The sequence below is a fragment of the Pseudoxanthomonas sp. LjRoot206 genome, from assembly GCF_056175725.1.
On record NZ_JBGFFI010000003.1, the window covers coordinates 1 to 112,785 of the forward strand.

General features: G+C 67.0%; 107 protein-coding genes and 4 tRNA genes (1 of these 111 only partly in view). 40 read left to right on the forward strand and 71 right to left on the reverse strand.

The window, feature by feature from the left end; all coding sequences use genetic code 11:
• The 7 genes from AC04MD_RS09180 to leuS all read right to left on the reverse strand — a co-directional run.
• The coding region (locus tag AC04MD_RS09180; RefSeq protein WP_475496988.1) for a transposase at positions 1–196 on the reverse strand (196 nt) is incomplete at its 3' end.
• A 98-nt stretch (positions 197–294) separates the two neighbouring features.
• The gene (rlmH, locus tag AC04MD_RS09185; RefSeq protein WP_475496989.1) at positions 295–765 is read right to left on the reverse strand and encodes a 23S rRNA (pseudouridine(1915)-N(3))-methyltransferase RlmH; all 471 of its coding nucleotides are present in this window, start codon (positions 763–765) and stop codon (positions 295–297) included.
• An 85-nt stretch (positions 766–850) separates the two neighbouring features.
• The gene (gene rsfS / locus AC04MD_RS09190; RefSeq protein ID WP_475496990.1) at positions 851–1,267 is read right to left on the reverse strand and encodes a ribosome silencing factor; all 417 of its coding nucleotides are present in this window, start codon (positions 1,265–1,267) and stop codon (positions 851–853) included.
• A 31-nt stretch (positions 1,268–1,298) separates the two neighbouring features.
• A complete protein-coding gene (gene nadD, locus AC04MD_RS09195; protein WP_475496991.1) occupies positions 1,299–1,976 on the reverse strand; it encodes a nicotinate-nucleotide adenylyltransferase in 678 nt (225 codons plus the stop codon).
• Positions 1,977–1,983: 7 nt separating this feature from the next.
• On the reverse strand, positions 1,984–3,018 hold the full coding sequence (holA, locus tag AC04MD_RS09200) for a DNA polymerase III subunit delta (protein WP_475496992.1): 1,035 nt from the start codon (positions 3,016–3,018) through the stop codon (positions 1,984–1,986).
• Positions 3,018–3,572 (reverse strand): LPS-assembly lipoprotein LptE, encoded by a 555-nt coding sequence (locus AC04MD_RS09205; RefSeq protein WP_475496993.1) that lies wholly within the window; start codon positions 3,570–3,572, stop codon positions 3,018–3,020. Before AC04MD_RS09205 ends, holA begins: the two co-directional genes overlap by 1 nt.
• Positions 3,573–3,656: 84 nt before the next feature.
• Positions 3,657–6,290, reverse strand: a complete 2,634-nt coding sequence (gene leuS / locus AC04MD_RS09210) for a leucine--tRNA ligase (protein WP_475496994.1) — start codon at positions 6,288–6,290, stop codon at positions 3,657–3,659.
• Between the two features lie 106 nt (positions 6,291–6,396).
• Here leuS and AC04MD_RS09215 point away from each other — a divergent pair, with 106 nt between their 5' ends.
• Positions 6,397–7,716 (forward strand): metal-dependent hydrolase family protein, encoded by a 1,320-nt coding sequence (locus AC04MD_RS09215; RefSeq protein WP_475496995.1) that lies wholly within the window; start codon positions 6,397–6,399, stop codon positions 7,714–7,716.
• An 18-nt stretch (positions 7,717–7,734) separates the two neighbouring features.
• On the opposite strand, the gene AC04MD_RS09220 is transcribed toward AC04MD_RS09215, so the two are convergent.
• From AC04MD_RS09220 to AC04MD_RS09235, 4 genes are all read right to left on the reverse strand, one after another.
• Positions 7,735–8,337: a DUF998 domain-containing protein gene (locus AC04MD_RS09220; RefSeq protein WP_475496996.1), complete on the reverse strand. Its 603-nt coding sequence runs from the start codon at positions 8,335–8,337 to the stop codon at positions 7,735–7,737.
• A gap of 30 nt (positions 8,338–8,367) precedes the next feature.
• Entirely contained in the window at positions 8,368–8,952 is a 585-nt protein-coding gene (locus tag AC04MD_RS09225; protein WP_475496997.1) for a hypothetical protein, read from the reverse strand.
• 77 nt (positions 8,953–9,029) lie between these two features.
• A complete protein-coding gene (locus tag AC04MD_RS09230) occupies positions 9,030–9,248 on the reverse strand; it encodes a helix-turn-helix transcriptional regulator (RefSeq protein ID WP_475496998.1) in 219 nt (72 codons plus the stop codon).
• Positions 9,245–9,874 carry a hypothetical protein gene (locus AC04MD_RS09235; RefSeq protein WP_475496999.1) on the reverse strand — a complete coding sequence of 210 codons (630 nt, stop codon included), beginning with the start codon at positions 9,872–9,874 and terminating at the stop codon, positions 9,245–9,247. The genes AC04MD_RS09230 and AC04MD_RS09235 overlap by 4 nt, the downstream gene beginning before the upstream one ends.
• Positions 9,875–10,012: 138 nt before the next feature.
• Between AC04MD_RS09235 and trxA the strand changes: the two genes are divergently transcribed.
• Complete coding sequence (gene trxA / locus AC04MD_RS09240; protein WP_475497000.1) at positions 10,013–10,867, forward strand: thioredoxin; 855 nt, start codon at positions 10,013–10,015, stop codon at positions 10,865–10,867.
• Positions 10,868–10,910: 43 nt separating this feature from the next.
• The gene (locus AC04MD_RS09245; protein WP_475497001.1) at positions 10,911–11,372 is read left to right on the forward strand and encodes a DUF4442 domain-containing protein; all 462 of its coding nucleotides are present in this window, start codon (positions 10,911–10,913) and stop codon (positions 11,370–11,372) included.
• Here the strand turns inward: AC04MD_RS09245 and AC04MD_RS09250 are convergent, their stop codons facing one another.
• Positions 11,373–12,710 (reverse strand): hypothetical protein, encoded by a 1,338-nt coding sequence (locus tag AC04MD_RS09250; RefSeq protein WP_475497002.1) that lies wholly within the window; start codon positions 12,708–12,710, stop codon positions 11,373–11,375.
• A 74-nt stretch (positions 12,711–12,784) separates the two neighbouring features.
• Here AC04MD_RS09250 and AC04MD_RS09255 point away from each other — a divergent pair, with 74 nt between their 5' ends.
• The 5 genes from AC04MD_RS09255 (at position 12,785) to AC04MD_RS09275 (ending at position 18,802) form a co-directional block, all read left to right on the forward strand.
• Positions 12,785–13,456, forward strand: a complete 672-nt coding sequence (locus AC04MD_RS09255; RefSeq protein ID WP_475497003.1) for a DUF502 domain-containing protein — start codon at positions 12,785–12,787, stop codon at positions 13,454–13,456.
• 3 nt (positions 13,457–13,459) lie between these two features.
• Positions 13,460–14,236, forward strand: a complete 777-nt coding sequence (locus AC04MD_RS09260; RefSeq protein WP_475497004.1) for a queuosine precursor transporter — start codon at positions 13,460–13,462, stop codon at positions 14,234–14,236.
• 38 nt (positions 14,237–14,274) lie between these two features.
• Positions 14,275–15,324: a serine hydrolase domain-containing protein gene (locus AC04MD_RS09265; RefSeq protein WP_475497005.1), complete on the forward strand. Its 1,050-nt coding sequence runs from the start codon at positions 14,275–14,277 to the stop codon at positions 15,322–15,324.
• Between the two features lie 122 nt (positions 15,325–15,446).
• Complete coding sequence (locus AC04MD_RS09270; protein WP_475497006.1) at positions 15,447–17,096, forward strand: FecR domain-containing protein; 1,650 nt, start codon at positions 15,447–15,449, stop codon at positions 17,094–17,096.
• Positions 17,093–18,802: a CHASE2 domain-containing protein gene (locus tag AC04MD_RS09275; protein WP_475497007.1), complete on the forward strand. Its 1,710-nt coding sequence runs from the start codon at positions 17,093–17,095 to the stop codon at positions 18,800–18,802. Before AC04MD_RS09270 ends, AC04MD_RS09275 begins: the two co-directional genes overlap by 4 nt.
• Positions 18,803–18,826: 24 nt before the next feature.
• Here AC04MD_RS09275 and AC04MD_RS09280 read toward each other — a convergent pair whose 3' ends face one another.
• Complete coding sequence (locus AC04MD_RS09280) at positions 18,827–20,200, reverse strand: MBL fold metallo-hydrolase RNA specificity domain-containing protein (protein ID WP_475497008.1); 1,374 nt, start codon at positions 20,198–20,200, stop codon at positions 18,827–18,829.
• A 118-nt stretch (positions 20,201–20,318) separates the two neighbouring features.
• Positions 20,319–21,146, reverse strand: a complete 828-nt coding sequence (locus AC04MD_RS09285; RefSeq protein ID WP_475497009.1) for a hypothetical protein — start codon at positions 21,144–21,146, stop codon at positions 20,319–20,321.
• Between the two features lie 362 nt (positions 21,147–21,508).
• On the opposite strand from AC04MD_RS09285, the gene AC04MD_RS09290 reads away from it, so the two are divergent.
• Both AC04MD_RS09290 and AC04MD_RS09295 read left to right on the forward strand, forming a co-directional pair.
• Entirely contained in the window at positions 21,509–23,638 is a 2,130-nt protein-coding gene (locus AC04MD_RS09290; RefSeq protein ID WP_475497010.1) for a M13 family metallopeptidase, read from the forward strand.
• Positions 23,639–23,828: 190 nt separating this feature from the next.
• Positions 23,829–25,847, forward strand: a complete 2,019-nt coding sequence (locus AC04MD_RS09295) for a M13 family metallopeptidase (RefSeq protein WP_475497011.1) — start codon at positions 23,829–23,831, stop codon at positions 25,845–25,847.
• A 69-nt stretch (positions 25,848–25,916) separates the two neighbouring features.
• Here AC04MD_RS09295 and AC04MD_RS09300 read toward each other — a convergent pair whose 3' ends face one another.
• Together AC04MD_RS09300 and AC04MD_RS09305 are read right to left on the reverse strand one after the other, a co-directional pair.
• Positions 25,917–26,567 (reverse strand): rhomboid family intramembrane serine protease, encoded by a 651-nt coding sequence (locus tag AC04MD_RS09300; protein ID WP_475497012.1) that lies wholly within the window; start codon positions 26,565–26,567, stop codon positions 25,917–25,919.
• A gap of 43 nt (positions 26,568–26,610) precedes the next feature.
• Complete coding sequence (locus tag AC04MD_RS09305; RefSeq protein WP_475497013.1) at positions 26,611–26,949, reverse strand: MGMT family protein; 339 nt, start codon at positions 26,947–26,949, stop codon at positions 26,611–26,613.
• A gap of 42 nt (positions 26,950–26,991) precedes the next feature.
• On the opposite strand from AC04MD_RS09305, the gene AC04MD_RS09310 reads away from it, so the two are divergent.
• On the forward strand, positions 26,992–27,402 hold the full coding sequence (locus tag AC04MD_RS09310; RefSeq protein WP_162337556.1) for a hypothetical protein: 411 nt from the start codon (positions 26,992–26,994) through the stop codon (positions 27,400–27,402).
• Between the two features lie 87 nt (positions 27,403–27,489).
• Here the strand turns inward: AC04MD_RS09310 and AC04MD_RS09315 are convergent, their stop codons facing one another.
• Complete coding sequence (locus tag AC04MD_RS09315) at positions 27,490–28,611, reverse strand: inorganic phosphate transporter (protein WP_475497014.1); 1,122 nt, start codon at positions 28,609–28,611, stop codon at positions 27,490–27,492.
• Between the two features lie 12 nt (positions 28,612–28,623).
• Positions 28,624–29,250, reverse strand: coding sequence for a DUF47 domain-containing protein (locus AC04MD_RS09320; RefSeq protein WP_475497015.1), 627 nt, complete (start codon positions 29,248–29,250; stop codon positions 28,624–28,626).
• Positions 29,251–29,530: 280 nt separating this feature from the next.
• On the opposite strand from AC04MD_RS09320, the gene AC04MD_RS09325 reads away from it, so the two are divergent.
• Positions 29,531–30,838, forward strand: coding sequence for a hemolysin family protein (locus AC04MD_RS09325; protein ID WP_475497016.1), 1,308 nt, complete (start codon positions 29,531–29,533; stop codon positions 30,836–30,838).
• 1 nt (position 30,839) lies between these two features.
• On the forward strand, positions 30,840–31,466 hold the full coding sequence (locus AC04MD_RS09330; RefSeq protein WP_475497017.1) for an exopolysaccharide biosynthesis protein: 627 nt from the start codon (positions 30,840–30,842) through the stop codon (positions 31,464–31,466).
• Between the two features lie 153 nt (positions 31,467–31,619).
• Here the strand turns inward: AC04MD_RS09330 and AC04MD_RS09335 are convergent, their stop codons facing one another.
• From AC04MD_RS09335 to AC04MD_RS09345, 3 genes are read right to left on the reverse strand one after another with little or no spacing between them, the layout of a single operon-like run.
• Positions 31,620–33,740 (reverse strand): putative bifunctional diguanylate cyclase/phosphodiesterase, encoded by a 2,121-nt coding sequence (locus AC04MD_RS09335; protein WP_475497018.1) that lies wholly within the window; start codon positions 33,738–33,740, stop codon positions 31,620–31,622.
• Positions 33,737–34,666 carry a phosphate/phosphite/phosphonate ABC transporter substrate-binding protein gene (locus tag AC04MD_RS09340; RefSeq protein WP_475497019.1) on the reverse strand — a complete coding sequence of 310 codons (930 nt, stop codon included), beginning with the start codon at positions 34,664–34,666 and terminating at the stop codon, positions 33,737–33,739. The genes AC04MD_RS09335 and AC04MD_RS09340 overlap by 4 nt, the downstream gene beginning before the upstream one ends.
• Before the next feature lie 50 nt (positions 34,667–34,716).
• Positions 34,717–35,523: an RNA methyltransferase gene (locus AC04MD_RS09345; RefSeq protein ID WP_475497020.1), complete on the reverse strand. Its 807-nt coding sequence runs from the start codon at positions 35,521–35,523 to the stop codon at positions 34,717–34,719.
• 94 nt (positions 35,524–35,617) lie between these two features.
• Here AC04MD_RS09345 and AC04MD_RS09350 point away from each other — a divergent pair, with 94 nt between their 5' ends.
• Positions 35,618–36,439, forward strand: a complete 822-nt coding sequence (locus AC04MD_RS09350) for an inositol monophosphatase family protein (RefSeq protein WP_475497021.1) — start codon at positions 35,618–35,620, stop codon at positions 36,437–36,439.
• A 223-nt stretch (positions 36,440–36,662) separates the two neighbouring features.
• Here AC04MD_RS09350 and secF read toward each other — a convergent pair whose 3' ends face one another.
• From secF to AC04MD_RS09380, 6 genes are all read right to left on the reverse strand, one after another.
• Positions 36,663–37,637 (reverse strand): protein translocase subunit SecF, encoded by a 975-nt coding sequence (gene secF, locus AC04MD_RS09355; protein ID WP_475497022.1) that lies wholly within the window; start codon positions 37,635–37,637, stop codon positions 36,663–36,665.
• 13 nt (positions 37,638–37,650) lie between these two features.
• The gene (gene secD / locus AC04MD_RS09360; RefSeq protein ID WP_475497023.1) at positions 37,651–39,534 is read right to left on the reverse strand and encodes a protein translocase subunit SecD; all 1,884 of its coding nucleotides are present in this window, start codon (positions 39,532–39,534) and stop codon (positions 37,651–37,653) included.
• 101 nt (positions 39,535–39,635) lie between these two features.
• Complete coding sequence (gene yajC, locus AC04MD_RS09365) at positions 39,636–39,974, reverse strand: preprotein translocase subunit YajC (RefSeq protein WP_475497024.1); 339 nt, start codon at positions 39,972–39,974, stop codon at positions 39,636–39,638.
• Between the two features lie 280 nt (positions 39,975–40,254).
• Entirely contained in the window at positions 40,255–41,391 is a 1,137-nt protein-coding gene (gene tgt, locus AC04MD_RS09370) for a tRNA guanosine(34) transglycosylase Tgt (protein WP_475497025.1), read from the reverse strand.
• Positions 41,388–42,422: a tRNA preQ1(34) S-adenosylmethionine ribosyltransferase-isomerase QueA gene (gene queA / locus AC04MD_RS09375; protein ID WP_475497026.1), complete on the reverse strand. Its 1,035-nt coding sequence runs from the start codon at positions 42,420–42,422 to the stop codon at positions 41,388–41,390. The genes tgt and queA overlap by 4 nt, the downstream gene beginning before the upstream one ends.
• 56 nt (positions 42,423–42,478) lie before the next feature.
• Positions 42,479–42,910 carry an Lrp/AsnC family transcriptional regulator gene (locus tag AC04MD_RS09380; protein WP_475497027.1) on the reverse strand — a complete coding sequence of 144 codons (432 nt, stop codon included), beginning with the start codon at positions 42,908–42,910 and terminating at the stop codon, positions 42,479–42,481.
• A 120-nt stretch (positions 42,911–43,030) separates the two neighbouring features.
• On the opposite strand from AC04MD_RS09380, the gene AC04MD_RS09385 reads away from it, so the two are divergent.
• Positions 43,031–44,527, forward strand: coding sequence for an aminotransferase class III-fold pyridoxal phosphate-dependent enzyme (locus tag AC04MD_RS09385; protein ID WP_475497028.1), 1,497 nt, complete (start codon positions 43,031–43,033; stop codon positions 44,525–44,527).
• 111 nt (positions 44,528–44,638) lie between these two features.
• Here AC04MD_RS09385 and AC04MD_RS09390 read toward each other — a convergent pair whose 3' ends face one another.
• From AC04MD_RS09390 to AC04MD_RS09400, 3 genes are all read right to left on the reverse strand, one after another.
• A complete protein-coding gene (locus tag AC04MD_RS09390; RefSeq protein ID WP_475497673.1) occupies positions 44,639–45,220 on the reverse strand; it encodes an inorganic diphosphatase in 582 nt (193 codons plus the stop codon).
• A 111-nt stretch (positions 45,221–45,331) separates the two neighbouring features.
• Entirely contained in the window at positions 45,332–46,690 is a 1,359-nt protein-coding gene (locus AC04MD_RS09395) for a purple acid phosphatase family protein (protein ID WP_475497029.1), read from the reverse strand.
• Positions 46,691–46,710: 20 nt separating this feature from the next.
• Entirely contained in the window at positions 46,711–47,874 is a 1,164-nt protein-coding gene (locus AC04MD_RS09400) for a phytase (protein ID WP_475497030.1), read from the reverse strand.
• 169 nt (positions 47,875–48,043) lie between these two features.
• Here AC04MD_RS09400 and AC04MD_RS09405 point away from each other — a divergent pair, with 169 nt between their 5' ends.
• Both AC04MD_RS09405 and upp read left to right on the forward strand, forming a co-directional pair.
• Positions 48,044–50,419: a TonB-dependent receptor plug domain-containing protein gene (locus tag AC04MD_RS09405; protein ID WP_475497031.1), complete on the forward strand. Its 2,376-nt coding sequence runs from the start codon at positions 48,044–48,046 to the stop codon at positions 50,417–50,419.
• Positions 50,420–50,530: 111 nt separating this feature from the next.
• The gene (upp, locus tag AC04MD_RS09410) at positions 50,531–51,163 is read left to right on the forward strand and encodes a uracil phosphoribosyltransferase (protein ID WP_475497032.1); all 633 of its coding nucleotides are present in this window, start codon (positions 50,531–50,533) and stop codon (positions 51,161–51,163) included.
• A 9-nt stretch (positions 51,164–51,172) separates the two neighbouring features.
• Here upp and AC04MD_RS09415 read toward each other — a convergent pair whose 3' ends face one another.
• The 7 genes from AC04MD_RS09415 to rsmD form a co-directional block, all read right to left on the reverse strand.
• Positions 51,173–52,009, reverse strand: coding sequence for an alpha/beta hydrolase family protein (locus tag AC04MD_RS09415; protein WP_475497033.1), 837 nt, complete (start codon positions 52,007–52,009; stop codon positions 51,173–51,175).
• Between the two features lie 95 nt (positions 52,010–52,104).
• Complete coding sequence (locus tag AC04MD_RS09420; RefSeq protein ID WP_475497034.1) at positions 52,105–52,995, reverse strand: MBL fold metallo-hydrolase; 891 nt, start codon at positions 52,993–52,995, stop codon at positions 52,105–52,107.
• A 142-nt stretch (positions 52,996–53,137) separates the two neighbouring features.
• A complete protein-coding gene (ggt, locus tag AC04MD_RS09425; protein WP_475497035.1) occupies positions 53,138–54,886 on the reverse strand; it encodes a gamma-glutamyltransferase in 1,749 nt (582 codons plus the stop codon).
• A 49-nt stretch (positions 54,887–54,935) separates the two neighbouring features.
• A complete protein-coding gene (locus tag AC04MD_RS09430; RefSeq protein ID WP_475497036.1) occupies positions 54,936–55,184 on the reverse strand; it encodes a YfhL family 4Fe-4S dicluster ferredoxin in 249 nt (82 codons plus the stop codon).
• A gap of 287 nt (positions 55,185–55,471) precedes the next feature.
• A complete protein-coding gene (locus AC04MD_RS09435; RefSeq protein ID WP_475497037.1) occupies positions 55,472–55,966 on the reverse strand; it encodes a hypothetical protein in 495 nt (164 codons plus the stop codon).
• 44 nt (positions 55,967–56,010) lie between these two features.
• Entirely contained in the window at positions 56,011–56,520 is a 510-nt protein-coding gene (gene coaD / locus AC04MD_RS09440; RefSeq protein WP_475497038.1) for a pantetheine-phosphate adenylyltransferase, read from the reverse strand.
• A complete protein-coding gene (gene rsmD, locus AC04MD_RS09445) occupies positions 56,517–57,164 on the reverse strand; it encodes a 16S rRNA (guanine(966)-N(2))-methyltransferase RsmD (RefSeq protein WP_475497039.1) in 648 nt (215 codons plus the stop codon). Before rsmD ends, coaD begins: the two co-directional genes overlap by 4 nt.
• A 276-nt stretch (positions 57,165–57,440) precedes the next feature.
• Between rsmD and htpG the strand changes: the two genes are divergently transcribed.
• The gene (gene htpG / locus AC04MD_RS09450; RefSeq protein WP_475497040.1) at positions 57,441–59,339 is read left to right on the forward strand and encodes a molecular chaperone HtpG; all 1,899 of its coding nucleotides are present in this window, start codon (positions 57,441–57,443) and stop codon (positions 59,337–59,339) included.
• 272 nt (positions 59,340–59,611) lie between these two features.
• On the opposite strand, the gene AC04MD_RS09455 is transcribed toward htpG, so the two are convergent.
• Positions 59,612–59,911, reverse strand: coding sequence for a hypothetical protein (locus AC04MD_RS09455; RefSeq protein WP_475497041.1), 300 nt, complete (start codon positions 59,909–59,911; stop codon positions 59,612–59,614).
• A 119-nt stretch (positions 59,912–60,030) separates the two neighbouring features.
• Between AC04MD_RS09455 and ftsY the strand changes: the two genes are divergently transcribed.
• From ftsY to AC04MD_RS09470, 3 genes are all read left to right on the forward strand, one after another.
• Positions 60,031–61,254 carry a signal recognition particle-docking protein FtsY gene (ftsY, locus tag AC04MD_RS09460; protein ID WP_475497042.1) on the forward strand — a complete coding sequence of 408 codons (1,224 nt, stop codon included), beginning with the start codon at positions 60,031–60,033 and terminating at the stop codon, positions 61,252–61,254.
• Between the two features lie 96 nt (positions 61,255–61,350).
• Complete coding sequence (gene mutY / locus AC04MD_RS09465; RefSeq protein ID WP_475497043.1) at positions 61,351–62,424, forward strand: A/G-specific adenine glycosylase; 1,074 nt, start codon at positions 61,351–61,353, stop codon at positions 62,422–62,424.
• A gap of 3 nt (positions 62,425–62,427) precedes the next feature.
• Positions 62,428–62,697 carry an oxidative damage protection protein gene (locus AC04MD_RS09470; RefSeq protein ID WP_475497044.1) on the forward strand — a complete coding sequence of 90 codons (270 nt, stop codon included), beginning with the start codon at positions 62,428–62,430 and terminating at the stop codon, positions 62,695–62,697.
• Positions 62,698–62,714: 17 nt separating this feature from the next.
• Here AC04MD_RS09470 and AC04MD_RS09475 read toward each other — a convergent pair whose 3' ends face one another.
• On the reverse strand, positions 62,715–63,167 hold the full coding sequence (locus AC04MD_RS09475) for a DUF6491 family protein (protein WP_475497045.1): 453 nt from the start codon (positions 63,165–63,167) through the stop codon (positions 62,715–62,717).
• A 179-nt stretch (positions 63,168–63,346) separates the two neighbouring features.
• Here AC04MD_RS09475 and AC04MD_RS09480 point away from each other — a divergent pair.
• From AC04MD_RS09480 to AC04MD_RS09495, 4 genes are all read left to right on the forward strand, one after another.
• Positions 63,347–63,422: transfer RNA gene (locus tag AC04MD_RS09480), tRNA-Phe, on the forward strand.
• A 65-nt stretch (positions 63,423–63,487) separates the two neighbouring features.
• The gene (locus AC04MD_RS09485; protein ID WP_475497046.1) at positions 63,488–64,198 is read left to right on the forward strand and encodes an rRNA pseudouridine synthase; all 711 of its coding nucleotides are present in this window, start codon (positions 63,488–63,490) and stop codon (positions 64,196–64,198) included.
• 78 nt (positions 64,199–64,276) lie between these two features.
• The gene (locus AC04MD_RS09490; RefSeq protein ID WP_475497047.1) at positions 64,277–64,603 is read left to right on the forward strand and encodes a hypothetical protein; all 327 of its coding nucleotides are present in this window, start codon (positions 64,277–64,279) and stop codon (positions 64,601–64,603) included.
• Positions 64,604–64,766: 163 nt separating this feature from the next.
• Complete coding sequence (locus tag AC04MD_RS09495; protein ID WP_475497048.1) at positions 64,767–65,051, forward strand: hypothetical protein; 285 nt, start codon at positions 64,767–64,769, stop codon at positions 65,049–65,051.
• Here the strand turns inward: AC04MD_RS09495 and AC04MD_RS09500 are convergent.
• The gene (locus AC04MD_RS09500; RefSeq protein ID WP_475497049.1) at positions 65,048–65,305 is read right to left on the reverse strand and encodes a hypothetical protein; all 258 of its coding nucleotides are present in this window, start codon (positions 65,303–65,305) and stop codon (positions 65,048–65,050) included. The genes AC04MD_RS09495 and AC04MD_RS09500 overlap by 4 nt on opposite strands.
• Positions 65,306–65,616: 311 nt before the next feature.
• On the opposite strand from AC04MD_RS09500, the gene AC04MD_RS09505 reads away from it, so the two are divergent.
• Both AC04MD_RS09505 and AC04MD_RS09510 read left to right on the forward strand, forming a co-directional pair.
• Complete coding sequence (locus AC04MD_RS09505) at positions 65,617–66,024, forward strand: hypothetical protein (RefSeq protein WP_475497050.1); 408 nt, start codon at positions 65,617–65,619, stop codon at positions 66,022–66,024.
• A 20-nt stretch (positions 66,025–66,044) separates the two neighbouring features.
• A complete protein-coding gene (locus AC04MD_RS09510; RefSeq protein WP_475497051.1) occupies positions 66,045–66,176 on the forward strand; it encodes a hypothetical protein in 132 nt (43 codons plus the stop codon).
• 110 nt (positions 66,177–66,286) lie between these two features.
• Here AC04MD_RS09510 and AC04MD_RS09515 read toward each other — a convergent pair whose 3' ends face one another.
• Positions 66,287–66,547, reverse strand: coding sequence for a RidA family protein (locus tag AC04MD_RS09515; RefSeq protein ID WP_475497052.1), 261 nt, complete (start codon positions 66,545–66,547; stop codon positions 66,287–66,289).
• A 210-nt stretch (positions 66,548–66,757) separates the two neighbouring features.
• Between AC04MD_RS09515 and AC04MD_RS09520 the strand changes: the two genes are divergently transcribed.
• Complete coding sequence (locus AC04MD_RS09520) at positions 66,758–67,066, forward strand: hypothetical protein (protein WP_475497053.1); 309 nt, start codon at positions 66,758–66,760, stop codon at positions 67,064–67,066.
• Between the two features lie 98 nt (positions 67,067–67,164).
• Here AC04MD_RS09520 and AC04MD_RS09525 read toward each other — a convergent pair whose 3' ends face one another.
• The 3 genes from AC04MD_RS09525 to AC04MD_RS09535 form a co-directional block, all read right to left on the reverse strand.
• Positions 67,165–68,619: an MFS transporter gene (locus AC04MD_RS09525; protein WP_475497054.1), complete on the reverse strand. Its 1,455-nt coding sequence runs from the start codon at positions 68,617–68,619 to the stop codon at positions 67,165–67,167.
• Between the two features lie 124 nt (positions 68,620–68,743).
• Positions 68,744–71,290 (reverse strand): glycoside hydrolase family 3 protein, encoded by a 2,547-nt coding sequence (locus tag AC04MD_RS09530; RefSeq protein WP_475497055.1) that lies wholly within the window; start codon positions 71,288–71,290, stop codon positions 68,744–68,746.
• A gap of 131 nt (positions 71,291–71,421) precedes the next feature.
• Entirely contained in the window at positions 71,422–74,202 is a 2,781-nt protein-coding gene (locus AC04MD_RS09535) for a TonB-dependent receptor (RefSeq protein ID WP_475497056.1), read from the reverse strand.
• A 221-nt stretch (positions 74,203–74,423) separates the two neighbouring features.
• On the opposite strand from AC04MD_RS09535, the gene AC04MD_RS09540 reads away from it, so the two are divergent.
• The 5 genes from AC04MD_RS09540 (at position 74,424) to dxs (ending at position 81,193) form a co-directional block, all read left to right on the forward strand.
• Positions 74,424–75,869 (forward strand): glycoside hydrolase family 30 protein, encoded by a 1,446-nt coding sequence (locus tag AC04MD_RS09540; protein WP_475497057.1) that lies wholly within the window; start codon positions 74,424–74,426, stop codon positions 75,867–75,869.
• Positions 75,870–75,951: 82 nt separating this feature from the next.
• On the forward strand, positions 75,952–76,425 hold the full coding sequence (locus tag AC04MD_RS09545) for an LEA/WHy family protein (RefSeq protein WP_475497674.1): 474 nt from the start codon (positions 75,952–75,954) through the stop codon (positions 76,423–76,425).
• A gap of 39 nt (positions 76,426–76,464) precedes the next feature.
• Positions 76,465–78,258, forward strand: coding sequence for an acyl-CoA dehydrogenase C-terminal domain-containing protein (locus AC04MD_RS09550; RefSeq protein WP_475497058.1), 1,794 nt, complete (start codon positions 76,465–76,467; stop codon positions 78,256–78,258).
• A 94-nt stretch (positions 78,259–78,352) separates the two neighbouring features.
• Positions 78,353–79,006, forward strand: a complete 654-nt coding sequence (locus tag AC04MD_RS09555) for an HNH endonuclease (protein WP_475497059.1) — start codon at positions 78,353–78,355, stop codon at positions 79,004–79,006.
• A 279-nt stretch (positions 79,007–79,285) separates the two neighbouring features.
• Positions 79,286–81,193 carry a 1-deoxy-D-xylulose-5-phosphate synthase gene (gene dxs, locus AC04MD_RS09560; protein ID WP_475497060.1) on the forward strand — a complete coding sequence of 636 codons (1,908 nt, stop codon included), beginning with the start codon at positions 79,286–79,288 and terminating at the stop codon, positions 81,191–81,193.
• A gap of 21 nt (positions 81,194–81,214) precedes the next feature.
• On the opposite strand, the gene AC04MD_RS09565 is transcribed toward dxs, so the two are convergent.
• The 13 genes from AC04MD_RS09565 to uvrB all read right to left on the reverse strand — a co-directional run bounded on the left by AC04MD_RS09565 (position 81,215) and on the right by uvrB (position 93,207).
• Complete coding sequence (locus AC04MD_RS09565) at positions 81,215–82,246, reverse strand: TraB/GumN family protein (RefSeq protein ID WP_475497061.1); 1,032 nt, start codon at positions 82,244–82,246, stop codon at positions 81,215–81,217.
• 86 nt (positions 82,247–82,332) lie between these two features.
• The gene (locus tag AC04MD_RS09570; protein WP_475497062.1) at positions 82,333–82,803 is read right to left on the reverse strand and encodes a cupin domain-containing protein; all 471 of its coding nucleotides are present in this window, start codon (positions 82,801–82,803) and stop codon (positions 82,333–82,335) included.
• A gap of 102 nt (positions 82,804–82,905) precedes the next feature.
• Positions 82,906–82,982 (reverse strand) — tRNA-Pro (locus tag AC04MD_RS09575).
• An 86-nt stretch (positions 82,983–83,068) separates the two neighbouring features.
• Positions 83,069–83,425 (reverse strand): MerR family transcriptional regulator, encoded by a 357-nt coding sequence (locus tag AC04MD_RS09580; RefSeq protein ID WP_055936060.1) that lies wholly within the window; start codon positions 83,423–83,425, stop codon positions 83,069–83,071.
• Positions 83,406–83,705: an integration host factor subunit alpha gene (locus AC04MD_RS09585; protein WP_055936063.1), complete on the reverse strand. Its 300-nt coding sequence runs from the start codon at positions 83,703–83,705 to the stop codon at positions 83,406–83,408. The genes AC04MD_RS09580 and AC04MD_RS09585 overlap by 20 nt, the downstream gene beginning before the upstream one ends.
• Before the next feature lie 56 nt (positions 83,706–83,761).
• On the reverse strand, positions 83,762–86,155 hold the full coding sequence (gene pheT / locus AC04MD_RS09590) for a phenylalanine--tRNA ligase subunit beta (protein ID WP_475497063.1): 2,394 nt from the start codon (positions 86,153–86,155) through the stop codon (positions 83,762–83,764).
• A 70-nt stretch (positions 86,156–86,225) separates the two neighbouring features.
• Positions 86,226–87,221: a phenylalanine--tRNA ligase subunit alpha gene (gene pheS, locus AC04MD_RS09595; protein ID WP_475497064.1), complete on the reverse strand. Its 996-nt coding sequence runs from the start codon at positions 87,219–87,221 to the stop codon at positions 86,226–86,228.
• A 220-nt stretch (positions 87,222–87,441) separates the two neighbouring features.
• The gene (gene rplT / locus AC04MD_RS09600; protein ID WP_334178254.1) at positions 87,442–87,801 is read right to left on the reverse strand and encodes a 50S ribosomal protein L20; all 360 of its coding nucleotides are present in this window, start codon (positions 87,799–87,801) and stop codon (positions 87,442–87,444) included.
• Positions 87,802–87,811: 10 nt separating this feature from the next.
• Complete coding sequence (gene rpmI, locus AC04MD_RS09605; protein WP_014160066.1) at positions 87,812–88,009, reverse strand: 50S ribosomal protein L35; 198 nt, start codon at positions 88,007–88,009, stop codon at positions 87,812–87,814.
• Between the two features lie 309 nt (positions 88,010–88,318).
• Positions 88,319–88,843, reverse strand: a complete 525-nt coding sequence (gene infC, locus AC04MD_RS09610; RefSeq protein ID WP_475497675.1) for a translation initiation factor IF-3 — start codon at positions 88,841–88,843, stop codon at positions 88,319–88,321.
• 50 nt (positions 88,844–88,893) lie between these two features.
• Entirely contained in the window at positions 88,894–90,801 is a 1,908-nt protein-coding gene (gene thrS / locus AC04MD_RS09615) for a threonine--tRNA ligase (RefSeq protein ID WP_475497065.1), read from the reverse strand.
• Between the two features lie 234 nt (positions 90,802–91,035).
• Positions 91,036–91,110: transfer RNA gene (locus AC04MD_RS09620), tRNA-Val, on the reverse strand.
• 75 nt (positions 91,111–91,185) lie between these two features.
• Positions 91,186–93,207: an excinuclease ABC subunit UvrB gene (gene uvrB, locus AC04MD_RS09625; RefSeq protein WP_475497066.1), complete on the reverse strand. Its 2,022-nt coding sequence runs from the start codon at positions 93,205–93,207 to the stop codon at positions 91,186–91,188.
• A 205-nt stretch (positions 93,208–93,412) separates the two neighbouring features.
• On the opposite strand from uvrB, the gene AC04MD_RS09630 reads away from it, so the two are divergent.
• Together AC04MD_RS09630 and AC04MD_RS09635 are read left to right on the forward strand one after the other, a co-directional pair.
• A complete protein-coding gene (locus AC04MD_RS09630; RefSeq protein WP_475497067.1) occupies positions 93,413–93,922 on the forward strand; it encodes a GspH/FimT family pseudopilin in 510 nt (169 codons plus the stop codon).
• A gap of 73 nt (positions 93,923–93,995) precedes the next feature.
• Positions 93,996–94,072 (forward strand) — tRNA-Asn (locus tag AC04MD_RS09635).
• Positions 94,073–94,146: 74 nt separating this feature from the next.
• Here AC04MD_RS09635 and AC04MD_RS09640 read toward each other — a convergent pair.
• From AC04MD_RS09640 to AC04MD_RS09665, 6 genes are read right to left on the reverse strand one after another with little or no spacing between them, the layout of a single operon-like run.
• Positions 94,147–94,572, reverse strand: coding sequence for a type IV pilin protein (locus AC04MD_RS09640; protein ID WP_475497068.1), 426 nt, complete (start codon positions 94,570–94,572; stop codon positions 94,147–94,149).
• 3 nt (positions 94,573–94,575) lie between these two features.
• Positions 94,576–97,854: a pilus assembly protein gene (locus AC04MD_RS09645; protein ID WP_475497069.1), complete on the reverse strand. Its 3,279-nt coding sequence runs from the start codon at positions 97,852–97,854 to the stop codon at positions 94,576–94,578.
• On the reverse strand, positions 97,851–98,360 hold the full coding sequence (locus AC04MD_RS09650) for a pilus assembly PilX family protein (RefSeq protein ID WP_475497070.1): 510 nt from the start codon (positions 98,358–98,360) through the stop codon (positions 97,851–97,853). The genes AC04MD_RS09645 and AC04MD_RS09650 overlap by 4 nt, the downstream gene beginning before the upstream one ends.
• A gap of 26 nt (positions 98,361–98,386) precedes the next feature.
• Positions 98,387–99,238: a PilW family protein gene (locus AC04MD_RS09655; protein ID WP_475497071.1), complete on the reverse strand. Its 852-nt coding sequence runs from the start codon at positions 99,236–99,238 to the stop codon at positions 98,387–98,389.
• A complete protein-coding gene (gene pilV / locus AC04MD_RS09660) occupies positions 99,235–99,720 on the reverse strand; it encodes a type IV pilus modification protein PilV (RefSeq protein ID WP_475497072.1) in 486 nt (161 codons plus the stop codon). Before pilV ends, AC04MD_RS09655 begins: the two co-directional genes overlap by 4 nt.
• Positions 99,717–100,271 (reverse strand): GspH/FimT family pseudopilin, encoded by a 555-nt coding sequence (locus tag AC04MD_RS09665; protein ID WP_475497073.1) that lies wholly within the window; start codon positions 100,269–100,271, stop codon positions 99,717–99,719. The genes pilV and AC04MD_RS09665 overlap by 4 nt, the downstream gene beginning before the upstream one ends.
• Positions 100,272–100,428: 157 nt before the next feature.
• Here AC04MD_RS09665 and AC04MD_RS09670 point away from each other — a divergent pair, with 157 nt between their 5' ends.
• Complete coding sequence (locus AC04MD_RS09670; protein ID WP_475497074.1) at positions 100,429–101,466, forward strand: sensor histidine kinase; 1,038 nt, start codon at positions 100,429–100,431, stop codon at positions 101,464–101,466.
• Positions 101,467–101,475: 9 nt separating this feature from the next.
• On the opposite strand, the gene ppnN is transcribed toward AC04MD_RS09670, so the two are convergent.
• From ppnN to grxD, 5 genes are all read right to left on the reverse strand, one after another.
• A complete protein-coding gene (ppnN, locus tag AC04MD_RS09675) occupies positions 101,476–102,858 on the reverse strand; it encodes a nucleotide 5'-monophosphate nucleosidase PpnN (RefSeq protein ID WP_475497075.1) in 1,383 nt (460 codons plus the stop codon).
• Between the two features lie 128 nt (positions 102,859–102,986).
• Positions 102,987–106,394: a TonB-dependent receptor gene (locus AC04MD_RS09680; RefSeq protein WP_475497076.1), complete on the reverse strand. Its 3,408-nt coding sequence runs from the start codon at positions 106,392–106,394 to the stop codon at positions 102,987–102,989.
• A 264-nt stretch (positions 106,395–106,658) separates the two neighbouring features.
• Positions 106,659–107,261, reverse strand: a complete 603-nt coding sequence (locus tag AC04MD_RS09685; protein WP_475497077.1) for a YhgN family NAAT transporter — start codon at positions 107,259–107,261, stop codon at positions 106,659–106,661.
• Positions 107,258–108,004: an SDR family NAD(P)-dependent oxidoreductase gene (locus AC04MD_RS09690; RefSeq protein WP_475497078.1), complete on the reverse strand. Its 747-nt coding sequence runs from the start codon at positions 108,002–108,004 to the stop codon at positions 107,258–107,260. The genes AC04MD_RS09685 and AC04MD_RS09690 overlap by 4 nt, the downstream gene beginning before the upstream one ends.
• Positions 108,001–108,321, reverse strand: coding sequence for a Grx4 family monothiol glutaredoxin (grxD, locus tag AC04MD_RS09695; protein ID WP_475497079.1), 321 nt, complete (start codon positions 108,319–108,321; stop codon positions 108,001–108,003). The genes AC04MD_RS09690 and grxD overlap by 4 nt, the downstream gene beginning before the upstream one ends.
• Before the next feature lie 155 nt (positions 108,322–108,476).
• Between grxD and AC04MD_RS09700 the strand changes: the two genes are divergently transcribed.
• Entirely contained in the window at positions 108,477–109,055 is a 579-nt protein-coding gene (locus tag AC04MD_RS09700) for a superoxide dismutase (protein WP_436041591.1), read from the forward strand.
• 76 nt (positions 109,056–109,131) lie between these two features.
• On the opposite strand, the gene AC04MD_RS09705 is transcribed toward AC04MD_RS09700, so the two are convergent.
• Together AC04MD_RS09705 and purE are read right to left on the reverse strand one after the other, a co-directional pair.
• On the reverse strand, positions 109,132–110,274 hold the full coding sequence (locus AC04MD_RS09705; protein ID WP_475497080.1) for a 5-(carboxyamino)imidazole ribonucleotide synthase: 1,143 nt from the start codon (positions 110,272–110,274) through the stop codon (positions 109,132–109,134).
• Positions 110,271–110,780, reverse strand: a complete 510-nt coding sequence (gene purE, locus AC04MD_RS09710) for a 5-(carboxyamino)imidazole ribonucleotide mutase (RefSeq protein WP_475497081.1) — start codon at positions 110,778–110,780, stop codon at positions 110,271–110,273. The genes AC04MD_RS09705 and purE overlap by 4 nt, the downstream gene beginning before the upstream one ends.
• A 64-nt stretch (positions 110,781–110,844) precedes the next feature.
• On the opposite strand from purE, the gene AC04MD_RS09715 reads away from it, so the two are divergent.
• From AC04MD_RS09715 to AC04MD_RS09725, 3 genes are read left to right on the forward strand one after another with little or no spacing between them, the layout of a single operon-like run.
• A complete protein-coding gene (locus tag AC04MD_RS09715; RefSeq protein WP_475497082.1) occupies positions 110,845–111,114 on the forward strand; it encodes a Trm112 family protein in 270 nt (89 codons plus the stop codon).
• A complete protein-coding gene (nadC, locus tag AC04MD_RS09720; protein WP_475497083.1) occupies positions 111,111–111,977 on the forward strand; it encodes a carboxylating nicotinate-nucleotide diphosphorylase in 867 nt (288 codons plus the stop codon). Before AC04MD_RS09715 ends, nadC begins: the two co-directional genes overlap by 4 nt.
• Before the next feature lie 7 nt (positions 111,978–111,984).
• Entirely contained in the window at positions 111,985–112,320 is a 336-nt protein-coding gene (locus tag AC04MD_RS09725) for a DUF3301 domain-containing protein (RefSeq protein ID WP_475497084.1), read from the forward strand.
• 49 nt (positions 112,321–112,369) lie between these two features.
• Here AC04MD_RS09725 and AC04MD_RS09730 read toward each other — a convergent pair whose 3' ends face one another.
• Positions 112,370–112,785: the 3' portion of a ClpXP protease specificity-enhancing factor gene (locus AC04MD_RS09730; RefSeq protein ID WP_475497085.1), read on the reverse strand. It continues 43 nt past the right edge of the window; 416 of the gene's 459 nt are visible here — the last part of the coding sequence; its start codon lies off the right edge, out of view — the gene reads right to left on this strand; the stop codon is at positions 112,370–112,372.

The window sequence follows — 112,785 nt, forward strand, 5'->3', positions numbered from 1 at the left end:
GATCCACCGGTGCACCCTTGGTCACGATAACGCCCTCCCGCGCGAGTCTTCGCCAACGAGACAGCATGAAGGGATGGATGTAAAGCGACTGGGCGACATCGCCGACCCGTACGCCGGGCTGCTGGCTCAAACGCACGGCAGAGGCTTTGAAGGCATCGCTGTAGCGATGGATGGTTCTGGGGCCTGGCTTGGGCATTGGGACACTCCTGAGGGTTAGGTCAAGGTGTCCACTAAACCGTAGGAACTACCCGCCGGAAGGCGGGCTTCTTGTTTTCGAGCTACCGCAGGAATCGCTCAGGCGCGGTGGTAGGGATGGTTGGCCAGCATCGCGGCGGCGCGATAGACCTGCTCGGCCACCACCAGCCGCACCAGCATGTGCGGCAATGTCAGCGGACTAAGCGACCATTTCTCGTGCGCGGCGGCCAGCACGTCCGGCGCATGACCTTCCGGCCCGCCGATCAGCAGGGCGATGTCGCGACCCAGCGTGCGCCAGTGTTCCAGTCGTTGTGCGAGCTGCTCCGACGAATAAGGCTTGCCCGTGACCTCCAGCGCGACGATGTGCGCGCTCTTGGGCAACGCCGCCAGCACGCGCTTGCCTTCGTCCTCGATGGCACGCTGCGGGTCGCGGCCCTTGCCGCGCAGGCCGGGCTCGATCTCGACGAGGTCGAACGGCAGCCAGTGCGACAGGCGCTTCTGGTACTCGGCGAAGCCCTGCGCGACCCAGGTCGGCGCACGCTCGCCGGTGGCGATGAGACGGCATTTCATGACGGCATGATAGCGAGCACTGGCGAAGCCTCGTAAACGACAACGGCGCCCCGAGGGCGCCGTCGCATCGAACGGTGGAATCGACTCAGAGCCGCGATTCGTCCGCCGTCTCGACGTCTTCCGGCGGCTGGTCGCCGACGGTCCACAGGCGCTCCAGCGCATAGAACTCGCGCACGCGCGGCAGCATGACGTGGACGATGACGTCGCCCAGGTCCACCAGTACCCACTCGGCCTCGCGCTCGCCTTCCACGCCCAGCGGCATCACGTCGAGCTTCTTGGCGAACTTCACCACTTCGTCGGCGATCGACTTCACGTGGCGGGTGGAGGTACCCGAGGCGATCACCAGGTAGTCGGCGACGCTGGACTTGCCGCGCACGTCGATCTCGACGACATCCTTGGCTTTCAGCTCCTCGACCGCGGCATGCACGGTGGCAAGCAGGTCCGGCAGGGCCGGGGGCGGGCTGGGGAGGCGGGTCTTGATGACGTGGGCTTGGCTGGACAAAGGCTTGGTGGCTCCGGGAACTCGGTCGCGATTATAGCGGACCGGCGTCGGCGGCCCGTGAGGTGTAGAGCCTTTCGTCGGCGATCGCCTCCGCGACCGCCGGAGGAACCAGCGCGCGCCATGCCTCACCGGCGGCGATGCGACGGCGGATCTCGGTGGCCGACTCCGGCTGGAGCGGCTGGTTCAGCCGGAACAGGCGGCCGGCGGGGGCTTGGTGGAGGTCTTCGGCCCGGTCGGTCCAGCGGCCCTCCAGCCTGGCGCTCAGGTCGGGCGCGAGGCCGTCCTCGAGCCCGCTGCCCGGCCGGTCGGCGACGATGAAATGCGTCAGGTCGAACAGCGTCGACCAGGCCCGCCAGGTCGGCAGGCCCAGCAGGCTGTCGGCGCCGATCAGCAGGGCGATCGGCGCCGTGTCGCCCCGTTCGTCACGCAGCTCCCGCAACGTATCGACCGTGTACGAGCGCCCGGCCGGGTCGCGCGCCGCACGCGCCAGCTCACGCCGGTCCACGCGAAGGCCGCGCTCGGCCCGCACCGCGACATCGAGCAGGTGCGCACGCTGCGCGGCGGTGGCGCCTGGCGCGGCACGGTGTGGCGGATCGGCCGCTGGCATCAGGTTGACGGGAACGCCGAAGGCCTCGTGCGCGGCGCGCGCGATGGCCAGGTGTCCGTTGTGGACGGGATCGAACGTGCCGCCGTAGACGAGGTGCAGCATCGTCCGGTCAGGCCACCAGCAGGCGCACGGCCTTCGCGTCCGCGATGGCCAGCAGCAGCCGTTCCAGTCCGACCCAGGCATCGCCGTCGCCGCGACCCTTGGCGGTGCGGTCGATCTTCGAGGCCTCGGCGACGAAACGGTCCCAGCGCGACGGCGCGGCGTGGCGCTGCAGCGCGCGCTTGAACGGCGCCTGCTTCGCTTCCCAGATGCCCTGCGACTTCATCTCCGCGGCGAGATTGCCGCCGTTGGCCTGCACGCGCGCCAGCGTCGCCGTGCGCAGCAGTTCCTTGACGATCATCGGCATCAGGCCGGCGACCACGTCGCCCTCGGCGCGCAGGCCGGCAAGGATGCGCGACACCTGTGCGCCCTGCCCCGCCAATACCGCATCGGTCAGGCGAAACACGTCGTAGCGCGCCGCGTTGGCGACCAGCGACTCCATGCGCTCGACGTCCAGGACCTGGCCATCGCTGAGCAAGGCCAGCTTGTCGATCTCCTGCGCGGCCGCCAGCAGGTTGCCTTCCACGCGGTCCGCCAGCAGTTGCACGGCATCGCGCTCGGCGCGAAGGCCCTTGCTGCGCAGGCGGCTTTCGATCCAGCCCGGCAGTTCGTGTGGCTTGATGGCCCAGGCCACCGCCAGCACGCCGACCCGGGTTATCGCATCGCTCCACTTGCCCTGGTAGGCCTTGCCCCACTCGCCCGACGTGATCAGCAGCACCACGTCCGGTGGTGGGTTGGCGCAGAACGCGCTGATCACTTCCGCGCCTTCCTTGCCCGGTTTGCCGCCCGGCAGGCGTACTTCCACCAGTCGCTGTGCGCTGAACAGGCTGGGCGCATTGAAGCTCGCTTCCAGCTGCCCCCAATCGAAATCGCGGCCATCGGCATCGAAGACCTCGCGTTCGCCGATTCCTTGCGCACGCGCATGGGCACGCACCGCGTCCGCGGCTTCGAGCACGCGCAGCGGCTCCGGGCCTGCGATCAGGTACACCGGCAGCAGCGGCTCGGACGTGCCGCGCGCCGCCAGCTGTTCCGGCTTGAGTTCCATCAGGGGGCCGCGTTCACCGGGCCCGAGCGCACCACGCCATCGATGCGGCGCAGGATCGACGCGGCCATTTCCCTACGCAGTTCGTCGGCCAGCACTTCGCGCTCGGTGGCGGTACCGGTCGCATCCTGCGGCGGCGACACGTAGTCGCGCGACAGTTCGACCACCTGCTGCGGCACCAGGTCGGTGCCGTCGGCCTTCTTGAACGAGAAGACCACCGCGTAGCGCAGGCTGAATTCCTGGGCGCGCCCGAACTGGTCCACGGCGATGGGGAGGTCGCCCCAGCGCTCGGAGACGACGCGCAGCGTGGCCACCTGCGGGTCGGACGCCGTCGCGCTGTCCTCGTCGCCGATCTGCTCCGCCAGCGTCGCGCCGGCCGCCTGCAGGCCGCGCGACAGGCTGGTCACCAGCGCGCTGTACGACGTCGAGGAGGCCGCCACCCGGACCGGGCCCAGATCGGCCGGCAACGCGATCTTGTTGCGCAGATGGAAGCCGCACCCGGCCAGCAAGGCCAGGGCGAGGACGAGGACGAGGACGGGCAGGCGGAATCGGGTCATGGGCGAAGTCTGGACGAGCCTGTCATGGGCGGCAAGAGCGTAGCCCGACCGCAGGTGAACACCCCGGCAAGGCTCTCGCGTCCGTCATCCCGCCACGATGTTGACGATCTTGCCCGGCACCACGATGACCTTGCGGATCGCCATGCCTTCCAGGAACTTGGCGGTGTTGGGTTCGGCCTTGGCCAGCGCCTCGACGTGGTCCCGCGGCGCGTCCGCGGCCACCTCGATGGTGCCGCGCAGCTTGCCGTTGACCTGCACCGCCAACGTCACCGAGTCGCGCACCAGCGCATCGGCATCGACCTGCGGGAAGGCCACATCCTCGATCAGGACCTCGTCATGTCCCAACGCCTGCCACAAGGCGTGACTGGCGTGCGGGGTGATGGGATTGAGCAGCAGCACCGCCGCTTCCAGCGCTTCCTGGCGCACGGCACGGCCCTGCGCCGACGCATCGTCGAACTTGCCCAACAGGTTGGACAGTTCCATCACCGCGGCGATCGCGGTGTTGAAGCTGTGGCGCTTGCCGTAGTCGTTGCCGACCTTGTCGATGGTCTCGTGGGTCTTGCGGCGCACGGCCTTCTGCTCGGCCGTCAGCGCGGCCACGTCCAGCGCCTGCATGGCGCCGTCGGCGACATGCTTCTGCACCTGCGTCCACAGACGGCGCAGGAAGCGCGCCATGCCTTCGACGCCCGCTTCGTTCCACTCCAGCGACTGCTCCGGCGGCGCGGCGAACATCGAGAACAGGCGCACGGTGTCGGCGCCGAACTTGTCGACCATCGACTGAGGATCGACACCGTTGTTCTTCGACTTCGACATCTTCTCAACCGGGCCGATCTTCACCGGCTGGCCATCGGCCTTCAGCGTGGCGCCGACCACGCGCGCCTTGTCGTCGCGCTGGATCTCGACGTCGACCGGATTGATCCAGTCCTTCGAGCCGTCGGCGTTGTCGCGGTAGAACGTTTCCGCGATCACCATGCCCTGCGTCAGCAGGTTGGTCGCCGGCTCGTCGCTGTCCACCATGCGCGCGTCGCGCAGCAGCTTGTGGTAGAAACGGAAATACATCAGGTGCAGGATCGCGTGCTCGATGCCGCCGATGTACTGGTCGACCGGCAGCCAGTAGTTGCCGCGCTTGTCGACCATGTCCTTCGCGCCCGGCGAGGTGTAGCGCGCGTAGTACCAGCTGGACTCCATGAAGGTGTCGAACGTGTCGGTCTCGCGCTCGGCGGCAGCGCCGCACTGCGGACACTTGGTCTTGCGCCATTCGGGATCGGCCTTGATCGGCGACTTCACGCCGTCCAGGGTGACGTTCTCCGGCAGCACGACGGGCAGGTCCGAATCCGGCACCGGCACCGCGCCGCAGGTATCGCAGTAGATCACCGGGATCGGGCAGCCCCAGTAGCGCTGGCGGCTCACGCCCCAGTCGCGCAGGCGGTAGTTGACCCGACGCTGGCCCTGGCCCTTGCGCTCGAAGCGCTCGGCCAGCGCCTCGAAGGCGCCACGGTAATCCAGTCCGTCGAACTCGCCCGAGTTGACCAGCTCCAGGTCGTCGCGCGTCTTGTCGCCGTACCAGTCGCGCCAGGCGGTGGCGTCGTAGGTCTTTTCGTCGTCGTGCTTCGGCGCCTTCAGTGCGATGACCTGCTGGATCGGCAGCGCATACTTGCTGGCGAACTCGAAGTCGCGCTGGTCGTGGCCGGGCACGGCCATCACCGCGCCGGTGCCGTAGCCCATCAGCACGAAGTTCGCGACCCACACCGGCACCTTGTCGCCGGTGATCGGATGGATGGCGCGCAGGCCGGTGTCCATGCCGCGCTTTTCCTGCGTCTCCAGTTCCGCCTCGGACACGCCGCCGTGCTTCAGCTCTTCCAGGAACGCGGCCAGCGCCGGGTTCGACGCGGCCGCCTTCAGTGCCAGCGGATGCTCGCCGGCGATCGACACGAAGGTCACGCCCATCAGCGTGTCCGGACGCGTGGTGAACACCGTCAGCGGTTCATGGCCCTCGACCGCGAACTGGATTTCCAGGCCTTCCGACCGGCCGATCCAGTTGCGCTGCATGGTCTTGACCGCGTCGGGCCAGCCCGGCAGGTCGTCCAGGCCGTCCAGCAGTTCCTGCGCGTAGTCGGTGATGCGCAGGAACCACTGCGGGATCTCGCGCTTTTCGACCAGCGCGCCGCTGCGCCAGCCGCGGCCGTCGATGACCTGCTCGTTGGCCAGCACGGTCTGGTCGACCGGATCCCAGTTCACCACCGAATTCTTGCGGTAGGCCAGGCCCTTGCGCAGCAGGCGGGTGAACATGCGCTGCTCGTGCACGTAGTAGTCGGGGCGGCAGGTGGCGAACTCGCGCGACCAGTCGATCGCGTAGCCCAGCGACTTCAGCTGGCTGCGCATGTGCTCGATGTTGGCGTAGGTCCACTTGGCCGGCGCGGTCTTGTTCTTGATCGCGGCGTTCTCGGCCGGCAGGCCGAAGGCGTCCCAGCCCATCGGCTGCAGCACGTTGTGCCCGGTCATGCGCTTGTAGCGGCTGATCACGTCGCCGATGGTGTAGTTGCGCACGTGGCCCATGTGCAGCGCGCCGGACGGATACGGCAGCATCGACAGGCAGTAGTACTTGGGCTTGTCCGACTGCTCGTCGACCTCGAAGGCGCGCCGGGCCTCCCAGAAGGACTGGGCCTGGGATTCGACGGTTTTCGGGTCGTAGGAAGCGGGTTCGGCGGCAATGGACATGGCGGTGTGCGGCGACGGCAACGGCAAAGCCGCCAAGGGTACCGCAGCGCACCATGCCTCGCCACGCCAGCGGGTAGCATGGGCGGATCGAAACCGGGGATCCGAGATGACCAAGACCTTGCTTGCCGTTGCCCTGGCCGCTGCCAGCCTGTCCGCCCATGCGGCCGGGCCCGCCGCGCCCTCCACGCTGGCATTGCATTGCGAGCGCCTGTTCGACGCCCGCAGCGGCAAGGTGCTCGGCGAGCACACCGTGCTGGTGCGCGACGGCAGGATCGCCGAGGTCATCCCCGGCCGCGCCAAGCTGGCCGATGCCGAATCCATCGTACTGGCCGACCATACCTGCACGCCCGGCTGGACCGACCTGCACGTTCACCTGGACGGCGAATCCAGCCCTCAGAGCTATTCGGAGGGCTTCCGCCTGGATCCGGTGGACTTCGCCTACCGGTCGGTGGGGTACGCCGAGAAGACGCTGATGGCCGGCTTCACCAGCGTGCGCGATCTCGGCGGCGAGGTGACCCTGCATCTGCGCGATGCGGTGAACCAGGGCGCCGTGAAAGGCCCGCGGATCTTCGCCGCCGGCACCTCGATCGCCACCACCGGCGGTCACGCCGACCCGACCAACGGCTTCAACACCCATCTGGCGCATCTGATGGGCCCGCCTGGCCCCACCGAAGGCGTCATCAACTCCATCGACGACGCCCGCCAGGCCGTGCGCCAGCGCTACAAGGACGGCAGCGACGTCATCAAGATTACCGCCACCGGTGGCGTGCTGAGCTACGCCAAGTCGGGCGATGCCCCGCAGTTCACCGTCGAGGAGGTCAAGGCCATCGTCGATACCGCGCGCGACTACGGGTTCCGCGTCGCCGCGCACGCGCACGGCAAGGAAGGCATGAAGCGCGCCATCCTCGGCGGCGTGACCAGCATCGAGCACGGCACCTACATGGACGACGAAGTGATGCGGCTGATGAAGCAGCACGGCACCTGGTACATACCGACGATCTCGGCCGGCCGTTTCGTCGCCGAGAAGGCGAAGATCGACGGCTACTTCCCTGCCGTCGTGCGCCCGAAGGCCGAGCGCATCGGCGCGCTGATCCAGGAGACCGCCGCCAAGGCGTATCGCAACGGGGTGAAGATGGCCTTCGGCACCGACATGGGCGTGGGTCCGCACGGCGACAACGCGCGCGAGTTCCTCTACATGGTGGAAGCCGGCATTCCCGCCAACGTCGCCCTGCAGGCGGCGACCATCCGCGCCGCCGAGGTGCTGGGCGTGGACGACCAGGGCGTGATCGAAGCGGGCAAGCGCGCCGACATCGTGGCCGTGCCGGGCGACCCGGTCGCCGACATCAATGCGGTGCTGAAGGTCGACTTCGTGATGAAGGACGGCAAGGTCTACCGCCAGCCACGGTCCGACAGCACGTCGCCCTGAGGCAGCACCCGCGCAGCGTCAGTCGGCGTTGCGCGGGCGCGCCCCGCGCGACGCGACGCACAGCCAGGCCAGCCAACCGAGGTAGCCGATGCGCTGCGCGATGCCCGCCGGCATCAGCTCCACCGCCAGCAGCGCGACGAACAGCACCAGCAGCGCGATCGCGACGCTGGTGCGCGCCAGCGTCCGCCACGGCGCACGTCCGCGCAGGCCGAGCGCGATCAGCAGCGCGCCCGGCACGAACGCCACCCACCACAGCATCCACGCGGTCGCATGCAGGCTGCTGGCCGGATTGTCCAGGTCCTCGGGATCGAGCGGCAGCAGTCCCATCGCGGCAAACCCCAGCGCGGACAGCAGGGCCAGCTGCGCCCCCACGCGCAGCGTCCAGCCCGCATCGCCCGGCAGGCGTCGCCGCAGGTCCAGCGCGACCACGGCCGCCAGCACACCGGCCAGGACGAAACCCAGCAGGTTGAAGCCCAGCGCGTTCGGCACACCCTTCGCTCCCAGCACCGCGACGGGATGCGCCAGCTGCGAATAGCCGGACAAGGCCAGGCCGAAGCCGACCAACGCGGCAACAAACACCAGCACGGCGGCGGGGCCGGCCAACGACGACATCCGCTTCATGCGTGGCGATCCAGGCGTGCGACGCTCACCTCAGTCCTGCTCCCACCCGGTCGCACTGCCCTGCGCCTCGGCCTGGTTGCCCTGCAGGTAGTCGCGCGCCAGCGACGCGGTGCGCACCAGCATGGTGTTGTCGGCGGCACCGAACGTCCACGCGCCGGCCATGCCTTTCGCATGCTGGTAGAACTCCGGCGTCGCGATCACGTCGCCCGTCGCCGCGTCGGTCAGCGTCAGCTTGACCAGCAACTGCGAACTGCCGGCGAACGCACCGGCCCAGAACCGCTTGCCGCCGCTGATGAAGCGGATCTTCTCGATCCGCGGCTCGATCACCAGCGTGCGTGCCCGCGTGCGCTTGGGGGGTGCCGCGTTCTGTTCGGCGACCCACGCGCCGACCCGCTCGTCGAGGTTGCGCTGGAAGGCGACCAGGGCTTCCTTGTTGGCCGGATGCTCCGCGTAGTCGGGCGCCAGCGTCGCCGGCTTCAGCTCGTAGCGGTCGAACTGCCCGAGTGCTTCGGCCGGCGGCGGATTGGTGGTCGAGGACGCACGGATCTCGTCCTTCGCCCAGGCCGTCCCGACCGCGGCGAACGCCAGCACGAGTCCCAACACGATGCGTCGCATGCCCATGGTTCCTGCCCTTCCGTCGATGGCGCGCTGCGCCGGGACCGCGACCCTAGCAGACCCGCATGGCGGCCGCGCTATGCCGGGTCGTCCCAGCGGAACACCGCCTCGATTCCCACGCCGAACGCGCGTGCGATGCGGAACGCCAGTTCAAGCGACGGCGCATAGCGCCCCGCTTCCAGCGCGATGATGGTCTGCCGCGTCACCCCGCAGGCATCGGCCAGCGCCTGCTGGGTCATCTCGCCGCGCTCGAAGCGCAGGCGGCGGATATCGTTGGCGATCGGCGTACCGGTCATCGGCGGTCGCGCCAGTACAGCACCGCGGTCGCCGCGTATTCGCACAGCCAGCCCCACATCAGCGCGAACACCAGCAGGTTGGCGATCATGAAATGCGTGGCCCACGCCAGCCGGTCGGCCGGCGAGAACGCCAGCATCCCCGCCAGCCCGATCACGACGAAGGTCAGACCCCCGCGCCCCCAACCCGCGGCCTGCTTCTCGATCTCGCGGTCGCGCTCGTCCTCCTGTACCCGCCCCTTCCAGCGTGAGCCGAGCACGCCGTTGAGCACGGTCCAGGCGACCAGCAGCAGTACCAGGTTGCGGCCCACCGCACGCGCGCCATGGTTGTCCCACGCCGGACCGTCGGCGAACACGTGCGCCTTGGCGAGGAAGTAGCCGGTCGCCGCCACCATGAAGGCCACGCCGACCCAGGCCTTCCACTCGCCCGGCGACAGGCCGCGCTCCGCTTCGCCGGCCGGCGCCTGCGAGACCGCGAACATCGACACCCAGGCCACCGTCACCAGCAGGGCCGTGCCCCACTTGCCAAGGTCCACGCCGAACAGGACGTCCGGCCCCGCCAGCAGCGCCCAGAAGGCGAGCATCGCGCCGACCAGCAGAAGCCACCACCTCACTCGTCCCAACGTCATGGCGTCACCCTCACCCGACAATATGTAATGTTTAGATTACATTTCGTCGCACTGATGTCAAATCTTTTTTACATCTCCTTGTATCATGCCGGCCGCGTCACCATCTGACCGCCACGCCCCACCGCCAAGAGTGACCCGATGAGCGACCTGCCCCACGTGTTCGATGCCACCACCGAGACCTTCGAAGCCGAGGTGCTGCGAAAGTCGCTGGAGGTCCCGGTGCTGGTCGACTTCTGGGCCACCTGGTGCGGACCGTGCAAGACGCTGGGGCCGATCCTCGAGAAGCTGGCCGGCGAGTACAACGGCGCCTTCGTGCTGGCCAAGGTCGACGTCGACAAGGAGCAGCAGATCGCGGCCGCGTTCCAGATCCGCTCGGTGCCCACTGTGTTCCTGGTCAAGGACGGGCAGATCGTCGACGGCTTCCCCGGCGCGCTGCCGGAAGGCCAGTTGCGCGAGTTCCTGGCGTCGCATGGCGTGCAGCCGGCGGACGCCGCGGACGCCGCCGCCGAGGAAGTGCCGCTCGATCCGCAGGCACAGGTCGCCGCCCTGCGCGACGCCATCGCGGCCGAACCGGACAAGGACGAGTTGAAGCTGGACCTCGTGCTCGCGCTGCTGAAGACCGGCGAGGCCGGCGAAGCCGAACGCCTGCTCGACGCCCTGCCCGCCAACCTCGCCACCGACGACCGCGCGGTCAAGGCGCGTGCCCGACTGGGCTTCGCGGCCGCGCTCAAGGACGCGCCGGCGCCGGACGCACTCCGCGCCGCCGTCGCCACGAATGCGGACGACCTGCGCGCCCGCCACCTGTTGGGCGTGCACGCGCTGATCGCCGGCGATTCCGGGGCGGCGCTGGAGCAGTTCCTGGAGATGCTCAAGCGCGACCGCGCGTTCGAGGACGGTCTGGCGCGCAAGAGCCTGATCGACGCGTTCCGGGTGATCGAGGACGACGCACTGGTCAGCCAGTACCGCAGGAAGATGTCCTCGCTGCTGTTCTGATCCCCGACACACTTCACTCCATTACCGAATACAGCAGTCCAGCATGAAACCAGGCACCCTGCGGCACATCTTCAACGTGTGGCCGCCCTTCCTGTTGAGCGGCATCCACGTCACCGAGATGGCCCAGGACTGGACCTTCGCGCGCGTGGAGCTGCGCATGCGTCCCTGGAACCGCAACTACGTCGGTACCCATTTCGGCGGCAGCCTGTTCGCGATGACCGACCCGTTCTGGATGATCCTGGCCAAGGAGCGCCTGGGCGGCGACTACTACGTCTGGGACAAGGCCGCCGAGATCGAGTTCGTGAAGCCCGGCAAGGGCACGCTGCACGCCGAGTTCCGTCTGGACGAGCGCGTGCTCGAGGAGATCCGCGCCGAGGCCGCCAACGGCGAGAAGCACCTGCGCTGGATGCCGGCGGATGTGTTCAACGCGCAAAACGAAGTGGTCGCCCGCGTGCGCAAGCAGATCTACGTGCGGCTGAAGCCCGAGGCACGGCAGGCGCGCTGATCACGGCGCAGGCAGGTCAGTCCCGTCTGCAGGCGCAGGCAGCGTGAAAACACTGCCCTGCGCATGGCTGAACAGATCGATCTCCAACCCACCGCCTCCGGTACCGACGCGGATCCTGCGCCCCTCCGGATGCGCACGCAGCCATTCGCCGAGCCGCTCCCCAAGCGGGCGCGCATCGTTGCGTTGCGCGCGCAACGCCCGCCAGGCCGACACGGCACGCAACCGGGCCTCCGCGTCCTGGAAGCGCTCCGCATAGCCCGCCAGGGAAGGCGCGGCGATGTTGTCGAGAATGCAGCCGATCGCGTTCGCGAGGCAGGAGAACGTCCACCCTCCGGACAAAGGTGCATGCTTGCCGAGCGGCGCATCCGCCCTTAGGAGCGCATCGGCCCGCGGACCGCAGAACCAGGCATGGCGACGTGCGCCGCGCGCCATCGTCTTGCCCTGATCGAGGAAGAGGTCCGTCATGAACCTGCGATGCCATCGCTCTTCGCCCACGTTCAACGCGCGGAATCCCTCAGTCAAATAGCGCCCCTCGCCGATCATGGTGGGGCAGATGCCGGCGACCATCGCGCCATCCGCGTCGAACGCCGTCGCGCATTCGTCCGGCAACGGGTGATCGGCGGGAAGCTCCGCCAGCATGTCGACGAACAGCCGCGCCGACGTATCCATCAGCGCCGTCCCCACCACACCGCCTACCAGCATGTCGCCACTGGCCACCAGCTTGCGGGCAATCGACGCGTTTCTGCAGACGCCACGCAGGCCCTCCTCGCGATCTCCACGCGCAAACGCGTAGGCATGCAGCGTCTGCGTCTGGAACAGCGGGTTGTAGGCAGGCAGCGGCGTGTCCGGCCGTGCAGGAAATGGACTGCGGAAATAATCATGGTGGTCCAGTGCAGCGACCCGCGCCGCGACCGTCTGCCGGATCGCAACAGCCGGCGCAAGGGCGTCCATGCGAGCGCGGACATGCCGCAGGCACCGCGTCTCCCGGCCGCTGCAGAGCACATCGTCATCCGCCCCGGGATCGATCCGGGGATACGCATCGAGCGCGGCAGCGTGGGACGGTTCCGCGCCTGCTCCAGGCAGTATCGGCCGCGACCGGAAACCCTCGACCTCCAGGACCAGCAGGCGCTCGGCCTCCGCCACCGGAACGTCGTGCCGCAATGACCACAGCGCCGCATACCCGTTGCGGCCTTCCATCGGCCGGGACGCCTCGATCAAGGTCAGCGCCTCGGCATCTTCGCGAGGCACCGGCATCAGCCTGCTCGCCGTGTACAGCGCCACCAGCAGCACCGCCAGACCGAAGGCCAGCAGCCCGAACCACTTGAAGAAACCGCCCATTGCGCCCTCCCCCTGCAACAGCGTCCTGCCGACGACTATATAGCTGCGACTGCGCGGCGGCCTACAATATCGCCATGCCCCCCGACCATCCCGCGCACCGCGTTTCGGTGCAGAAGCTCTTCATCACCGGCCTGCTGACCCTGCTGCCGATCTGGCTGACCTGGGTCGTCATCAAGTTCGTGTTCGTGCTGCTGTCCGACATCAGCAAGCCATGGGTGGAACCGCTGTCGCACGAGATCGCAGCGACGTTCCCGCAATCGCTGGGCTGGTTCAACGGCCTGTGGGTGCAGAACACCATCGCGATGGTCGCCACGCTGTTCGTCATCGTCGCCGTCGGCGCGCTGACCCGGCGCGTGATCGGGCAGCGGCTGCTGCGCTGGTTCGAGGCGCTGATCGCGCGCGTGCCGCTGGCGAACGTCATCTACACCAGCGCGCGCAAGCTGCTGGACATGCTGGAGACCAAGCCCGGCAGCACGCAGCGCGTGGTGCTGATCGACTTCCCGCACCGGGACATGAAATCTGTCGGGCTGGTGACGCGGGTGATCCGCGAGGAAGGCAGCGGCCGTGAACTGGCCGCCGTCTACGTACCCACCACGCCCAACCCGACCTCGGGCTATTTGGAAATCGTGCCGGTCGAACTGCTCACGCCGACCGACTGGACGGTGGACCAGGCGATGAGCTTCATCATTTCCGGCGGCGCCGTCGCGCCGGAGACCATGCCGTTCACCCGCGCCGGAGAACGCTGAGCGATGCACACGCCGCGCACGCTGGACGACCGTGCGGTCCGCCTCTTCATCGTGCTGGCGGCGGTGTTCTGCGCCAACGCGGTGCTGGCCGAGTTCATCGGCGTCAAGATCTTCGCGCTGGAAGACACGCTGGGCATCGCGCCGCTGGAATGGAACCTGTTCGGCCAGACCGGCTCGCTCAGTTTCACCGCCGGCACGTTGCTGTGGCCCTTCGTCTTCGTCCTGACCGACACGATCAACGAGTTCTTCGGCAAGCGCGGCGTGCGCTTCATCTCGTGGCTGGCGGTGGCGCTGATCGTCTACGGATTCCTGTTCGCCTTCGCGGCGATCGCCCTGGCGCCGGCCGGCTGGTGGGTGGAGGCCGCGCAGGCGCAGGGCGTACCGGACTACCAGAAGGCCTTCGCCGCCATCTTCGGCCAGGGCATGTGGACGATTGCCGGCTCGGTGGTCGCCTTCCTCGTCGGACAACTGATCGACGTATCGGTGTTCCACCGCATCCGCAACGCCACCGGCGAGCGCTGGGTATGGCTGCGGGCGACCGGCTCGACCGCGGTCTCGCAGCTGGTGGACAGCTTCGTGGTGATCTACATCGCCTTCGTGCTGGGGCCGCAGCAGTGGCCGACGTCGCTGTTCCTGGCGGTCAGCACGGTCAACTACGCCTACAAGATGCTGGCGGCGATCGCCCTGATCCCGCTGCTTTACCTGATGCGGCACGCCATCCGCCGCTACCTGGGCCACGAACGGGAGCGGCAGCTGCGCGACGAGGCGGCGATCGACTGACGCCGTGCGCCACGCTGGCGCGGGCATCGGAGATCACGATGAAAGCGATCTGGCTACTGGGAGTCCTGCTGATGACGACAGGCGAGGCGAGCGCCACCACGCGCGAGTCCACCATCGACGCGTGGATGCACGACTACGCCGGCGACGCGCCCGGCGCCTCGGTGCTGGTGCTGAAGGACGGCGCGCCGGCCTTCCGGCGCAGCTATGGCATGGCCGACGTGGACGCTGGCAGGCCGGCATCCCCGACGACCAACTACCGCCTGGCATCGATCAGCAAGCAGTTCACGGCCGCCAGCATCCTGCTGCTCGCCGAGGACGGCGCGCTGTCGATCGATGACCCGGTGCGGCGCTGGTTGCCTTCGTTGCCGGCCGCCACTGATCGCGTCACGCTTCGTCACCTGCTCAGCCATACCTCGGGCCTGGTCGACTACGAAGACCTGATGCCTCCCGACCAGACGTCGCAGGTGCATGACGCCGACGTCCTGCGCCTGCTCGAACACGAAGATCGCCTGTATTTTCCCGCCGGCAGCGACTACCGCTACAGCAACAGCGGCTACGCGCTGCTGGCGCTGGTGGTCGAACGCGCCTCCGGCCAACGCTATGCGACGTTCGTGCAGGACAGGATCTTCACCCCGCTGGGCATGACCGCGACACGGGCACGCGAAGACGACGGTCCGCCGGTGACGGATCGCGCCTACGGTTACAGCCGGATCGATGGCCACTGGCAGCGCACCGACCAGAGCAGGACCAGTGCGGTGCTCGGCGATGGCGGCATCTATTCCTCGCTGGAGGACCTGGCGCGCTGGGACGCGGCGCTGTACGACGACCGGCTGCTGTCCGCGGACTCGCGCGCGCAGGCCTTCGCGCCGTACACCGCGACACCGGAACCGGACGTCGCGCATTACGGCTTCGGCTGGCGCCTGCAGGGCGGCATGCAGTGGCATTCCGGCGAAAGCATCGGTTTCCGCAACGTGCTGCTGCGGTTCCCGGCCCAGCGCCTGACGGTGGTCGTGCTGAGCAATCGCAACGGTCCCGAGCCTTACGCGCTGGCCCGCCGCATTGCCCGCCTGTGGGACAGAGAGCCGTAAGCGCGCCTACGGCTAATTGTTATGTGACGGGAAAACGCACGGTAACCGGACAGTGCGACCATCCGACCCGCTTATAATTGTGACCGATTCAACACTTTGTACCGACAGGCGCGGGAGCGGCGATGCAGAAGCGGGCAACCCAATGGACGGGATGGCAGGTCTGGGCGGCGGTCATGCTGTTGCTGGCCTCATGGTCCGTGCAGGCACAGGAGTGGGTCTACCGCGTGCGGCCTGGCGACACCCTGTGGGACGTGACCGGCGCCTACCTCAAGCCGTCGATTCCGTGGCAGCGACTGCAGGAACACAACCGCATCGCCAATCCCTACCAGCTTCCGCCCGGCAGCACGCTGCGCATCCCGCTGCAGTGGCTGGACCGGCAGCCGGCGAACGCCAGGGTCGTCGCCCTGCAGGGGGATGCCACGGCCCGATCCGCCACCGGGCGCGATGCGCCGGTGACCGCCGGCATGTCGCTGGCCAGCGGCGCGCGACTGAAGACCTCGCCCGATGCCTCGCTCAGCCTGCAGTTCGCCGACGGTTCGCGCCTGCTGCTGCTCGGCGACAGCGAGTTGCTGCTGGACCGGCTGACCCGGTTCGGCCGCTCGGGCATGGCCGATACGCGGCTGCGCCTGCAGCGGGGACGGATCGGCAACGACGTGCGGCGACTACGCGGCCCGGCGGCGAATTTCATCGTCGATACGCCGACCGCCTCGTCCGCGGTGCGCGGGACGAAGTTCCGTGTCGAAGCGGGCGATGCGCACTCGCAGACCGAGGTGCTGGAAGGGCACGTGGCGGTGGCTGCGCCACGCCAGCGCGGCGCGGTGCTGCGTCCGGGCTTCGGCGCCGTGGTCGCGGCAGGAGGGACGGCCGTCTCTCCGGTCCGGCTGCTGCCGGCACCCGACTTGTCGCGTATTCCGGCGCTGTCGCAAAGCAGCCGGCCCGACCTGGCCTGGCCCGCCATCGAGGCTGCGCACCGGTACCGTATCCAGGTCAGCGCGCAGCGCGCGTTCGACGCCCTGCGCGTGGATGCGGAAAGCGATGCGCCACGCTACACCTTGCCGGCGCTGGAAGCGGGACATTACTTCCTGCGCGTGCGCGCGATCGCGGCCAGCGGGCTGGAAGGGCGCGACGCCGTCACCGAATTGCGGATCGACGACCAGCCCGCGCCGCCTTACGCCATCGCCCCCGCTGCCGCCAGCATCGTGCGCACGCCGGAGGTCGCGCTGAGCTGGACCCAGGCCCCCGGTGCAACGGCCTACGACTACGAAGTCACCACCGACGCCGCACGGGCGGTCGCCCATTCCCGCGTCGACGGCGCGACCACCGCACGCCTGCATGAGCCCCTGCCGCCCGGCGACTACCGCTGGCGCATCCGCAGCGTGGATGGCGCCGGCAAGACCGGCCCCTTCAGCGACCACCTGGCGTTCACCGTGCGCCCGCTGGCGGAAGTCACCGAGATCGACGGCTCGGCCGCCGCATCCAGCGGCACGCGCGAGGTCACGTTCCGGTGGCCGGCAGGCCAGCCCGGTCAGCGTTACCGTTTCCAGATGTCGCGCACGCCGGACTTCGGCGCGCCGCAGATCGACCAGGTCGTCGACCAGGCCGAGATCACCCTGCCCCGGCTACGCGCCGGCACCTGGTACCTGCGCGCCCAGACCATCGATCTGGACGGCTTCGAGGGCCCGTTTCCGGCCCCGCAGGTGATCGACGTCCCATGCCGCTGGTGCAGGATTGGCGCCGGAGCCGGGGCATTGCTCATACTGCTGGCCCTGTGAGCACCACCCCGCCAGTGCCGAAATGGAAGCCCCGCCTGCTGACGGCGGTCGGCGCGGCTGCGCTGGCGATCCTGGTCACCCTCTCCGGCGCAACCGCCGCACTCGATGCCTGGGTCTACGACCGGCTGGTGCTGGGCGCCGCGCCGGAGGCGGATCCGCGCATCGTGGTGGTCGACATCGATCAGAAGAGCCTGGCCGAACTAGGACGCTGGCCGTGGTCGCGCCGCACCCACGCGCAACTGGTCGACCGCCTGCGCCTGACCGAGGTGAAAGGCATCGCCTTCAACGTGCTGTTGTCGGAACCCGCCCTGTTCGACCCGGAAGGCGATGCGCTGCTGGCCCGCGCCATCAGCCGCAGCGGCCGGGTGGTGCTGCCGGTCCTGGCGGAACCGGTGCAGCTCAACAGTTCGACCGTCGAACTGATGCCCATCCCAGAATTCGCCGCGTCGGCCGCCTCGCTGGGGCACGCCGAAATGGCGCTGGACGACGACGGCGTGGCGCGCAGCGCCTACCTGCGCGCCGGCCTGGGTTCGCCGCACTGGCCGGCGCTGGCGCTGGCATTGCTGCAGTTGGACCAGCCCGCCGGCGCGAATGCGGAATTGCCGGGGCGTCGCCTGGTGACCACGGAACTGGATCCGGTGTCGCCGTACGACTGGGTCCGCGACCATGAAGTGCGCGTGCCGTTCACGTCACCACCGAACGCGTTCCGCCATGTGTCGTACACCGATGTGCTCAACCAGCGCATCCCGGCCTCGCTGTTGCGCGGCAACTGGATCCTGGTCGGCGTCAGCGCGACCGGCATGGGTCCGCTGGCACGCGCGCCGGGCCAGCCCCCGACCGCCAGCATGAGCGGCACGGACTATCAGGCCAACCTGCTGAACATGCTGGTCAAGCGCGCTGCCATCACCCCGCTGTCGGAAGGTTGGCAGGCGGTGCTCGCGGCGACGCTCGCTGCAGTGCCGCTGCTGCTGTCCCTGCTGCCCGGCCTGCGCCGCATCTGGCGTCCGACCGTGCTGACGATGGCCGGCGCATTGCTGTTGTCGGTGCTGCTGCTGCGCTACGGCCATGTCTGGTGGTCGCCGGTGCCGGCGCTCCTCGTGCTGGCACTGGGGGCGTCGCTTTGGGTGTACCGGCTGCTGCGGCGTACGCATCGGCAGGCACAGTCCGACGCGCTCACCGGGCTGGCCAACCGCAGCCGCTTCGACCACGCGCTGGACCAGGAACTGCGTATCGCGCGTCGCAGTGGCCAGCCGCTGTCGCTGCTGGTGATGGACATCGACCACTTCAAGCAGCTCAACGATACCCAGGGCCATGCCGCCGGCGACGCCGCGTTGAAAGCGCTCGGCCGCATCCTGCGCAGCCGCGCACGTCGTCCGCGCGACCTGGTCGCGCGCCTCGGCGGCGACGAATTCGCGGTGCTGCTGCCTGAAACGTCAGCGCAGGCCGCAGCGACCATCGCGACGACGATCCACGTCGACCTCGCCCAGCACGGACGCAAGCCGCACGGTGCAAACACCGGTGCGCCGCCGCCCTTCACCGCCAGTGTCGGCATCCACACCTACCTGGCCGGCGACGACGCGGGCCCCGAAGACGTGTTCGACCGCGCCGACGCCGCGCTCTACCGCGCCAAGCAGGCAGGCCGCAATCGCAGTTTCAGCCATACCGGCGAACACGAACCGGTCGGTACGTCCGCACACCGCACGTGATGCCACGCGGCATGCGCCGCGTGCTCAGGCGTCGACGACCATGCCCGGCCGCGCCAGTTCCACCGGCACGCCATGGCGCTCGCCGACCTCGCCCGCCAGCGCCTCGCGCGCGCGATCCTCGCCGTGCACCAGTACCAGCGGCGGCGAGGGCTGGAAGTGGCCGTACCACGCCAGCAAGCCCTGTTGGTCGGTATGCGCGGAGAGGCCGCCGACGGTGTGCCGCTGCGCATTGACGCGGTAGTCGCGACCGTGGATACGCACCCAGGACGCGCCATCCACCAGCCGCCGGCCCAGCGTGCCTTCGGCCTGGTAACCGACGAACACGACATGCGCGTTGCGCCGCCCCAGGTTGTAGCGCAGGTGGTGCTGGATGCGCCCGCCGTTCGCCATGCCGGAGCCGGCAATGATGATCGCGCCGTTCTCGACCTGGTTGATCGCCATCGACTGCTGCAGCGTTTCCGCGACGTGCAGGTTGGGCAGGCGGAAAGGATTCGGCGATTGCGCCCACACGCGCCGCGCATCCTCGTCGAACAGGCCGTGGTGGCGCGCATAGACGCTGATGACCTTGGCCGCCATGGGGCTGTCGAGGAAGATCCGCCAGCGCGCCAGCTTCCAGGCGTCCCAGTTCCGGGCGAACCAGTACAGCAGCTCCTGCGTGCGGCCCACGGCGAAGGCCGGAATCAGCACGTTGCCGCGGTCGCGCCACGCATGCTCGAAGATGGCGCCGAGTTCGCGGATCGTTTCCGGCCGGTCGCGGTGGTTGCGGTCGCCGTAGGTCGATTCCATCAGCAGCAGGTCGGCCTGCTTCACCACGGCCGGATCGCGCAGGATCGGCGTGCCTTTCGGTCCCAGGTCGCCGGAGAACACCAGCTTCCGGCCGTCCGCCCACAGTTCGACAATGGCCGAGCCGAGGATATGGCCGGCATCGCGCAGCGCGATGTCCACGCCGGGCAGGATCGTCGTGCGCTCGTCGTAGGGCAGCGGGCGCACCTGCTTCATGGTGGCGTGCACATCCTCCTCGGCGAACAGCGGCTGCGCCTCCGGCTCGCCACGGCGGCGATGACGGTTGGCGCGCTCGGCCTCCGATTCCGACAGCGAAGCCGCGTCCAGCAGCATGATCGGCAGCAGCTCGGCGCTGGCACCCTGCGTATGGATCGGACCGCGGAACCCGCGCTTGACCAGCAGCGGCAGCCGCCCGATGTGGTCGATGTGCGCGTGGCTCAACACCACCGCGTCGAGCGTGGCGGGGTCGAACGGGAACGGCTCGGCGTTGCGCGCCTCCGCCTCACGGCTACCCTGGATCAGCCCGCAGTCGAGCAGGACGCGCTTGCCAGCGGCCTCGACGAGATGCATGGAACCCGTGACCTCGCCCGCCGCACCGTGGAAATGGACCTGCATGGGACTTGGCCTCCTCATTGGAGCCCAAGTATGACCAAAGAAGCAAAGCCGGCAATCCTGTCGGCTTTGCTTTTCGCCATGGCCGGATCTTGGTGTTTGGAGTAGCCCGCAACTAGGCTCAGCGGCCGGGCACTCGGCAACAGGTGCGTGATGCCCTCAAGCTGGCAGAACTACTTGCATTGTTCTGCGCTGAACAAGTTCCGCCCGAGAAGAACACGAAAGGCATTTGCCATGTGGACGACTCGCAGTTTGTCGCTGTTTGGGTGTAGCCCGCGGCGCAAGCAGGCGCTACTGCATTTGCGGTTGCGCCTGCGCTAACTGTTACGACAGTGTCCGCAGTATCTATACATTGCAAGCCCGTCGCCTGCGGGGTTATGTAATAGCCGACGACATCGGCGACAAGGTGCAACGGTCGCTCTGAATAAATCGACATCTCATTAGCAGCGGCGCCCTGGTCCAGCTTCACTACCGCATAGTTGCTCAGGACTTGTCCTGCATTGAACACTTGGGTTGCCGCCACGGGCCTTGTAGTGCCGAAAGGGTACGCAGTGAAATAACCTGTCTGCGCGGGTGCTACGGATGTGAAGTTGATTGCCACTGCGGCGAACGAACCAGCCGCCCCCATGCCCGAACAGTTCGATGCTTCGCCACCTTGGAACGAGTAGTCAGTGATAGCCGTGACGTCAACATCGCGCACTGCTCCGGCGGCAATGGCGCCTCCGGCAATCCGCGTATCCAGGATGCGGCATGGCGTGATGGGTACGAACGTCAAGTCCGCGGCAAGATCGCCGAGAGATTTCGTTGTCACCTGCGGCGATGCCGCGCGCGAAACGCCGAGCAGTGCATCACTCATGGCATCAAACGTTCGCGCATCTGAGGCGGTTTGCAGCTGATCCAGGCTCGATTTGGAAAACGCGCCACCCATTTCGCGGGCCCAGTCCTTCATGCCCACGCGATATGACTCCTGTACGTAAGGAGCCCACTTTTTCACGATCTGGTATACCAACTGGCCTCTGGGCCCATAAGACCGTTCGGCAGCACGATTCGAGTTTGCTGGGGGACCGCCGGCTAGGGCGGGCAAGGCAGCGATGGAACTGACGGCGAGGATAGCGACAAGGATTTCCCGTTTCATGGATGACCCGTTGCATGACTCCCATGCCCTTCGACGTTGAGGGATGGCGGAGCTTGCTTTCATATACGCAGGCTGAATGCGGGGCCGGCCAAGCTCCATGACCTTCGACACACCTGCCCTCACAGTGACAGGCGTAGAGTCGCCGCCACGCCCCCTCCCGGGGGTTCCTTATTTCAATGCCCTGCCCAGGGCCGGAGTTGATCGTGATTGCCCGCAAACCCCAGATCCTGATGCTGTCCGTCGCCGTGGCCGCCGCGCTGGCTGCCTGCGCAAAGAAGGAAGAGGCCGCACCGGCCGCCGCCACCGCCCAGGCGCCCGCCGCGGTGGAGCTGAAGCTGGACGAGAGCACCCTGCCGGGCGTGAACCGCTTCCAGATCGGCGACCTCGATACCACCAAGGATGCGTGCACCGACTTCGCCGGTTACGCCAACGGCAAGTGGCTCGCCGCGAACGCGATCCCCAGCGACCGCACCAGCTGGGGCGCCTTCGAAATGCTGGCCGAGCGCTCCACCGCCGTGCAGAAGCAGCTGGCCGAACAGGCCGCCGCGCAGGCCAACGCCACCGGCGTGGAGAAGATCGTCGGCGACCTGTGGGCCACCGGCATGGACGAGGCCAAGGCGAACGCACAGGGCATCGAGCCGATCGTGCCCGAGCTGAAGACCATCGACGGCCTGCAGGACAAGGACGCCATCGTGGCGTACCTCAACAGCAGCGCGGCGAAGGGCCAGGCGTTCCTGTTCGGCTTCGGCGCCGAAGCCGACTTCCAGAAGCCCGACACGAACATGGCCTACGCCTTCCAGGGCGGCCTGGGTCTGCCGGACAAGAACTTCTATTTCGACGCCGACAAGAAGGACATCCGCGACGCCTACGTGGCGCACATCGCCAAAGTGCTCGAGCTGTCGGGCGTAGCGACGGCCGATGCGCAGAAGCAGGCCGGCGACATCATGGCGTTCGAGACGCGCCTCGCGAAGGCGTCCAAGTCGCGCGAGGAAATGTCGCGCGACGTGTCGATCTACTACAACCCGGTGACGCTGGCCGATGCCGACAAGCTGACGCCGAACTTCTCGTGGACGAAGTTCTTCGAATCGCAGGGCGTCGCGCCGCAGGAGACGTTCTCGCTGGCCGTGCCCGCCTTCCACCAGGAAGTCAGCAAGATGCTGGGCGACACCGACGTCGCTGCCTGGCGTGCCTACCTGCGCTTCCACACCATCGATGGCGCCGCGCCATACCTGAGCGACGCGTTCGCCAACGAGAGCTTCAACTTCTACAACAAGACGCTGCGCGGCCAGAAGGAAATCCAGCCGCGCTGGAAGCGCGTGCTGGGCACCATCGAGGAACAGAGCGGCGAAGCGCTCGGCCAGATGTACGTGAAGGTGGCGTTCTCGCCGGAGTCCAAGGCCAAGATGGAAACGCTGGTCGCCAACCTGGGCACCGCGCTGAAGGCGCGCATTCAGAACCTGGCGTGGATGAGCGACGCGACCAAGGCCAAGGCGATGGAGAAGCAGGCCGCGTTTACCACCAAGATCGGTTACCCCGACAAGTGGCGCGACTGGTCCGGCCTGGCCACCGGCCGCGACAGCTACTACGGCAACGTGCAGGCCGCCGCCGAGTTCAACTACAAGTGGAGCCTGGGCAAGATCGGCAAGCCGGTCGACCGCACCGAATGGGGCATGCCGCCGCAGATGGTCAACGCCTACTACAACCCGCTGCAGAACGAGATCGTGTTCCCGGCCGCCATCCTGCAGCCGCCGTTCTTCGATCCGAATGCGTCGGATGAAATGAACTACGGCGGCATCGGCGCGGTGATCGGCCACGAGATGACGCACGGCTACGACGACCAGGGCAGCCGTTTCGGTGCCACCGGCAAGTTCGAGAACTGGTGGAGTGATGCCGACGCCAAGGGCTTCAAGGCGCTGACCGGCAAGCTGGTGGCGCAGTTCAACGGCTACCGCACCGACGCTGGCCAGTCGATCAACGGCAATCACACGCTGGGCGAGAACATCGCCGACCTTGGCGGCCTGGCCACCGCCTACGACGCCATGAAGGCGGCCGCTGGCGACACGCCGGATCCGAAGACCGACGGCCTGACGCGCGACCAGCGCTTCTTCCTCAACTGGGCCACCGTGTGGCGCCGCAACTTCACCCCGGAAGAGCTGAAGAACCGCATCGCCACCGACGAGCATGCCCCGGCGCAGTTCCGCGCCATCGGCGCGCCGTCCAACCTTCCCGCGTTCGCCGCCGCGTTCTCGTGCAAGGCCGGCGCGCCGATGGTCCGCACCGGCGACCAGCAGGTCGTGATCTGGTAAGCAGCCGCTTCCCGTCGTGAGGTGGAAAGGCCCGGCATGTCCGGGCCTTTCCTTTTGCGGGCCCGGCACCGAGCTGTGACGCAGGCCCGTAAAACCCGCCACGCGGCGCCGGAATCCCGCGACGGGCCTTCGGGCCCGCGACGGCACCCTTGCTAGAATCGCCCGACCCCTGAACTCCCGGATGTTCCTGATGCCCAGCCCGCGCCACGCTCTCGGCCGCCCCACCCTGATCGCCTTCGCCCTCTTCATCGCCCTGGGCGCCCCGGATGCCGACGCGCAGCGCAAGAAGCGCAACACCGCCCCCGCGGTGAGCGCGCAGTGCACGGACTTCTACACCGCCACCAATGCGGACTGGCTGAAGAAGAACCCCGCCTCCGCCGAGGCCGGCGTGGTGAGCGTGCTGGGCGCGTTCCGCGCACGCACGCTGGACCAGCAGCGCGCCCTGCTCGACAGCGCCATGAAGGCGCCGCAGGGCAATGTGCAGAAGCTGCTGGGCGACTTCTGGGCCAGCGGCCTGGACGAGGCGGCGGTGGAAGCCGACGGTTCCAAGCCGATCGCGCCGCTGCTGGACCGCATCAACGCCATCAAGAAGCCGAAGGACGTGGCGCCGGCCATCGCCGCGCTGCACCAGGTCGGCGTGCCGGTGGCCTTCAATTTCAGCCCGGACGTCGACCTGCAGGCGCTCGACCGGCACATCGGCTACTTCATGCAGGGCGGCCTGGGCCTGCCGGACCCGGCCTACTACACCCGCACCGATGCCGACACGCGCGAGCTGCTCGGCCGCTACCGCACCTACGTGAAGCAGGTGCTTGCCCTGACCGGCACGCCAGCGGCGAAACTGGACGCCGAGTCCGCACTGATCATCGACGTGGAGACCAAGCTGGCGCAGGTGTCCAAGCCGCTGGTCGACCTGCGCAGCCCCTTCGCCAATTACGCGCCGATCCCGACCAAGGACCTGGGCAAGCAGTACCGCAACCTGCAGCTCGATGCCTTCCTGAAGGCGCAGGGCGTCAACGACGACACCGTGTCGATGGCCGATCCGGCGCTGTTCAAGCGCCTCGACGGCCTGGTCGGCAGCCTCAAGCCCGACCAGTGGAAGGCCTACCTGCGCTGGCGCGTGGGCGATGCGATGGCGCCGTACCTGGCCAAGCCCTTCCGCGACGCCGAGTTCGATTTCCGCGGCCGCGTATTGCGTGGCGAAACCGCCCCGGCGCCGCGCTGGCACCAGGTGCTGGACGCGATCAACCTCGCCGCCGGCCCGATGCTGGGCAAGGAATACGCCGAGCGCTACGTGCCGGCCGACCACAAGCGTCGCGCCGAACAGATCGCCGGCCTGGTGCGCGACGCGCTGGGCCGCGGCATCGAGCGCAACACCTGGCTGAGCGATGCGGCCAAGGCCGAAGCCAAGGCCAAGCTCGACAAGCTGAAGATCGAAGTCGGCACCCCGAAGCGCGACCTCGACTACAGCGTGCAGCCGATGGGCCGCGGCAGCTTCGGCGGCAACATCCTGATCGCCTCGACCTGGCGCCATCGCGAAGAAATGAAGCGCATCGGCAAGGGCAATGCCGACCGCCGCTGGGACGTGCTGCCGCAGCAGCCGGCGCTGGCCTACGACCTGGCGCAGAACCGCCTGATCGTCACCGCCGCCGTGCTGCAGGAAGAGATCTTCGATGCCAAGCAGCCGGCCGCCGTGCAGTACGGCGCCTTCGGTGCGCTGGTCGGCCACGAGCTGAGCCGCGGCTTCGACGTGAAGGGCCGCATGGTCGACGCCAAGGGACAGCTGCGCGACTGGTGGACGCCGGCCGACGTCGCCGCGTGGAATGCGCTGGGCGACAAGGTGGTCGCGCAATACAACGCCTATGCGTTCCCGGACCTGAAGAACGTCAAGGTCAACGGCGCGCTGACGCGCGACGAGAACCTCGCCGACCTCGCCGGTGTGGAACTGGCGTGGGACGCCTTCGCCACCGCCGAGCCGCAGGCGAATGCCGCCACGAAGCAGTCGTTCTACAAGGCCTGGGCCACGTTGTGGGCGCAGAACCTGTCGGAGACCGAGGCCGCGCAGCGCGCCGCCGTCGACGTGCACGCCCCCGGGCAGTGGCGCGCCAACGGCCCGCTGACCCAGCAGCCCTCGTTCGCGCAGGCGTTCTCCTGCAAGGCCGGCCAGCCGATGCAGGCACAGGAAGCGGCACAGGTCCGCATCTGGCGCTGAGCCTGCCGCGGGTCCCATGAAAAACGGCGCGGAATTCCGCGCCGTTTTTCTTTGTCCCTGCGAACCGTGCTACTTGACGCTGCGCAGGTGCGGCGGCTTCGGTTTGCGCGGTCCCTTGCGGAATGGCGGCTGGCCGCGCCAGTAGCGGATCATCAGCCATCCGAACACCATGCCGCCGAGGTGGGCGAAGTGCGCCACGCCCGGTTGCAGGCCGGTGAAGCCGAGCACCAGCGCGAGCACCGCATAGAAGATCACCAGCGTGCGCGCCTTGATCTCCATCGGCAGCGGAAACACGATCATCCGGTGGTTCGGGAACAACATGCCGTAGCCGAGCAGCAGGCCGAACACGCCGCCGGACGCGCCAACGGTGCGGTACGGCAAGGCGCCGCCCGATACCATCCACCATCCCACGGCGAGCTGCAGCAGTCCGGCGCCGGCGATGCAGACCAGGAAGTACGTGAGGAAACGCTTCGCCCCCCACGTCTGCTCCAGCGACGATCCGAACATGTAGAGCGCCAGCATGTTGAAGGCCAGATGCGCGAGACCGTTGGTGTCGTGCAGGAAGCCGTACGACAGCAGCTGCCACGGCATGAACCCGTGTCCGATGGGCCACAACGCGAACCACGTTTCCAACGTTCCGCCCAGCATGAGCTGAAGCAGATAGACGGCGACGTTGGCGATCAGCAGATTGCGGGTGACGGGGAGCAGTCGGGGAAACATGGCAGGCCTCGAAACAGTCGCCTCACATCATAAGCGGACGGCATCAATGCGCACCCGGGCCCCACAGCGCCGCATCCAGATCGTTCACCTTGCGCAGCCGCTTCACGCGGCCGTTTTCCACCTTCACGCCTTCCGCGCGCAGGCGTTGGCTCTGTTCGCGGAAGGCCTTCGAGCCTTCGGGGAATGCGATGCGGCCGTCCGAACGCAGCACGCGGTGCCACGGCAGCGCGGGATCGTCGTTCTGGCTGAGGATGCGCGCGGCCAGTCGCGCACGGCCCGGCAGGCCTGCGCGATGCGCGACTTCGCCATAGCCGGCCACCTGACCGTGCGGTATCGCACGGATTGCGGCAAGGATGCGATCTTCGGGAGACTTGGCGCTCATGCCGGATTAGCATAGCGGCAACGGCAACAGTGGGAGCATCCCATGCACAACTTCGAGCAGGTCCGCGGACACCTGAATTCCTCCGGTTACAAGGTGACCATGCACGACCCGTATGTCGCCTGCGTGGAACTGTCGCTGGGCAACGGCAAGCGGCACCAGACCATCTACCTGTCCGAACTCGGCAACGACGACGAGCGCGGCTACCTGCGCGTGAGCACGGTGATCGCGCCGATGACCGGCATCGACGCCAAGCGTGCGCTGAAGTTCAACTGGCAGAGCAGCGTGGGCTACCTGGCGATCGGCGAACTCGACGGCGTGCCCTACCTGCAGCTGTGCGAGAACCGTCCGTACGAAAGCCTCAGCCCGGCGGAAGTCGACCGCCTGGTGCTGGAAATCGGTGGCCTGGGCGACAGCATGGAGCGCGCACTCTCCGCCGAAGGCGACCTGCTGTAGGGCGGGCCCAGGCCCGCCATCGCGGCGTCGGAAAGAAAAACGCCGGGCAAGCCCGGCGTTTTCTGTTTCAACGGATGCAAGGCGACGTCACGCCCAGTCGATCGATTCCAGCAACCGCAGCAGGCCGTAGGCGATACCGCCCGCAGCGGGGATCGTCAGGACCCACGCCCACAGGATGCGTTCGATCACGCCGAACTTCAGCGCGCGCGGATTCTTGGCGAAGCCCACACCCATGATGGCGGTGGAGATGCTGTGCGTGGTCGACACCGGCATGCCGAAGTGCGCGGCCACGGTGAGGATGGTGGCCGAACTCGTCTCCGCGGCGAAGCCGTTGATGGGGTGCAGCTTCACCATCTTGTGACCCAGCGTCTTGATGATCTTCCAGCCGCCCGACGCGGTGCCCAGCGCCATCACGATGGCGCAGGTGATGACGATCCACATCGCGATGTCCTGCTCGCCCGCGGTGCCCGGATGCAGGAAGGCCAGCCAGCCCGGCAGGTTGTCCAGCGCCCCGCTGGCTTCCGCGCCGAACAGCGTCAGCGCGATGATGCCCATGGTCTTCTGCGCATCGTTGTGCCCGTGCGCGTAGCCCATGTAGGCCGCGGACAGGATCTGCGCCTTGCCGAAGAACTTGTTGACGAAGTGCGGGCGCGCGAGCCGGCCGAGCCAGCCGCCGATGCGCGAGAGCAGGGCGATCAGTCCCCACAGCAGCACCATCACCACGATGCCCAGCACGAAGCCCGCCACCGGCGAGGAGATCATCGGCAGCACGACCTTCCACAGGATGCCCTTGTTCTGGGTCCAGTCGCCGGCGGCCTGCGACCAGATCAGCGCGCCCCAGTCGTTGTGCGCGGCGGCCAGCGCGGCACCGCACAGGCCACCGATCAGCGCATGCGACGACGACGACGGCAGGCCCTTCCACCAGGTGATCAGGTTCCAGATGATGCCGCCCAGCAGCGCGCACAGGATCACCTGCGACGTCACCTGCACCACATTGGTGTCGACCAGGCCGGAGGCGATGGTCTTGGCGACGGCGGTGCCGGTCAGTGCACCGATCAGGTTCATCACCGCCGCCAGCATCACCGCCTGGCCCGGCGACAGCACCTTGGTGGCGACCACGGTCGCGATGGAGTTGGCGGTGTCGTGGAAGCCGTTGATGAACTCGAAGACGAGCGCGGCGAAGATCACCACCAGCACGAGGGTCAGCATGACGGTGCGCCCTTAGCTGTTCTTCAGCACGATCTGGTACGCCACCACGCCGGCCTCGCGGCAACGGTCGATGGCCTTCTCCAGGATCTCGAAGAACTCCTTCAGCAGGAACATCTGCAGGTGGTCCAGCCGGCCGGAATAGATGTCGCGGTACAGCTCCAGCATCAGCCGGTCGGCCTCGTTCTCGATCGCGCGCAGCTTCTCGTTGAGCGAGGTCATGCGATCGATGTTCATCTTCTTGATCTCATGGACCATGTCCACGACCACGGCGGCGGCCTGCTCCAGCATCGCCGCGCGCGGCGCGAAGTCGATGCCTTCCAGGTGCTGGATGGCCAGCGAGTAGCGGTCGGCGAACTTCTCGACCTGCTTGGGGATCTTGTACAGCGCCGAGCCGAGGGCTTCGATGTCTTCGCGCTCGATCGGGGTGATGAAGCTGTCGACCAGCGCCTTGCCGATCTTGTCCGAGGCCGCGCGCTCGCGCAGGCGCGCCAGCTTGAAGGCATCGAGCGCCGGCTGGCGGTCGGTGGCCTTCATCATGGAATGCAGGGCCTTGGTGCTGTCGTGGGCAGCTTGGGCGGCCTCGTCCAACAGCGTGTAGAACTGCTGGCCGGAGCCGAAGATCGTCTGGAGGGAGAACATCGGGCGGTCTCACCGTCACGGGATGGACGGCTTCAGGGGCGGAATTATGACCGCTCCGTGACTGTTCCGGACAGTCCGACGGGACGGGACCCGGGCCCGGCGGCCCTCGTATTGGCCGAATGTCTTGTTCAGCTTCACGCGTCGGTCCGCCGGCCGTTTGCTAAACTCGCCCGGCGCCTCCGGGTGCACCCTATGGACGACGACCCTACCTCCCCCCACTGTCCCCCGCGACAGACCCCGCCCGCCTCGCCGGCCCTCCCTGCACTGAACGGAGGCTCCCGTGCTTGAGCTGATCATCGTGTTCGCCCTCGTGCTGTTGAACGGCTTCTTCGCCATGTCCGAGATGTCGGTCATGACCTCGCGCAAGAGCCGCCTGAAACAGATGGCCCAGACCAGCCAGCGCGCCCAGCGCGCGCTGGACCTGTCCGAGAAACCCGAGAACTTCCTCTCCACCGTCCAGATCGGCATCACCCTGATCGGCGTGCTGACCGGTACGTTCGGCGGCGACGCCATCGGCAGCGCCATCGGCGGCTGGCTGGCGTCCACGATCCCCGCCTCCGCGCCGTATGCGCCCAAGATCGGTATCGGCGTGGCGGTCGCGCTGATCACCTACCTGACGTTGATTTTCGGCGAACTGGTACCCAAGCGTCTCGCGATCACCCGACCGGAAACCATCGCCGGCTTCGTGGCCGTGCCGATGGGGTGGCTGGCCAAGATCACCGCCCCTGCCGTTGCCCTGCTCGCCTTCAGCACGCGACTGGTGCTCCGTGTCTTCGGACTCGCCGACGACAACAAGGAAGCGGTCACCGAAGAAGAGATCCGCATGCTGGTGTCCGAGGGACACGAGGCGGGCGTGATCGACGCCGACGAGCGCAACATGATGAACCGCGTGCTGCGGCTGGGCGACCGCACCGCCGACAGCCTGATGACGCCGCGCAAGAAAATCACCTGGCTGGATGCCGCCGCGCCGTACGACGACAACCTGCAGACGATGCACGAATCCGCGTTCTCGCGATTCCCGGTGTACAGAGGCAACGACCAGGATGTGGTCGGCGTGCTGGAAGTGAAGTCCCTGCTCGACCGCTTCGGTGTCGCCCAGCCGGACCTCTTCATCAAGCTGCGCGAACCGCTGTTCGTCTCCGAATCCACCCATGCGATGAAGCTGCTGGAGATCTTCCGCGAAGAGCAGCAGTCGCTGGCGCTGGTCGTCGACGAATACGGCGAGATCCAGGGCCTGGTGACGCAGAGCGACCTGATGGGCGCCGTGGTCGGCCGTCTGCAGGCCGCCGAGAACACCGAGGATGCGCCGCTGGTGGTGGTCCGCGACGACGGCTCGCTGCTGGTGGACGGCTCGCTGCCCAACGACGACCTGCGCGAGTTGCTGGGCGGCGTGGCGCTGCCGGACGACGACGAATACAACACCGTCGCCGGTATGATGATCGAACGCTTCGGCCGCATCCCGCACGTCGGCGAACGCCTCGACTGGGCCGGCTGGCGCTTCGAAGTGGTCGACCTCGACGGCGCCCGCATCGACAAGCTGCTGCTGCAGAAACTGCCCGAGACCGACGGCGAAGACCTGGCGGTCTGACATGTCCGCCGACGACGCACCACGACACACCAGCACCGCCACGCTGATCGACGGCTTCGCCGCCGGCGATCCCGACGAGGTCCTGCGCCTTGGCGACCTGCTGAAGGATTTCGGCCCCGCCGCGTTCGGCATGCTGCTCTTCATCGGCGTGCTGCCGGCCTTCATTCCGGTGCCCGGCGTCGGCGGCGCCATCGGCGGGCCGATGGTGGTCCTGGTCGGCGTGCAGCTGCTGCTGGGCCTGCGCAAGGTCTGGCTGCCCGCCTTCCTCGCGCGGCGCGGCCCGCACCGCAGCGCGATGGTGCGCTTCCGCCAGCGCATGGCGCCGTGGCTGCGGCGGCTGGAGAAGATCGTGCGCCCGCGCATGGGCGGCTTCGTCGACAACCGCATCGCGCTCAGTTTCACCGGCCTGCTGCTGGTCCTGCTGGGCATCCTGCTGGCGCTGCCCATCCCGTTCACCAACTACGTGTTCGGCTTCCTGTTGCTGCTGTTCGCGCTGGCCCTGCTGGAGCGCGACGGTGCGCTGCTGCTGGTGGCGTGGATCGCCGGCGGCATCGCCGTGGTGGTGTTCGGCTTCCTGTCCGGCAATCTGGTGGAAGCCACGAGTGCGCTGATGGCGAAGTGGCTCTGAGCCGTCCTGCTCCTGTAGGAGCGACGTGAGTCGCGACCGTAGCAATCAATCGATCTCGATCGACAGCGTGCTGGGCGAACCAGATGCATGCCTGTGCATCACTGACAACGTGCGGTCGCGACTAACGTCGCTCCTACAACCGCACTGCACGCATCACGCTACCAGCTGCGCGAACTCCGCTGCGGTCACCGGATAGCCCAGCCAATAGCCCTGCGCGAGGTCGCAACCGCGCTCGCGCAGCAGATTGAACTGGCCTTCCTTCTCCACACCCTCGGCCACGACCGTGATGCCGAGCGAATGCGCCATCGCGATGATCGCCGTGGTCAGCGCCAGGTCGTCGGGGTCGCGCAGCATGTCGGCGATGAAGCTGCGGTCGATCTTCACGCCGTCCACCGGCACGCGGCGCAGATGGCTCAGGCCCGAAAAACCCGTACCGAAGTCGTCCAGCCACACCTTCACACCGGTGCGGTGCAGCGTGGCCAGCAGCGCGCTGGCATGCGCCTCGTCGCTGATGACGGCCGTCTCGGTGAGTTCCAGGTGCAGGCGCGACGCCGCCAGCCCGGTATCGCGCAGGCATTCGGCCACCACGTCCGGCAGGTCGCCGTTGCGCAGCTGACGCGGCGATACATTGACCGAGACGAACAGCGGATCCAGCGCGTCGCGCTCGTTGCCCCAGCGTGCGGCCGCGGCGCAGGCGGCACGCAGCACGCGCGGCCCGATGCTCTCGATCAGCCCGCTCTGCTCGGCCACGTCGATGAACACCGACGGCGCCACCATGCCCAGCTCCGGATGCTGCCAGCGCAGCAGCGCCTCGGCGCCGACGATGCGGCTGTCGGCCATGCGGAACACCGGCTGGTACATCAGGCTCAGTTCGCCGCGCTCCCACGCACCACGCAGTTCCTGTTCCATGCGCACGCGGCGCTCGACGGCCTGGTCCATCGCGCGGCTGTAGAAGCGGTAGCAGTTCTTGCCGGCGACCTTGGCCTGGTACATCGCGATGTCGCCGTTCTTCATCAACGCGGTCGCGCCCGACGCGTCTTCCGGGAACAGAGTGATGCCGATAGAGGTACCGAGGAACACCTGGCGCTCCTGCACGACGATCGGACGCCCCAGCTCGGCCACCAGCTTCTCGGCCAGGCGGGTGGCGCTGCCGCGCACGTCGCCGTCCTGGATCAGGATGACGAACTCGTCGCCGCCGAAGCGCGCGAGCAGCGCATCATCGCCGCCCATCGTCTCCACCGCATCGCGGATGCGATGCGCGAACTGCTGCAGGACTTCGTCGCCGGCCTCGTGCCCGAGCGTGTCGTTGACGCGCTTGAAGTCGTCGATGTCGGCGAACAGCAGCGCCAGCTGGCGCCCGGCGCCGCGCAGCATCATCAGGCGGTGGTCCAGGCTCTCGCGGAACGCCAGCCGGTTGGTAAGGCCGGTCAACGAGTCGGTGTACGCCATCCGCCGCACGTCACGGTCGTGCCGCGCGATGCTGTCGCTCATCGTGCCGAAGGCGCGGACGAGTTCGCCGACTTCGTCCTGGCGCTCGCTGGCCATGCGCTCGCCGTTGTAGTTGCCGACCTCGATGTCGTGCGCGGCGCGGGCCAGCTGGCGGATCGGCCGGACCAGCGTGCGCTGGGCATACACCATGATGGTCACGCACACGCCCACGAGGGCAGCCAGCAGCAGGGCGATCCAGCCGAGGTGGCGCGCCCCCAGTTCGTTGAGGCGGGCGCGTGCCGCGGTGACCGCCTTCTCTTCGTAGGCGCGCACCGAGGCCACCGAGTAGCCGACGCGCACGCCGCCGATGCGTTCGCTTCCGATCATGATCGGCTCGGACACGTCCACGATCTGCGTCGACCACTGCGTGTGCATGCCGCGTGTGTTGACCGCCTCGTACGCCAGCGGGTCGGTCATCGTCTGCCCGTACACGGCGATGTCGGCAGTACCGTCGTGGATGATCCGGCCCTGGTTGTCGTAGACCAGCACGTAACTGACGTCCGGCTCCTTCTGCGCCGAACGCACGATGCTGCCGATCGTGTCCAGGTCGAAGTAGTACAGCGGATTGGCCAGCGCATCACCCAGCTGATCGACGGTGGCCTCGCCGTGCCGGCGCAGGCTGTCCTCGACCATGCCATGCATCGCCTCGCGCCCGAGGTCCGCCACTTCCTGCTGCATCACCTTCTGCCGGTGCAGCAACGTCCCCAGCAGGGCGATCACCACCACCAGCATCAATGCCATGGCGGCGAGGAAGCGCGCCTGCAGCCCGAACCGCATGCGCGTCATTCGACCTGCTCCCGGACGCGCGTCACGCCACGGCGCAGGTCGTCCAGCGCCTGCTGCGATGCCGGGTCCACCGGCAGGAAGCGGGTCGTACGGAAGAACACGTTGAGCGCATCGCGCGCGGCCGGATCGTTGGCGGCCTCCAGCAGCACGTCGCGCAGGCGCGCCTCGATCCTGGGATCCAGATCGCCGCGCACCATCTCCAGTGCGCGCGGGAAATCCTGCGTCTCGTGGATCACCCGGAAGTCGCGGCGGAACGACGGCGGCATGCGGCGCACGTCATCCCAGTCGAGGTTGCTGACCACGCCGGCGTCGACCAGGCGCTTGTGCACCCAGGCGGCGATGTTGAGCTCGGACCGGGCGAACACGTAGCCCACCGAATCGGCGGACGGCCGGTCCATCGGCGACAGCAGGATCTCCATCCGCTGGCCGGCGTCGAGCAACGCCACCGAGGGCGCGAAGTACGCACTGGTCGAGGCAGTGTTCTGGAACGCCACCGTGCGCCCCTTCAGGTCGGCCAGCCGCTCCAGCCCGCTGTCGCGGCGGACGAAGAACACGCCGTGGTAGCGGCTGACACCACCGCGCTCGGTCAGCAGCATGGGGCGCGCACCGGCGCGCTCCTGCAGCCGCATACCGGTGCCGGCGGTCTCGGTGACCCAATCCACGCGGCCGCGTCTCAGATAACTGGTCATTTGCTGCGCGTCACGTGCCATCAGGATGCGGCCTTCGGTGATGCCGACGTCGCGCATCCGCGGGACTACGTAGTCCAGCAGCGGCTTGAGCTGCTCGTAATGCGCCTTGGGATCGTCGCTGATGCGGCCGAGGACAAGGACACGCTCGTCACCGGCGGCGCTGGCCGGGACCACGGCGGCGGGAAGCAGGGCGGCGCCGATGGCGGCCAGCGCGAGGCGGAACCAGGTTGTACGCAACGATAGGCGCCCGCCAGAACGATGGCGGCAGCCTATCGGAAAACGTGAGCTCAAGACAGTGATCCGCCGCCGCCCTGACCCGCCAGGCGGGCCATACGCTGGGCGTCGGCCAGGATGCCGCGCAGCAGGCGCACTTCCTGCTCGGTCAGGTCGGCCTTGGCGAACAGCCGGCGAAGCTTTCGCATCGCCGAATCCGGCGCGCGGCCCTTGTGGAAGTCGATCGCGTCGAGGGTGTCGCCCAGTTGCGCGAAGAAACCTTCCATGTGCGCGTGGCTGGCCACGACGTCGTCCGGATGCGGCGCTTCGGTGGAGGCCGCCGGCCCGCCTTCCAGCAGTGCCAGCCGCAGCTCGTAGGCCAGCACCTGCACGGCGGCGGCCAGGTTCAGCGAGCTGTAGTCGGGATTGGCCGGGATGTGCACCGCCGCGTGGCAGAGCTGCAGTTCCTCGTTGCTCAGGCCGGTGCGCTCGCGGCCGAACACCAGTGCCACCTCGCCTCCGGCCGCCGCGCGACCGACCGCCAGCGCGGCTGCCTGGCGTGGCGCATGCTCTTCCAATTGGACGCGGCGGCTGCGCGCCGTGCATCCCAGCACCAGGTGGCAGTCCGCCACCGCCTCGGCCAGCGTGGCGACCACCGGGGCGTCGCCCAGCAGGTCGTCCGCGCCGGCGGCGCGACGGTAAGCCTCGTCCGCGGGGTAGTCCTCGGGCGCGACCAGCACCAGGCGCGCCAGCCCCATGGTCTTCAACGCGCGGGCGGCGGCGCCGATATTGCCGGGGTGCTGCGTGCCGACCAGCACCACGCGCAGGCGGGCAGTGGTGGCCCGGGAAAGGGAATCGGTCTGGGAAACGGGCGTATTCATGGGGGCAAATGGTAAACTGCGCGGGCCGGTCTCCGCGCCGTGCTGCTCTTTTCCACTTGTTCGCCCGCCCCACGCCTGTCCGAGGTCCGTTCGCATGCAAAAGCCCGTCGTCACCGTCATGACCAAGGCCGCCCGCCTCGCAGGCAACGTGTTGTTGCGGAGCATCAACAAGCTGGACGCGCTGAACGTGGTGCAGAAGGAGCGGATGGACTACGCGAGCGAAGTCGACTCGGATGCCGAGAAGGTCATCATCAAGGAACTGCGTCGCGCCTACCCGGACTACGGCTTCGTCGGCGAGGAAAGCGGCGCCCAGATCAACGGCCGCTACACCTTCGTGATCGACCCGCTGGACGGCACCAGCAACTACCTGCGCGGGCTCCCGCACTACTGCGTGTCCATCGCGCTGGTGGACAACGGCGAACCGACCGATGCGGTGATCTTCGACCCGCTGCGCAACGACCTGTTCACCGCCAGCCGTGGCGCCGGCGCCCAGCTCAACGAGCGCCGCATCCGCGTGGCCGACCGCAAGGAGCTGGCCGGCGCCATGATCACCACCGGCTTCCCGCCGCGTGAGCGCGCCCGTGCCGGCGCGCAGCTGGAATGCGTGCGCGAGCTGCTGGTACATGCCGAGGACATCCGCCGCACCGGTTCGGCCGCGCTCGACCTGGCCTACGTGGCTTGCGGCCGCTCCGACGCCTATTTCGAGGCGGGCGTGAAGGACTGGGACATCGCCGCCGGCGTGCTGCTGGTGCGGGAAGCCGGCGGCAAGGTCTGCGATTTCCGTGGCGCCGCGCTCGGCAAGATCGACGGCCGCACCGCCCTGCCCCGCCAGATCGTCGCCGGCAACCTCAAGGTCGCCGACGCGCTGCAGAAGACCATCGTCTCGTCGGGTTACGCGGCGTCGTTCAACGGCTGATCGCTTGCCTGCACCGGTAGGAGCGACGTCAGTCGCGACCAGGAACCGGACTACCCGGGAGCAGGTTGGCCAAGCGTTGGCCTGACCCGATCGACCATCGCCGGGCCATGTGATCCTGTCGATCCAGCCATGCGGTCGCGACTGACGTCGCTCCTACAGGAGCCGCCGCCCAAAGAAAAAGGCCACGCATCGCGTGGCCTTTTTCGTACTTCGCCGGAAAGCGTTACGGACGACGCGCCAGCAGCGCCTCGTCCTTCGCCTTCGGCATCAGGTCCTGCTTGGTGACCGTCAGGAAGCCGATGGTCAGCAGCGGGCATGCCACGAAGATCGAGGAGATCGTGCCCAGCACGATGCCGATCATCTGCGACAGCGCCATGCCTTCCAGCGAGCCGCCGCCGTACAGGTACAGGGCGAACACGGTCAGGAACGCGACGAACGAGGTGATGATCGTGCGCGACAGCGTCTGGTTGATGGAGCGGTTCAGGATCTCCATCGGCTCGGCGCGCAGATTGCGGAAGTTCTCGCGTACGCGGTCGAACACCACGATCTTGTCGTTGATCGAGAAGCCCATCACCGACAGCAGGCCGGCCAGGATGGTCAGGTCGAACTCGATGCCGCTGGCGGCGAAGAAACCGGCCACGATCAGCACGTCCGCCAGGGTCGTGACGATCGCCGACACGGCGAACTTCCACTCGAAGCGCACGGCGATGTAGATCAGGAAGCCGACCACCACGAACAGCAGCGTGTACAGGCCGTTGAGCGCAAGCTCCTTGCCGACCTGCGGGCCGACGAATTCGCTGCGCATCACGGTCGCCGCGTTGCCATCGACGGATGCCAGGCGCAAGACGTCCGCGGCGGTGCGGTTGCTGGCTTCGGCGCCGGCCGCCGTGCCCGCGTCCTCGCGCGGCTGCAGGCGGACCAGCAGGTCGCTGCCGGTGCCGAAGGTCTGCACCTGCGCGCTGCCGTAGCCGCCGGCCTCCAGCCGCTCGCGGACGCCGTCGACGTTCGGAGGCGTCTGGAAACGCAGCTCCACGACGGTGCCGCCGGTGAAGTCCAGCGCGAAGTTGAAGCTCTTGAACGCGATGGCGCCGATCGCCGCGACGGCCAGCAGCGCCGCGACGCCGATGGACACCCAGCGCACCCGCATGAAGTTGAAGTTGGTGGTGTGCGGAATCAACCGCAACGGGAAAAGGCTCATCTTCTGTCTCCCGTCAGATGGCGATGGACTTGATCTTGCGGCGGCCGCCGTAGATCAGGGTGGCGATGCCGCGAGACACGGTGACCGCGGTGAACACGGAGGTCAGGATGCCGATGACCATCGTCACCGCGAAGCCCTTCAGCGGACCGGTGCCGAAGGCGTACAGCGCCACGCCGGCCAGCAGCGCGGTCATGTTGGAGTCGAAGATGGTGCCCGACGCCTTGTCGTAACCGGTCGCGATCGCCGCCTGCGGCGGCACCCCCGCCCGCAATTCCTCGCGTATGCGTTCGTTGATCAGCACGTTGGCGTCCACCGACATGCCGATGGTCAGTGCCAGGCCGGCGAAGCCGGGCAGCGTCATCGTCGCGCCGAACAGCGACATCACCGCCACCACCATCACCAGGTTGAGCAGCAGCGCGACGCAGGTGATCAGGCCGAACATGCGGTAGTACACCAGGAAGAAGGCCAGCGCAAAGACGAAGGAGAACACCACCGCCTTCGTGCCGCGGGCGACGTTCTCGGCGCCCAGGCTGGGGCCGACCACGCGCTCTTCGATGAAGTCCATCGGCGCGGCGAGCGAGCCGGCGCGCAGCAGCTTGGCCAGGTTCTCGGCCTCGGTCTTCTCCAGGCCGGTGGTCTGGAAGTTCTTGCCGAACACACCCTGGATACGGGTCGGCGACAGCGCTTCCTCGCGCACGCGCACGCTGCGCACTTCCTTGCCGTCGACGATGGTCACGGTCGGCACGCGTTCGATGTAGACCACCGACATCAGCTTGCCGACGTTGGCGCTGGTGTGGTCGAACATGCGCTGGCCGGCGATGTTGTTGAGGGTCACGTCCACGGCCGGCTGGCCATTGTTGTCCTGGCCCACGCGGGCGTTGACCATTTCGTCGCCCGAGACGAGGACGCGCTTGTTCAGCAGCACCGGGCCGCCGTTGTCGCGCAGCTGGAACACCTTGGCTTCCGGCGGGATGCGGCCACTGGCCACGGCATCGGCCGCGCTGCCTTCCACCACCGCGCGGAACTCGAGCGTGGCGGTGGCGCCGATCAGGCGCTTGGCCTCGGCGGTGTCCTGCACGCCGGGCAGCTGCACGACCACGCGGTCGTTGCCCTGGCGCTGGATGATCGGCTCGGCCACGCCGATCTCGTTGATGCGGTTGCGCAGCGTGGTGAGGTTCTGCTCGATCGCCTCGCTGGCGATCTGCTCCAGCTCCGCCTGCGGCAGGCCGATGGTGATCTGCTGGCCCGCCGCCTGATAACTCAGGCCCGAGCCCGTCGCCAGCGTGTTGCTGTTGTTGCCGCGCGAGCTCAAGGTCTGCGCCAGCGTCTGCTGCGCCGCCGCCACGTCCTCACCATCCGCCAGCGTGACCACGATGCTGTTGTTCGGGCGGCGTTCGACCGAGGTGTAGCGGATGCGCTTGTCGCGCAGGGTGACGCGGGTGTCTTCCAGATAACCTTCGACACGCTTGTCCAGCGCAGCCTTCTGGTCGACCTGCAGCACGAAATGCACGCCGCCCTGCAGGTCCAGGCCCTGCACCATCGGGCGAGCGCCGAAGTTGCCCATCCAGTCCGGCACGGTCGACGCGAGGTTCAGCGCGACCAGGTAGTCCTCGCCGAGCGCCTTGCGCAGGGCGTCGTTGGCGGTCGTCTGCGCGTCCAGGCTGGGCAGGCGCACCAGCATGCTCGTGGCCTCGGTGTCGATCTCCTTGGCCTGCAGGCCCGCGTCCTTCAGCGCCGCATCGACGCGGCCTCGCAACGCGGCGTCGATGGCGAAGCCGCGGTTGGCGGTGATCTGCACGGAGGGATCCTGGGGGTACAGGTTGGGCAGCGCGTACAGCGCGCTCGCCAACACGACGAACAGGATCAGGGCGTATTTCCAGCGAGGGAATTCGAGCATCGTGGTGACCCGCGCAGGCCCTTCCCGGGCATGCGCTCAGCAGTGGTTCGGAAACAGCGGGATGCGCCCCGGCGCTCGGGCGACGGGGCGCGGGAAACGGATCAGGCGGACTTCAGCGTGCCCTTGGGCAGCACGTTGCCCACGGCGGCCTTCTGCACGCGCACGCGCACGTTGTCGGCCACTTCCAGGGTGACGAAGTTGTCGCCGATGTCGGTGACGGTGCCGGCGATGCCGCCCGAGGTGATGACTTCGTCGCCCTTGGACAGTTTGTCCAGCATGGAGCGGTGCTCCTTGGCGCGCTTCATCTGGGGGCGGATCATCAGGAAGTACATGATGGCGATCAGGGCGATCGGCATCAGCAGGCCGAAGCCGCCCATGCCCTGCTGGGCCGGTGCGGCCTGGGCGAACACGGGGGCAACGAAGAATTCAAGCAGATTCATGGACTTGTCCATTCGGTATGAAAAGCAGCCGGGGATTATGCCACGCGTCGGGAAGCCCCGCCCGGGCTTCCCTGTGCGCCCGGACTGGAAAAGACCGCATCGGCGCCGGATGGTTCCCGGCCGGCGGCCTCACCCTACCCCGCAGAGGACTTCGCCTCCGCCACGAAGCCGGTAGGAGCGCCCCATGGGCGCGATGCTCTTCCTGACGGCCTGAGAGGAGCATCGCGGGCATGGCCCGCTCCTACAAAGGCCTCTGGCGGCGTGCGGCTCGGTATCCCGGCTAAGGCGCGGGGTCCATCCCACGGGCCGCGTAGAAAGCGGCCCGGAAGTCGGCAAACCGTCCTTCCGCGATGGCCGCCCGCATCTGTGCCATCACCTGCTGGTAGTACCAGAGGTTGTGCAGGGTGCCGAGCATCGGCGCCAGCATCTCGTTGCAGCGGTCCAGATGGCGCAGGTAGCTGCGGGTGAAGCCGTTGCGGCAGGCGTAGCACCCGCAGCCCGGCTCGATCGGCTGAAGGTCGTGCTCGTACTTCGAATTGCGGATGCGCACCGTGCCGGTCGAGGTGAAGAAGTGGCCGTTGCGCGCATTGCGGGTCGGCATCACGCAGTCGAACATGTCCACGCCGCGCGCGACCGCTTCCACCAGGTCTTCCGGCCGGCCCACCCCCATCAGGTAGCGCGGCTGGTCCGACGGCAACTGCGGACAGGTGTGTTCGAGGGTCGTGTTGCGCTCCTGCTCGGTCTCGCCGACCGCCAGGCCGCCGATCGCATAGCCGTCGAAGCCGATCGCCTTCAGCCCCTCGGCCGAGCGCGTGCGCAGATCGTGGTGCACGCCGCCCTGCACGATGCCGAACAGCGCGGCGTCGTTGCCTTCGTGCGCGCGCTTCGACCGCTCGGCCCAGCGCAGCGACAGCTCCATCGAACGCTCGATCACGCGCGGATCCACCGGCTTGCCGTCGATGTTCACCGGCGGGCATTCGTCGAAGATCATCACGATGTCGCTGTCCAGCACCTTCTGGATGCGCATGCTCTCTTCGGGGCCCAGGAACACCTTGCTGCCGTCCACCGGCGAGGCGAACGTCACGCCCTGCTCGGTGATCTTGCGGCGGTGCGCCAGCGAGAAGACCTGGAAACCGCCGGAATCGGTGAGGATCGGCTTGTTCCAGCGGGCGAACCCGTGCAGTCCGCCATGCGCGCCGATCACGTCCAGGCCGGGCCGCAGGTACAGGTGGAAGGTATTGCCGAGGATGATCTCGGCACCGAGGTCCTCGACATGCTCGGGCAGGATGCCCTTCACCGAGCCGTAGGTGCCCACCGGCATGAACGCCGGTGTTTCGATGGTGCCGCGCGGGAACGTCAGCCGGCCACGGCGGGCGGCGCCGTCGGTCTTCAGCAGTTCGAAGGACAGCCGGCTCATGCGGCCGTTTCCGGGAACAGGAGCATCGCGTCTCCGTACGAGAAGAAGCGGTACTGCTCGCGCACCGCATGGGCGTAGGCGTCGAACACCCGCGCCTTGCCGGCGAACGCGCTGACCAGCATCAGCAGCGTGCTCTCCGGCAGGTGGAAGTTGGTGACCATCGCATCGACGCTGCGGATGCGGTAGCCGGGGAAGATGAAGATCTGCGTCTCGCCGGCGAACGGCTGCAGCTCGCCGTCCCGCATCGCGGACTCCAGCGCGCGCACCACCGTGGTGCCCACCGCGACGACGCGACCGCCGCGCGCACGGGTCGCACGCACCTGTTCGACCAGCGCCGGCCCGACGTTGAGCCACTCGCTGTGCATGTGGTGTTCGAGGATGTTGTCCACGCGCACCGGCTGGAAGGTGCCGGCACCGACATGCAGCGTCACGTGGCCGAATTCCACACCGTGCGCGCGCAATGTCGCCAGCAGCGCGTCATCGAAATGCAGGCCTGCGGTCGGCGCAGCCACCGCGCCCAACTCGCGTGCGAACACGGTCTGGTAGCGCTCGTCATCGTCCTGTCCCGGCGCACGCTGGATGTATGGCGGCAAGGGCAGGCGACCGGCCTTCTGCAGCCAGCTTTCCAGTGCGCCCGGCACGTGGAAGCGCAGCTGGTAGAACTCGCCGTCGCGCCCGATCACCTCGGCTTCGCCTCCGGCATCCAGCTGGATGCGGCTGCCCGGCTTGGGCGACTTGCTGGCGCCGATCTGCGCGCGCGCCGCGTTTTCCGGCAGCAGCCGCTCGATCAGGATTTCCACGCGACCGCCGCTTTCCTTCTGGCCGAACAGGCGCGCCGGGATCACGCGGGTGTCGTTGAACACCAGCAGGTCGCCGGGCTGCAGCCATTCCGGCAGGTCGCGCACATGGCGGTCCGCGAACGGCGCGTCGCCGGGCGGCACCACCAGCAGCCGGCTGGCGGAACGCTCCGGCAGCGGCGCCTGGGCGATCAGCGCCTCGGGCAGGTCGAAATGGAAATCGGACTTCTTCACGGTCGGGGCCTTGCGGGGGCGTGCATTGTACGGGAGCCCGCCGGGGCGCCCCGTCGTCAGCGCTCGAACTTGGTCGACAGCACGATCGACGACGTCGTGCGCTCCACGCCCTCCAGCGCACCGATGCGGTCGGTCAGCAGGTCCATGTCGCCCACGCTGGGCACCGCACCGATGGCGATCAGGTCGTGGCTGCCGCTGACCGAATGCAGCACCCGCAACTCCGGCATCGCACGCAACGCGGCCACCACCGAGGTCATCTGCTTGGGATGCACGGCGATCATGATGTGCGCGCGCAGGTGGCTGCGGTCGTACTCGTCATGGACGCGCACCGTGTAGCCGCTGATCACGCCCTCGCGCTCCAGTCGCTCGATCCGGCTCTGCACCGTAGTCCGCGAGAGGTTGAGACGGCGGGCGATCTGGGCGGTGGAGGCCCGTGCGTTCTCACGGAGCATTGAGAGCAATTGCTGATCGGCGTCGGTGAGCTTCATTCTGCGGTCGGCGTTTCGTCGAATCGACGAAATATCCTCTAAATCCGCGCAGTTCACAACTGTCAAATGACGAGTTTATCCCGATAATACGGCTTTGCCGTTTCCTGCCGGAGGACTCCCATGGCCTTGACCGACCATCTCGCCCCGCTGCGCGCCCATCCGGGCCAGCGCCTGACCCCCGGCCTGGACGACCCCACCGTCGAACGCCTGGCCAAGGGCCACCCCGACCTGGTCGCCGTGATCGACGCCGCCGCGGCCGAGCACGCACGCCTGCAGGACGAATTCGCCGAACTGCTGGCGATGGACGAAGCGGATCAGCTGCGCGCCGTCCAGGCCGGCTACGTCAACTTCTACGCCGACGACGCCATCAACCCCTATATCGCGCTGGCCGCGCGCGGCCCGTGGGTGGTCACGCTCAAGGGCGCCGTGCTGTACGACGCCGGCGGCTACGGCATGCTCGGCTTCGGCCACACGCCGGCCGCCGTGCTGGACGCGATGGCCCGCCCGCAGGTGATGGCCAACATCATGACCCCCAGCCTGTCGCAGCTGCGCTTCGACCGCGCCCTGCGCAAGGAGATCGGCCACACCCGCGGCGGTTGCCCGTTCGCGAAGTTCCTGTGCCTGAACTCCGGCTCCGAATCCGTCGGACTGGCCGCGCGCATCGCCGACATCAACAGCAAGCTGATGACCGACCCGGACGGCCGCCACGCCGGCCGCACCATCAAGCGCATCGTGGTGAAGGGCAGCTTCCACGGCCGCACCGAGCGTCCGGCGCTGTACTCAGACTCCTCGCGCAAGTCCTACCAGCAGCACCTGGCCAGCTACCGCGGCGAGGACTCGGTCATCGCCATCCCGCCCTACGACGTGGACGCGTTGAAGCAGGCCTTCGCTGATGCGGAAGCCAAGGGCTGGTTCGTCGAAGCCGTGTTCCTGGAACCGGTGATGGGCGAAGGCGACCCGGGCCGTTCGGTGCCGCCGGCGTTCTACGCCGCCGCGCGCGAGCTGACCCGCAGCCACGGCAGCCTGTTCCTGGTCGACTCCATCCAGGCCGGCCTGCGTGCGCACGGCGTACTGTCCATCGTCGACTACCCGGGCTTCGAAGGCCTGGATGCGCCGGACATGGAAACCTATTCGAAGGCGCTCAACGCCGCGCAGTACCCGCTGTCGGTGCTCGCCGTGAACGAGCGCGCCGCCGGCCTGTACCGCAAGGGCGTGTACGGCAACACCATGACCACCAACCCGCGCGCGCTGGACGTGGCCTGCGCCACGCTGGCGCAGCTGACCCCGCAGGTGCGCGAGAACATCCGCAAGCGCGGCGCCGAGGCCGTGCAAAAGCTGCAGCAGCTGCAGGGCGAACTCGGTGGCCTGATCACCAACGTGCAGGGCACCGGCCTGCTGTTCTCGTGCGAACTGTCGCCGGCATTCAAGTGCTACGGCACCGGTTCCACCGAGGAATGGCTGCGCCAGCAGGGCCTGAACGTCATCCACGGCGGCGCCAACTCGCTGCGCTTCACTCCGCACTTCGCGATGGATGCCGAGGAGCTGGACCTGCTGGTCGGCATGGTCGGCAAGGCGCTGCGCGAAGGTCCGCGGATCAGCCAGGCCGCGGCGGCCTGATCAGCACGGCGGACTAGACGAAGAAGGCGAGCCTCGGCTCGCCTTTGTCTTTCGTAGGGTGGGCCTTGGCCTACCGTTGATCGTGCATGTGGAGGTGGGCCAAGGCCCACCCTACGGTTGGGTCGCGAAACGGTCCAGCGATTCGCGGATCAATGCCTTCGCTTCCTTCGCATCGCCGTAACCGTTGAGCTGCACAGGATTGCGGCCCTTCGGCAGGTCCTTGTAGACGCGGAAGAACGCTTCGATACGCTGGCGCTCGATCTCCGGCAGGTCGGCCAGGTCGCGGATGTTGGCGTAGGTCGGGTCGATCTTGTCGGTCGGCACGCCGATGATCTTCTCGTCATGCTCGCCCGCATCGATCATGCGTAGCACGCCGATCGGGCGGAACTTCACCAGCACGCTGGGATGCAGCGGTTCGCGCGTCAGCACCAGCGCATCCAGCGGATCGCCGTCGCCGGCCAGCGTGCGCGGCATCGAGCCATAGTTGGCGGGATACGCCACCGGCATCGACTGGAAGCGGTCCACGTAGACCAGCCCCTCGTCGTTGATCTCGTACTTGGTGAAGCTGCCGGCGGGAATCTCCACGGCCAGCAACACCTCCTCCGGCGCAGCCTTCGGTTGCTCGGCGAGGAAGGGATGGCGGATATGCGCTTCGCGCGCGGTGGCGCTCGCGCTGAGCGTGAGCAGGAACATCAGGCTGACGAACCGCATGGAAGACCTCGTGCAGGAGGGGCTTCAGCCCCGAAAGAATGCATTGGAAAACACTGCGCAGTCGGGGCTGAAGCCCCTCCTACAGAACCGCACTTACTCCCAGCACCGGTCGGCCCGGCCCTTCAGGGTTTCGGCGCGCGTGCAGGCGCGTTCGTCGATGCGGCCTTCCTCGCGCTCGACCAGTTGCTTGCCCTTCTCCCCGTCGTCGACGAGATCGAAGGCATCGTACAAGCGTCCCGTCGCCGTGCGCGCTTCATAGCGCAGGCGCGGACCGTCGAAGCGCAACACCTGGAACAGCTGTGTGTCCTCGGCGACCGGCCGCATCGTCTTGCGTGCCTCGTCCGATAGCCGGTACTGCTTGGCGCCGGTGACCGACACCACGAACACCGGCGGCGGGCTCTTGAGACGACCATAGACATGGTCGTGCCCCTGCAGCACCAGGTCGACCTGGTGCTTGCGGATCACTGGCAGCAGGTGCTTGCGCAATTGCACGTTGTCGCGGCCCTCGCGCGGCGAGAAGAACGGCTGGTGCGTCAGCACGATGCTCCAGCGGTGCGGATTCGACGCCAGCGCCTGGTCCAGCCACGCGGCCTGCGCCTTCGCCGTGCCCAGGTCGAGCGCGGACGTACCGTCGATGACGACCACACGCACGTCCTGGTAGTCGAACCAGTACGTCGTCCGCTTCGCCTCCGCCAGACCGTTGCCCGGCAGCGCAAAGGTCACCGGCCAGTGCGCGCCCAGCACGCGGCGCTCCTGCGGGGTGTCCTCGAACTCCTCGAAGTACTCGTGGTTGCCCGGTGCCGGCGCGACCACCAGCGAGGTCGGCAGCGATCCGTTCGCTTCGAACCACTCGCCCCATTCGTTGTCGTCCTCGCCGTCGCCGCCACTGACCAGGTCGCCGGCATACAGCGCCAGACGTGCGTCCGGCGCATGGCGCATCGCCTCGCGCACCACGCGGGTGGTCAGACTGACGTTCTTGTTCTGGGTATCGCCGAAGTACAGCAGCGTCAATGGCGAGGACGCGGCGGCTGCCGTACGGGTGTGGTGCCAGGCACTCCACGTGCGGTCGCCCTGCACGCGCCAGGCGTACAGCGTGTCCGGTTGCAGGCCGTCGACATCGGCGCGATGGTGATGCGCAGTCCCGTTCTCGGTCTTCAACGCGGTGCTGGTGGCGGTGATCCGGCGCGGCTCGCCCATGTCCGGCGAATCGCCGGCGACCACAATCTCCAGCAGCGGCGCATCGACCGTCGCGTCCGTGCGCCACGCCACCGCGAAACCCGTGCCCGCCTCCTGCGCCGGCGACGCGACGATGCGGTCCGGGAATCCCGTCGGTGCATAGCGCACCACGCCCTGCGGCACGCGCGTGTTCGGTTCGGGCTGGCGTGCCATCGCTTCCTGCGCGAGCGCCGTCGCACAGGTCCCCAGCAGCAGCACGGCCAGCAGCCACTTCATCCCCGTGTCCCCTGCGCGCCTCATTCGACGCGGCACTCCGGCAGCGACAGCGCCTTGGCGATGTCGCGCCAGTCGAACGACGCCACGGCCTGGTCATCGTCGACCGCGTAGAACGCGCCCTGCGGGAACCGTTCGTCCGCGCTCTGATCCAGCCACACGCCGTCGGTGTTCGCGGTGCGGTTGCCGGCGAACGCGCCCTTGTAGTCCAGCGTCAGCCGGTCGAATACATGGAACACGCTGCGGTCCTTGAACTGGTCCGTGGCGATCCAGTAACCGGTACCGCCCGCGCACTGCGCCAGCGCCATGCCCTCGGCCTGCGCCTTGAACAGGTCGGCGCCGATGTCGCGCCCGCGATACGTGCCATCCAGTCCGTACTCGCGCAGGCGCGTGCCGACGGCGACATCCTCTTCGGCCAACAGCAGCCGGTCGTTGGCCGCATCGCCGAACACGGATTCCGCGATGCGGACCGCGCCGGCTTCGCCCGTGTCGCCGAACGTGCCCGCGAGCGCCGCCTTCCAGCCGCCCTCGGCCCGCTTCAGGTGGTATCGCTTGAAGCGCTGGCCGAGTTCGGCCAGCGGGGGCGGCACATCCTCATTCTGTGGCGACATGTAGTTGTCGCTGACGATGACCTCGTAGGCATCCTTCTGCGGGCGCACCCACAGGCCGTACGGCTGTTTCAGTTCCTTCGCGCCGAACACCAGCAGGGGCGTGAAGTCGGGCAACTGGAAGACCTGCACGCGGCGGTTGTCGCGCTCGACCACCAGCACCAGGTCGTCGATCACCGCGATGCCGTTGGGACGCTGCATCTGGCCCAGCGCCTCGCCCGGACCGGACACCGTACGCAGCTGCTTGCCGGTGCTGCCGTCGTACACGACCAGCCGGTGGGTGTCCTTCGCGGTGGCGATCAGCCAGCGCGCACCGTCGGCCGCGCGCCAGCTGGCCGGCGAGTCGACGTTCTCCGCCGGCGTGGAGGCCGTGATGAAGGCCTCCGGCACCACGACATGCGCGATCCTCGCCTCGCTCAGCAGCGGATCCTTTTCGACGTTCTCGTCGGGCTCCTTCTCGCGCGACGGTGCTTCCACGGGCGTGGCGGATGCGACGGGCGCTTCGGGCTCGCCGCCGCAGGCAGCGAGCAACAGCGGAATCGCAAGCAGGGCAAGACGTGGTTTCACTGGTATCCCCATGACATGAAGTCGTCAACAAACTGCCATGTTCTACGCAGCCGCCATGACATTTTCGTGTCAGCGCACGACACGCGGATACCTGTCATCGCACGGGAACCTTCGTGTCATGTTTCCGCCATGTGACGCGCTTACAAAGTGCCGTTTACTTTCGTCACGGGGACGACACACCATGAAACGCAATGCCTTGGCCGCCTCGCTTGCGCAGGCGCTGTTCTGCGCTGCCCTGGTTCCGGCCAGCTTCGCCGCCACCGCCCAGAACCAGGCACCGGACGCCGGCACCGCAGGCGATCCCAAGCAACTGGATACCGTCGTGGTCCAGGGCGAGATCGTCTACCGCGACCGTACCGACGACATCGCGCCCACGCTGGTCTACGATCTGGAATATTTCCAGCGCTTCGAGCCGAACACCGTGGGCGACATGCTCAAGCGCGTGCCGGGCGTGGGCTTCGTCGGCTCGGACATCATGGAGTACGACGGGGTGCAGCTGCGCGGGCTCGGCGGCGGCTACACGCAGGTGCTGATCAACGGCAAGAAGGTCCCTGGCGCTGGCGACGACCGCTCGTTCTACGTCGACCGCATCCCCGCCGAAATGGTCGACCACATCGAGATCAAGCGCAGTGCCAGCGCCAACCGGAGCGGCGATGCGATGGCCGGCGCGATCAACATCGTGCTGCGCGACGCCTACGAGTTCACCGGCAGCTACATCCGTGTCGGCGTGAACCGCTGGGACGATGGCGAGATCAACCCGACATTCGGCGCGGTGACCTCGTTCGAGGCGCTCGGCGGCCGGCTGCTGGCAGGCATCAACGCGCAGGACCGCTACCGCGCCAAGACCAAGCGCTCCGACCGCTTTACCGACAACACGCGGGAAGAGAAAGTCAGTTGGGAAGACCAGACCGAGGTGAAGGACGGCCGCGACTACTCGGCCAACTTGTCCTACACCGCGGATGTCGGCGACACCGGGCGCTTCAGCATCGACGGCTTCTACGTCAAGACCGATCGCGACGTCACCGAGGTGTCGTTTGAAGAGGAGCTGGACGACGACGAGACCATCAACCTGCGCGTGCCGGGCCTGGACCCCTATGACCAGAAGAACTACGGCGTCGGCGCCGAATACAAGTTCGACATGGCGGGCGGCACCACCGAAGTGAGCGTGGACTATGCCCGCTTCGAGAACTCGCAGGCCACCACCGAAGGCGAACACGTCTACGTGAGCGGCGCCGGGAACTGGGACGACACCTGGAGCATCCCTGCCGACGCCGAATGGGACGAAACCGTCTACAGCGCCGAGTCCATTACCGCCAAGGATGCCGAAACCGGCTTCCGGCTGACCCACGCCCGTCCACTCGGAACTGCCGAACTGGAGTTCGGTGTCGACTACCGCAACAAGAAACGCGAAAGCCTGCTCGTCGGTTACGAGTGGGAAGCCGAGGATGAGGACGAAACGCCCGCTTCGCTGTCGGACTACGAACTGGACGGCAGCGTGGCCTCGGTGATCGAGGAGAAGCGCTTGGATCCTTACATCATGCTCAGCGGCAAGAGCGACGCGTTCGCGTGGGAAGCCGGCCTGCGCTACGAAACCACCAAGTCCGAGGTGGAATACCTCGAGGACGAAGAGAGCGAAGGCCGGGTGAGCAAGGACTACAACGAACTGCTTCCCTCGGTGAACCTGCGTTGGAACCTGGGCGACGCGGACCGCATCAGCCTGTCGTTGGCCAAGACCCTCAAGCGTCCGAATTTCAACGAGCTGCTGCCGGCCCTGCTAGATGGCGAGTTCGGCGACAACGACTACATCGGCAACCCGGAACTGGACCCGGAGACCGCCAATGGCCTGGACCTCGGCTTCGAACACCGGCTCGGCCGCAAGGGCGTGGTGGGCCTGAACTTCTTCTATCGCGACGTCAAGGACCTCATCGAGATCGTCAACACCGGCGAGCCCAGCGAAGAGATGCAGGACACCTGGGCCGACATGATCGACGATGGCGACGCCGTCGACCTGGCCGATGCGATGGCCCAGGAACCAGCTTCGAGCTGGCTGTACACGTCCTCCAACGTCGGCGACGGCAAGGTCTATGGCTTCGAATTCGATGTGTCCACGCCGCTGTCCGCCATCGGTTTGGAGCACACCGGCGTCTTCGCCAATTACTCCTGGGTCAAGTCCAAGGTCGATGACGTCCTCGGCGAGCGCCGCTTCAACGACCAGGCCAAGTCCGTCTACAACATCGGCTTCATCCACGACATGCCGACGCTGGGCGCGAGCTTCGGCGCGACCTACCGCAAGCAGGGCGACGCCTACACGCGACTGCTGGGCGAAGAAGTGCTGATCCGCTACGGCGGCGAGCTGGACCTGTTCGTCGAGAAGCGCTTCGGCACCAGCGTGTCGGTGCGCCTGAGCGCCAACAACCTGCTGGATGCCAGCAAGGACGAGTACTTCGACAAGTTCAATACGCTGCAGGACCAGATCGATCGCGACTACGACGAGTACGAGCTGGAAACCGAAGAGGCGGGCCCGAGCTATCAGCTGGTGATGCGCTGGGCGTTCTGATCGGCACAGCCCTCTGCTCCAAACGGAAAAGCCGGCGCACGCCGGCTTTCCGCTTTGTGGGACGGTACGGTTTGATGCAGACTTCCTGCACCTCTCGCCGCATTGCCCGCCATGAAAACCGTCGAAGTCCGCCATCCCCTCGTGCAACACAAGATCGGCCTGCTGCGCAACGCCGGCCTCAACACCAAGGATTTCCGCGAGCTCGTCACCGAACTCGGAACGCTGCTCGCCTACGAGGCGACCGCCGACCTCGAACTGACGAGCGAGACGATGGCGGGCTGGGCCGGGCCGGTGCAGGTGAAGAAGATCGCCGGCGCGAAGATCACCCTGGTGCCGATCCTGCGCGCCGGCCTGGGCATGCTGCCGGGCGTGCTGGCGCTGATCCCGACCGCGCGCGTCAGCGTGGTCGGCCTGCAGCGCGATGAGGAAACGCTGCAGCCGGTGCCCTACTTCGAGAAACTGACCGGTCGGCTGGAAGAACGCGATGCGCTGATCCTCGACCCGATGCTGGCCACCGGCGGCACGCTGATCGCCACCATCGACATGCTGAAGCGCGCGGGCGCGAAGCGGATCAAGGGCATCTTCCTGGTCGCCGCACCGGAAGGCCTGGAGGCGCTGGAAGCGGCGCACCCCGATGTCGAGGTCTATACCGCTGCCATCGACGAGCGCCTCAACGACAAGGGCTACATCCTGCCCGGCCTGGGCGATGCGGGCGACCGCATCTTCGGTACGCGGATCGGCTGAGGTCCGCGCTCAGCGGCGGATCCAGCGCTCGCTCTCCGAGTCCTCCGCCGCCAGTACCTTCGCGGCGGCATCGTCGTCCAGCACTTCGGCCTGCAGGAACGCGGTGCCGACATCGCGGGCCCGGGAGTAGAGCGCTGCCGGCTCGCCACCGATCAGGTTGTGGTCGCCGCCGGCCAGCACCAGCGCCGTCTTGTCGCCGGCCGGTGCGGTTTCCACCGGATACAGATGATCCTTCGCATCGGCGACGAAGCCAGGCACCAGGTCCTGGTCGCCGGTGACGATCAGCATCGGCACCGCGACGGAGGCATAGGTGGTCGGCGTGACCAGGCCGGGAATACGGCCCGGCGAGGAATAGCCGACCACGGCGACTACCGACGGATCGCGCAGTGGTGCCATGTCGGCCATCGCGCCGCCCAACGCCAGCGAGATCAGCGTGCCGTAGCTGTGGCCGCCCGCGGCCACCGGCGCACCGGGCCAACGCGTGGCCACATAGGCGCTCGCCGCCTTCATGTCGGCCAGGCGCTCGCCGAAGCCCTGCTGCATCGAGAACTTCTCGCGCTCCGGGTACTTCACCGAGTCCACGTGCAGCGGCGCCACCACCGCGAAGCCGGCATCGCGCCATGCGGTCAGTACACCGTCGTAGCGTTCCGGCCAGGAGCCGTGACCGGTGGAGAACAGCACCACGCCGCGTACCTGCGCCGGCTCCCACACGGCCATCGTGGTGGCGCGCGCCGGCGAGACCTGCAACGGCACGGTGACGGTGGGCGCGGCGAAAGCCCCCTGCACCATCGCCAGCGACGACAACGCCAGCGCGATCGCACCGCGGAAGAAGAAACGCTTGTTCATGCCGGAACCCCCTGTGGAAGACAGGGCCAGTCTGCCGGCGCGGGGCGGGAACGGCAGGAGCCGGTGGTCACCGGATCCGGGTGCCGGAAGTCACTTCATGCGGCCAGCGGGCGCGCCTGCAGGTCAGCGACCTCGTGGGCGACGCCGAACTTGCCCTTCTCGTCGCGGATCACCTGCGCCAGCGCACAGCCCGGGTCGTGGGTGAAGAACAGATGGACGTTGCGGGCCAGCTTGTCTTCCAGGAAGGCGCGTTTCTCGTCGATCAGCAGTTCCGCGTTGCGGTCGTAGCCCATGGTGATGGGCACGTGCACCCATGACCGACCCGGAATCAGGTCCGCACAGAACACCACACCACCGTGCGCCTGCCCATCGATGCGCTCCGGACCGGCGATCTCGGCCAGCATCAGGCCAGGCGTGTGGCCATCGCTGAAACTGAAACGCACGGCGTCGCCGAGCGCCTGCGAATGTTCGCCGTCAACAAGTTCCAGCCGACCGCTCGCTTCCAGCAACGGCTGCAGTTCCGGGATGAAGCTGGCGCGATCGCGCGGATGCGGCTTCAGTGCTCGCTGCCAGTGCTCGGCACCGACGACGAAGGTCGCGTTGGGGAACAGCAGTTCCGGCGACCGGCCTTCCTGCCACGGCGCCAGCAGGCCGCCGGCATGGTCGAAGTGCAGGTGGCTGAGCACGACGACGTCGATGTCCTCGTGCGAGAAGCCGGCCGCCTGCAGCGAATCGAGCAGCACGTGCCGCTCTTCCTGCACGCCGAAGCGTGCGCGCATCTTCGGCTCGAAGAACGCGCCGATACCGGTCTCGAACAGCACGGTCTTGCCGTTCAACGGCTGCGCCAGCAGCGCGCGGCAGGCCAGCTCGATGCGGTTTTCCGCATCCGGCGGCGACCACTTCTCCCACATGGCGCGCGGCGCGTTGCCGAACATCGCGCCCCCATCGAGTTTCTGGGAATTGCCCAGCAGCGACCAGAGTTTCATGGGGAGATTCTACGCCCGCCGCAGGCCTTGGACATCTCCCCATCCTGTACGGCTTTTGTAGGAGCGCCCCATGGGCGCGATGCTTCTTCGTTGCCTCATGCAAAAAGCATCGCGCCCATGGGGCGCTCCTACAACGCGGGAATCAGGGCGTTGCCGCCGACTCCACCACCTTGGCCGCTCCCACCGAATTGCGTGGATCGCTGCCGCCATGCAGCGTATTGGTGGTCTTGTCCCATTCCACCGTCTGCAGGTTGCCCCAGACGTGGCTGGAGCCGCGGCCACCCTGCGCGGTGTTGCCCGCGACCTTGAACGTGTGGCCCATGGCTTCCAGCGTCTGCCGCGTGGCCGGCGTCAGTGCATCGGTTTCCATCTCGATCAGGTCCGGCATCCACTGGTGGTGGAAGCGCGGCAGCGCGGCGACCGCCTGCGGGTCGAGGCCGGCGTCATAACCCAGCACGCCCAGCAGCACCATGGTGATGATGCGACTGCCGCCCGGCGTACCGAGTACGGCCACCTTCTCCGGCGACTCCATGAAGGTCGGCGTCATCGAACTGAGCATGCGCTTGCCCGGCGTCGGCGCGTTGGCCTCGTAACCCATCACGCCGAAGGCGTTCGGCGTGCCCGGCTTCAGCGCGAAGTCGTCCATCTCGTTGTTCAGCAGCACGCCGGTGCCGGGCGGCACCAGGCCGGAGCCATACAGCAGGTTGACCGTCTGCGTACCGGCGACGCGGTTGCCTTCGGCATCGATGATGGAGAAGTGCGTGGTCTCCTCGTCTTCCAGCGGTGTCTGCTGGCCCGACAGCTGGTCGCTCGGCGTCGCCTTCTGCGGATTGATCGTCGCGCGCAGGCCGGCCGCATAGTACGGGCTGGTCAGTGTCTTCATCGGGATCTCGACGAAGTCAGGATCGCCCAGGTAGAAGGTGCGGTCGCGGAACGCGCGGCGCATTGCTTCCACCACCAGGTGCGTGCGCTGCGCCTCGTCCAGCTTCGACAGGTCGTAGGCATCGAGGATCTGCAGCATCTGCGTCAGCGCCACGCCACCGGACGACGGCGGCGGCGCGGTCGTCACCCGCCAGTCGTTGTACGTGAACGTCAGCGGCTCGCGCTCGCGCACGGTGTAGCCGGCCAGCTCCCGCGCCGTCCATTGCCCGCCCTCGGCCTTCACGCCGGCGAGCAGCAGCTTGGCGGTCTCGCCGCGATAGAAACCGTCGAAGCCCTGCGCCGCCAGTCGCTCCAGCGTGCGCGCCAGGTCGGGCTGCTTGAAGACATCGCCTTCCTGGATCGGCTTCCCGTTCACCAGGTAGACGGCGCGCGTGCCCTTGTAGCGTTCCATCACCTCGCGGCGCGCCTGGTAGCCGCGCGCCATGCGCGCGTACACCGGGAAGCCTTCGCGCGCCGTGCGGATGGCCGGCGCCAGCGAGGTCTTCAGCGGTAGCCGGCCGTACTTCTCCGCCAGGTGGACGAACGCAGCCGGCAAGCCCGGAATGCCAGCCGCCCAGGGACCGTTCTCGGCATGATCGCGGTTGAAGCCGCCATCCGGCAGCAGGTACTTGTCGGGCGTGGCAGCGATCGGCGCGGTCTCGCGCGCGTCGATGAAGACGTCCTTGCCGGTCTTGCCGTCATGCAGCAGGAAGAAGCCGCCACCGCCGAGGCCCGAACTGATCGGCTCCACCACCGACAAGGTCGACGACACCGCGATGGCGGCGTCGAACGCGTTGCCGCCCTGCGCGATGACGTCCTGGCCCGCCTGCGTGGCGAGCGCGTGCGCGCTGGCAATGGCGGTACCGGGCGGGTGCGACGGGGTGGGCGTGGTGCGGACGGCGTCGGCTGCGAATGCGGCAGGCGCGAACGCGACGACGAACAGCAGGACGGACAGACGGCGATGGATCACGATTTCTCCTGGACGATAACCGGCACGGAGACTGCGCGCGTGGCGGAAATCAGCCGGCGTGAAGCCGCAACATCTTCGCCAGCAGTTCTTCGTGGGTCTCAGGATACGCCGGATCGGGGTCGATGCACTCGACCGGGCAGACGACGACACATTGCGCTTCGTCATGATGGCCGACGCATTCGGTGCAACGCGCCGGATCGATCACATAGATCGTCTCGCCCATCGAGATGGCCTGGTTGGGACAGGCCGGCTCGCAGACATCGCAGTTGACGCAGAGTTCGTTGATCTTGAGGGACATCTTCTTTTCGTCATTCCCGCGCAGGCGGGAACCCAGTGACTTTCATCGCGGCGTTCGTCGGAGACCGAATCCCGACGTCCAGTCGGCGCAGGCGGGCTGCGGTGCGCGACTGAAAGTCACTGGATGACCGGCCATGCGGCCGTTGTGAAGCGCTTCCCGCTTTACCAGCCATTCGGCTGTTAAGAGCCGCGGAGATGACCTTTTCGCAAAGGCACTGGATCCCCGCCTTCGCGGGGATGACCTTTCCGCAAAGGCGTGGCCGCCGTGGGCGGCCMCGCGCGGAAAGGTCACTTGGCTTCGACGAACACGTATTCGGCGCTGCTCGGGGCGACGGCGGCCTTCACCCGCTCGCTGTCCTCGGACTTGCCGATGAACAGCACGCGTACGCCCTTGAACGCGTCGGTCTCGACGCCTTCGAACGCGGCCACGGCCAGGTCGGCGATCTTGGCGCTGTTCGGCGAGCCGAACGCGATCAGGTTGCCGCTGCTCACGCCGCGCGCCACGGCGCCCTTGGCCTGCTCCAGCTGGCGGCCGTACTTGGCCTCGAACTCCGGATCGGTGTCGGCCGGCAGGTAGTACACGTACGGCGTGTTGGTGATCGTGCCCATGTTGGCGTCGACGACCTTGCTCAGGTACTCCTTCCACGGACCGTCTTCGGTCGTGGCCGGTGCGACCAGGGCGACGTCGGCCGGCTCGGCCGGGGCTTCTTCCTGCTTCTTGCACGCCGCGAACGGCAGCACGAGGCAGGCGGTGAGCATGATGCGGCTTGCGAACTTCTTCATGGGTAATCCCCCTCTTGGTAAAGCGGTTGTCGGAATCGTCGCGCTCAGGCGCCCTGCTTGTCTTTCTGCCACTGCGCCTTCAGCGCTGCGGTCACCGCCGGCGGCACGAAGCCGGACACGTCGCCGCCGAGCCGCGCGATCTCGCGCACCAGCGACGATGAAATGAAGCCGTACTGCTCGGCCGGGGTCAGGAACAACGTCTCGACCTCCGGGATCAGGTGGCGGTTCATGCTGGCCAGCTGGAATTCGTATTCGAAGTCGGACACCGCGCGCAGGCCGCGCAGCAGCACGCCGCCCCCGACGTCCTTGACGAAGTGCGCCAGCAGGCCGTCGAAGCCGCGCACTTCCACATGGGGGTGCCTGGCCACGGCGTCGCGGGCCAGCGCGACGCGCTGGGCGAGCGGCAGCGCCGGCCCTTTGCCCGGGCTCTCGGCCACGCCGATGATCACGCGCTCGAACAGCGGCGCGGCGCGGTCGATCAGGTCGATATGGCCATTGGTGATGGGGTCGAACGTGCCGGGGTACACGGCCGTCCGGGTGCGCGCCACAGTCATTCAGTCGTCGCCGGCGGATCGTCGGGCCGAAGTGTAACAGCGGCGTGATGGCCCGGCGCGCGATACAGGGCATAGCGGACCTCGCGCGTCCGGCCCTCGCGGTGCAGCGCCCAGGCGGGCGGGACCACCGGCAGGACATTCGCCGGCGACTCCATGTAGACCCATGCGCCCGGCGCCAGCCGTGGTGCCAGCCCGTCCAGCGCGCGCGCCCACAGGCCGTCTGCGAACGGCGGATCCAGGAACACCAGGTCGAAATGGTCGTGGCGACCGCCCAGCCATGCCAGCGCATCCGCCGCGTGGACCTCGGCCTGGGCGGACAGCTTCGCCGCCGTCTCGCGCAGCGCCGCGACGAGGCCGGGATCGCGCTCCACCAGGACGGCCCGCGCGGCCCCGCGCGACAACGCCTCCAGCCCCAGCACGCCGGTGCCCGCGAACAGGTCCAGCACCCGCGCGCGCGGCAGCGCCGGCATCAGCCAGTTGAACAGGGTCTCGCGCACGCGGTCGCTGCTGGGTCGCAGCCCGGGGCGGTCCGGCACGGCCAGCTTCGTGCCGCGCCAGCGCCCGCCGATGATGCGCACCTGGCCGGTGCCGCGCGGAGCGCTACCTGAGGACGATGCGGGACGGGAACGCGGACTGCGGGACATGCGGGCAGCGGCAATGGAAGGCCTCGCATGATACGTCCCTCACCTGCAGGAGGGGCTTCAGCCCCGACCGCGCCCCACCCGATATTCGAAACTTGCGGTGCGCAGATGCACGGCAGCGCGCTGGCACGGTGAACGCCCGACGGTGCCCGTCGCTGCGGCCGGGGCTGAAGCCCCTCCTACAGGGGCATGGTTGAGAAAGCCGCCCCGCACCCATACACCGGGAGACATTGGCCGCCGTGTGCGGCCCGCCTATCGATTCCATGGAGCACGACCGCGATGACCGTTGAGACCCGCAAAGAAACGCTGGGCTTCCAGACCGAAGTGAAGCAGCTGCTGCAGCTGATGATCCACTCCCTGTACTCGAACAAGGAGATCTTCCTGCGCGAGCTGGTCTCCAATGCCGCCGACGCCGCCGACAAGCTGCGCTTCGAGGCGCTGAAGGACCCCGCCCTGCTCGCGGACGACACCACCCTGCGCATCCGCGTCGGCTTCGACGCCGCCGCGCGCACGGTGACCATCGACGACAACGGCATCGGCATGAGCCGCGACGAGGCCATTGCCCATCTCGGCACCATCGCCAAGTCCGGCACCGGCGACTTCCTGCGCGCGATGTCCGGCGACCAGAAGAAGGACGCCAACCTGATCGGCCAGTTCGGCGTGGGCTTCTACAGCGCCTTCATCGTCGCCGACCGCGTCGACGTGTTCAGCCGTCGCGCCGGCCTGGCCGCCAGCGACGGCGTGCACTGGTCCAGCGCCGGCGAGGGCGATTTCGACGTCGCCACGGTCGACAAGCCCGAGCGCGGCACCCGCATCGTGCTGCACCTGAAGGAAGGCGAGGAAGGCTTCGCCGACGGCTGGAAGCTGCGCGGCATCATCAAGAAGTATTCCGACCATGTCGGACTGCCGATCGAAATGCCGAAGGAGCACCACGGCGAAGACGCGCCCGCCTCCCCCGAGTGGGAAGCGGTCAACAAGGCCAGCGCGCTGTGGACGCGCGCCAAGTCCGAGATCAAGGACGAGGAATACACCGAGTTCTACAAGCACATCGCCCACGACTTCACCGATCCGGCGGCATGGAGCCACAACAAGGTCGAAGGCAAGCTGGAATACACCTCGCTGCTGTACGTGCCCGCCCGCGCACCGTTCGACCTGTACCACCGCGATGGCGCCAAGGGCCTGAAGCTGTACGTGCAGCGCGTCTTCATCATGGACCAGGCCGAACAGTTCCTGCCGCTGTACCTGCGTTTCCTGCGCGGCGTGGTCGATTCCTCCGACCTGTCGCTCAACGTCTCGCGCGAGATCCTGCAGTCCGGCCCGGTGGTCGACTCGATGCGTTCCGCGCTGACCAAGCGCGCGCTCGACATGCTGGAGAAGCTGGCCAAGGACAAGCCCGAGGACTACAAGGCGTTCTGGACCAACTTCGGCCAGGTGCTGAAGGAAGGCCCCGCCGAGGACTACGGCAACCGCGAGAAGGTCGCGGGCCTGCTGCGCTTCGCCTCCACGCACGATACGTCGGGCGCGCCCAGCGTGTCGCTGGCCGACTACGTGAGCCGCCTGCAGGAAGGCCAGGACAAGCTCTATTTCCTCACGGGCGAGTCGCATGCGCAGATCAAGGACAGCCCGCACCTGGAGATCTTCCGCAAGAAGGGCATCGAGGTGCTGCTGCTCACCGACCGTATCGACGAATGGCTGATGGGTTACCTGACCGAATTCGACGGCAAGTCCTTCGTCGACGTCGCCCGCGGCGACCTGGACCTCGGTGCGCTGGACAGCGAGGACGAGAAGAAGGCGCAGGAAGAAACCGCCAAGTCGAAAGAGGCGCTCACCGGCCGCATCAGGACGGTGCTCGGCCTGGACGTGGCCGACGTGCGCGTCTCGCATCGCCTGACCGATTCGCCCGCCATCCTCGCCATCGGCCAGGGCGACCTGGGCCTGCAGATGCGCCAGCTGCTGGAAGCAAGCGGCCAGCAGGCGCCCGAGAGCAAGCCGGTGTTCGAGTACAACCCCGACCACCCGCTGATCGCCAAGCTGGATGCCGAGAGCGATGCCAACCGGTTCAACAACCTGACCCGCGTGCTGTTCGACCAGGCCGCGCTCGCGGCCGGCGAGAGCCTCAAGGACCCGGCCGGTTACGTGAAGCGGCTCAATGCGTTGCTGCTGGAGTTGTCGGCGTAAGCGAAGCTCTCCCGCTGTTCCCCTCTCCCCGTGCAACGGTGAGAGGGTGCCGAAGGCGGGTGAGGGGCGAGCGGAGGCAAGGCGCTTCGCCGCCCCTCATACGATCCGCAAGCGCAGTCCGATCGCGGAAGTCCAGGTTCGCGCGAAGAGCGTCCCCCATCCGCCCCCGTATCGAGTACGGGGCAGGCTCTTCGGGCACCTTCTCCCCGCTTGCGCAGGGAGAAGGGACCAAGCTGCGCTGATGCAGGAAGAAGGAGTTCGGGCGCGGGGGTTCAGGCCTTGATATCGAGCAGGCTGCCCAGCGTCTGGTCCGCCACCCTCAGCACGAACAGGTTGGCACCCGCCATCGTCTTGTAGGTCAGCATCGCGGCCACGTCTTCGATGGGCGCGGCGGGATCGGCAGGCGCGTCGACCACGGTCGAGGACACGCCACCCGTCGCCTGGACCGATAAGGCCACCGTCTGCCGCGTGGCCTCGGGCGTGGCCAAGTTGGCGAGGTTGTGCGCCGTGGCCTGCAGGCCGGACGAGGCGGCGCGGAGGCCCGAGGTGGCGATGCCGGTGATGGCGTTCATGCGGGGATTCCTGGTTTTCCGCCCTCGATATCGGCCGCCGCCGGCCCCACTTGAGTCCTGTGCCCGGGCGCCCGACAGCCGGGTGGTAGCATGTCGCCCTCTTCGAGATACCCCCTGCAATGATCGGTTTTTTCCGCCGCAAGAAGCCCCAGGACGGCCCGGACGCCGCCCAGACCCGCCCGAGCACCGAGGAACTCGCCGCCGCCTTCCCGCGAGCGCCCAGCGAGCCGTTGCCGGAAGACGGCGCATTGCTTTCGCCCTCTCCTGCGGTGGAAAAAGTGTCGCAGGCGGATGACGGGGAGAATCCGGTCGTCGTAAAGGCTGAAGCTGCCGCGCCCGCCCCCTCACCCCAGCCCTCTCCCCCGCAAGCGGTGGAGAGGGGGCAAGAAGAGGAAGCGGATGCCGCTCCCGCTGCCGCCGCCGGCAAGTCCGGCTGGCGCGACCGCCTGCGCCGCACCAGCGCCGCGCTGGGACTGGCCGGCCTGTTCACGCGCAACCCGCGCCTGGACGATGACCTGTTGGACGAGATCGAGACCGCGCTGCTGACCGCCGACGTTGGCGTACCTGCCACCACCGCGATCATCGAAGACCTGCGCAAGCGCATGAAGGAACGCGAGTTCGCCGATGCGCAGGCGCTGCTGAAGGCGCTGCGCGCCGACCTGATCGCGCTGATCACGCCGGTCGCGAAGCCGCTGGTCATCGACGCCGGCCGCAAGCCCTTCGTCGTGCTGACCGTCGGCGTCAACGGCGTCGGCAAGACCACCACCATCGGCAAGCTGGCGCGCCGCTTCAAGCAGGACGGCCACAGCCTGATGCTGGCGGCCGGCGACACCTTCCGCGCCGCCGCCGTCGCGCAACTGCAGACCTGGGGCGAACGCAACGGCGTGCCCGTGGTCGCGCAGGGCCAGGATGCGGACGCCGCGTCGGTCGCCTTCGACGCACTGCAGTCGGCCAAGTCGCGCGGCTTCGACGTGCTGATCGCCGACACGGCCGGCCGCCTGCACACGCAGACCGGCCTGATGAACGAGCTGGGCAAGATCCGCCGCGTGCTCGGCAAGATCGACGCCGAAGCGCCGCACGAAGTCCTGATGGTCATCGATGGCACCACCGGCCAGAACGCGCTGTCGCAACTGCGCCAGTTCCATGCCGCGGTCGGCGTCACCGGCCTGGTGGTCACCAAGCTGGACGGCACCGCCAAGGGCGGCGTGGTGTTCGCACTGGCGCGCGAGTTCGGCATCCCGATCCGCTACGCCGGCATCGGCGAGCGGGTGGAAGACCTGCGTGTGTTCGATGCGGAATCCTTCGTCGACGCGCTGCTGCCGGAAGCGCTGGGTGGCGGCTGATATCGACGCATCGGCTGTCGTGGGAGCGACGTCAGTCGCGATGGCGCCATCGCGGGGGTTGATCGCGACTGACGTCGCTCCCACAGGTCGCCCCGCGTGAGCGATGTCTCCTTCGCCCAGCGTCTGCTGGCCTGGTTCGACGACCATGGCCGCCACGACCTGCCCTGGCAGCATCCGCGCACGCCGTATCGGGTATGGCTGTCGGAAATCATGCTGCAGCAGACGCAGGTCGCCACGGCGACGCCGTACTTCCTGCGCTTCGTCGAACGCTTTCCCACCCTGCCCGACCTCGCTGCCGCGACCACCGACCACGTGATGGCGCATTGGGCAGGGCTGGGCTACTACGCGCGTGCCCGCAATCTGCACGCGGCCGCGAAGGCCTGCGTCGCCGAGCATGGCGGCGACCTTCCGCGCGATTTCGATGCCCTGCACGCGCTGCCCGGCATAGGTCGCAGCACCGCCGGCGCGATCCTGTCGCAGGCCTGGAACGACCGTTTTCCCATCCTCGACGGCAACGTCAAGCGGGTGCTGGCGCGCTTCCACGGCATCGCCGGCTGGCCCGGCCTGCCAGCGGTGGAGAAACAACTGTGGGCCTTGGCCGAGCAGCACCTGCGAGACGTGCCCGACGGCCGGCTCGCCGACTACACGCAGGCGCAGATGGATTTCGGCGCCACGCTGTGCACGCGCACGAAACCGGCGTGCGTGGTGTGCCCCGTGCAGGACGATTGCATCGCACGCCGCGATGGCCTCACTGCCGCGTTGCCCACCTCCAAGCCATCGAAGGTCCTGCCGGAACGCGAGGCCGTGGCGCTGTGGCTGGAGAACGCCGCGGGCGAGATCCTGTTGCAGCGTCGTCCTGAGACCGGCATCTGGGCCTCGCTGTGGACGCTGCCCCAGGCCGACACCGATGCCGGCATGCGCGACTGGTTCGCGCGCGAGATGAAGGGCGCGTACGACAACGCCGAAGAACTGCCCGTGGTCGTGCACACCTTCAGCCACTACCGCCTGCACCTGCAACCGCTCCGCCTGCGCAAGGTCGCCCTGCGCGACGCGGTGCGCGACAATGACGGCCCCGTATCCGGTACGGGGCAAGCTCTGCGCTGGGTGGCGCGTGGCGATCTCGCTGCGCTGGGCCTGCCGGCGCCGATCCGCAAACTGCTAGGGAACTGACCCATGTCGCGCACCGTCTTCTGCCAGTACGAACAACGCGACACCGAGGGGCTCGACTTCGTCCCGTATCCCGGCGAGCTGGGCAAGCGCATCTACGCGAACATCGGCAAGCCCGCATGGGCCGCGTGGCTGGCGCACCAGACCATGCTGATCAACGAGAACCGGCTGTCGCCGCGCGACCCCAAGCACCGCGCGTTCCTGGAAACGGAACTGGAGAAGTTCCTGTTCGGCGGCGGTGCCGACAAGCCGGCCGGCTACGTGCCCACGCCGTAAGCCGGCCAGCATCGACCTTACTTCTTCGCGGCGCGCTCCACCGCGGCGGCCTCGCGCAACTCCTTCTGGCTGGCACGCAGGGCCTTCACGTCCAGCGGACGGATGGTTTCGATGCGACAGGGAATCTTGATGCTGGCGGTACCCGGGCCCAGCGGCTGGACGTCGTCGAAGCGGGCCGATACGCGGTTGGCGAACTGGGTGATGCTGATGGCCTGCGCGAACTCCAGGTCCTGGCAGCGGCCGGTCAGTTCCAGCAGATAGGCCTCGCTGGGCTTGGTCCACACGGCGAGGGCGGCATCGCCCAGCGGAGCCCACCCGCTCAGGTGGCCGAGGTAGCGGAAATCCTTGACGGATTCGCCGGCATGGGCGCGATACAGGGCGAGCCTCTCGGCGTCGGTCTGCTGGCCGTCGGTGGCGCACCCGGACAATGCGGTCGCTGCCAGCAGGGCGAAAGGAAGAAAGGGTCTCATGCGCAGGCTCCTCTTGTATGCAGTACAGGGCTCTCCGGCTCCGATGATGCGCCCCTCGCGGACCGCAGGCGCCCGGCGTCGCCGCCCGCATTCAGCCGACGGTACGGCTTGCCATCCCCGGCCCCGATCCGTATCATTCGTCGCCTTCGCACCGGCTCGGCCGTCCTGCGGAACATCCTGGCCTGGTAGCTCAGTTGGTAGAGCAGCGGATTGAAAATCCGCGTGTCGGTGGTTCGAATCCGCCCCGGGCCACCATCTTCTTCGAAAGGCCTGCAGCGATGCAGGCCTTTTTCGTGCCCGCTGGAAAACCCGGTACCCCCATGCAAGAGCCCATCCGCCTCGCCAGGCGCGTCGTCGAACTGACCGGCTGTTCGCGCTCGGAGGCCGAGCAGTACATCGAAGGCGGCTGGGTCACCGTGAACGGCGAGACCGTCGAGGCCCCGCAGCATCCGGTCACCGATGAGCGCGTGGAGATCGATCCTGCGGCCGAGCTCGGCGCCGGCGAGCCCGGCACGCTGCTGCTGCACAAGCCGGCGGGCGTGGCCTGGCAGGACGCGGCCGCCCTGGCCACGCCGGCCACGCACGCCGCGGACGACGACAGCGGCATGCGCGCGCTGAAGCGCCACCTGCACCGCCTGACCCCGCTGGTGCCGCTCGATACCGACGCCAGTGGTCTCCTGGTGCTCAGCCAGGATGGCCGCGTATCGCGCAAGTTGACCGAGGACTACGCGCAGATCGAGCAGGAGTTCGTCGTGGAAGTCTGCGGCGATCCAGGCCCCTACACGCTCAGCCGCATCGGCCACGTACCCACGTACCAGGGCCGCGGCCTGGCGCCGTGCAAGGTCAGCTGGCAGAACGAAGTGCGGTTGCGGTTCGCGATCAAGAACGTGCAGCCCGGCGAGTTGCGCCATCGCTGCCGCGAAGGCGGGCTGGAGGTGGTCTCCATCCGGCGGCTGCGGATCGGCGGTGTCTCGCTGTCGAAGTTGCCGGTGGGCCATTGGCGCTACCTGCCGACGGGTAAGCGTTTCTAGACAGAATCCCGCGACGCGCCGCACGGTGGTGCGCGGAGAGGTAAGGTCTCTTCAGCACACCATCGAAGGATCGCGGCGATGCCCGCTGCAAGAAAGCTGCCGCCCGGATTCGCGTGGCGGCGTGAGTTGGATCAGGACACCCTTTACTGCGACGACGTCCCGGTGGCGCGCGTCGAACCGTTCGCGCGTGGATTGATGGTGCGCACGCTCGTCCGCGGGCCGGATCTCTCGCCGCACGAAACGATGGTCGCCTCCGTCGAACGCGGCATGGCTCTGGCGAACCGCTGGGCCATCGAGAGGCAGGCGCCCGTCCGTCATGCCTGCAGGGATATCCGCGGGAATCGCGCGCGCCATCCCGATCGGACACCGGAATCCCCTTCGATAGCGCGCTGGTTCCAGACGTAGGAAGCCTTGGCCGGCATCCGCCTGCGACACGCGGCGCCGCGTCACCCACGGACACCGGCTCACCGCTTGCCCGGCAGTTCCCTTGTCGCATCCGTAATCCGCTTCACGCACCTCTGCAGGCCCGCTGCGTACGCTGGCGCTCCCCCGTCTTCAAGGAAGCCCCATGCGTCCGCTCCTCCTGCTGTCCGTCCTGATGCTGACCGCCTGTGGCGGTGGCGCCCTCACCCGTGGAGGCGATGCGCCCGCGTGCGCCAGCGTTGCGTCCAAGCAGAAGGCCGTCGACAGGATCGACAAGGATTACGAGGAACTCCGCCAGCGCATCGTGGATGCGCCCACCGAGAAGAACCAGCAGAAGCTCGCGGAGATGGCGACGGAGTCTGCGGCCGCCAAGGCCGCGCTCGATGCCGCCGAGGCGGAACAGGCCGCCGGCCGCTGCCCGCAGGACTAGGCACGCGGTGCGCTGCTGACGATGCGCACGGGCGGCTGACTTACGTCGCCGACGATCATCGCGGCGGGGTGCGACGGTTCTGCCTGGTGGCAGGCCGGGCAGTCGCGCACGTCGTCAGCCTGTCGCGCTTCCGGTACGCAGCGCGACAGGCCACGGTCCAGGCCGCTGCCATTGCCATGGAACCAGGCGAGCAGCAATGCGACGGCAACGCCGCACACCCCGGCGATGAAACGGGAATTCGAATCGAGGGGCATACCGGGTAACTCGCAGACTTGCAGGGGGCGCCGGCGGGCATTGGAGGTGCGCAGGCCGGGGGTCGTTAAGTGATATCGCCGCGCGGGCGCCGATCCGGACAGACGTGCGCGCGGACGCACCCTCACCCAGGCCCCATCGATCCGGTGTCACGCCTTGGGCGTGCCCTTGATCGCCTTCGGACATCCACTTTCGCAACAGCAGCGGCGTCGTCACTTTGCCGGATCGGGCGGCTCGCTCCAGCACCGCCCGCCATCCCGGACAAGTCGCGGCGACCTGCCTATGCTGCAAGACCGTTCCCAGCACTCCTTCCATGACGCACGTTTCCACGTCCTACGCCGTCGGCCAGCGCTGGCGCTGCCGGGGCCGCAGCGCCTCCGAAACGCCGGTACTGACCATCAACCGCATCGACGCGCACCCGCTGGGCGGCGAGATCCTGCATGTCAGCGTCAGCGGCGCGCGCATCCGCCATCCCGGGCTGCGTGACGGCGTGATCACCACCTTCGCCCACTTGCCGGTCATCGGCCAGGTGCTGGAACGCAGCGACGCGGAACTCGTCGGAGAAGGCGCGCCCGACCCGGCCTACCTGGAGGGTTACCAGCAATGGAAGCAGGCCTTCGACGCCGGTCAGGCCGGCTCGTACGGGATCAGCCTGGCGGAGATCCTGGACCTCATCGAGACGATGCTGGCCAAGCGCGGCACGGGCGCCGGTAACGTCTGACGCGCGATCACGGCGTCGCCGTGCGCGGCCCGGGCTTCGGGGTATCCGCCTTCGGCGCACGTCCCGATCCGATCATCGCCACCGCGCGCATCTCCACCACCGCGCCCGGCGCGAGCAGCGCGCTGGTGCCGACCGCGCTCCACGCGGGATAGTGCGACGGAAAGAACTCATGATGGATCGGTGCGCAGCGCGCGAACTAGGCCTGGAAGCTCGCCGGATCGGTGGGGCCGGTATGGAACGTGCTCAGCTCCACCACATCTGCCTACGTCGCGCCCGCGTCGGCGAGCTGCTTGCCCAGCACCGCGAACATGCGCCGGACCTTTTCTTCGTAGGCTCCATCACCGGCGGCGGGAATGCCCGACACGATGACCATGTCGCCCACCTTCACCACCGGCGTGTAGTGCCAGTCGTGGTACGCGGCCTCGTGGCCGGGGTTGGCGAAGTGCTCGCGCGTCGGCGCTTCCTGCGCATGCGTGGCGGACGCGGCGAGGCACAGCAGCAGGCATGAGGTCAGGTAGATCATGGCGGCACTCCCGGACGGGAGCCGCAGTCTTGCGCCGCGCACACGGTGGGCCATGCCCCATCCGTCACGCCGCCATGACGCCGTTCACCGCGTACTGAATGGCGCCCGGCGGCCATGCGGCCCGATGACGCGTATTGACGTCGCTTCCACGCCACCTGCCGCAAGGTCGGCACACCCCGCCCCTCCCGGAACCGCCGAGTGAACATCGTCATGAAGACGGCCCCACATGTCCTCCCCGATCGCTTCACCTGGCTGCGTACCGAAGCCGGCCACGAGCTCTGCGTGGATGACACGGTCATCGCCGAGATCCGGCCCCTCAATGCCGGCCTGGTCCTGCGCGTGCTCGTGGATATGGGCGACATCGCGCCGTTCGAGATGGCGGTGCGCAACGAAGAGCGCGCGATCGGCTGGACCACGCAGTGGGCGCGCCAGCGCGCCGGCCTGTTGCGCCGGTACGTGGACCAGCGTCGTCCGTACGTGCACGACGAGGCACCAGGCCCGGCACTCGCAGCGGTCTGATCCGCCGTCCGCCGGCTTCCAAAAGAAAAGCCACCGGGCCGCAGAGTGGCCCGATGGCTTTGAGGGATGCGTGCCGGTCTACCCGGCGCGCACCGCACTCAGTGACCGCTGCCGGCGGCCAGCTTGTCCAGGTCGATGCCCTGCTTGCGCAGCGTGCGCGTCGCGGCGATGGCATAGAAGGCCAGGTAGGCGAAGCACGCCACGCCGACGATGAAACTGAAATGCACGCCGACCTTGTCGGCCAGCATGCCCTGCGCCAGGCTGACGAACCCGCCGCCCATGATCATCATGATCAGCAGGCTGCTGCCCTGGTTGGTCTTGTCGCCCAGGCCGGTGATGGCGAGCGCGAAGATGCACGGCCACATGGTGCTGCAGAACAGGCCCACGCTGATGAAGGCCACCACGCTGGTCCAGCCGGTGGTGAACATGCCGATCAGCAGCGCAGCGATGCCGCAGGCGGCGAAGTACAGCAGCATGCGCGCCGGGTTGCCCTTGCTGGCCAGCGTGGCCAGGATCATCAGCACGATGACCGCGGCATAGCCGAAGAACTGCGAGACCTCGTGCTTCATGATGGCGTTGACGGCCAGGAACACGCCGAACGCCACGTAGGGAAGCAGCAGCGTCAGCCAGCGCTTGGCTCCGGAGCCGACGTTGAACGCACCCGCGGCGCCGCCCCAGCGGCCGATCATCAGGCTGGCCCAGTACAGCGACACGAACGGGGCGATCTGCGAGGTATCCAGGCCGAGGCCTTCCGGCGACTCGAGATAGGCCGGCAGGTTGCTGATGGTCGAGACCTCCACGCCGACGTAGACGAAGATGGCGATCATGCCCAGCACCAGTTGCGGATAACCCAGTGCCGACTTCTTGTGGATCAGCTTGCTGCTGTCCTGCGCTTCGGACTCCGACAGCTTCTCCAGATCGATGTGGTTGGGCACCGAAGAGAACTTCAGGAAGATCGCCACCAGGATGAAGGCCACGCCCAGCACCAGATAAGGGGTCTTGACGCTTTCGATGCTGGCTTCGGTGCCGCCCGACAGCACGCTGCCGAAGATCGCCACGCTGACCAGCAGCGGCCCGATGGTGGTACCGAAGTTGTTGATGCCACCGGCCAGCGTCAGCCGTTGCGCGCCGGTCTTGGGATCACCGATGACGATGGCCAACGGGTTCGCCGCGATCTGCTGCAGAGAGAAACCCAGGCCGACGATGAACAGGCCGGACAGCATCAGGTTGAACGAACCGCTGTTGGCGGCGGGATAGAACAGCAGCGTGCCGAGCGCGGAGATCACCAGGCCCAGGCAGATGCCGTTCTTGTAGCCGATCTTGTTGAGCAGATCGAGACCGATGATCTTGGAGACCGCCACGTAGATCAGCGAGCCCACGGTGTAGGCGACGTAGAACGCGACGGCGACGTACTGGCTCTGCGCCTGCGTGAGGTCGAAGGCTTTCTTGAACACCGGGATCAGGATGTCGTTGCTGGCGGCAACGAAACCCCAGAAGAAGAACACGGTGATCAGCACGCCGAACTGCGACCATCGGGTGGGTTGGGTGGTCATGGATTGGTATGCCTGCTGGTATTGGATCCGGACGGAACGGCCAGCCTACGGAGGCGCCGCGCGATTGCAACTTGCACTGCGTCAGCGCCCCGCGGGGAAACCGCGGGGCGCCGGGTGGAACGCCCTACTGCGCGCACTTCACCGCATCGGGGGCATCGGCCGCGCCGGCCACCACCTGGATGTTGGTGAAGGCGGCGGCGAACGGCGCGTCGGCGGTGATGCTGAAGGGCGTATCCACGCCGCTCAGGTCCGCGCCCAGCTTGCCGAAGCAGGCCAGCGGCACCTTCACCGTCTGCTTCTTGCCGACGGCGGCGCCGGAGAAGGTGGCGGTGAGGTCCAGGCTGGCGCCGCAGTTCGCGCCGCAGCCGACGGTGAATTGCACCGGCTTGGTCGGCACCTGCCTGACGATCACGTCGAACTGCACGGCGCCGCGCGCGGTCGCCATCGAGGTGAGGTTGTTCTTCGACGGATTGCGCGCGAAGAAGCGTGCCGGCGCCAGCCACGTCACTTCCTTGGCGTCCTGCTGTGTGTTGACCTGCACGGTGGCGACCTGCAACGCCGGCTTAGCCTGCGGCCAGCGCTGAGTGGTGTTCATGTCGGAACCCACGGCCTGCTCTTCGCTGCCTGCGGCCATCTGCAGGGTGAAGGGGGCGACGTCGGACTGGTTGAACACGCCCATCGCGGAGGCCTCGCCGCAACTGGCCGCACTGTCTTCCGGCAGCTTGCCGACGTTGCTGCTGTCGCCGTAACGCAGGCCGGCGTCCAACGCGAATTGCGGCTTGCTGTCGGCCTGCGGGCAGGCGACGGCCGGCCACGGGAACGTCAGCTTGCCGCGGAAGTCGTGCGCCGGCTTGCCATCGGCCCCGGCCACCAGCACGTCGGTGACGCCCTTGCCTTCCGTGCCCGGCAGCCAGGCGGCCACGAAGCTGTTGGACAGGTTGATCAGGTCGTTGGCGTACAGCGCGCGGCCGGACAGGAACACGGTGACGACCGGCTTGCCAGTGGCGGCGGCCGCCTTCAGCGTGGCCAGATCTTCCGGATGGCGACGGCTGTGCGCCATCGTGTCGGACGGCACGATGTCGCCGTTGGTTTCCGCATATGGTGTTTCGCCGATGGCAACCACGATGACGTCGTAGCTGGCCGGATCCACGCCCTCGGCGCTCTCGCGCAGCTGCACGTTCGCCTCACCCAGCTGCTCGCGTAGGCCGGCGGCCAGGCTGTCGGCATTCGGGAAGTCGGCGTTGGTGTTGTCGGTGCCTTGCCAGGTCAGCGACCAGCCACCGGCCTGGTTGGAAATGCTGTCGGCGCTCTTGCCGACCAGCAGCACGCGTTGGCCCTTCTTCAGCGGCAGCGCGCCACCGTCATTCTTCAGCAGCACCAGCGACTCGCGCGCGGCGCGGCGGGCCAACTCGCGGTGCACCAGCGATTCCGGCTTGCCGGCGTGCTGGCTGGCCGAGGGCTTGTGCTCCCACAGGCCGGCGCGCAGCTTGACGCGCAGGATGCGCATGACCGCATCGTCGATACGCGCCTGCGGGATCTCGCCCGACTTCACCTGCGCGATCGTGTTGCCGATGAAGGTCTTCCACTTGTCCGGGACCATCACCATGTCGATGCCGGCGTTGATCGCCTGCGGACAGCTGTCGTCGCTGCAGCCGGTGACCTGGCCGATGCCGTTCCAGTCAGACACGACGAAGCCGTCGAAGCCCATCTTCTCCTTCAGCGCCACGGTCAGCAGGTCGCGCGTGCCGTGCATCTTGCCGTAATCCTTGCCGGCGGCCACGTCGTTCCAGCTGTTGAAGGACGCCATGACCGTCTGCACGCCGGCTTCGATCGCACCGTAGTAGCCCTGGCCGTGGACGTTGATCATCTGCGCCTGGGTGATCGTGGCGTTGCCTTGATCCTTGCCACCGTCGGTGGCGCCGTCGCCGATGAAGTGCTTGGCGGTGGCGACGACGTTGCCGTCCTTGTCGAGCAGGCCCTGCATGCCCTTGACGTAGGCGGCGGCGTATTCTCGGATCAGCGCCGGCTGCGAGGAATAGCTTTCGTAGGTCCGGCCCCAGCGCGCGTTCTGCGCCACGGCGACCGTGGGCGCGAAAGTCCAGGTGACGCCGGTGGCGCGCGTGGACTGGCCGGTGGCTTCGGCGATGCGCTCAATCAGCTCGACGTCGTGCGCCGCACCCAGGCCGATGTTGTGCGGGAAGATCGTGGCGCCGTAGACGTTGCTGTGGCCATGCACGGCGTCGGTGCCCCAGATCACCGGCACCGGCATCTTGGCGTCGGTGGACATGGATGCGTCGTAGTAGGCGTCGGCCAGCGTGACCCAGTCCTGGATCGTGGAGCGCTTGTTCATCGCCGGCCATGAGCCACCGCCGTTGAGCACGGAACCGATGTAGTACTTGCGTACGTCGGCCGGCGTGATCGACTTGATCTCCGGCTGCACCATCTGCCCGATCTTCTGCTCCAGCGTCATGCTGGCGAGGATCTCGGCCGCGCGCGCCTCGACGGCGGGGTCCTTGGCGAAGCTGCTCTTCAGCGCCGGCCAGTCCTTCAATTCCGCGGCATCGTTCTTCGCGGCCGCGTCGGCGGGCTTCTGTTCGGGTTCCTTCTGGGCGCTACACGACAGGCAGGCCAGCAGGCTGGCCCCCAGCAGGGTCACTCGGATCGGATTCACTCGCTTCTCCCTTGGATGGCGGCGCGCACAGCATCCCCGACAGGATCCGCGCCTGGACGAAAAATCGGACGGGACGCGGGGCTGGGCCCCGCGTCCCGTCAGGTACTGCGGTTATCGATGATTCTGTGCAATCACAGCTTGTAGCGGAAACCGAGCAGGTACTGGCGACCGTATTCGGTGTATTCCTCGGGGAACAGCACCGAGGCGGGCGCGGAGGCCGAGGTGACCTGCGTGCGGAACGGCTCGTCGTTGAGGTTATTCACCTGCAGCAGCAAGGACAGGCCGGCGAGCGCACTCGACTCCGGGAAGTCGTAGCTGAACTGCAGGTCCAGCTGGCGTTCGCTCATCGTGTAGCGGTAGGTGCGCGCGCCGAACAACGAGCTGTATTCGCCGCGGTAGGAATCGCGGTAGCGCTGGCTAAGACGCGCACCGAATCCATGCTTCTCGTAGTACACGGTAGCGTTGTAGACGAGCTTCGACAGGCCCGGGATGGTATCGGTGTCCGAACCGCCGGGACCGTCCGGGTCGATCGAGGACTCGGTGTAGGACGCGTTGAACTGTGCACCGAACCCGTCGAGCGCATCGGAGAACAGGTCGCCCGCCAGCGATGCGCTCAGTTCCGCGCCGCGCATGTAACCGCCCTGCCCGTTGGCCCACGTCGAGTAGCTGCCGAACTGCGACTCGGGCGTACGGCCCGAATCGTTCGCGTAGCCGGTGAAGTCCCACTGCGGGAACGTCTGCTGGTACACGTAGCTTTCGAGGTTCTTGTAGAACAGGGCGACCGCCACGTAGCTCGCATCGCCCAGGTACTTCTCGAAGGACAGGTCGTAGGCGGTGGCGCGGTACGGCTCCAGCGCCGGGTTGCCGCCGCTGCCGCTCCACAGCGCGGGACCGGTCAGGGGCACGCTGGCGGAACTGGCGGCGCTCAGGTAGTTGATCGGCGGCCGCATCAGCGTCTTCGCCGCGGCGAAGCGCACCATCCAGCCATCACCGAAATCGGCCGCCAGGTTGAGGCTGGGCAGGATGTCGCCGTAGGTCGTGCCGAGAGTCTGCGAACCCGCGACGACGCCGTTGTTGGCATTGAACGCGGTCGACGACTGGTCCGTGCGAATGTACTGCACGCCGACATTGCCGCGCAGGCGGACGCGGTCGGTCAGGTCCATGTCCAGGTTCGCCTTGGCGTAGAAGGTGGTGACGTCCTCGTCGACCGTGTAGTCCTTCAGCACGTCATTGTTGTCTTCGCTGAGGTAGACGTTGTAGTAGCGACCCAGTACGGAGCGCGGGTTGTAGGTGAGTACGTTGCCCAGGCCGAGGAAGTCCAGCGACGTCGGCGACTGCAGGAAGGAGGAATCCACGGCGACCGGCGTCCGCCCGTTCAGCAGGTCGGCGAAGTACACGTCGGCGCGCTTCTGCTTGGTCCGGCGGTTGAAGTTGACGCCGAGATCGTAGCTGCGCAGGAAGTCGGAGGATTCGATGTCGCGGGTGAACTGGAAGCGGGCCGCTTTCAGCTCATCCTCCTGCCACGAGTTCTCCATGCGTCCGTCGTGGTTGTAGTTCTGCGGATCCGACAGCAGCACCCGCGAAGGATCCGACATGTCGGGCAGCGAGTAGTGGCCGAAGCTGGGATGCAGCGGATTGCTGAAGTCCAGGTTGAACGGGGTCGCCATGCCGGCGTAGGTCTCCAGCACCGACTGCTCGCGTTCCGCCTTGGAGTAGCTGAGGTCCAGGCTGAACGTCATCGGTTCCAGCCTGTAGCTGGTGTTCCAGCCGACCGACGTCAGCTTGTCCTCGCGCGTGTTGTTGTCGTTGCGCACGATCGGCTGCACGCCGAGCAGCGTGCCGCTGGTCGCCACCCGCTGGCCATGGAAGTCGCTGTAGCCGAGGTTCGAGTAACCGACCGAAGTGCCGCTGTCGCTGGTGAACCAGGGATCGTTGTTCGACATCAGGCCGCGCATCAGCTCGTCCTGCTCGAACTTCGAGTAGTACACGTCGACGATGCTGTGGAAGTTGGCGTTCGGCTTGAACTCCAGCACGCCCATCACGCCATCGCGCGTGAGTTCACGCGACTTCACCCATCCCTCGAACCCCTGCAGCAGGATGGCGTCGGCGGGCCGGCCCGCCTGCGCCGGAGCGCCCCAGCCATTGAGCGTCTCGCCGCTCGCCCACCACCATTCCTTGTAGTGCTCTTCCTGGAAGGGCGAATTCAGTCGCGCCACGCCGAGTGCCACGCCGATCGTGTCGCCGGCGAACTGGTCGACATACGACGCGGCCACGCGATAGCCCTTGTCGTCGCCACCGGAGGTCAGGCCACCCAGCGAGTTGTACTCGCCCTGGCCACTGAACACGATGCGCCGTTCGCCGACGCTCAACGGGCGAACGGTCTGCAGATCGACGGTGCCCGAGAGGCCTTGTCCGATCAGCGACGCATCCGGGGTCTTGTAGACCACCACCGCGTTCATCAGCTCCGCCGGATACTGGTCGAACTCCACGCCGCGGCTGTCGCCCGTACTCACCTGCTCGCGGCCATTCAGCAGCGTGCCGGCGAACTGCTCGGACATGCCGCGGATGTTGATCACTTGCGAACGGCCATCGACGCGCTGCGTCGCCAGGCCCGGCAGGCGGGAGATCGAGTCCGCGATGCTGATGTCGGGCAGCTTGCCGATGTCTTCGGCCGATACCGCTTCCACGATGGAGGTGGATTCGTTCTTCGTCTCCACTGCGTTGGCGATGGCCGCGCGGATACCGGTCACCTTGACCGTATCGAGCGTCTCGACAGATGGGTCGGTAGAGGACGCCGCCTGCTGCGCGTTCGCGACGACCGGAAACGCCAGTGCAAGGCAGCATGCGATCGCGAGATGCTGCCTGCGCGGTGCAAGACGCGAGGATGGATGCTTGTTGTTCGACTGCTTCATCTTGTCCCTCTCCAACCACTGTTGACAGCGCTGTCATATAGAAGCTTCAATGCACTGTCAACAAATTCCTAACAACAGTGAGATGTAACCGCGCGCAGCATCGGATTCGCTAAACGCGTGGCTACGCGCCCAGAAAGTTTCGCTGCGTTGCAGCACCCGCTTTGCGTGGATTCCGGGAGGGGTTCGCGACACCCCCAGACGCTCTTTGCGAGGAATTCCCGATGCGCCAACACAGCCGACTCCGCCTGCTCCGTTCGTTCGCCCTGCTGACGCTCGCGTTCAATCCGCTGGCGCAAGCACAGGACGTCGCCGTATGGATCACGACGGCCGACCACAGGACCACGCTCGCCGCGTCCACCCCTGCGCGATTCGACGCCGATGCAGGCCTGACGACCCCACGCATCGAGGTCGACGACGGCAAGCGCTTCCAGGAGATGGTCGGCTTCGGCGCATCGCTGACCGACTCGTCGGCGTGGCTGATCCAGCACAAGCTGGATCCTGCGCAGCGGGACGCGTTGCTGAAGGAGTTGTTCGGGCGCGACGACGGCGGCCTGGGACTCAGCTTCTCCCGCCTGACCATCGGCGCGTCGGATTTCTCGCGGCACCACTACAGCCTGGACGACACGCCGGACGACAAGCCGGATCCGGAACTGAAGCACTTCAGCATCGACGAGAACCGCGGCGACGTGATCCCGGTGGCGCGCGCGATGCTGGCGATCAATCCGCAACTGAAGATCATGGCTTCGCCATGGAGCGCACCCGGCTGGATGAAGGACAGCAACAGCCTGATCCAGGGCAAGCTTCAGCCGCAGTACTACGACGCGTTCTCGCGCTACCTGCTGAAGTACGTGGACGCGTATGCGGCCGAGGGCATCCCGATCTTCGCGCTGACCGTGCAGAACGAACCGGACTACGAGCCCAAGGACTATCCCGGCATGCGGCTCAACGCGCCGGCGCGCGCGCGCCTGATCGGCGACCACCTGGGCCCGATGATCGCGGCGCGCGGCAACGGCCCGCTGATCTTCGACTGGGACCACAACTGGGACAAGCCGCAGGAACCGCTGGGCGTGCTGGGCGACGCGAAGGCCAATCCGCATGTCGCTGCGGTGGCGTGGCATTGCTATGGCGGCGACGTGGCGGCGCAGTCGCCCGTGCACGACGCCTTCCCCGACAAGGACGCCTACATGACCGAGTGTTCCGGTGGCGACTGGGAGCCGGTGCGCAGCGGCGGCCTGCCGTTGCAGATGAAGAACATCATCATCCGCAGCGCACGCCACTGGGCACGCGGCGCACTGTTCTGGAATCTCGCGCTGGACGAAAACAACGGACCCTACGCGGGCGGCTGCGACACCTGCCGCGGCGTGGTGACCATCGACTCGCGCACCGGCGCCGTCACCCGTACCGACGAGTACTACGCGCTGGCGCATGCCAGCCGGTTCGTGCGGCCGGGTGCCCACCGGATCGCGTCGAGCGATGCCACCGGCGATCTGGACAACGTCGCCTTCCGCAATGCCGACGATGGCTCGTTGGTGCTGCTCATGGCCAATTCCGCGAAGCAGGCTCGCCGTTTCAGCGTCAGGCATGGCGAGCTCGCGTTCGACTACACCTTGCCCGCGCGCAGCATCGCCACCTTCGTGTGGAAACCTGCCGCAGCGCAGCACGACTGATCCGCATCCGTCGTCCGGACTGTCATTCCGTCCGCCATACGCCGTAGTATCCTGCCGCATTCCCTCATGGAGCCGCGGCATGATGCGACGTACTTCCCTGCTGGCCCTTCTGGCCGCGACGGCCCTGCTGGCAGGTTGCGGCGACGGCGTGGTCCGGCGCGTCTCCGATCCTGCCGTCAGCGTGCAGCAGCTGACGGTGAAGGCCGATGGCCAATGGGCTGTGGACCTGCGGCTGCAGAACTACAGCAGCATCCCGATGCGCTTCGACACGGTGGACGTCGACGTCCAGGTCGGCGACCAGGAAGCCGGCAAGCTGCGCGCGACGCCCGGCCTGTCGGTCGGCCCCGAATCGGCGGACGTGGTCACCGTCGCGTTCTCGCCCAGTAGCGCCGGCCGCATCGTGGTAGCGGACGCGCTCGCGGGCCGCCGCACGCTCCCGTACACGCTGAAGGGCACCGCAGCCGCAACGCCGGAAGAGGCCAAGCAGCGCAGCTTCGACGTCGACACCCGCAATACCCTCAATCCCGTCCCCGGCCTGGACGGCGTGCTGCGCTGAGCGCGGCTGTCTCCTTCAACTTCGATTCCGAGAGCCCGCATGCCCGCGTCCTACAAAGCTCCCCTGACCGATCTCCGCTTCGCCCTGTACGACGTGCTGGGCGTCGAGCCGCTGTTCCAGCGCCTCGGCTACAGCGAGGCCACCCGCGACATCCTCGACGCCGTGCTGGACGAAGCCGCGCGCTTCACCGAAACGGTGCTCGCACCGCTGAACAGCGTCGGTGATGAAATCGGCAGCCAGCTCGACAAGGCCACCGGCGAGGTCACCACGCCGCCGGGCTTCAAGGCCGCGTACTCGCAGTTCGTGGACGGCGGCTGGACCGGGCTGACGGCTTCGCCCGAACTCGGCGGCCAGGGCCTTCCGCATACGATGGGCGTGCCGCTCAACGAACTGGTCAATGCCAGCAACCTGGCCTGGGGCAACTTCCCGCTGCTCTCGCATGGCGCGGTGGAAGCGCTCAAGCACCACGGCGAGGCGTGGCAGCAGGAGGTCTTCCTCAAGCCGCTCGTGGATGGCCGCTGGACCGGCACCATGTGCCTGACCGAACCGCACTGCGGTACCGACCTCGGCCTGTTGAAGACCAAGGCCGAACCGAACGCCGATGGCAGCTATGCCATCACCGGCACCAAGATCTTCATCACCGCCGGCGAGCACGACCTGACCGACAACATCGTGCACCTGGTGCTGGCCAAGCTGCCGGACGCACCACCCGGCGCGAAGGGCATCTCGCTGTTCGTCACCCCAAAGTTCAAGGTGGCGCGCGACGGCACGGTCGGCGAGCGCAACGCGCTGTCGTGCGGCTCGATCGAACACAAGATGGGCATCAAGGCGTCGGTCACCTGTGTGATGAATTTCGATGGCGCTCAGGGCTATCTGGTCGGCCAGCCGCACAAGGGCCTGCAGGCGATGTTCACCATGATGAACACCGCGCGCCTCGGCGTGGGCCTGCAGGGCATCGGCCTGAGCGAGCGCGCCTACCAGAACGCATTGCGCTACGCGCGTGATCGCCTGCAGACGCGCTCGCTGAGCGGTGCGAAGTTCCCCGACAAACCGGCCGATCCCATCCTCGTCCACCCGGACGTGAGGCGCATGCTGCTGACGGTGAAGTCGCTGGTGGAAGGCAGCCGCCTGCTCGCGCTGCATGCCGGCACGCTGATCGACATCGCGAACCATGCGGAAGACGCCGCCGAGCGCGAGCGCGCCGATACGCTGGTGAGTTTCCTCACGCCGATCTCGAAGGCCTGCCAGACCGAATGGGGTATCGAGAACACCTACCACGCGCTGCAGTGCTTCGGCGGCCATGGCTACATCCACGAGCACGGCATGGAACAGCTGGCGCGCGACGCCCGCATCACCACGCTGTACGAAGGTACCACCGGCATCCAGGCGCTCGACCTGATGGGCCGCAAGACCGCGGCGACGCAGGCCGCCGGCCTGAAGCTGTTCCTCGCCGACGTGCATGCCTTCGTCCAGCAGCACAAGGACGATGCCACGCTGACGGAGTTCATCGATCCGCTGCAGCAGAAGGCGGCCGAATGGGCCGGCCTGACGAAGAACATCCTGCAGCGGGCGGCGGCGAACCCCGAGGAAATCGGCGCGGCGAGCACGGACTACCTGTTCTACTCGGGCTATGTGGTACTGGCCTACTGGTGGGCGCGCAGCGTGGCCGCCGCCGATGCATCGGCGCACGGCGATGCGTTCAAGCAGGCCAAGCGCGAAACCGCGCGCTTCTACTTCGCCCGCATCCTGCCGCGCACCCTGGCCCATGCCGCTGCGATCGAGTCCGGCGCGGACACGCTGATGGCCATGGACGACGCGCGCTTCGGCGAGTGAACCAGCACCGGGGGAGCGCGGCTGGCGCGCTCCTCCGAAGAAAAGCCGCGCGCTATACACATTTCGTCAACATTTGGGTATAACCTGCTTCTCCATGGAAGCAGACAGAGCTCAGCTTCACCTGGTCCAGACCGGTCCCTGTTCCACGCCGGTCCCGTCTCCGTCGTCCCCCCGTCCCCACCCCGCCGCCCTGCGACTGCTGTCGCTGGATGCGCACGGGCGTGTGCTCGACTGGATCAACTGGCAGGACGCGACCTGCCTGTACGCGCGCGGCGCGGTCGCCTGGACACTGGGCGATCCCTGCCTGCACGTGCACGGCGGCGTCTCGCGCCTGACAGGCGAACAGAGCCTGATCGAACTGCATCCCATCGTGGCCTCGCGCGGCCATGCCCGAGCGCATGCGCTGTCGCCCACGCCGACGCTGACCAACACCGCACTGTTCGCCCGCGACGCCCACCTGTGCCTGTATTGCGGCCATGAGTACTCGCGCCCGCACCTGACCCGCGACCACGTGCTGCCGTTGTCCAAGGGCGGCAAGGACATCTGGGAAAACGTGGTTTCGGCCTGCTTCCACTGCAATTCGCGCAAGAGCAACCGCACGCCGCAGCAGGCGCACATGCCGCTGCTGGCCGTGCCGTACCGGCCCAGCTGGATCGAGCACCTGATCCTGTCGAACCGCAACATCCTGGCCGACCAGATGGCCTTCCTGAAGGCGCAGCTGCCGAAGAAGTCGAAGCTTTCGGCTTGATTCATTGCCAGGATGCCCCGCCCGCACTTGCGTGCGTGCGTTCGCTGACGCGCGATCTGCCACTGGCAGATCGCAAGCGCGCCCGCTCACCCTGGCCGACCAGATGGCCTTCCTGAAGGCGCAGCTGCCGAAAAAGTCGAAGCTGTCCGCCTGAGCTTCGCCGCCTGGCGGGCGGCTTTCCTGAACCGCCCGGGCCAGGGCCACGCCCGCTTCACGTGTTTGCTTGCCCCGCTTCACATCGGGGGGGGACAATGACGGCTCAGAACCAGCCCCCTGCCGATGATCGCCCCCGACCGCTATCCCCGACTTTCACGTATCCACGTCCCGGCCGATCTGCGCCAGTTCGACGAGTCCGAACTGCCCGCCATCGCCGAGGAGCTGCGCGGCTACCTGATCGAGTCGGTCGGCAAGAGCGGCGGGCATTTCGGCGCGGGCCTGGGCGTGATCGAACTGACAGTCGCCCTGCACTACCTGTTCGACACCCCGCGCGACCGCCTGGTGTGGGACGTCGGCCACCAGACCTACCCGCACAAGATCCTGACCGGCCGCCGCGACAGCATCCACACGGTGAAGCAGAAGGACGGCGTGGCGCCGTTCCCGAAGCGCGAGGAAAGCGAGTACGACACCTTCGGCGTCGGCCATTCGTCCACCTCGATCTCCGCCGCGCTCGGCATGGCCATCGCGCTGCAGCAGCAGGGCGACGATCGCAAGGTGGTCGCCGTGATCGGTGATGGCGCGATGACGGCCGGCATGGCCTTCGAGGCGCTGAACCACGCCGGCGGCATGGAGCCGGAACCGAACCTGCTGGTGATCCTCAACGACAACCAGATGTCGATCTCCGAGAACGTCGGCGGTCTGACCAAGATGCTGGGCCGGATGAGCAGCAGCCGCACGCTCAATGCCCTGCGCGAAGGCGGCAAGAAACTGCTGGGCGACAAGAAGAAGCCACCGGCGCGCTTCATGCGCCGCTGGGAAGAGCACTGGAAGGGCATGTTCGTACCGTCCACGCTGTTCGAACAAATGGGCTTCCACTACACCGGCCCGATCGACGGTCACGATGTCGAGGCGCTGGTCGGCGCGCTGAAGACGCTGAAGACCCTCAAGGGCCCGCAGCTGCTCCACGTCCTGACCACCAAAGGCAAGGGCTACGAGTTGGCTGAAGGCGACCAGATCGGCTACCACGCCGTGGGTCCCTTCGATCCGGAAAAAGGCTTGGTCAGCAAGGGCGGCGCGAAGAAGCCGAGCTACACGGACATCTTCAGCGACTGGCTGTGCGACATGGCCACCGCCGAGCCGAAGCTGCTCGGCATCACGCCGGCGATGCGCGAAGGCTCCGGCCTGGTGCGTTTCAGCAAGGAGTATCCGGAGCGCTACTTCGATGTCGCCATCGCCGAGCAGCATGCGGTGACGCTGGCCGCGGGCATGGCCTGCGAGGGCAGCAAGCCGGTGGTCGCGATCTATTCGACCTTCCTGCAGCGCGGTTACGACCAGCTGGTGCACGACGTCGCGATCCAGCAGCTCGACGTGCTGTTCGCCATCGACCGTGGCGGCGTGGTCGGGCCGGATGGCGCCACGCACGCCGGCAATCTGGATCTGAGCTACCTGCGCTGCGTGCCGCACATGGTGGTGATGGCGCCGGCGGACGAGAACGAATGCCGTCAGATGCTCAGCACCGGCTACCATTTCGAAGGTCCGGCTGCGGTGCGTTACCCGCGCGGCACCGGTCCAGGCGTGGCGCTGCAGTCCACGCTCGACACGCTGCCGATCGGCAAGGCCGACCTGCGCGTGCGCGGCAACCGCGTGGCGCTGCTCGCCTTCGGCTCCACCGTCGCCGCCGCCGAACAGGTGGGACGCGAGTTGGGCCTCAGCGTAGTGAACATGCGCTTCGTGAAGCCGCTGGACCGCGACCTGATCCTCGATCTGGCGAAGACGCACCAAGGCTTCGTCACCATCGAGGACAACGTGGTGATGGGCGGCGCGGGCTCCGGCGTCGCCGAACTGCTCAATGCCGAGGGCGTGTCGCTGCCGGTGCTGCACTTGGGCCTGCCGGACGAGTTCCAGCATCACGCCAGCCGTGAGGACCTGCTGGCCGAGGCCGGTATCGATGCGGCCGGTATCCGTGCCAGCGTGCTGAAGCGCTGGCCTGCACTGGCGGCCACGCAGCCGCCGATGACCGCTGCTGGCTGAGTCGGCGATCCCGGCGCCGGATCACTCCGGCGCTTCCACCTCGTATCCCTTCGCCTGCAGCGCGGCCAGGTAGCCATCCGGCTTGACCAGCTGCCACACCGACAGCGTGGCGAAGGTGATCCGGTTCTTCTGCAGTGCACCCTCCACGACCTCCATCCAGCGCGCCTGCATGCGCGCCTCGATATCGGAGATCCCGCGCTTGCGGGCCGTCTCGGTGTTGAACCACGCCGTCGCACAGGCCTGCTGCCAATCTTGGCGCGAGCCCGACCGCAGTGCTGTCCAGTCGCCGACGGCCCAAGCATTGGCACGCGCCGCGACCTGCGGGAGATCGCGCTCGATGACGTCGAGCGTCTTGCCGAAGCAGACCAGGTCTTCGGGTTTGAGGGCTTCCTTGCGGAAGTCCGCCAGCGCCTCGCGCGGATCCTCCAGCTTGATCTTCAGCAGCGTCGGCGTGCGCTTCATCTTGCGCTGCTTGAGCACCGCATCGATGACGGGATCGATGACACCACCCTCGCGCAGGCCTGAGTCCGACAAGGCTTCGGCGTAGAGCTGGTAGGCCGCGATCAGCGGCCGCTTCTTTTCGATGCCGCCGTCGCGACGCGCGTAACGCTGCTTAAGCACGCTCCAGCGGGCGTAGAGATCGGCAGGCAGGACGTCCTGTAGCTTCTGGCCGTCCGGATTCTTGGACGCCTTCAGGGCGGACGGCAGCAGGGTGAGCCCGCGGAAGAAACCGACATCGGCATCGACGTTGATGCCCGGCGATGCGAGGACTTCATCGGCGAGCTGCAGCACCTGGTCGACTTCGTCCGAACGCCAGGTGATGTTCTTCGGCAACGGCGACTGGGTGCCCAGGATATAAAGCAGATGGTCGCCGCGGCGCACCTTCCAAAGCCCGGGACCGGGCTGGACGCCGGCGACGACGACCGCATCCATGTCGATCACGCCTTCTTGCGCCGTCGGCGCTGATGCGTTTTCCGGCGCCTCCTGCGCATCCGCAGGGGCCGACCAGGCCAGCAGCGACAACCACAGCATTCCGTAGAACGACAGACGCATCCCGGCGACTCCATGCGGAAGAGTCGCGAGTGTGCCTGCGGGAAACCGTGGCGGCGCGCCGCGTGGCGCTGCCGGGGGGACTTCGTTCAGGCGACCTTACCGCCCGCTTCGCGCAACCGGTGGGCGACGTCGCTGCCGCTCTGCATCAGCTCGAATCCCTTCCAGCTGAATCCCGGCGACACCGAACAGTCGACCAGCGTGAATTCGCCCAGCGAGCGCGCGCTCTGCCAGACGCCCGCCGGCACGACCTGGTTCGATTGCCCGCCCCGCGCGGAGGTGTCCAGTTGCACGCGCGTCAGCGTGCGCTGGTCGGGATCGAACATCGACAGCTCCATGGCGCTGCCGTCGTGCCAGTCCCAGACCTCGGTCGCGTCGACGCGATGCCAGCGGGTCACCACGCCCTCCGGCAACAGGAACTTGATGGCGGTCAACGCGGGACGCTCGATGCCGTTGACCTCGGTGCGCTTGGCCGACTCGTAGACGCGGCGGAAGTAACCGCCTTCCGGATGCGGCGCCAACTCCAGGTCGCGGATCAACGCATCGGTCATCGAGGGCATGGACGGTCCTGCAGGCGGTGGCCGGGATCCGTCATCGCCAGCGGCGCACGACGGGCACAAAAAAGCCCACGCGTCGGCGCAGGCTTGATGTCGAACCGCGATTGGTCGGGACGGCCGGATTTGAACCGACGACCCTCTGCCCCCCAGGCAGATGCGCTACCAGGCTGCGCTACGCCCCGAATCTCGCGGATCGGCCCGCCTTTCGACGGGTCGCGCATTATAGCCGGAATTCCTCGGCGACTCCCAGCAGGAGCGCCGTCGAACATCACCGGCGCAGCAACTGCAGGATTTCTTCCAGCTCCATCCGCACTTGGCGCACGATCTGCGCGCTCATCGCGGACTCCTGCTTGGCGCCCTCACCTTCGAGGCGCAGGCGCGCACCGCCGATGGTGTAGCCCTGTTCGTACAGCAGGCCGCGGATCTGGCGCACCATCAGCACGTCATGGCGCTGGTAGTAGCGACGGTTGCCGCGGCGCTTGGCGGGTTCCAGGCTGGGGAACTCGGTCTCCCAGTACCGCAGCACGTGCGGCTTCACGTCGCACAGCTCGCTCACCTCACCGATGGTGAAGTAGCGCTTGGCCGGAATCGGCGGAAGCTCGCGGTTACTGCCCGGATCCAGCATACGTTTCCACCCGCTCCTTGAGTTTCTGGCCTGGCCTGAAGGTCACTACCGTCCGTGCCGAGATCGGGATCTCCTCACCCGTCTTCGGATTGCGGCCTGGGCGCTGGTTCTTGCGGCGCAGGTCGAAATTGCCGAACCCCGACAGCTTCACCTGCCGGCCCTGTTCCAGGGCCTCGCGCAGCACGTCGAAGTACGCGTCGACGAATTCCTTCGCCTCGCGCTTGTTCAGGCCGACCTCGTCGAACAGACGCTCGGCCATCTCCGCCTTCGTCAATGCCATGGATTACTGCGTCCCCATTGCGGCCGTCACCGGCCTCGCCACTGCCTTCATACCGTTCATCCGCGGATCCTGGCGCCATGCGCTTCGTCGATCGCGGCCACGACGGCCGCCACTACCTGCGCCACGTCGCCTTCAGTGAGAGTGCGTGAGTTGTCCTGCAAAATCAAGCCCATAGCGAGACTCTTTTGACCGGATTCGACCCCCTGCCCGACGTAGCGGTCGAACAGCTGGACATCGCGCAGCAGCGGGCCGGCGGCGCGCCTGACCGTCGCGGCGAGGTCGGCCCACGACACGTCTTCCGCCACGACGAACGCGAGGTCCCGACGGACGGACGGATACCGCGACAGCTCCGCCGCACGCGACAGCGTGCGGGCGGTCAGGGGCGCCAGGTCCAGTTCGAACGCCACGACCTCGGCGTCGAGATCCAGCTGTCGCTGCAGGCGCGGATGCAGCTGGCCGATCCAGCCGATCGCGGTACCGTCGCGGTAGATGTCGGCCGAACGGCCCGGATGGCCATGCGCGGCCTGCGAGGGACGGAACTCGAGGGTCGCGCCCGCCAGCGCAGCGACGCTCTCCAGGTCGCCCTTGAGATCGTGGAAATCGGCCTTGCGTGTGGGCAGACCCCATTGCTCGGCCGCCGCATCGCCAGTGATCGCGGCGGCGATGCGCAGCGACTCGGCAGGCGCATCGCCGGCTTGCGCCGGTGCCTGGAACACGTTGCCGATCTCGAACAGGCGTACGCGGCCGGCCTGGCGCGCCGCATTGCGCTGCAACGCCGCCACCACGCCGGGCAGCAGGCGGGTACGCATGATCGCCAGTTCGGCGCTGAGCGGATTCGCCAGCGGAACGGCCCCGTCGCCGGCGCCCCACTGCGCCAGCCAGTGCGCGTCGACGAAGGCGAAGTTCACCGTCTCGAAGTAATCGCGTGCCGCCAGCTGCCGACGCACGACGCCGTCCTCGACCCGCGTTTCGCTGGGCGCGGCGACACGGGTCGCCCCGCCCGGCAGCGTGGTCGGCACGCGGTCGTAGCCGTGGATGCGCGCCAGCTCCTCGATCAGGTCTTCCTCGATGGCGATGTCGAAGCGCCGGCTCGGCGCGACCACGCTCCAGCCCTCGGCGACCACGGCCGCCTGCAGGCCGAGCGCGCGCAGGATGCGCTCGACTTCCGCATCCGGGATATCGACGCCCAGCACGCGCGCGATGCGTGCGCGCCGCAGCAGGATGGCGGTCGGCTTGGGCAGGTGTTCCGCATGCTCGACCACCGTCGTCGGACCGGGCGTTCCGCCGGCGACCTCGAGGATCAGGCGGGTGGCGTATTCCACCGCGATGCGCGGCAGTTCCGGGTCGACGCCGCGCTCGAAGCGATGGCCGGCGTCGGTATGCAGGCCGAGCTTGCGGCTGCGGCCGATGATGGCCGACGGAATCCAGTGCGCGGCTTCGAGGAAGACATTACGCGTGGTGTCGGTGACGCGGGTATCGAGCCCACCCATGATCCCGCCGAGCGCGACGGCGCGCGCCGCGCGGCCATCACGTCCATCGGAGACCACCAGGAACTCGTCGTCGAGCGCCACGGTACGGCCGTCCAGCAGCGCGACGGTTTCGTCCTTGCGCGCCGAACGCACGACGATGCCGCCCTCCAGCGCGTCCTTGTCGAAGGCGTGCATCGGCTGGCCGAGCTCCAGCATCACGTACTGGGTCACGTCGACCAGGAAGCTGATCGGGCGCACGCCGCTGCGGCGCAGGCGCTCGATCATCCACACCGGCGACGGTGCCGTGGCGTCGACGCCCTCGATCACGCGTCCGGCGAAGCGAGGCACGCGCGCGCCGGCCTCCAGTTCGACACTCACCGCCGACAAGCTCTGCGCCGGCACGGGCGTGGCGTCGAAAGGCTTGACTTCACTGCCCAGCGAGGCCGCGACGTCATAGGCGATGCCGCGCACGCTGAAGCAGTCGGCGCGGTTCGGTGTCAGCTTGATCTCGATGCTGGCATCGGGAAGTTGCAGGTAGTCGGCCACGGGCGTGCCGACCGGCGCGTTGGCCGGCAACTCAAGCAGACCGGAAGCATCGGCGTCGATGCCGAGTTCCTTGGCCGAACACAGCATGCCGTTGGACTCCACCCCGCGCAGCTTGGCCGCCTTGATGGCGATGCCGCCGACGTTCGCGCCGACCATCGCCAGCGGCGCCAGCAGGCCCGGGCGCGCGTTCGGCGCGCCGCAGACGATCTGCAGCAGACCACCCTGACCGGCATCCACCTGGCAGACCTGGAGACGGTCGGCCTCGGGATGCTTGGCGCATTCGACGATGCGCGCTACCACCACGTTCGCCAGTCCATCGCCCAGCGCAGTGACCTCCTCGACCTCCAGGCCGATGGCGGTCAGCGTCGCGGACAGTTCGTCGCGGGTGGCCTGGGTGGGGACATGACTGCGCAGCCAGTTTTCAGAGAACTTCATCGTTCGTGATCCGTAGGGCGGGCCTTGGCCCGCCGTCGTCATGGGTCAGGTGTCGTGATACCGCGAGGCCTTACGCGAACTGCTTCAGGAACCGCACGTCGTTCTCGAAGAACGCGCGCAGGTCGTTGACGCCGTAGCGCAGCATCGCGAAACGCTCCACGCCAAGGCCGAACGCGAAGCCGGTGTAGCGCTCCGGATCGATGCCGCAGTTGCGCAGCACGTTCGGATGCACCATGCCGCAACCCAGCACTTCCAGCCAACGCGTGCTGCCATCGGGCTGCTGCCAGGCGATGTCGACTTCCGCACCCGGTTCCACGAACGGGAAATAGCTGGGGCGGAAGCGCATCTCGAAGTCGCGCTCGAAGAACGCACGCACGAATTCGGCCAGCGTGCCCTTGAGGTCGGCGAAGGTCGAGTGCTCGTCCACCAGCAGGCCCTCCACCTGGTGGAACATCGGCGAATGGGTCTGGTCGCTGTCGCTACGGTAGACCTTACCTGCGGCGATCATGCGCAGCGGCGGCTGGTGCATGTCCATGTAGCGCACCTGCACACCCGAGGTGTGCGTGCGCAGCAGGCGGCCGTCGCCGAAGTAGAACGTGTCGTGCATGGCGCGCGCCGGATGGTGCGGCGGGAAATTCAGCGCCTCGAAATTGTGCTGGTCGTCCTCGATTTCCGGACCGTCGGCCAGTTCGTAGCCCAGGCGACCGAAGATGTCGGCGATACGCTCCAGCGTGCGGCTGATCGGATGCAGGCCGCCGCGCGTACCGTTGCGGCCCGGCAGCGTCACGTCGATGGTCTCGCCTGCCAGACGCGCGTCGAGCGCGGCGTCCTCGAGCACGGACTTGCGCATCGACAAGGCCTCGCCGATCGCATCGCGCGCGCGGTTGATGGCTTCGCCGGCGGCCTTGCGCTGGTCGGCAGGCAATGCCCCCAGTTGCTTCAGCTGCGTGGTGATGCTGCCGCTCTTGCCGAGCAGCGCGACACGCAACTGTTCCACCACGTCGGGCGATTGCGCGGCGGCGATGTCGGCCAGTGCCTGCGTGGACAGGGATTCGATTTCGCTCATTTCTTGATCGGGCCTCGTGTCGTCATCCCGGCGAAAGCCGGGATCCATTCTGCCGTAGCATCTGCTTCGCGTTTGGCGGCCTTGCGCGCGAAGATCAAGATGGATTCCGGCATTTGCCGGAATGACGGCAACCCACAAAAAACAATGGGGAAGGACTCGCGCCCTTCCCCACGTGTTCCCGGCGGTGGACTGCCGGAGTGCTTTACGGTGGAGACGCGGCTTACGCCGCGAGTGCGCCCTTCGCCTTCTCGGCCAGGGCCGCAAAACCGACCGCGTCGTGCACGGCGATGTCCGCCAGCACCTTGCGGTCCAGGGTGATGCCGGACTTCAGCAGGCCATTCATGAAACGGCTGTAGCTGAGACCGTTCAGACGGGCCGCCGCGTTGATACGCGTGATCCACAGCGAACGGAAATTGCGCTTCTTCTGCTTGCGGCCGATGTAGGCGTACTGACCCGCCTTGATCACCGCCTGCTTGGCGACGCGGAACACCTTGCGACGGGCGTTGTAGTAGCCCTTGGCGAGGTGGAGAACTTTCTTGTGACGGCGACGCGCCGTCACGCCACGCTTAACTCGTGCCATGTCTCAGTCCTCAGAGGTAGGGAAGCATGCGGTTCAGACGGCCGCTGTCTTCGGCGCGAATGATGTTCGTCGCACGAAGGCCGCGCTTACGCTTGGTCGCTTTCTTGGTGAGGATGTGGCTACGGTTGGCGTGGCCAGCCTTGAACTTGCCGGATGCGGTCTTGCGAAAACGCTTCGCCGCCGCCCGGTGGGTCTTGATCTTGGGCATTGCTATGTCCTTGACGGTTTATGTCACTGATCCGGGCGGCGCCTTTCAATGCTTTGCGGCTTCGCCACGAAGATTGAAAGGCCACTCTTTCCATCCATGCCCATATCGGCTTGTAAGTCGTTGATTCCGTAACGGAACCTGCGACGGGTCCATCGGCTGCGAACAGCCTCCCGGCGTACCGGGCCGCGCATTATGCCCGCTGCCGAATTTTCTTGCAAATCCGGCAACTTAGCCCCGCCGCCATAGCGGAAACGAGAAAGGCGCCTTGCGGCGCCCTCCCGTCGACCCTGCGCCCGAGGGCGGCCGGGATCACTTCTTCTTCGGCGCGATCATCATGACCATCTGGCGGCCTTCGAGGCGCGGCCGGGACTCGATGACGATCTCGTCGCCCAGTTCGGCCTCGATGCGCGCGGCCATCTCGCGACCCAGCTCCTGGTGGCTCATTTCGCGGCCACGGAAGCGGATGTTGACCTTGACCTTGTCGCCCTCTTCCAGGAAGCGGCGGATGTTGCGCATCTTGATCTGGTAGTCGCCCTCGTCGGTGACGGGGCGGAACTTGAGTTCCTTGATCTCGACCTGCTTCTGCTTCTTCTTGGCCTCGTTGGCCTTCTTCTGCATTTCGAACTTGAACTTGCCGAAGTCCATGATCTTGCAGACGGGCGGCTCGGCGTTGGGCTGGATCTCGACCAGATCCAAGCCTTCGTCCTCCGCCTTAGCCAGGGCTTCGTCGCGCGTGAGCACGCCGATCATCTCGCCATCGGAACCGATCACGCGCACCCGCGGCACGCGGATTTCGTGATTCTTTCGGTTTTGCTTGTTGTCAGGGATGCTGATGTTGCAGTCTCCAGGGAGGGGTGCGCCGGCCCGCCAGGGACCGGAACCAATTATTGCGCGGCGTGCTCGTTCCGCAAACGTTCGGCGAAGGCGGCAACGGACATGCTGCCGAGATCTTCCCCCGAACGCGTACGCACGGCGATGGCGCCATTCTCCTTCTCGCGGTCGCCGACCACCAGCAGGTATGGCACCCGCTGCAGCGTGTGCTCGCGAATCTTATAGCCGATCTTCTCGTTCCGCAAATCGGCCGCCACCCGGAAGCCTTGATTTGCAAGGGTTTTCCGGACTTCGGCCACATAATCGGCCTGGGCGTCGGTGATATTCATCACCACGGCCTGCTGGGGGGCCAGCCAGGACGGGAATGCACCAGCATGGTGCTCGATCAGGATACCGATGAACCGCTCCATCGAGCCCACGATGGCCCGGTGCAGCATGACCGGGTGCTGGCGCTGGCTGTTCTCGTCCACGTATTCGGCGCCCAGGCGGCCCGGCATCATGAAATCGACCTGCATCGTGCCCAGCTGCCAGGTCCGGCCGATGGCGTCCTTCAGGTGGTACTCGATCTTCGGGCCGTAGAAGGCACCCTCGCCCGGAAGCTCCTGCCATTCAACGCCACAACTGCGCAACGCGGCGCGCAGGGCGGCCTCGGCCTTGTCCCAGGTGGCGTCGTCGCCCAGGCGCGATTCCGGGCGCAGGGCGATCTTGATCTGGATGTCCTCGAAGCCGAAGTCCGCGTAGACCTTCAGCGCCTGCTGGTGGAACGCGGTGACCTCGGCCTCGATCTGGTCTTCCGTGCAGAAGATGTGGCCGTCGTCCTGGGTGAAGCCGCGCACGCGCAGGATGCCGTGCAGCGCGCCCGACGGCTCGTTGCGATGGCAGGCGCCGAACTCGCCGTAGCGGATCGGCAGGTCGCGGTAGCTGTGCAGGCCCTGGTTGAACACCTGCACGTGGCCCGGGCAGTTCATCGGCTTGACCGCGTAGGTGCGGTTCTCCGACTCGCTGAAGAACATGTTTTCCTTGTAGTTGTCCCAGTGGCCGGACTTCTTCCAGAGGGCGACGTCGAGGATCTGCGGGCAGCGCACTTCCTGGTAGCCGCTGTCGCGGTAGACCTTGCGCATGTACTGCTCGACCACCTGCCAGATGGCCCAACCCTTCGGGTGCCAGAACACCAGGCCCGGCGCCTCTTCCTGCAGGTGGAACAGCTCCTGCTGCTTGCCGATCTTGCGGTGGTCGCGCTTCTCCGCTTCCTCGATGCGCTGGATATAGGCTTCCAGTTGCTTCTTGTCCGCCCAGGCCGTGCCGTAGATGCGCTGCAGTTGCTCGTTCTTGGCGTCGCCACGCCAGTAGGCGCCGGAGATGCGCGTCAGCTTGAACGCCTTCAGGAAGCGCGTGTTCGGTACGTGCGGGCCGCGGCACATGTCCACGTATTCCTGGTGGTAGTACAGGCCCATCGCGGTGACGTCCGGGCCCATGTCGTCGATCAGGCGCAGCTTGTAGTCCTCGCCACGCGACGTGAACACCTCCACGACCTCGGCGCGCGGCGTCATCTTCTTGATGACGTCGTAGTCCTGTGCGATCAGTTCCTGCATGCGATGCTCGACCGCCGCCAGGTCCTCCGGCGTGAACGGGCGCTCGCTGTAGATGTCGTAATAGAAACCTTCGGCGATGACCGGGCCGATGACCATCTTCACGTCCGGGTACAGCTGCTTCACCGCATGGCCGACCAGGTGGGCGCAGGAGTGGCGGATGATCTCCACGCCCTCCTCGTCCTTCGGCGTGATGATGCGCAGCGAGGCGTCATGGTCGATGACGTCGCTGGCGTCGACCAGCACGCCGTCGACCGCGCCAGCGACCGTGGCCTTGGCCAGGCCGGCGCCGATGGACTGCGCGACTTCCATGACGGAGACGGGGTTGTCGAACTCGCGGCGGCTGCCGTCGGGGAGCGTGATGGTGATCATCGGATGCGGACTCGATCTGGAGGGGTGCCGGCGCACGGGGCGGCCAGGCGGAAGGACGGACATGAAAAAAGCGCCACGAGGGCGCCTACGGGATGCAGTGCCTCGGGCAGTACCAGATTCAGGCGGTGGTAGTGCTCATGTCGCACGCTCGGCCGGCGTTGCCGCGGGCCACCTCGTGATGAAGATGGCGCATCGGGCTGGCCCCAGAAGTCCGGAATCCACGCTGTGGAAGCGTGGTGGGCGGTACAGGGTTCGAACCTGTGACCCCTACCATGTCAAGGTAGTGCTCTACCGCTGAGCTAACCGCCCGGTCTGCCCTTTGCAGGGGCGCGAATTCTAGCCCGGAAGCGGGGTCGCCGACAACCGGGGCGTGGAGATGGGCCATCAGCCGCCCAAGCTGACCTCCTTCAGCCGCTGGATCTGGTCGCGCAGGCGCGCCGCGTCCTCGAACTCCAGATCGCGCGCGTGCTGGTACATCTGCTGCTCCAGCGCCTTGATCCGGGCCACCGCCTGGGCCGGATCCATCACGCCGTACTCCGCGGGCTCTTCGGCCACGCGGCGCGACTTGCCCCGCCCGCCCTTGCCCTCGCTGGCCGCTTCGCTGCGTGCGCCCTCGAGGATGTCCACGATGGGCCGGGCCACCGACTTCGGCGTGATGCCATGCTCCAGGTTGTATTCCACCTGCTTCTCGCGGCGACGGCCGGTCTCGTCGATCGCCGCCTGCATCGAGCGGGTCATCTTGTCGGCGTACAGGATCGCCTTGCCGCGCAGATTGCGCGCGGCGCGGCCGATGGTCTGGATCAGCGAGCCGGTGGAACGCAGGAAGCCCTCCTTGTCGGCGTCGAGGATCGCCACCAGCGACACCTCCGGCATGTCCAGGCCCTCGCGCAGCAGGTTGATGCCGACCAGTACGTCGAACTTGCCCAGCCGCAGGTCGCGGATGATCTCCACACGCTCGACCGTATCGACGTCCGAGTGCAGGTAGCGCACCTTGATGCCGTGTTCGCCGAGGTATTCGGTCAGGTTCTCGGCCATGCGCTTGGTCAGCGTGGTGACCAGCACGCGGTCGCCCCACGACACGCGCTCGTTGATCTGCGACAACAGGTCGTCGACCTGCGTGCCGACGGGCCTGATCTCCACTTCCGGGTCGATCAGGCCGGTGGGACGCACCACCAGTTCGACGACCTCGCCGTTGGATTCGCGCAGCTCGTACGGCCCGGGCGTGGCGGAAACATAGATGCTGCGAGGTGAGCGGGCTTCCCATTCCTCGAACCGCAGCGGCCGGTTGTCCAGCGCCGACGGCAGGCGGAAGCCGAACTCCACCAGCGTCTCCTTGCGCGAGCGGTCGCCCTTGTACATGGCGCCGATCTGCGGAATGGTCACGTGCGACTCGTCGATGACCAGCAGCGCATCGGCCGGCAGGTAGTCGAACAGCGTCGGCGGCGGCTCACCCGCCGCCTTGCCGGTCAGGTGGCGCGAGTAGTTCTCGATGCCGGAGCAGAAGCCGACCTCCGCCATCATCTCAACGTCGAACTGGGTGCGCTGCGCAAGCCGCTGGGCTTCGACCAGCTTGTTCTGCGCGTACAGGCTCTCCAGGCGATCCTTCAGTTCGACCTTGATGGTGTCGATCGCCGACAGCACGCGCTCGCGGGTCGTGGCGTAGTGGGTCTTGGGGTAGACGGTGTAGCGCTGCAACTTGCGCAGCGATTCGCCGGTGAGCGGATCGAACAGGCTCAGTCCCTCGACCTCGCCGTCGAACAGTTCGATGCGCACGGCTTCGGCGTCGCTTTCCGCCGGATGCACATCGATGATCTCGCCACGCACGCGGAACGTGCCCCGCTGCAGTTCGTATTCGTTGCGGGTGTACTGCAGCTGGGTCAGGTGGCGGATCAGCTCGCGCTGGTCGATCCGTTCGCCCAGGGACAGGATCAGCCGCAGCGACAGGTAGTCTTCCGGGGCGCCCAGGCCATAGATGGCGGACACGGTGGCCACCACCAGCGCATCCGGCCGCGACAACAGGGTCTTGGTCGCCGCCAGCCGCATCTGCTCGATGTGCTCGTTGATCGAGCTGTCTTTCTCGATGAAGGTGTCGCTCGAGGGAACATAGGCCTCGGGCTGGTAGTAGTCGTAGTAGCTGACGAAGTACTCGACGGCGTTGTGCGGAAAAAAGGCCTTGAATTCGCCGTACAGCTGCGCCGCCAATGTCTTGTTGGGTGCCATGATCAGGGTCGGCTTCTGCACCTGCTGCACCACGTTGGCGATCGTGTAGGTCTTGCCCGAGCCCGTCACGCCGAGCAGCGTCTGCTTCGCCAGCCCGGCCTCGAAATTTTCGGCGAGCTTCTTGATCGCCTGCGGCTGGTCGCCGGCCGGGGAATAGGGGGAAACGAGCTGGAAACGGTCAGTCATCGGGGGAGGATCGGGTATCGACATTTCAGTATATCCCCGCGAACGTGAGCGCCGGGCCGGCAAACTCCTACAAGCGGACAGGTACTGACCTGATGGCCGCCTCGTGCCGCGGGCTGGACTCTGGCGGCGTCCAGTTCATATCAAGGAGTTTTCGATGGCATGGATGCCTTCGTCTCCCCGAGCAGGGGGGCACGCCTGTCCGCGCGTGAGCGGATTCACCCTTGTCGAGTTATCCGTCACGTTGGCGGTACTGGCGTTGATGACCGCCATCGCCATTCCATCGCTGCGGGATTTCCGCGCACGGCAGCAGGTCAACGCGACGATGACCCTGCTCGTGTCCCACTTCGCGTCGGCGCGGATGACCGCGATCGTCCAGGGCGTGCCTGTCGTGGTCTGCCCGAGCGAAGGATCGGGCACCTGCCGACAGAGCACCGACTGGAGCGGCCATTGGCTGTCCTTCCGCGATCCCGACGGCAACCGCAGGCCGGACGAGCAGATCGACATCTACCGCAACGACACCGTGCCCAGCGATCCTGATGTCCGCATCCTGTCCACGCAAGGCCGGCGACACGTCCGTTACCAGCCTTCTGGCATGAGTTACGGCACCAACCTGACCATCAGGATCTGCTACGACGGACGCGTGGCGGGCAGCGTGGTGCTGAACGGCACCGGCCGCGCCCGCAAGGTCCGGGGCAATCTCAGCACACCATGCTGATCGTCTTCGCCGCCCTTCGCCTTGGATGAGGAGGCTTGTCCCCGCGGCATGGGCTGGCTACAATACGCGCCCCGCCCGAATAGCTCAGCCGGTTAGAGCACTTGACTGTTAATCAGGGGGTCGTTGGTTCGAGTCCAACTTCGGGCGCCAGATTGAACAAAAAGCCGCATCAGTGATGATGCGGCTTTTTTGTGGGCGAGCGAGGATCCTTCACTGTCCGCGACCTACCAGCAACCCGGCGTCTCCGGCTGCCGATTACCGGCCTGGTCGATGGACAACGTGCCGCAGCTATCCCCAGACTGACGCCCGATCGGCGTAGCGGTCAACACGTACTCCCTTGTATCCAGGTCGCCTGGCGCGATGGTGTAGAAGTCCGTAGTGTCGCCATCGCAGTTGAACGCAGCCGGGCTGCCTGCCGCGCTGTAATCGAGCGACGTCGTGTAGAAGCGCTCCATCTGCTGTGCGGCCTGCAGCAGGCAGGCCGTGCCAGCGGCACGCCTGCTCTTCCTGACGTGCTCGTTATAACTGGGTAACGCGATGGAGGCGATGATGCCGATGATGGCGACCACCACCATCAGTTCGATCAGCGAGAAGCCGGCGTGCGACTTGCCTCTCATGCTAGCGGGAACGTTCATCTGCTGGATCTCCATGCGTTAGTCCCTCCGGAGTTCGCGCCACGAGGCGCGATCCCACCGCGGCCGTGATGTCAGCGGCGAGCTCACACCACTGCCACCCGTACCTCCCACCACAAGCACGCCGCGCAGCAGGCTGGGCAGCGTGGGCATGCCGTTGCCGACATTCACCGACCCCACCGGCAGACCACCCGACACCGCCGTATTGTCGGTGCCACCCGTACCGTCCAAGTCGAAGTAGGACATGCCGCCGCCCGTCCCCGTAAATGCATCCAGCGCGTTGATATAGCCCGTGCCGTCGGCGTTACATGCATCGCCCGAAGGGATCACACTGGCCGTGACCATGAATCTGGCGGCCAATTGAGCGTCCTGGATGATTCTTTCACCGCGCGCCGGCAGATCGATATACCAACCCTTCGAGGTGGCAGGAAGCGCGGATTTCGATTCGAAGGCACGCACATTGCCCTCCGTTACCTGCACGGTACGGGCGGTCAGACTGGCGCGGACATGCGGCGTGCCCTCATCCACGAAACCGTACATGCTTTGCACATCGACACTCGTCGACTGCGCGTCTTCGGCCGTCAGGTAGCGACCCGTACCGAAGAATACCCAGCGCTTCTTCGTAATGGGGTGAACACCCAGCGCGAGCGCACCGCTGATGGGCTGCGCCTTGCCGCCAGCGTCCTGTGCGGTAAACAGACGGGTGGCGGTCCACGCGCCCGGCGTGGCACTGGTCAGATCGAACTTCCACACATTGCCCAGCATGTCGCCCGCGTAGACATATGCCAGCGTCCTGCCGTCGGGGCCATAGACACCGGTGGGGGCCGACAGACCATTGGGTAGCGCAGTGGATCCGATACCCGTGTCGATCTCGCGGATCACAGCCCCCGTATCCGCATTCAGCACCATCAACACCGCACGCTCATTCGTGCTGTTGACGCCATTACCCGTGATCACAGCCGCTGCGCCTGTCTGTACCCGGGCAAAGAACGGCTTGCCGAGGATCAAGCCCATGTTGGCGCCTGAAGCGCGCTCCCACTTGTACACCGAGGTCGCAGTCGCGGCCTCCGGAGCAGTCACATCCAGCGCATACAGGCCTTTGCCGCCCTTGCCCAAAGCACCTACGAGAAAATTACGGTTGGCTGTGAGCGACCGATTGCTGACAACGACGGGGCCATCGACGAAGAATTTATGCGCATAATCACCGCGACTCAGCGTCGACAGATGATTGATATTGATGATGCTGGGAATGTAGGCGAACAACTCAACTCCAGTCGCCGCATCAAATGCATGCAACATACCGTCGTTGGCGCCTACATAAAGCGTATTGGTTTCCTTCACGTAAGCCGGTGATGAGCCGATGATGTCGCCGATCTTGCTGGCGATTCGGTTCCGCAGTACGCCCCCACCGGTATGCTCCTCAAGCCGCTCCTCGCCCTTGATGTAGTTGGCGTTGTCCGTCGCCGTAACCGGATAGTTCAATGCGCTGCCTGTGCGAGCCAGCAAAGGCAGTTGTGTCCCGGACGGAAAGGCTGTGCCGCTGGTACCCGTAGATGTGAATACCTTGCGGCTACTCCATGCCGGTAGTGATCCCGCCCAACTGATGGTATTGGCCACGCCAGAGGCGGTGACCGAGCGCGCGATCACTTCACCCGTCCAACTTCCGGGAACGTAGCTCGCATTAAAGACTTGTGCGCCAGTGTCCAGCGACACCGTATTGCTGGCGACATTGGAGAACGAACTTGCGCGCCCACGGATCTCGCTCAGGGCGCTACGGAGGGCACGAGCGAAATCGTCAGCATTGTTGGCCAGCACAAACGTCCCGCGACCGTTGACGGCCGCGTGCCACAAATCGTCGATGCTTGGTGATTGGTTGTTCGTTGGAAACGGCCAAGTCTTGGTGCCGGCAGTGATTGCCGGCAGGTCCGTTTCAGGATCCAGTGTACCTGCAGCACCGAGCGATACCGAAAAAGTCACCATGTGCTGCCAGAACGCAGGATTGGCAGTCGAGCTGGGCACCACATTATCCAGGTCCGGACGCAGGTCGTTTTTCCAATACCGCATGGCGATGTCGGCCAGCGTGTTGGAGTGCGGACTTGAATACGGCAGCGAAGGCGTATACGTATACGGCGCTCCGTTGGGATTGGGGATCGCTGTGCCAGCCGCATTGTCTTCTTCAGCAACTGAGGTCCACGCACCATCGTTACGGTAACCATCGGTCGTCAGGATGGTGAAGTTCTGGCGACAGGCGAACTGGTCCTCTCCCCATGGACCAGTACTGGTCGTATCTGTTGCGAAGTACTGTCCTGCCTGGTACAGAGCCTCACGCAACGGTGTCGAGCCACTACCTGTCTCCGCGTAGAGACGCTGATACCACGCCGTCTTGTTGTTGTTGGCACCGGTGGGGCCGCTCGGATCTTCAAACAAGCCCTTGTTGCGAGTAACGGGAATTGGCTTGGCACGCGTGATCGGATGACTAGACCAACTGATGCCGCCCGATGTGCCACTAATCGGCATGTCGTTCCAAATATTCCGGTAGCCTACGCGATACTCCGAACCAATTTCGGAGAAGGCACGACCCGACGCTGCTTTGGCGATCTTGTAGCGCGTCCTGTGGTAAGAGTACCAAGTGGCATAGTTGAGTCGTTCCTCCGCCTCGGTGCGTCCCGTGGGAGTAACGCGGACGCAATTGCGCCATTGCGTACCCGTATCCGTTGAGCACCCGTAGCCAGCCAGGCCACGGTTGTAATTGGGCCCACTTCCCGTGCGCCCTATGAATTCACTACGGATGATCACTTCATCCGGGTGGATCTGGTAGCGCCAGAAATTGGCTTGACTGTTGAGATCCCCGGCCAGGTTCTTTGCAATGTAGAACGTCCTGACCTCGTCCCTGAGATCCACCGTGCTGTTGTCGAATGGCGGGATGCGGTCTGTGCCCGCGTATGCCGAGCGATAGTTCTGCCCACCGGCCATAGTGGCACCGGTCGAATCAACCCAAGGCAGATACGTTGTGGCCGGATTGTAAGAAAGCTTGTTGTGCAGGTATGAGAATCGCCTGAAGTTGCTGTAATTGGTGCCATCCGGCAAATAGTCCCATTGCATCGAGCCGGAGTTGTCCAGCAAGAAGAGAATATTCGGCGGAATGCGCGCACCGATGGTAAGCGGCTGGTCGGGAATGGCAATACCTGCATTGGCCGGCAGCGCGAGCAGCGTGGCGAGAAATGCCACGGAAAGACTCCACCACTGCCGAGGACGAGCAGCGTTCTGGCGATCAGATTGGCGAGAGTATTGGATTTTCATGGCTCATCCGGAATGCGGCTGATGACGGTGGCTTGCACAAGCACGTCGGCACGGCCTTCGGCACGGCTGCGCGCTGTCACGCGGTAAATAGGATTGGCACAGTTCAAGGTGGAGCCGGAGGTGGAGTCGCATCCGCCCGGCTGGCCGGGGCCGGTACCGATGTATTCGATCCAGTACTCCGGCGCCTCGGGAATGCGCACGCTGTCGTACTCCGCTACATCCAGCGGAACCCACACGGGTGCGGATCCGCTCGGGCACACCCCGTCGACGCAGGCATCACCCACCGCCGGCGTCTGGGTATCCCAGTTTCCGACGCCCAGGATCTGGTCCTGAGCAAAGCGCAATGCGCCCTCGGCCGCCTGGAATGCAAGGCTTCGATCGCGGAGATTGGCCGCCATCCGCTCCTGCATCGCGGAGCTCCTCATGATGGCGAGCCCAAGGATTGCCGTCACCACGAGCAGAATGAGGACAACGACGAGCGCGATGCCCTGTTGCCCACTCCGCATGGACTGTCCGCGGAACCGGGTGTACCTCATAGCGTGCGCCCCCTCAGGCTGATGACATTCGACACCTGGCGCGTAATCGCCCGTCCGTCGTCGTCCGCACCCTGCAACGTCATTGCGATCCGCACCGAGATCACGTCGTTCCCCGCGACATTCGCGTAGTTGGCGGCGCCGCGCTGTAGGTACTCGAACGCGATGTCCTGGACACCCTCGATCACTTCCTCGGGAGCACCGCCCATGCGCGACATGAAGAGCGAACTGCCGCCGCGACCATTGGGCAAGACGGACCAGTTCACGTCGCGAAAGCGCGCCAGCGTCACGGAGGGAAGCAAAGCGGGATCATTGACCGGATAGTCCGGCAGCGCGGCGAAGGTCACGGTGTCGGTACTGACGCCCGTCGCGGTGATCACATGCGTCTTGTTGCTGTTGCACAACATGATCACGTCACCCACGGAGAATGCATCGGTTGCATCCTCCAGGTCCTCATCATCCAGCCTCACCGACGTACTCGTCGTGGTCGCCACACGATAGGCGGTATCGTCCCCGGAGAAGATCCGGAGGCTGCCGGCGGTGCCTTCGATAGGCGCGGTACTGAAACGGACTGCCTCGAAACTGGCGCCTTCCACGTTGGAGAATCGCGAGCAGGCGCTACCACCTGCGGCACGGATATCGCGCGACATCAGTTCGAAGGCGATGCGTGCATTCTCCTGAATACGGTTCAGGCCCTCGTTGGAACGATACGTCGCCTGGTTCGATTGCAGGATCGCCAACGCGGCACCCGCCACCAGCAGGCCCAGCACCAGGGCAACCATCAGCTCGATCAGACTGAAGCCGGCCGCCTGCCGCAGGAACGATCTGTAACCCTCCCGACGCGCGCTCATATCGTGGTCCTCGTGACGATCGTCCGCGTCTGCTCTCCACCGGCGCGCGAGTCGTCCCATTGCACGGTGATCACGCATGCGTCGGGACAGCCCGCGACCTGTCCACAGGTCGTCGTATCGTCGTCATCACCGGTGATATTGAGCTTCAGGTCCTCGATCCAGTTCCGCAGATCGTTCTGCGCCAACGTACCTGCAGCACCCACCGCACAGATCATGCCGCCCGTGTTGTAGTTCAGGGCATTGGCGCGATTGGCCCGCATGGCATCCAGGATGGCATTGGTCTGCATCACCGCCTGACTCGTTTCCAGCGAGCTTTGACCTCCGCGCAATGCAACCGACTGCATGGCGGCAACGCCGAGCAGTCCGATGCTCAGCACGACGACCGCGACCAGCACCTCGATGAGGCTGACGCCCCGGATGCCGCGCGCACCATGCGGCGATCCCCTGCGGGGACGCACTCGCGTCTCAAGCTGACACTTCATGGGCAGGCACCCCCACCGTTGCCTCTCTCGGTTAACACATGGCCGGCGACGCTGATGGTAAGCAGGCGCTGGTTGTCCGCCGGTTTGTCGGTCGGGATGCATACGGTCAGCTGCGTCGCCGCCGCGATCAGACCCGTCGAATTGAAGGTGATGCCGCCAGCGGGACCGGTGAGATCCAGGTTGGCGGGGAAAATGCCTCCCCGAATGGTCTCTTCGTCCGCGTCCCGGTTGTTCTGTCCGACAACCGCCCAGCCCCTCCAGTCACCGCCGGCCGTGCACTCCAGGCCATCGTCACTGCCGCAAAGAACGACCGGCGCACTTCGGCGGATCGCCTCTGCGCGCGCCAATTGAGCCGCGGAAGCCAGTTCGCCGGCAGTGCTCGACAGGCGATTGGAGTTCATCAGCGTGATCATCGCGGGGGACGCAACCGCCGCGATGAGCGCGATCACGGCGATGGTCACCATCAGCTCGATAAGTGTGAAACCCTGGCACCTGACGATGCGCCGCAACGCACCTCCGGCCTCGCCCTGGGCGGGTTGTAAGGCAGACATACCATTCCCCTTGTAGATGGCCCACGCTAGCGCCCCGAGGCAGAGGGCACCAGCGTTTGCAGAATGAACGGCACAATCCGGCCCCCAAAAGGCGGTCGAGGTCCGGCTTTACGAACAGCTTGGGGCATCATGGGGGCCTGTCCCGAACTCCAAGCCCATGCCCCTCCACTCTCCTCAGACCGTGCTGAGCCCTCTCGACACCCTGTGGCAGGCGCGGACCCTGGTCTGGGTGTTGCTGGCGGGCGAGTCTCTGGCGGCGGTGCTGGCCATCGCACCCAGCAGTGAAGGCGACCGCCTGACCTACTTCGGCGTCGCCTCGCTTGCCATCCAGTGGATATCCCTGACGGCGCTGTGCCTCCTCTACCTGTTGCGCAGGCAACTCGTGCGCTTCCGGCCACCCGTCGTCGCCCAGATCGGGCTGGGCGCACTGTTAGCCAGCACCTGGATGGTCGTCGGCCTTGCCTGGCTGACGCTGCGCGACTTCGCACTCATGCCTGAGGACGGCTGGACGCCCTTCGCGCTGCGCGTGACCGCCATCGCCCTGATCATGGGGCTGCTCGGCCTGGCCGCCTTCCAGGCACAGTGGAATGCCAAACAGCTGGCCGTCAGCGCCGAGCAGGCCAAACTGCAGGCGCTGCAGGCCCGCATCCAGCCGCACTTTCTGTTCAACACCCTCAATACCGGCATTTCGCTGCTGCACGCGAAGCCCGACCTGGCAGAGCAGTTGCTGCTGGACCTGTCGGACCTGTTCCGGGCGGCGCTGTCGCAGCGCGATTCGTTGCGGCTGGAGGAGGATCTTTCGCTCGCGCGCCGGTACCTGGAGATCGAACAGCTGCGCCTGGGCGACCGCCTGCAACTGCGCTGGGAAGTCCCCGATGCGCTGCCAACGCTGCAGATTCCCACGCTGTCCATCCAGCCGCTCGCCGAGAACGCGATCCGCCACGGGATCGAACCTTCGACGGCGGGCGGCGAAGTCGGCATCCGGGTCTGGCTGGACGAGGGATACCTGTACATCGCCGTGGCCAATACCCTGCCGCCGGCGTCTGCGCGCGCCGCCGCCGGCCACCAGGTCGGTCTCAGTTCGGTGCGCGCCCGCATCCACGCCACGACCCAGGGCCGCGGACGCGTGGATACGCGGGTCGCCGACGGCCTCTACACCGTCACCATCCAGTTGCCGCTCGACGTCCCGCGATAGACGGGGACGTCAGGTCACCACGCGGTAGCAGGGCTTGTACTCGCCTGCGATCTTCATGCGGCGCTGCTCGACGAAGGCGCGCAGCAGCGCATCCAGCGCCAGCATCATGGCCGCGTCGCCGTGGATCTCGAACGGGCCGAATTCCTCGATCCGGCGCATGCCGTCTTCCTTGACGTTGCCCGCCACGATGCCCGAGAACGCACGCCGCAGGTCGGCGGCGAGATCATGCACGGCGCGCCCGGGACGCAGCTGCAGCGCCGCCATCGCCTCGTGCGACGGAACGAAAGGCTGCTGGTAGTCCTCGGGGATCTGGACGGCCCAGTTGAAGAAGAACGAATCCTTGTGCTCGATGCGGTACTCGCGCACCTTGCGGATGCCGCCCACCATCTTCTTCGCCACCGCGACCGGGTCGCCGATGATGATCTCGTAGCGCTCGGCCGCCGCGTCGCCCAGGGTCAACCGGATGAAGCGGTCGATCTGCTCGAAGTACGGCGCGGCGATGGTCGGGCCGGTCAGGATCAGCGGGAACGGCAGGTGCGCGTTGTCCGGATGCAGCAGGATGCCGAGCAGATAGAGGATCTCTTCCGCCGTGCCCACGCCGCCCGGGAACACCAGGATGCCGTGACCGATGCGGACGAAGGCCTCCAGGCGCTTCTCGATGTCCGGCATGATCACCAGGTGGTTGACGATCGGGTTCGGCGACTCGGCCGCGATGATGCCCGGCTCGGTGACGCCGATGTAGCGCGTCTTAGCACGGCGCTGTTTGGCGTGCGCGATGGTCGCGCCCTTCATCGGCCCCTTCATCGCACCCGGACCGCAGCCGGTGCAGATGTCCAGGCCGCGCAGGCCCAGCTCGTAACCGACTTGCTTGGTATAGAGGTATTCGTCGCGCGAGATCGAGTGGCCACCCCAGCACACGACCAGGTTGGGGTCGCTGGGCTTGAGGATGCGCGCGTTGCGCAGCAGGCCGAACACCGCATTGGTGATGCCGGCCGAGGATTCCAGGTCGTCCGCATACTCCGGACCGAGTTCGATGGCGGTGTACGCCAGGTCGCGTACCACGGCGAACAGCAGCTCGGCCACGCCGCGGATGATCTCGCCATCGACGAACGCCATCGCCGGCGCATTGATCAGGTCGATGCGCACGCCGCGGTCCTGCTGCAGGACCTGAATGTCGAAATCAGGATAGAGATCGCGCGCTGCGCGCGGATCGTCGGACGCGCTGCCGCTGGTCAGCACGGCCAGTGCGCAACGGCGCAGCAGTTCGTGCATGCCGCCGCTGGATGCGTCGCGCAGGCGCGCCACTTCGGCGCGTGAAAGCACGTCCAGGCCGCCACGCGGATAGATCCGCGCGTCCTGCACCGGCAACGCCCTCGATGCCGTTTGGTTCATGGGAATCCCTGTCGTCTGTTCGTGAGGAGCGGGACTGTAGCGCAGTCCCGCAGGCAAGAGGAGTCCGCCCAAAAGAAAACGGCCGGGTTTCCCCGGCCGTCCTTTGCATTCCGCTGGCTAACTGCGGATCAGAACTCGTACTTCAGGCCCACCTGCAGCGACCACTGCGAGATGCCGTTGGTCTGGCTGTCGGCGTTGGTCGGCATGCCCAGCGCGGTGGACTGGCCGAACTCCGTACCGGAGCGGTAGCCATAGACATACTGCCCCTGGTGGACGCCGATCAGCGTGGCGACCGCCTGGTTGGCGTTGAAGCCGTAGTCGACCACGTGGCCCCAATCCTTGTTGATCAGGTTGCCGACATTCTGGATGTCGAGCCAGATCTTGGACTTGTGGCCCTTCATGAAGCCCGGCAGTTCCTGGCTGATGCGGATGTCGAAGGTGTTGACCCAGCCGGAGGTGAAGCCGTTCTCGGGCGCGTAGGTGCCCTTGTAGCGGCTCAGGCCGTCCTGCCGCTCCAGCCACGTCCAGAACGCCTGCTCCATCGCCGCGTTCGGGGTGAACACGCCGGTCGCGCTCAGGCTGCCGAACTTGACGTCGTTGCCGGTGCCGTTCGGCACGTAGAACAGGTCGTTGAAGGTGCGGTTGTCGCCGTTGGCGTCGCCGTTGAAGATGTAGCTGAACGGACGGCCGCTGCGGCCTTCATAGAACAGGCCGACCTGGGTGGCGTAGTCGCCGAAGAACTTGTGCGACCAGTTCAGGGCGCCGCTGAAGCGGTCCTTGATCTCGTAGCGGGCGGTCGAGCTGGTCGGCTCGTTGATGCTGGTGCCCAGCTGCGAACCGTAGCCCGAACCCGCGGTGGAGCTGGTCAGCGCCGACACTTCCTCGGCGTTGGTGCGGGTGTAACCCAGGCTCCAGGTCCAGTCGCTCTCGGTGGAGAACGGCTTGGTCAGCGAGACCGTCAGCTGCTGGCCCTTGCCCTTGTTGGTGTTCTCCAGCAGGAACACGTCACCGAAGTACGTGTTGCGGCCGAAGCGCGCACCATTGGGTGCCAAGGCGCCGGTGCCGGCGCTGCTGTTGCCGAACGGACGCGAACTGTTCGGGTTCCAGTACAGCACGCGACCGTCCGGACCCACGTAGCCGGGGCCGACGTTGAGGGTGCGGTAGAACAGGCCGTTCTTGACGTCCGTCAGCAGCAACTCGGCCGACGCCACGATGCCGTTCCACGGGGTCTCGACGTCGATGGCCAGGTTGGCCTTCCACACCGACGGCAGCTCGAAGTCGCTGCTGATGGCGTTGACGTTGCGCACGCCGGCACCCGGGGTGCTCGGGGAGTTCTGGTTCAGGCCATCGGCGCTGAACGGCACGGTTTGCCACGAGCTCAGATTCTGGTACGAGACATAGTTCATGCCCGTGCTGCTGTAGGCATTGCCCACCCACACGTTCGGCGCATCACCCTGGAACAGGCCCACGCCACCACGCAGCTGCATGGAGCGCTCGCTGTCGAAGGTGTAGTTGAAGCCGAAACGCGGCTGGATGATGTAGTCGCCGTTGTAGGTGTTGTTGTTGGCGATGCCGAAGCCACCGGTGTAGCCGGTACCGCAGGCGGCGTTGATCGTGCCCGGGGCGGCGGCGAAGCACTCGTTGTACGGCGGGTTCGGGCTGGCGTCGGGCTTGTCGGCGCGCACGCCGAAGGTCAGCGTCAGGTTCGGCGAGACGTACCACGTGTCCTGCACGAAGAAGCCCATGCTCTTGTTCTTGTAGCGGGCCGCGATCGCGCTCGGGTCGGTCGGGTTGGTCTGCAGGTCGTAGTCGAAGTACTGGCCACGACGCAGATTGCCGAAATCGGAGACGCCATTCACCAGCGGCACGTAGAAGCTGTAGTTGCCCCACGAGTCCTGCAGGAAGAAATTGTAGATTTCGCTCTCGCTGTACTCGGCGCCGAACTTGATGTCGTGGTCGCCGACGGTCCAGGTGCCCGAACCGAAGTAGTTCCAGGTTTCGGTCAGCAGGGCGTTGCCCGGCGAGCTGCGCTCGGTGCCGAGGCGGATCGCGTCCAGGCCGGAGAAGCTGTTGCTGCTGCTGCCGATCGGGGCGTCGTTGCCGTTGCCGACGATACCGTCGTCGAAATAGACCTGGATGGTCGGTGCGGTGGTCGGGCTGATGCGGATCGCCGAGTAGTCGCGGTAGGACACCTTGAACTCGGTGGAGAACGTGTCGGACCAGTCGCTGAACAGCTGGCCGACGTAGCTTTCCACGGTCTTGGCGTGGTTGTACCAGTTCGAGCTCAGCGACAGGATGCTGGCCGTGGACGCTTCCGGACGCACGCGGTTCTGTTCCAGCTTGCTGTAGCGCAGGCTGGCGCGGTGGGCGTCGCTGATGTTCCAGTCCAGCTTCAGCGCGTATTCTTCCAGCTCGGTGTCGCCGCCGCCGGTCAGGCCGCCGGCATCGAAGCCCCAGACGTCGCGCGCGATGTTCTGCACTTCGGCCAGGTCGGCGGCGTCGAAGTCGGCGTTGCCGGCCGCCAGCGGGTTCGTGCCCTGGCTCTTGCCGGCCGGGCCGATGTTGGTCTGCTTGAACTTCTCGTAGTTGGCGAAGAAGAACAGCTTGTCCTTGACGATCGGGCCGCCCAGGGTGACGCCCCAGGTGGACTCGTCGTCGTATTCGTCGAACGGCAGGCCGGTGACGTTGAGCGAGCTGCCGGCGACGCGCGCCGGGTAGTCGCCGAACCAGTCGCCGTCGCGGTAGGTGCCGTACACCGAGCCGTGGAATTCGTTGGTACCCGACTTGGTCACGGCGTTGACGTTGGCACCGGCGGCGCCGGACATCGTCACGTCGTAGTTCGACAGGTTCACGTCGATGGCTTCGATGGCTTCCATCGAGACCGGCTGGCGCTGGGTCGGCATGTTGTTGCCTTCCAGGCCGAAGGTGTCGCTGGCCGACACGCCGTCGATGGTGATCTTGTTGAAGCGCGGGTTCTGGCCGCCGGCGGTGATGCTGCCCGAGGCGCGATCGCTAAAGGTCACGCGCGGGTCGAGGCGCATGTAGTCCTGGATGTTGCCGTTGACCGACGGCAGGTTCTCGATCGTCACGCGATCGACGCTGGTGCCCGACCCCATCTTGGTGGCGCTGAAGACTTCCGAACCGCCGGAGAAACCCACGGCCGTGACGGTTTCCAGCGTGGTCAGGTCGCCGGTCAGTGCGGCGTCCACGGTGCTGGTCTGGTTCAGCTGCAGGAAGATGTTGTCTTCGGTCTTGGTGCCCGAACCCGACTTGGTGATCGTCACCTGGTAGGGACCGCCCACGCGCAGGCCGCGCGCGGTGTAACGGCCGCTGGCATCGGTGGTGGCGCGGCTGACCGTACCGGATTCGACGTGGGTGATGGTCACTTCGGCGCCGGCGACGGGCTGGCCGCCATTGTCGGTGACCAGACCGCCCACACCGGACGAAGTGCTCTGCGCGAAGGCAGGAGCGGCGGCGAGCGCGACGACGAGGCCAAGGCTGAGCTTGGACAGACGAAGACGACGGGGTTGGTTCATTGGATAAACCTCAGGTACGGGAGTGATGTGGCGAAGCTGGCTGACGGACGTGCGCGGAAGCGACCCGGAAGGTCGTTTCGAAGGGCGTGCTAGGGGTTCCCATGGCCCACGCGACGTTCGCGGAGGTTAATAACAGGTTAACACGATAGGACCATTTTGTGACCGCGGCATGACAAAATTTCCGCAGTGCAGCACGGTCGGCGACCCGCCTTCGCGAGCGCCCTCACCTTGCGAGCCGGCCACCCCACGACCCGCCCCCTGCGGTCAGATATTGGGGGGCGTCAGCTTCAGGTACGTGCCGATGCCGTCCAGCACCATTTGCACGGAAATGGCGACCAGAAGCATGCCCATTAACCGCTCGATCGCGGTCAGTACGCGCCGCCCCAGCCACTTGTAGAGCACCGTCGCCGAGAACAGGATCACCGCGGTGGCGCCCCAGGCGAGCAACAGGGCCAGGCTCCAGTCGCCGAGTCGGGAGGGCTCGTTGCTGCCCATCAGCATCACGGCCGCCATGCCGGAAGGGCCCGCCACCAGCGGGATGGCCAGCGGCACGATGAAGGGTTCGCCGCCCGGGACCTCGCCCATCAATCCCTCGGGGCGCGGGAAGATCATCCGCACGCCGATCAGGAACAGCACGATGCCGCCGGCGATGGCGACCGACTCCTGCCGCAGGTGCATCATCTCGAGCGCGTACTTGCCGCCCCACAGGAAGGCCATCAGGACCGCCAGCGCGATCAGCAGTTCGCGCACCACCACAATGCGCTGCCGGCGCGGCGGCAGCGGCTTGAGCACGCTGAGGAACACCGGGATGTTGCCCAGCGGATCCAGGATCAGGAACAACAGCAGGGCCGCCGAGAGGACGGTCATGCCCGCACCTTCCATATCTGCCCCCTGTGCATGGCGCCCCCGGATGACAGCAGGGTGACGCAGGCCGAGGCGTAGGCACCGGCATCGCGGGCCTGCGCATCGGTATCGTCGGCGTAGGCGCGCGAGCGCAGTCCGGTGCGCATCGGCCCGGGCTGCAGCGCGGACACGCGGACGGTACTGGCGGCCAGCTCGGCATGCAGCATGCCCACCAGCGAGGTCAGCCCGTGCTGGGCGACGCCGTAGGCGCCCCAGTACGCCTGCCCGACACGGGCCAGGTCGTCCACGCTGAAAACCAGCGCCGCGTCGTCCGACTGCTTGAGCAGCGGCAGGCACGCCTGGGACAGCCACCACGGCGCGGTGAGGTTGACGTGCACGATGCGGGCGAACGCCGCCGGGTCGGTATGTTCGAGCGGTGTCAGGCCCTTGAACTCCGCCGCGCAGTGCAGCACGCCGTCCAGCCGGCCCAGTTCGGCGTGCAAACGGTCGGCGAGCTCGGCGTAGTCGTCGGGTGTCGCGCCCTCCAGGTCGAGCGGGTAAAGCAACGGTTCCGCGCCCACCTTCGCCACCGCGTCGTATACGCGGTTCAACTTCGGCACCTTGCGGCCCAGCAGCACGACGGTCGCGCCGGCGTCCGCACATGCCACCGCAGCCGCACTGCCCAACCCGCCATGCGCACCACTGACCAGCACCACGCGCTGGTCCAGCGCGCGCGCGGCGCGCGCCGGCAGTCCGATCAGACTCACGGTGCGAACGCCTCGGTCACTATCCGCTGCAGTTCGCCCGATTCGTGCAGTTCCAGCGTGATGTCGCAACCGCCGATCAGCTCCCCGTTGATGAAGAGCTGCGGGAAGGTCGGCCAGTTGGAGAAGCGCGGCAGGTTGGCGCGGATCTCGGGTTCTTCCAGCACGTTGATCACGTGCAGGTGCTCGGCGCCGGCGTCGCGCAGCGCCTGCACGGCCCGGCTGGAGAAGCCGCACATCGGGAACTGCGGCGTGCCCTTCATGAAAAGGACGATCGGGTGGCCATCCACTTCGGCCTGGATGCGTTCCATCACCGGCATGCTGATTTCTCCTTCATTGACGGTTTGGCAACCACCGTCGGGTACACTTTCGAACCGTTCCGCAGGCCTGCCTGCGGCTCGCATAGTGTAAGCCTTTGCATCGCCTGCCGATGCCAGCGCACCCTCTTGACCCGCCTAGCGTAAGGAACCGAGCCATGGCCATCGAACTGCCCCCCCTGCCCTACGACCGCACCGCGCTGGAGCCGCACATCTCCGGCGAGACCATCGATTTCCACTACAGCAAGCACCACAAGACCTACGTCGACAACCTCAACAAGCTGATCGAGGGCACCGAGTTCGCCGACGCGTCGCTGGAAGAGATCGTGCGCAAGTCGCAGGGCGGCATGTTCAACAACGCGGCCCAGGTCTGGAACCACACCTTCTACTGGAATGGCCTCAAGCCCAACGGCGGCGGTGAGCCGACCGGCAAGCTGGCCGAGCTGATCAACAAGGCCTTCGGCGACTTCGCCAAGTTCAAGGAAGAGTTCACCAAGACCGCCATCGGCACCTTCGGCTCCGGCTGGGGCTGGCTGGTGCAGCGTCCGGACGGCTCGCTGGCGCTGGCCAGCACCTCCAATGCGGCCACCCCGCTGACCGGCGAGGACAAGCCGCTGCTGACCATCGACGTGTGGGAGCACGCCTACTACATCGACTACCGCAACGCCCGCCCGAAGTACGTGGAGTCGTTCTGGGCGCTGGTGAACTGGGATTTCGTGGCCGGCAACCTGCGCTGAGCGCGCACCATCGCTCCACATGGAAACGGCCGGGGAAACCCGGCCGTTTTCGTTTGCGCCTTAGGCAACGGTCCGCCTAGGCAGACAGTCGTGCGACGACCGGCGCCACCTGCGACTCGCGCACGAGCGCAGTGCCCACGCGCGACAGTGCCTGCGCCAGCGACGAGGCGTCGTCCGTACGCACGGTGGCGTGGCCGACCTTGCGACCCGCCCGCGGATCCTTGCCATAGTCGTGCCAGTGGCCACCCGATTCCTGCAGCACGGCGCGCGGATCCGGCATCTCGCCGATCCAGTTGAGCATGCAGGCATGGCCAAGCACGCGCGTATCGCCCAGCGGCAGGCCGAGCACGGCGCGCAGGTGGTTCTGGAACTGGGACGTCTCCGCGCCTTCGATCGTCCAGTGGCCGGAGTTGTGCACGCGCGGCGCCATTTCGTTGGCGAGCAGCTCTCCCTCTCGATAGAAAAGCTCCAGCGCGAACACGCCGACATAGTCGAGCGACTCGGCCAACCGGCGCGCATGCGCGCAGGCGGCGTCCGCCAGTGCGACGTCGACGCGCGCAGGCGCCAGGCTCGCCGACAGCACGCCGTCGACATGCCAGTTCTCGGTCAGCGGCCACGTACGGAACTCGCCGTCGCGACCACGCACGGCCACCACCGACAGCTCCCGCTCGAACGGAATGAAGGCTTCGACGATCAGGCCGACCGTGGCCGCCTGAGCGCCCAACGCCTCCCACGCCGCATCGACATCGGCCAGCGACTTGATCCGGAACTGCCCCTTGCCGTCGTAGCCCAGGCGACGCGTCTTGAGGACGCAGGCGCCGCCCAGCCGCTCGACCTCGGCACGCAGCACGTCGAGGCTGCCAACGTCAGCGAACGCGCCGACCGGAATGCCGAGTTCCTGGAACAGCGTTTTCTCGACCAGGCGATCCTGCGCGACCGCCAGTGCGCGCGGGTTCGGGAACACGGGGACGCGCTGCGAAAGCCATTCGGCGCTTTCCGCCGGGACGTTCTCGAAATCGAACGTGGCGACGTCGACCCTGGATGCGAACTCGGCCAACGCCGCTTCATCGCGATAGTCGCCCACCAGCAGCGGCGCGAATTGGCCGGCGCAGGCATCCGAAGCGGTATCCATCACCAGGAAGCGCAGGCCGAGCGGCGCACCGGAGAGCGCGAGCATCCGCGCCAACTGGCCACCTCCGAGGATGCCGACCGTCGTCATAGCGGCTGGCGAGGATCGTCGTGCGCCATCACGTCGTCGGTCTGCCGCGTGCGGAAGGCATGGAGCGCAGCGCCGATCGCCGGATGTTCCGCCGACAGCAGCGCGGCGGCGAACAGGCCCGCATTGGCCGCGCCCGCGTTGCCGATCGCGAACGTCGCCACCGGAATGCCGGCCGGCATCTGCACGATGGACAGCAGCGAGTCCATGCCGTTGAGCGCCTTCGACTGCACCGGCACGCCGAGCACCGGCACCGCCGTCTTCGCGGCGAGCATGCCAGGCAGGTGGGCGGCACCGCCCGCGCCGGCGATGATCGCGCGCAATCCACGCGAAGACGCTTCCTCCGCATACGAGAACAGCACGTCCGGGGTGCGGTGCGCGGAGACGACCTTCACTTCGTAGGGAACGCCCAGCGCATCCAGTTTCTGCGCGGCATGCTGCATGGTCTCCCAGTCGGAGCGGGAACCCATCACGATGCCCACGACGGGGCTGGAAACGCTGGCGGTCATGGCCGTCCTCGGTCGCAAAGACGTATTCTACCCTTCTGACCGAACCGCTGATCGAGTCCCCCACATGGACCGCAAACTGCTCGACCTCCTCTGCTGCCCCACCACCCGCCAGCCGCTGGCCATGCTCGACGCGCGCGGCCTGGAGGCGCTCAACCGCGCCATCGGTGAGGGACAGGTCAAACGCATCGACGACACCGCGCAGGCTGACCCGTTGCGCGAAGCGCTGGTCACGCACGACCGCAAGACGGTCTACCGTGTCGAAGACGGCATCCCGGTCCTGCTGGCCGAAGAAGCGATCGCCACCGCGCAGGTCACCGACTTCCCCGCGCGATGAGCCAGCACCCGACGCCACCGCCTGCGGAGGTCGTCGCCTCGGACGTCGCGCGCGCGCTGGCCGAGGACGTGGGCAATGGCGACGTCACCGCCGCCCTGTTGCCCGATACGACCGACATCGCCTACCTGCTGTGCAAGGAAGACGCCGTCATCGCTGGCCGTCCCTGGTTCGATGCCTGCCATCGTGCCGTCGACCCCGAGGTCCGGATCGACTGGCGCGTGCAGGACGGCGATCGTGTCGGCGCCGGTACCGTCGTGGCCACGCTGGCCGGCCGGTCGCGCGCGCTGGTCACCGCCGAGCGCTCGTCGTTGAACTTCCTGCAGACGCTGTCCGGCACCGCGACCGTGACGGCCGAGTATGTCGACGCCGTGCGCGGCACCGGCTGCACCATCCTCGATACACGCAAGACCTTGCCCGGCCTGCGCCTGGCGCAGAAGTACGCGGTCCGTTGCGGTGGCGGGCAGAACCACCGCATCGGCCTGTACGACGCGGTGATGCTGAAGGAGAACCACGTGCGCGCCGCCGGGTCGCTGCGGGCAGCCATCCGTGCCGCCCGCAGCGCGCAACCGTCGCTGCCGCTCATCGTGGAAGTGGAAACCCTGGCGCAGCTCGACGAAGCGCTGGCGGAAGGCTGCGAACGCATCCTGATCGACGACTTCGATGCCGAGACCCGGCGCGAGGCCGTGCGTCGCGCGAAGGCCGCGCCGTATACCGGTCGAATCCCGCTCGAAGTCTCCGGCAGCGTCGACCTCACGACCTTGCGCGGCATCGCGGAGGACGGCGTCGACTTCGTCTCGATCGGCGGCCTGACCAAGCACGTCCACGCCATCGACCTGTCGATGAAGCTGGGTCCTGCGCCATGAGGCTGGCATGTCGCCGCTGAGCGCATTGCTGTGGCTGATCGCCGGCGGCGCGGCGTTCGCCTACTGGAACGCGGCACGCGCCGCCGCCGAACGGGCCGGCGCGCTGGGCCGCAACGCCTGCCAGTCGGCAGGGGTCATCTGGCTGGACCAGAGCGTACACGCCAACGGGCTGCGCCTGTGCCGCGGCGAGGATGGCTGGCTGGGCTTCGAGCGCAGCTTCCGCTTCGAGTATTCGTACGACGGTGTCGACCGGCACGTCGGCCGGCTGGTGCTGCGGAAAGGCCAACTGGTGTCGTTCGTCGGCCCTGTCGCACCGAGGGTGTCGCCGATCAATCCGGACTGACGGGCCGCGAGAGGGCGTCCTCGCTGGCGCACGCAGCGCTACGACCGGGTTACTTCACCACGCGCAGGAACGGAGGACGCTTGCCTCCGCCACCGGCAGGCGGCGTATCGTCGTCGGGTGGCGCGTCCTGCGACGTCACGACATCGTCGTCATCGCCCGCGGCATCGGTGTCGTGCGCCACATCGTCCGGCAGCGCCATGCCCTGCCCGGTCTCGCGCGAGTAGATCGCCAGCACGGCGCTGATCGGCACATGCACCGCATGGCTGACGCCGCCGAAACGGGCGGTGAAGCTGACGGCGTCGTTGTCGATCATCAACCGCACGACGGCGCGCTCGGCGATGTTCAGCACCACCTTGCCTTCCTTCACCGCGCTCGCGGGCACCTGCACGCCCGCCATCGTCGCGTCTACCAGCAGGTGCGGGGTCATGCCGTTGTCGGCGATCCACTCGTTCAGCGCCCGCAGCA

Coding starts and splice junctions, on each gene's coding strand:
- rlmH (WP_475496989.1), bottom strand. CDS start 765: ATGAAATGCCGTCTCATCGCCACCGGCGAGCGTGCGCCGACCTGGGTC.
- nadD (WP_475496991.1), bottom strand. CDS start 1,976: ATGCTGCACCTCGTCTACGGCGGCACGTTCGATCCCGTCCACAACGGA.
- holA (WP_475496992.1), bottom strand. CDS start 3,018: ATGGAACTCAAGCCGGAACAGCTGGCGGCGCGCGGCACGTCCGAGCCG.
- AC04MD_RS09205 (WP_475496993.1), bottom strand. CDS start 3,572: ATGACCCGATTCCGCCTGCCCGTCCTCGTCCTCGTCCTCGCCCTGGCC.
- leuS (WP_475496994.1), bottom strand. CDS start 6,290: ATGTCCATTGCCGCCGAACCCGCTTCCTACGACCCGAAAACCGTCGAA.
- AC04MD_RS09215 (WP_475496995.1), top strand. CDS start 6,397: ATGACCAAGACCTTGCTTGCCGTTGCCCTGGCCGCTGCCAGCCTGTCC.
- AC04MD_RS09220 (WP_475496996.1), bottom strand. CDS start 8,337: ATGAAGCGGATGTCGTCGTTGGCCGGCCCCGCCGCCGTGCTGGTGTTT.
- AC04MD_RS09225 (WP_475496997.1), bottom strand. CDS start 8,952: ATGCGACGCATCGTGTTGGGACTCGTGCTGGCGTTCGCCGCGGTCGGG.
- AC04MD_RS09230 (WP_475496998.1), bottom strand. CDS start 9,248: ATGACCGGTACGCCGATCGCCAACGATATCCGCCGCCTGCGCTTCGAG.
- AC04MD_RS09235 (WP_475496999.1), bottom strand. CDS start 9,874: ATGACGTTGGGACGAGTGAGGTGGTGGCTTCTGCTGGTCGGCGCGATG.
- trxA (WP_475497000.1), top strand. CDS start 10,013: ATGAGCGACCTGCCCCACGTGTTCGATGCCACCACCGAGACCTTCGAA.
- AC04MD_RS09245 (WP_475497001.1), top strand. CDS start 10,911: ATGAAACCAGGCACCCTGCGGCACATCTTCAACGTGTGGCCGCCCTTC.
- AC04MD_RS09250 (WP_475497002.1), bottom strand. CDS start 12,710: ATGGGCGGTTTCTTCAAGTGGTTCGGGCTGCTGGCCTTCGGTCTGGCG.
- AC04MD_RS09255 (WP_475497003.1), top strand. CDS start 12,785: ATGCCCCCCGACCATCCCGCGCACCGCGTTTCGGTGCAGAAGCTCTTC.
- AC04MD_RS09260 (WP_475497004.1), top strand. CDS start 13,460: ATGCACACGCCGCGCACGCTGGACGACCGTGCGGTCCGCCTCTTCATC.
- AC04MD_RS09265 (WP_475497005.1), top strand. CDS start 14,275: ATGAAAGCGATCTGGCTACTGGGAGTCCTGCTGATGACGACAGGCGAG.
- AC04MD_RS09270 (WP_475497006.1), top strand. CDS start 15,447: ATGCAGAAGCGGGCAACCCAATGGACGGGATGGCAGGTCTGGGCGGCG.
- AC04MD_RS09280 (WP_475497008.1), bottom strand. CDS start 20,200: ATGCAGGTCCATTTCCACGGTGCGGCGGGCGAGGTCACGGGTTCCATG.
- AC04MD_RS09285 (WP_475497009.1), bottom strand. CDS start 21,146: ATGAAGGACTGGGCCCGCGAAATGGGTGGCGCGTTTTCCAAATCGAGC.
- AC04MD_RS09290 (WP_475497010.1), top strand. CDS start 21,509: ATGCCCTGCCCAGGGCCGGAGTTGATCGTGATTGCCCGCAAACCCCAG.
- AC04MD_RS09295 (WP_475497011.1), top strand. CDS start 23,829: ATGCCCAGCCCGCGCCACGCTCTCGGCCGCCCCACCCTGATCGCCTTC.
- AC04MD_RS09300 (WP_475497012.1), bottom strand. CDS start 26,567: ATGTTTCCCCGACTGCTCCCCGTCACCCGCAATCTGCTGATCGCCAAC.
- AC04MD_RS09305 (WP_475497013.1), bottom strand. CDS start 26,949: ATGAGCGCCAAGTCTCCCGAAGATCGCATCCTTGCCGCAATCCGTGCG.
- AC04MD_RS09310 (WP_162337556.1), top strand. CDS start 26,992: ATGCACAACTTCGAGCAGGTCCGCGGACACCTGAATTCCTCCGGTTAC.
- AC04MD_RS09315 (WP_475497014.1), bottom strand. CDS start 28,611: ATGCTGACCCTCGTGCTGGTGGTGATCTTCGCCGCGCTCGTCTTCGAG.
- AC04MD_RS09320 (WP_475497015.1), bottom strand. CDS start 29,250: ATGTTCTCCCTCCAGACGATCTTCGGCTCCGGCCAGCAGTTCTACACG.
- AC04MD_RS09330 (WP_475497017.1), top strand. CDS start 30,840: ATGTCCGCCGACGACGCACCACGACACACCAGCACCGCCACGCTGATC.
- AC04MD_RS09335 (WP_475497018.1), bottom strand. CDS start 33,740: ATGACGCGCATGCGGTTCGGGCTGCAGGCGCGCTTCCTCGCCGCCATG.
- AC04MD_RS09345 (WP_475497020.1), bottom strand. CDS start 35,523: ATGAATACGCCCGTTTCCCAGACCGATTCCCTTTCCCGGGCCACCACT.
- AC04MD_RS09350 (WP_475497021.1), top strand. CDS start 35,618: ATGCAAAAGCCCGTCGTCACCGTCATGACCAAGGCCGCCCGCCTCGCA.
- secF (WP_475497022.1), bottom strand. CDS start 37,637: ATGAGCCTTTTCCCGTTGCGGTTGATTCCGCACACCACCAACTTCAAC.
- secD (WP_475497023.1), bottom strand. CDS start 39,534: ATGCTCGAATTCCCTCGCTGGAAATACGCCCTGATCCTGTTCGTCGTG.
- yajC (WP_475497024.1), bottom strand. CDS start 39,974: ATGAATCTGCTTGAATTCTTCGTTGCCCCCGTGTTCGCCCAGGCCGCA.
- tgt (WP_475497025.1), bottom strand. CDS start 41,391: ATGAGCCGGCTGTCCTTCGAACTGCTGAAGACCGACGGCGCCGCCCGC.
- AC04MD_RS09380 (WP_475497027.1), bottom strand. CDS start 42,910: ATGAAGCTCACCGACGCCGATCAGCAATTGCTCTCAATGCTCCGTGAG.
- AC04MD_RS09385 (WP_475497028.1), top strand. CDS start 43,031: ATGGCCTTGACCGACCATCTCGCCCCGCTGCGCGCCCATCCGGGCCAG.
- AC04MD_RS09390 (WP_475497673.1), bottom strand. CDS start 45,220: ATGTTCCTGCTCACGCTCAGCGCGAGCGCCACCGCGCGCGAAGCGCAT.
- AC04MD_RS09395 (WP_475497029.1), bottom strand. CDS start 46,690: ATGAAGTGGCTGCTGGCCGTGCTGCTGCTGGGGACCTGTGCGACGGCG.
- AC04MD_RS09400 (WP_475497030.1), bottom strand. CDS start 47,874: ATGGGGATACCAGTGAAACCACGTCTTGCCCTGCTTGCGATTCCGCTG.
- AC04MD_RS09405 (WP_475497031.1), top strand. CDS start 48,044: ATGAAACGCAATGCCTTGGCCGCCTCGCTTGCGCAGGCGCTGTTCTGC.
- upp (WP_475497032.1), top strand. CDS start 50,531: ATGAAAACCGTCGAAGTCCGCCATCCCCTCGTGCAACACAAGATCGGC.
- AC04MD_RS09415 (WP_475497033.1), bottom strand. CDS start 52,009: ATGAACAAGCGTTTCTTCTTCCGCGGTGCGATCGCGCTGGCGTTGTCG.
- AC04MD_RS09420 (WP_475497034.1), bottom strand. CDS start 52,995: ATGAAACTCTGGTCGCTGCTGGGCAATTCCCAGAAACTCGATGGGGGC.
- AC04MD_RS09430 (WP_475497036.1), bottom strand. CDS start 55,184: ATGTCCCTCAAGATCAACGAACTCTGCGTCAACTGCGATGTCTGCGAG.
- AC04MD_RS09435 (WP_475497037.1), bottom strand. CDS start 55,966: ATGAAGAAGTTCGCAAGCCGCATCATGCTCACCGCCTGCCTCGTGCTG.
- coaD (WP_475497038.1), bottom strand. CDS start 56,520: ATGACTGTGGCGCGCACCCGGACGGCCGTGTACCCCGGCACGTTCGAC.
- rsmD (WP_475497039.1), bottom strand. CDS start 57,164: ATGTCCCGCAGTCCGCGTTCCCGTCCCGCATCGTCCTCAGGTAGCGCT.
- htpG (WP_475497040.1), top strand. CDS start 57,441: ATGACCGTTGAGACCCGCAAAGAAACGCTGGGCTTCCAGACCGAAGTG.
- AC04MD_RS09455 (WP_475497041.1), bottom strand. CDS start 59,911: ATGAACGCCATCACCGGCATCGCCACCTCGGGCCTCCGCGCCGCCTCG.
- ftsY (WP_475497042.1), top strand. CDS start 60,031: ATGATCGGTTTTTTCCGCCGCAAGAAGCCCCAGGACGGCCCGGACGCC.
- AC04MD_RS09470 (WP_475497044.1), top strand. CDS start 62,428: ATGTCGCGCACCGTCTTCTGCCAGTACGAACAACGCGACACCGAGGGG.
- AC04MD_RS09475 (WP_475497045.1), bottom strand. CDS start 63,167: ATGAGACCCTTTCTTCCTTTCGCCCTGCTGGCAGCGACCGCATTGTCC.
- AC04MD_RS09485 (WP_475497046.1), top strand. CDS start 63,488: ATGCAAGAGCCCATCCGCCTCGCCAGGCGCGTCGTCGAACTGACCGGC.
- AC04MD_RS09490 (WP_475497047.1), top strand. CDS start 64,277: ATGCCCGCTGCAAGAAAGCTGCCGCCCGGATTCGCGTGGCGGCGTGAG.
- AC04MD_RS09495 (WP_475497048.1), top strand. CDS start 64,767: ATGCGTCCGCTCCTCCTGCTGTCCGTCCTGATGCTGACCGCCTGTGGC.
- AC04MD_RS09500 (WP_475497049.1), bottom strand. CDS start 65,305: ATGCCCCTCGATTCGAATTCCCGTTTCATCGCCGGGGTGTGCGGCGTT.
- AC04MD_RS09505 (WP_475497050.1), top strand. CDS start 65,617: ATGACGCACGTTTCCACGTCCTACGCCGTCGGCCAGCGCTGGCGCTGC.
- AC04MD_RS09515 (WP_475497052.1), bottom strand. CDS start 66,547: ATGATCTACCTGACCTCATGCCTGCTGCTGTGCCTCGCCGCGTCCGCC.
- AC04MD_RS09520 (WP_475497053.1), top strand. CDS start 66,758: ATGAAGACGGCCCCACATGTCCTCCCCGATCGCTTCACCTGGCTGCGT.
- AC04MD_RS09525 (WP_475497054.1), bottom strand. CDS start 68,619: ATGACCACCCAACCCACCCGATGGTCGCAGTTCGGCGTGCTGATCACC.
- AC04MD_RS09535 (WP_475497056.1), bottom strand. CDS start 74,202: ATGAAGCAGTCGAACAACAAGCATCCATCCTCGCGTCTTGCACCGCGC.
- AC04MD_RS09540 (WP_475497057.1), top strand. CDS start 74,424: ATGCGCCAACACAGCCGACTCCGCCTGCTCCGTTCGTTCGCCCTGCTG.
- AC04MD_RS09545 (WP_475497674.1), top strand. CDS start 75,952: ATGCGACGTACTTCCCTGCTGGCCCTTCTGGCCGCGACGGCCCTGCTG.
- AC04MD_RS09550 (WP_475497058.1), top strand. CDS start 76,465: ATGCCCGCGTCCTACAAAGCTCCCCTGACCGATCTCCGCTTCGCCCTG.
- AC04MD_RS09555 (WP_475497059.1), top strand. CDS start 78,353: ATGGAAGCAGACAGAGCTCAGCTTCACCTGGTCCAGACCGGTCCCTGT.
- dxs (WP_475497060.1), top strand. CDS start 79,286: ATGATCGCCCCCGACCGCTATCCCCGACTTTCACGTATCCACGTCCCG.
- AC04MD_RS09565 (WP_475497061.1), bottom strand. CDS start 82,246: ATGCGTCTGTCGTTCTACGGAATGCTGTGGTTGTCGCTGCTGGCCTGG.
- AC04MD_RS09570 (WP_475497062.1), bottom strand. CDS start 82,803: ATGCCCTCGATGACCGATGCGTTGATCCGCGACCTGGAGTTGGCGCCG.
- AC04MD_RS09580 (WP_055936060.1), bottom strand. CDS start 83,425: ATGCTGGATCCGGGCAGTAACCGCGAGCTTCCGCCGATTCCGGCCAAG.
- AC04MD_RS09585 (WP_055936063.1), bottom strand. CDS start 83,705: ATGGCATTGACGAAGGCGGAGATGGCCGAGCGTCTGTTCGACGAGGTC.
- pheT (WP_475497063.1), bottom strand. CDS start 86,155: ATGAAGTTCTCTGAAAACTGGCTGCGCAGTCATGTCCCCACCCAGGCC.
- pheS (WP_475497064.1), bottom strand. CDS start 87,221: ATGAGCGAAATCGAATCCCTGTCCACGCAGGCACTGGCCGACATCGCC.
- rplT (WP_334178254.1), bottom strand. CDS start 87,801: ATGGCACGAGTTAAGCGTGGCGTGACGGCGCGTCGCCGTCACAAGAAA.
- rpmI (WP_014160066.1), bottom strand. CDS start 88,009: ATGCCCAAGATCAAGACCCACCGGGCGGCGGCGAAGCGTTTTCGCAAG.
- thrS (WP_475497065.1), bottom strand. CDS start 90,801: ATGATCACCATCACGCTCCCCGACGGCAGCCGCCGCGAGTTCGACAAC.
- uvrB (WP_475497066.1), bottom strand. CDS start 93,207: ATGACTGACCGTTTCCAGCTCGTTTCCCCCTATTCCCCGGCCGGCGAC.
- AC04MD_RS09640 (WP_475497068.1), bottom strand. CDS start 94,572: ATGGAGATCCAGCAGATGAACGTTCCCGCTAGCATGAGAGGCAAGTCG.
- AC04MD_RS09645 (WP_475497069.1), bottom strand. CDS start 97,854: ATGAAAATCCAATACTCTCGCCAATCTGATCGCCAGAACGCTGCTCGT.
- AC04MD_RS09650 (WP_475497070.1), bottom strand. CDS start 98,360: ATGCGGAGTGGGCAACAGGGCATCGCGCTCGTCGTTGTCCTCATTCTG.
- AC04MD_RS09655 (WP_475497071.1), bottom strand. CDS start 99,238: ATGAGCGCGCGTCGGGAGGGTTACAGATCGTTCCTGCGGCAGGCGGCC.
- pilV (WP_475497072.1), bottom strand. CDS start 99,720: ATGAAGTGTCAGCTTGAGACGCGAGTGCGTCCCCGCAGGGGATCGCCG.
- AC04MD_RS09665 (WP_475497073.1), bottom strand. CDS start 100,271: ATGTCTGCCTTACAACCCGCCCAGGGCGAGGCCGGAGGTGCGTTGCGG.
- AC04MD_RS09670 (WP_475497074.1), top strand. CDS start 100,429: ATGCCCCTCCACTCTCCTCAGACCGTGCTGAGCCCTCTCGACACCCTG.
- ppnN (WP_475497075.1), bottom strand. CDS start 102,858: ATGAACCAAACGGCATCGAGGGCGTTGCCGGTGCAGGACGCGCGGATC.
- AC04MD_RS09680 (WP_475497076.1), bottom strand. CDS start 106,394: ATGAACCAACCCCGTCGTCTTCGTCTGTCCAAGCTCAGCCTTGGCCTC.
- AC04MD_RS09685 (WP_475497077.1), bottom strand. CDS start 107,261: ATGACCGTCCTCTCGGCGGCCCTGCTGTTGTTCCTGATCCTGGATCCG.
- grxD (WP_475497079.1), bottom strand. CDS start 108,321: ATGCCGGTGATGGAACGCATCCAGGCCGAAGTGGATGGCCACCCGATC.
- AC04MD_RS09700 (WP_436041591.1), top strand. CDS start 108,477: ATGGCCATCGAACTGCCCCCCCTGCCCTACGACCGCACCGCGCTGGAG.
- AC04MD_RS09705 (WP_475497080.1), bottom strand. CDS start 110,274: ATGACGACGGTCGGCATCCTCGGAGGTGGCCAGTTGGCGCGGATGCTC.
- purE (WP_475497081.1), bottom strand. CDS start 110,780: ATGACCGCCAGCGTTTCCAGCCCCGTCGTGGGCATCGTGATGGGTTCC.
- AC04MD_RS09715 (WP_475497082.1), top strand. CDS start 110,845: ATGGACCGCAAACTGCTCGACCTCCTCTGCTGCCCCACCACCCGCCAG.
- nadC (WP_475497083.1), top strand. CDS start 111,111: ATGAGCCAGCACCCGACGCCACCGCCTGCGGAGGTCGTCGCCTCGGAC.
- AC04MD_RS09725 (WP_475497084.1), top strand. CDS start 111,985: ATGTCGCCGCTGAGCGCATTGCTGTGGCTGATCGCCGGCGGCGCGGCG.